Genomic DNA, 112,772 nt, shown 5'->3' on the forward strand with positions numbered 1-112,772 from the left:
GGTATTGCTGCGAAGCACGTGCGTCAGAATTCCTGATTCACCCTGGCCCTCCCGGAACGGCATACCCGGTTGTCCGGCGAGGGAGCGCCGAACGCCTTCGCCGTTTGAATGGGCTCTAGCTGCGTGTACCCCTGCCACCGGTGGTAGGGGTCTCTGCTGTCTCGCTTTCCCCAGGCAAAGACGGGAACCACTTCGCGTTCCTTGCCGGGTGGCCGACGTGCAGTGGGAGTGCGGACTCAAGCGGGGGGTAGGTAGCCGCAGGTGAATCGGCGGTGTCAATCAGCTGGCGCCCATCATGCGCACCTCGCGCCGCGATGCACGGCGCAGGCGTACCCGGAGTGCGGACACATACCTTGGCGTCCTTCTTGCTGATGTCGAGGCCGGCGCAGCGTTCGTGCAGCACGTCCACGGTCTTGCTCCCTCCCTCGCCGGACAACCGGGTATGCCGTTCCGGGAGGGCCAGGGTGAATCAGGAATTCTGACGCACGTGCTTCGCAGCAATACCTGCTGACGGCGGTCGGCGTCGCACCGAGGGTCATCGTGGAGATCCTCGGTCGCAGCCAGATCAGCGTCACGATGGACGTCCATACCCACGTCGTTCACGACACGCAGCGGGAGGCGATCAGCCACATGGACCGCCTGCTCAAGCGCCGTCTGCCGGGCGCCTGAGACACGACTGCCGTCAAATGATGCCGTCAAAAGGCCCCGGACCATGATCGGTCCGGAGCCTTTTGGCTGGTGCCCCCGGTTCTGGGTGGCCTTCCGCAGCCGGGCGTTGATCCTTATCTCCGGCGGGAAGGAGAGGGGGCGTGTCAATCCACCAACCGAGCCGCAGTCGCCTCCGCGGACTCGGCAGTGTCCAGCAGCGCCGTGTCGTTCGCGCCATGCGTCTTCGTGGACATTTGCCGCCACTCCTCCAGCGACGGCTTACCACCCAGATGCACTGGCACCCCACGGCGGGTGAACGACGACGGCCGGGAACGCTCCTGGCGCAGCACCCACCAGGTGCCCACCCCAGAGATCACCAGCAGGGACACGGGGATCAGAGCCCCGATCAGGCGGGCAGCAGACATGGCGGAACCTCGATTCGGCGGACAGCCGGTAGACGTGACGTGGAGCGAATGCCCCAGGGCTCCGCATCCGGTTCTTGGGGCCGGTAGCGCGGCCAGTCAGTAATGCGCAGGGTCACGTTCCTGATGCCGGGGCCCCACGGAATGATCGAGACGAGCGAAACGCAGGGCGGAGAAACGAGTGGGCAGGCCGCGCGAGCCGTCGGAGACGGCGACCCGGGCGCCGCGCTCGGCGCGCGTTCAACGCGACCGTGCCGTAACGCGGCGGGCGGTACCGGGGGTCTGGGCATGGAGCGGAAGTAGGCAGTCGAGCGAGCCGGGCTGGCCCGCTGTGCCGTACGACGGCCGGAAGGTGACCAGCGTCAGGATGGGTCGGACGTCGAAGAGAAGGTGGCTGTCAGGGTCGGTCCAGGCGTAGATGATGATCAAACCTTGAGTGGCTAGCGGTTCCCGGTTCCTCGCCTTCCTTTCTAGGCGTTCCGCGTACAGGGCACATCGGGGGTTCTCCCTAGTCGCACACCCCGGCGGACCAGGGATCCCAAACTGAGAAGAAGCGGCGCTGCCGCGTCGAGGAACGTCCCGGCATCAGCGGGCACTTCGAGTGACTGCGAGAACCGGGGCGAAGTACTCGGCGGTCAGGGCCGGGCCCGGCCCTGCAGGATCGAGGTTCCTGATCAGCACCCGGCCCCCACGGATGCGCTCCCCGCCGGAGTACGACGTGAGGACTGCGTCCCCTCACTGCCCGGACAGGCGGGACGCGGCGGGGCATCGGACAGCGCCGCACAGATGGGCCAGGAAGCGGCTTTTCTGCGGCATGCCGGAGGCGACGACGACCACCTGACGTGCCACGTAGTTGGAGCCGCCGTTGTGCAGCCGCTGTGTGGAGAGGTACTCGGCCTGGAAACGCTTGCCGTACTCGACGTGAGCGGCAGCCCGTACACCCCCGCCCGGCACGCCTCCGCGATTCCCCGATGCCCACGTCGGATGCATCTCGTTCGAGATGTATGAGGCCAACAGAACCGGTCACCTCGCCGGTTCGGCATGCTCATCTCCCTCGGCCGCAGCGGTGACTTGGTCGCGCAGCTGGGTGAAGTCGAGCGCGGCCGCGGCTTCGGGGCCACCCTCCGTCTCGCCGACCGCACCAACATCGCCGCCGCACTCCGCTATGCCGCCCGCGACGCCACTCGCCCGCTGTCCCACCCTGGGCACCACGTGATCAAGGTAGAAAAACCGCCAGAACGCCGCCGTCCTGACCGCTGCCCAGGCACCGAAGCATCACCACGCAGGCCCACCCGAAGTCGAAGATCGGAACAGACGCGGTGGACCGAGGATCAGATCGCGTAGTTGCCGCCGACTAGTTATATTGAGTTTCGCAAAGATGTGCCCCAGGTGATATTCAACCGTTTTCGCGCTTACGAAGAGCTCTGTTCCGACTTCCCGGTTGGTCATTCCGCGGCCAACGAGGTGAGCTATATCCCGTTCTCGCGGCGTGAGGTCGGCCAGCAGATCCGATTCGTGTACCTGTGACTCGCTCGCGATGTACGGTCTGGCGCCCAGCGTACTTAGCGTGCCCTCTCCGCGCCCCATCCACTTGTCGCCGTCTGAAACACGGCCTATGGATCTAAGGCAGCCTCCCAGGGAGCGCTGGATGAGGGACATGTAAACCAATGAATCATCGGGGTCCCTCGCTCGGGTGACTCTCGACTGGTAAATCTTCATGGCCCCGTATTTGTCGCCACAGGACTCCAAATACTTACCGTGAAGCCATACGGCTGGAAGCCTTAGATAGGGTGCTGTTCGTGCAAGTTCTTGCACAAACCTTATTTCTGTTTCTGCTTCTGATGAGCGACCGTTCTCTATAAGAGCTTCCGCGTAGAGCGCGCGCCACCATGCTTGAAAGTGTGAAGCAGGACCCGACAGAGGGGGACGGGTGAGCGGCTCAAGGATTGACAATAGCCGTATGGTGTCCGATTGTGCGTGAGCGAGCACTGCATTCCCAAGGCAGGTGAAAGGGACTGCCCAGCTGGGTGCAAAATTGCCGAGTTCCGCCTGTGCGATGTCGAGATGTTCCTGAGCCTGCGCAAAATCACCGCGACCGCTAAAGGTGAGTGACAGCGCCGCATGTCCCATGGCTGCAGCCCACGGCTTTTCACTTTTGGAGGAAATGATCAAGGCGTTTCTCGCACTTACTGAGGATTCGTCCCACTTCCCGAGCAAAAACTGCGCGGAAGAAAGGCATACGAATCCGAACTCGTCCATCGTCGGTCGTCCACTCAGACGCGACATGTCAAGCGACTGGGAGACGTCACGGATGCCTGCGTTCAATTCTCCTGCGAAAGAATGCAAGAGTCCTCGGAACATCAGAGGGAAGGACAGGAAATGATGGACGTCGTCACCTGACTCAAGGAATTCGGTCAGGCTATTCAGCCCCGCCCGAGGTCCATGAATGAACGCATGAGCAAAGGCCAAGTGAGATTTCGCTCGGTATGTAATCGCCGAGTTGACATCATTGATGGACGGAACACGCTCGAATGCCTTCACCGCTGCCGGTCCGTTTCCTCGAAGCAGTTCGAGAAGACCAAGCCAGCTGGCAGCCATGCCGGCAATTTTGACTCTCTCAGGGTCGGTTGATCGTTCTTCGGCATCCAATGCATTGGTTAGCAGAGGCGCAGCCTCGTTCAAATGCCCCCGGCTCTCCGCGTAGGCACCCAATATGAGGTCACGCATGGGAGACGGAGCGCAGGCTTGAACGTCGACCAGTAGTGGTTTTACCCGTGAGAATTCGTCTATCCAAAGCAAGTGTGCCGCGGCCAACTGAAGCAAGCGTTCATGCTCTGTACAGGAGCTTGCCACATCTGCAGCCCATAGCCACAGAGTCGCTGCGCGGTTGACGTTGCCGATATGAAACTGCTCGTTGGCCGCCTCTTCCAGCTCATGACTGAGTGCGCCGTTTACAGAGTCCGCTGCAGCTACTCGGTGTTCCCAGGAAGCTTCACGGGGAAGAACTGCTGCTGCCTTGACGTGAAGCTCTTTTCGCCGGACCGGAGACAGGCATGCGTAGATTGCCGATCTTTGCAGCTCGTGTCGGATGACGACAGGTGCTGCGGGGTCTCCCCGAATCCATTCGACGAGCCCTTCCGCCAGCAGGGGCCCCATAGCGATAGATGGCTCGGAAACTCCTGCGACTGCTGCCGCCTTCAGCAGAGGAATGCGACCGTTCAGAACAGCGAGAGCTTCAGCAAGGCGACGCGATGCCTGTGGGATATTCGCCAATTGATGGCTTATGACGGAAGCAAGGGACGGGGAAAATTCGGCATTCTCTGGGCGTGAGGACACAGACGCGCGCTCAAGTTCTCGGATTAGCATCTGGACGTAGAGTGGGTTCCCGCGAGTGAGATTTGTAAGGTTCTCTACAGTATCCGGATCCACCTGGTCAAGTGAATGCTCGGCGAGATGTGAAACCTCTTCGATGGAGAATCCGAAAAGTGGCACGTGACATACCCTGTCAACACCTTCGTCGATCAAGGGTTCCTGAGAATCCTCGATTCTTTCTTCCCCGGCCCCTCGGAGCAAGAGGATCGTGATGACTGTGTCGGCTTCCAGTCGGCGCAGCATAAACCCGAGCGCCTCTTTGGAGTTGCGATCCGCCCACTGTATGTCATCTGCGACTATGGCAACTGGACTTTGCGATTGAAGAAGCCCCAGCACTTCCAAAAGCTGCGCGCCGACACGGAAAGGGGCAGCGTTCTCGGGGACAGTGCCGTGCTCAAGAAAAGATCCCTGCAAAAGGGATGGCTCTACCTTTCGCAGCAACTGATCGACGAGCCCATATGGAAGTTCCTGCTCGGATGAGGCGCATCGTGCCGTCAGAACCCTGAATACTTGCGCCTCGTCATTGCGTAGCCAATGGCGGAGAAGCGTTGTCTTCCCTGCGCCAGATTCACCACGGACCCAAACGAGCCAAGGTCTCCCTTGTTGCGCCTGCAGTGCGCACTGATTGAGTTCATCGAGCTCGGATTGCCGTCCGACGAAGAAATCACCGGGCTTGCTTATCATGACCACCCTCCCAGATCACGTAGCCGCTCAAGTATAGCTGTGGTTATTAATTCAATGCCACAGCCCTGGTGTGTATTCGGCTGCTGCGGGGACGGCGACCTTGATCACAGAATCCCATCCGCAGCATGGTAAAGCGATGGCTTGCTGTGACAGGCAGCTGAGCCGTCCCTAATGTTCCAGCTTTCGCGGATGGCGCCCTCGCCGCACTTGACCCGACTCATTTGCCGCACCGTCGGCCCCCGCTCCGGGGACTGGGATGCAGAATGGCACGCCGGGTTACTGAACGCTTCTCATCCAGTGGTTCCCGGGTGATGGCGGCTGGTGGTCAGGATCCGTACGTGGCAGGGCTCCTGATCGTTTCGCTGGTAATTGCACTCGCCAACGTCTCGACGCAGGAGCCCTGTTGGTCCCGTATCGAGCCATGCTCGACTTCCCGCCTGAGGTCGTTGAGTATGTTTCCTGGCTCATCTACGCCCGAAGGTGTGGAGCTGAACCCCCGCTTGCGCAAGCGGGGCTGCTTTCGGCAGGCCCAGCTCGTCCTGGCCCACCTACGCAAGAACGGGAACCTCGCCCAGATGGCCGCAGGGTTCGTCGTCCTCGGTGGCGCCCAGGCACGTCGGTGATCACCGTGACTCTTGAAAGCAGCCCTGCGCCGGGCGCCACCTCGAAGAGGCGGAGCGCGAATTCTCCAGCCATGACCGACGCCGAGCACAAGCTCGCGCCGTTCAACCGGCAGCCTGAGCCAGCAGGTGCCTCGGTCAGGGTGTTCGACGCGGTGAGGGTGCGGCCGTGCCAGCCCCAGATTTCGGGGCCGGAGGCTCCCAACCACTGCGCCGACTGTGCGAAGGCCGAGGCGAAACCGTTGGAGACGCCAAGCGTTCCCGCGGAGGACGCTGCCTGACGGCGCGTTCCCGTTCGTTCCCATGCGAGGCCAAAAGGCCCCTCGGAGATCACTTCCGAGGGGCCTTTCTGGTACATCGCGCCTGGTCAGGCATGGTGCCCCGGCAGGATTCGAACCTGCGACACCCGCTTTAGGAGTTCGGTCCGAGCGCAGTCCAGCTGCTGCTGGCGACTGATGCGATGCCCGGACGCAGACGCTGGTGTACGCCCCCGTCCGGCGTCGTTGATGTCACCCGTGGATGTCAGACGCGTGGTTGCGGGGCGGGTGACAGTGCGGTGCGGGCGGCGGAGAGGATCTGCTCGGACAGCGGGGAGTCCTTGGTGGCGCGGGCCAGGAGAAGGGCGCCGAGCATGGTGCACAGCCTGGCGATGCCGTCCTCGTCGTCGGTGGCGAGCCACTGGCTAAAGTCCTGTACCCCTTCGGTGTAGGCGCGGTGCGCCCCGTGGCCGCCACTGTGCCGGGCCATGTCGGTGGCGAGCGCGGCGACGGGGCAGCCCGAGGCGGGGTTGTCCCGGTGCCGGACGGACAAGTATCCGTCGATCAGGTCCTGCTGGGCCTCGACGCGGTGCCCCTCGTGCTCCTCGAGTGTGGTGGCGTGGTGCTCGGCCAGTTCGCCGACCGCGTGGATTACCGCCTCGTCGATCAGAGCCTCCTTGGAGGCGAACTGCTTGTAGAAGCCGCCGTGCGTCAGTCCGGCCGCTTTCATCAGATCCGCGACGCTCACGCCCGTGCCCTGCACGCGGAACAGCTGCGAGGCCCGCTCCACGACCCGCTGGCGGTTCGCCTGTGCCTGTGCATGTGAGACGCGACCCATAGGGCACCTCCTTTTTGGATGTCGGACGACATATATCGTACGGTAGCTGTTTAGATTATTCACATCATCTATCTTGGGCGCTCCCCTCCCCTCATCCAAGGGCGGCGGGCCCCCTGCACGGGAGACATTTCATGGCCACTCGCCTCGGCCCGGCCGCCGAAGCCGACCTGACCACCGCCTCCTCCTCGACCGCGCCACCGGTCCGGCTCTGGCTCCAGCCGGCCGTGATCGCCCTGGTCGTCGTGGCGGCCTTCGTCGGCTGCTACGTCGGTCTGCAGCGCAACCCCCAGCCGCACCGGGTGCCGGTGGCTGTCGCCGGGCAGGAGCTTTCGGGCGAGATTCGCCAGGTCCTTGGTGACAGCGTCGATGTCCATCCTGTCGCCGACGCCGCCACGGGGCGTGCTGAGCTGGAGCGCCGCGATGTCGTGGCCGCGCTCAGCGGCCGGGCGGACTCCAACCGGTTGCGCCTGGAGGTCGGCGGGGCCAACGGGCAGTCAACGACGACGGCCGTCAAGAGCCTGATCGGCGCCTATGCCCACGGGGCGAGCCAGCGCCTGACCACGGTGGACGTCGTCCCGTTCGCCCGTTTCGACTCCCGTGGACTGGCCGGGTTCTACATGGTGTTCGGCGTCACGCTGGCCGGCTTCGTCCTCGCCCAGAACGCCCTCGGGCTCGCGAACCATCTGCACCTGCGCCACCGGTTCTGGCTGCTGTCCGGCGCCTCTGTGGCCATCGGCATCGTCGCCACCGTGATCGCCGGACCCATCCTCGGGGCGGTGCCCGCGCCGGTGATGCCGCTGGCCTTCGGCTTGACCCTGCTTGCCGCGGCAGCCGCGTTCACCACCAAGCTGCTGGGCACCTACCTCGGCCCGGTCGGTGTGCCGGTCGCCACCCTTTTGCTGCTCACGGTCGGCAACTCCACCAGCGGAGCCACCATCGGCCCGGACCTCCTGCCCTCCGCCGCTCGCGCCGCCTCCGCTCTGCTGCCGCCGGGCGCGGCCGTCCGCGCCGTGACCGACCTGAGCTACTTCCACGGCGCGCAGGCGGTGCAGCCATTGGCCACCCTCGCGCTGTGGGCGGTGATCGCCGCGGTCCTGGTGAGCCTGCGCCCCCACCTGAGGCGGCGGCGCACTCGGGTGACCACCTGACCCCACGGTCAGGGTGAAGGTCGTGTCACAGACGTGCCACTACGGGCCCGCAGGGTCCTTCTCGAACACCGAAGGGCCGGCCCGGGAGAAATCCCTCCTGAGCTGGCCCTCGCTGTGCCCCCGGCAGGATTCGAACCTGCGACACCCGCTTTAGGAGAGCGGTGCTCTATCCCCTGAGCTACGGAGGCGTCCGGTCAAACGGCTCTTGATCCCGTCCCCCGGTGCTCTGTAGAGCACCTCGTACCTGGACGTGGCTCCTGACGTCTGACCGTCGACAGGCTACCGGATCCGGCGGCCCGGCATGGTTCGGGGATCGGTCTTTCGCGCGAGGTCCCGGTCGCCCGGGGGCCGGTTCGCGGGTGGACCCGGTCATCGCCGAGGAGTACCCGGGCAACCCGGGCCCGTCGTCAGGCTCTGCGGTAGGCGTCGGCACAGCGGTGATCAGGCCTCGGTGGGCGATACACCGACCTTGACGGGGTCCGGGTGCGCGAATAACGTACGCCAGCGTACTGAGCAAGCGCTTGGAGAGGGTCGACCGTGCCGCACCCCCACCCGCACTCCGATCCCTCCGCCCACGAAGCCGCGCTCGTCGCCCCCGGGGCCCCGTTCGCCGTCGTGCGCGGCGAGGACGGCGGACTGCTGTACGCGGAAGGGCCGCGCACGCTGCGGGAGTTCGTCGAGGCCACCTGGGCGTTCGGCGACCGGCCGTTCCTCGTCGGCGCCACCGGGACCTACACCTACCGGGAGTTCTTCGCCGCCGCGTCCGCGCTCGCGCGCCGGTTCGTCGAGGAGTACGGGCTGCGCCCCGGCGACCGGGCGGTCGTCGCGATGCGCAATCACCCCGAGTGGCAGATCGCCTTCTGGGCCGCGCAACTGGCCGGGCTGGTCACCGTGCCGCTCAACGCCTGGTGGACCGAGGACGAGTTCGCGTATGCCCTCGACGACTGCTCGCCGCGCGTGCTCCTCGTCGACGGGGAGCGGCTGCCGCGGGTCGAGTCCTGGCGCAACCGGGCCGGCGTGCGGGCTGTCGTCTTCCACCATGAGGGCGAGCCGACGGAGGGGGTCGAGCGGTACGAGGACTTCGAGCGCCCGGATCCGCTCGCCGCGCCGCCCGCGGTCGAGGTCCGGGCGGAGGACGACGCCACCATCATCTACACCTCAGGGACCACGGGGCGGCCCAAGGGCGCCGTCGCCACGCAGCTCGCGCAGGTGGGGGCCGCAAACAATCCGCGCTTCCACGCGGCCGCTTCCGCGCTGGCACGCGGAGTGATGCCTGGACAGGGGCCCGCGCCCGTCGTCCTGCAGACGTTCCCGTTCTTCCATGTGGCCGCGTTCACCACGCTGTACTCGATGATGGCGGTCGGCGGGACGCTCGTACTGATGCGGAAGTGGGATGCCGAGCAGGCCCTCGAGCTCATCGAGCGGCACCGCGTCACGTACTACTCGGGGGTGCCTGCCACCGCACTCCAGTTGCTCGACGCGGCCGAGCGGGCCGGGTCTGAGCTGGAGACGCTGTCTCATCTCAGCACCGGCGGGGCCGCCGCGCCGCCCGATCTCGTGGCGCGGCTGACGGCGCGTTACGGACAGCGGATCGAGCCTCGCAACGGCTACGGGCTCACCGAGACCAGCGGTGGCGTGCTCGCCAACTTCGGTGCCGGCTACCGGCAGAACCCGGGCAGCGTGGGGCGGCCGTCGCCCGCGACGGAGGTGCGGATCGCCGGGCCCGCCGGCGAGCCGCGGCCCGAGGGCGAGGTCGGTGAGCTGTGGCTGCGCGGGCAGTCTCTCGTACGCGGTTACTGGAACGATCCTGCCGCCACCGCCGCCGCGTTCCAGGACGGCTGGTTCAGGACCGGCGATCTCGCGACCGTGCGCGAGGGGCGGGTCAGCGTCGTCGACAGAATCAAGGACATGGTCATCCGCGGCGGCGAGAACGTGTACTGCGTCGAGGTGGAGGGGGTCCTGCACGACCACCCGCAAGTCGCCGACGCCGCCGTGCTGGGCGTACCGCACCCGGTGCTGGGCGAGGAGGTCGCGGCCGTGGTGCAGCTGCGCGCCGGGGCCACGGTCACCCTGGACGAGCTGCGGGCGCATGTCGGCAGGTCCCTCGCGGCCTTCAAGGTGCCGGCTCATGTCCTGCTGCGGGACGAGCCGATGCCCCGTAATCCCACCGGGAAGATCCTCAAGCGGGAGCTCCGCGTGCCCGTCCAGGAGCAGTTGTCACGGGACCGGGCGGTCAGGAACGCGTGATGCGCACCCGGTAGCTGCCGCCGGGGTTCTCGCGGATCACCGCGATACGGATCCCGTTCCGGGCGTCGGTGAAGGTCTGGCCCGGCTTGTACGGGGCGTCGGAGAGCTCCGCGTGCACATTGGGCCGCCGGGTACAGCCGCCACTGTTGCGATTGCTGTCCGAGACCGCCACCGGTCCCTGTCCGGTGTCGACGTCGGACTTCACGTGGTAGATCAGTACGCCCGGCTCGCAGACGGCCTCGTCGTTGCCCGCCTTGGTGCGTACTTCCACCGCGTACCCGGAGTCCTCGGTCACCGGGATGATCGCCATCTTGGCGCCGCCCGAGGTGGCCAGCGGGGTGAGCGAGTACTCGGTGGTTCCGGGCGTGGACGCACAGCTGATCTGGTCGGCGTCCAGCCAGCCGAGCTTCCACTTGTGCCAGCCCAGCAGATCGTTGTTGGCCCCCCAGTCCTCGGACATGATGTCCCAGTGGCCGACCGCGCCGCCGCCCTCGGTGGTGTAGAGGTCGGGCAGGCCGAAGACATGGCCGTTCTCATGGGGCAGTACGCGATAGCCCGTCTCGTCGTACGATCCCGAGCCGTCGTCCTGGCGGCTGTAGACGAAGGACGTGTTGGACAGCGGCACGCCGTCCGCGAGCGGGGCCTCGTCGTTGCCCGAGAAGGTCACGGAGAGCACGGTGTCCAGCGCCGAGGGGCCCGCATTGGGTGTGACCAGTATGTTGACCAGGTCGTACGTGCTGAAGTCCACCTTCGGGTCGGCGGCGGCCACGATGTCCTGGGCGAGCTTGCGGTAGCCGGGCTCATAGGGTGAGCCGCGCTCTATCCCGTACGCCGCGAACGGCATCGGCATCCGCAGCCAGTCGGTGACCGGCGCGTCCGGGAGATAGCTGAGCCGTCCGTACGAACTGGTCCTGAACCACTCCGAGGTCCGCGGGAAGAACTCCGCGAGCCGGTCGAGTGCCCGCCCGGGGCCCGGCGCGTCCGGGAAGTCGATCATCAGGTTGAGAGCGCGGACCTCGCCGGTGGAACGCGAATATCCGGGCGGGGTCGGCAGCCCCTCCGACATCTGTACGCCCATGGTGGACGCGATCCGGCAGGGTCCGAGCCCTCGCTCCTCGGCGGCGACCGGCCCCGCGGATGCCCGTGTGGGGGAGGGGAGCGTGGCGCTCGCCGTCGTGAGGGCGGCGAGCGCGAGTGCGGCGAGTGTGGCGAGCGCGCTGATGCGCCGGTGCCTGCCGGATCTGCGTATCCGGTGGCGGGTCTGCTGCATGCCGTCGCCTCGGGGTCCGCGGCAGCAGGCCGGCCCTTGCTGCGCTGTGCGATCAGCCTGTGACGGGTGGTGGCGGGCCGCGCGCGGGGTGGGCCGATCGTGGGTATTCCTCGCGGGCAATGTGTGATGCAGGTCACATCGAGTGCAGGAAATAACCGGGGAGCGTTTCCCCGTTTGCACACGTGTCCGTACGAAACGGGGAAGCGATCCCCGCTTACGGAGCGGCGCGAGAGCGATACGAGCCGGGCGGTGAGCCCGGACAGAGAAGCCGGACAGAGAAGCCGGACAGAGAGGAAGTGGCGCCGTGAGCCCCGCCGCCGACACCGAAGCGCGCCGCTCCCCCCGGCCGCGGGCAGACGCCCTGCGAAACCGGGAGCGGATCGTCACGGCCGCGCGCGAGATGTTCGTCGAGTTCGGACCCGAGGTCCCGCTCGACGAGATCGCTCGCCGGGCCGGCGTCGGAAACGCGACTCTCTACCGGCACTTCGCCGACCGCGACGCCCTCATCCATGAGGTCGTCCTCTTCGTTCTCGCCCGCACTACGGAACGGGCGCAGGAGGCGGCCGCCGAGGAAGAGGACACCTTCGCGGCGCTTCGCCGCTTCACCCACGCGGCCGCGGACGAACGGATCGGGGCGCTCTGCCCGCTGCTGACCGGCACATTCGAACAGTACTTCCCCGATCTGACCCATGAGCAGGTACGCCTGGAAGAGGCAGTCGAGGGCCTTTTCGAGCGCGCGCACAAGGCGGGCCGTCTCCGCGCCGACGTCGCCGTCGGGGATCTGCTCGTCGCGCTCTCCCAGCTCACCCGGCCGCTCCCGGGCACCGCGTGCCTGAACATGGACCAGTTCGCGCACCGCCATCTGCAACTGTTCCTGGACGGTCTTGAAGCGCCCGCGCGCTCCGAACTGCCGGGTACGGCCGCCACCTTGGAGGACCTGCGAAACACCCCGTGAAGCAGTAAATCCGATCACTGCCGATTACTTCGGGCGGCTCCGCCAGTCCCTCCTACGACCTCCTGACCACGTCCCGTCTTGACCTCTCCGCACCCTTAGGTGGCTACTCCCATGTCAAAAACAGCCGACATCTCACTTCCGGACCCAAGTCGCTGGAAAGCCCTGGTCTTTATAGCCCTGGCCCAGCTGATGGTGGTGCTGGACGCGACGATCGTGAACATCGCGCTCCCGCACGCCCAGCACGACCTGGGAATCTCGGAGGGCAACAAGCAGTGGGTCATCACCGCCTACGCGCTCGCCTTCGGCGGACTCCTGCTCTTCGGCGGCCGGATCGCCGACCTGTGGGGCCGTAAGCGCGCCTTCGTCGTCGGTCTGCTCGGCTTCGCCGGGGCCTCCGCGCTCGGTGGTGCGGCGACCGGCGAGGTGATGCTGCTCGGCTCCCGCGCACTGCAGGGTGCCTTCGGCGCGCTGCTCGCGCCCGCCGCGCTCTCGCTGCTCGCGGTGATGTTCACCGACGCCAAGGAGCGCGCCAAGGCCTTCGGTATCTACGGTGCGATCGCCGGTGGCGGTGGCGCCGTGGGTCTGATCCTCGGCGGCGTGCTGACCGAGTACCTCAACTGGCGCTGGACGTTCTTCGTCAACATCCCGTTCGCGATTGTCGCCGCCGCCGGCGCGTACTTCGTGATCCGTGAGCCGGCCGGCACCCGTAACCGCTCGACGCTCGACATTCCCGGCGTGGTCCTGTCCACCCTGGGTCTGGTCTCGCTGGTGTACGGCTTCACCCGGGCCGAATCGGACGGCTGGTCCGACATCACCACGGTGGGTCTGTTCGTCGCCTCCGCCCTGCTGCTCGCCGCGTTCGTCTTCACCGAGGCGAAGGTCAAGTCGCCGCTGCTGCCGCTGCGCGTCCTGACCGAGCGCAACCGTGGCGGTGTTTACCTCTCGCTGGGTCTCGCGATCATCGCGATGTTCGGGCTGTTCCTCTTCCTCACTTACTACCTGCAGATCGTGCGGGGCTACTCGCCGGTCAAGACCGGCTTCGCCTTCCTTCCGATGATCGCGGGCATGATCACCGGCTCCACCCAGATCGGTGCCCGGCTGATGACCCGCGTCGCGCCGCGCCTGCTGATGGGCCCGGGCTTCCTGGTCGCCGGAGCCGGCATGCTGATGCTGACGCAGCTGGAGGTCGGTTCCTCGTACGCCGGTCTGATCCTGCCCGCGCAGGTGCTGCTGGGTCTGGGTATGGGTACGGCCTTCATGCCGGCCATGTCGCTGGCCACGCACGGGGTGCGTCCGGAGGACGCCGGTGTGGCGTCCGCCATGGTCAACACCTCGCAGCAGGTCGGCGGTGCCATCGGTACGGCGCTGCTCAACACCATCGCCGCATCGGCCACGACCGCGTACATCGCCTCGCACGCGGCGGGGGCCACCAACCAGCAGTTGCTGCAGGCGCAGGCCATGGTGCACGGCTACTCGAACGCCATCTGGTGGGCGGTCGGCATCCTCGCGGCCGCCTCCGCGATCGCATTCACGCTGATCAACACCGGGCGTCCGGGTGCCGGTTCGGTCACCGCGGCCTCGGGTGACGGTGTCGAGGACGAGATCAAGGTTCCTGTCGTCGCGCACTGACGCGAACTCGGCGGACGCTGAGAGGTCAAGCGGAAAGGGCCCTGCCCGGGTGGTGAACCGGGGCAGGGCCCTACGCGTGTGTGCGGCGTCATTCGTGCGTACGGCGCTTCGCGTGCGCAGGGCGCCTCCCGTGTGCGCGCGGCGTCAGCGGAGCCAGGGCAGGTCCGCGCACGAGTCCTGCGGCTGGAGGCCCTCGGCCATGATCCTCATGATCTCGCCCAGCTGCCCGACCTGTTCGGGTGTGAGCCGGTCGAACATCGCCTGGCGTACGGCCTCGACATGGCCGGGTGCGGTCCGTTCCAGGACCTGGAGGCCCTCGTCCGTCAGTACGGCATTCTGTCCGCGCTTGTCGGAGGGGCAGTCCTCCCGGCGTACCCAGCCGTTCTTCTCAAGCCGCGCGATCGCGTGCGAGAGCCGGGAGCGGGTGATCTTGGCGTCGATGGCCAGTTCCGTCATCCGCTTGCGGCGGCGCGGGGCCTGGGAGAGCTGGACGAGCAGGCCGTAGTAGATGTGCGGCATACCGGCGTCGCGCTGCAATTGGCGATCGAGGTGGTCCTCGAAGAGGGTGGTGGCGTGCAGATACGAGCGCCAGACGCGCTGCTCGTCCTCGGTGAGCCAGCGCGGTTCGGCGCCGCCCCCGCCGGTGGATGCCGTAGTCATGTATCCACTCTACGACCTATTCTTGAAAGTTGAACTATATGGAGTTACCCTTGGCTTTAGCTTGAATGTTCAAGTAGAACGGGAGCTGCCATGAATGCCACGCCCACCGCGGAGCGCATGCCCGCCCTCTATCTCTCCCATGGCGCCCCGCCGCTCGCCGACGACCCTCTCTGGCCCGGCGAGCTCGCCGCCTGGTCCGCCGGCCTGCCGCGCCCCAAGGCGATCCTGATGGTCTCCGCCCACTGGGAGGAGGCCCCGCTCGCGCTCGGTGCCACTCGGGCCGTGCCGCTGGTGTACGACTTCCGGGGTTTCCCCGAGCACTACTACCGGGTGACGTATGCCGCTCCCGGTGCTCCGCAACTCGCTGATTCCGTAAGGAAATTGCTGCGCGGAGCCGGTACGCCCGTACAGGACATCCCGGACCGCGGCCTCGACCACGGAGCGTATGTCCCGCTGGTGGAGATGTTCCCGGGCGCCGACGTCCCCGTGCTCCAGATCTCCATGCCCACGCTCGACCCGCAGAAGCTGCTGGAGATCGGGCGAAGGCTCGCACCGCTGCGGGACGAGGGCGTGCTGATCGTCGGCAGCGGCTTCTTCACGCACAATCTGGCCGCGCTGCGGCACCAGGGGACTCCCGGCTGGTCGGCCGAGTTCGACGACTGGGGACGGCGGGCGCTCGCGGCGGCCGATGTGGACGCTCTGCTGGACTTCGAGAACAAGGCGCCGTCCGGGCGGCTGGCCCATCCCCGGACCGAGCACTTCGCGCCGCTCTTCGTCACGCTGGGAGCGTCTCAGGACGAGCTCGAGAGCGGCCGGAGTATGATCGACGGCTTCTGGATGGGCCTGGCGAAGCGGTCCGTGCAGTTCGGTTAGTCCGAACGGCTGACGGCCGCCTCGTCGTCGAAGTGGCCCAGCTTCTTCTCGTACCAGGCCACGTCCCAGTACTTCCCGAACTTCCTGCCCACCTGCTCGTACGTCCCGACGTGCCGGAAGCCGAAGCGGGTGTGCAGGCGGGCGGAGGCCTCGTTCGGCAGGGCGATTCCGGCGTATGCGCGATGCAGGTCTTCGCCGTCCAGGGCCTCGAAGAGTGATGTGTAGAGGAGTGTGCCGATGCCCCGGCCCGCCGCCTCGGGGGCGCAGTAGACGCTCACCTCGACGGATGTGGAGTACGAGGCCTTGGGGCGGAAAGGCCCGCTCGTCGCGTAGCCGAGAATGAGGGCAGAACGGACATCCCGAGCAACCAAAAGACGGTGGGGGCCGTCTTCAGGGTGGGAGTGCAGCCATGGGCGGCGCTGCTCGGGTGTGAAGGCGGCTGTGTCGAAGGTGATCGCAGTCTCGCGTACGTAGTGGTTGTAGAGCTCGGTGAGAACCTCCAGATCGGCCTCGGTGCCCGCGCTGACCTGCACTTCTGTACATTGCTGCGGCATTCGTCCTCCCCGGATGACGGGACAGGGTACTGCATGATCACGAAAATGATGGGTGGCGTGGGAATTCTGTCCCGATTCCAGTCGTTGTTTCCATCGGATGCAGGGCACCCGGGAGGGTGTCGCAACCTACTCAGTAAGGGAGCACGCATGGCAACCCGTGCCGTCGCCCGTCGTCAGTCCGGCTCCGGTGGGACCGCCCGGGCAAGCAGCGTTCGCGCCGTGGGCGGGGAGATCGCCGACCGCGACCTGGTCGGCATGTACCTCGATGAGATCGCGCGTACGCCGCTGCTCGACGCCGCCAAGGAAGTCGAGCTGTCCCAGACCATCGAGGCGGGTGTGTACGCCCGCCAGATCCTCGCCAAAGAGGTGGACAGCGATGCCGGCGGTGCCGCGCGCGAGGAGCTCGAGGCGCTTGTCGCCGAGGGCGAGCGCGCGAAGGACATCTTCATCCGCTCCAACCTCCGGCTCGTGGTGGCCGTCGCCAGACGCTATCCGCGCAGCGGTCTGCCGCTGCTCGACCTGATCCAGGAGGGCAACGCCGGTCTGGTCCGCGCGGTGGAGAAGTTCGACTACGCCAAGGGCTTCAAGTTCTCGACGTATGCGACCTGGTGGATCCGCCAGGCGATCACGCGTTCCATAGCCGACCAGTCCCGCACGATCCGGCTCCCTGTCCACCTGGTGGAGGAGCTCGGACGCATCCGCCGCGTCCAGCGCGAGTTCAACCGCGAGAACGGGCGCGAGCCGGAGCCGGCCGAGGTCGCGAAGGAGCTCGGCTCGACGCCGGAACGGGTCATCGACGTCCTGGACTGGGCGCGCGATCCGGTCAGCCTGAACATGGCGGTGGACGACGCGGGCGAGACGCAGTTCGGCGACCTGCTGGAGGACACCTCGGCGGTGTCTCCCGAGCAGTCGGTGCTCACGCTGCTGCGCAGCGAGGAGCTGGAGGACCTGATCGGCAGGCTCGACCACCGTACGGCGTCGATCATCCGGATGCGTTACGGCATCGAGGACGGGCGGGAGCGTACGCTGACGGAAGTAGGCAAGGAGCACGGCCTGACGCGTGAGCGAATCCGCCAGATCGAGAAGCACGCGCTGCTGGAGCTGAAGCGGATGGCCCGCGACACGGGCTTCGACGCGGCGGCATAACCGGCGCCCCACAAGCGGACCCCGGCACCCTCCCCCCCGGTGTCGGGGTCCTTCTCTGTCGCCGTCGCCATGCCCGGGTCGCGTCGTGCCCGTGGCGTCGCCCTCACCGTGACCGGGTCGCGTCGCCCTCACCGTGACCGGGTCGCCTCTGTGGCACTCAGCGTCCCGTGGCCGCGCGGGTCAGGCGCGAGCCCAAGTCCGTGACGTACTCCGACAGCCGCCCCGGGCCATGGACCGTGAACTCGCAGTCCACCAGGGCCAGTCGGAGCGCCAGCCACTCCACCGAGTCCGCGGACCGCGCCCGCAGCCTGCACATCTCCTCGCCCGTCGGCACCGGCGCCCCCAGGTGCTCGGGCAGCCGCGCCGCCACGAACGCCGCCGGGGCCTCGAAGCTCACGTCGATGTCGTACTCCGGCTGCCGGGACATCGAGTGCCCGAGCAGCTTTGCCGCATCCCCCGTCGGCAGCTCCCGCGGTACGAAGCGCGCCCCGGTGGCAAAGGGTTCCGAGACCCGGTCGACCCGGAACGTACGCCAGTCCTCTCGCCCCATGTCGTACGCGACGAGATACCAACGACGGCCGGTCGAGATCAGCCGGTACGGCTCGACCTGCCGTTTCGTCTCCGTCCCGTCACCCGCGCGGTAGCCGAAGCGGAGGCGTTCCCGCCCGGTCGCCGTGCCGGCGATGACGGTCAGCGTCTGTGGGTCGATCGTCGCGCCGTCGCCCCGCGTGAGCGGGATCGTCGCCGCCTGGAGCGTGGTGACCCGGTGCCGCAGCCGTGACGGAAGCACCTGTTCCAGCTTGGCGAGGGCTCGTACGGAAGCTTCCTCGATGCCCTCGATCGCATGGCCGGCCCCCGCCCGCAGGCCCACCGCGATCGCGACCGCCTCCTCGTCGTCGAGGAGCAGCGGCGGCATCGCCGCGCCTGCGACCAGGCGATACCCGCCGATCGCCCCCCTCGTTGCCTCGACCGGATAGCCGAGGTCCCGCAGTCGGTCGATGTCGCGCCGGATCGTGCGCGGGCTCACCTCGAGGCGCTCGGCGAGCTCGCTGCCCGGCCATTCGCGCGGAGTCTGGAGGAGGGAGAGCAGATTCAGCAGCCGTGCCGGAGTGTCCGTCATGTGTTTCAGGATGCCCGTTATCTAGGACGTAAGCTGACCTATATGAGCTCTAGATTCATCGTATGAGTTCACAGCCCGCCGTAACGGATACGGCATCAGACCGCCGACGCTGGATTGCGCTCGCCATCGTCATGACCGCGGCCTTCATGGATCTGGTCGACGTCACCATCGTCAACATCGCGATTCCGAGCATGGAGCGGGACCTCGGCGCCTCGTTCGGTGCGATCCAGTGGATCACCGCCGGATACGCGCTCGCCTTCGCCGCCGGTCTGATCACGGGTGGCCGCCTCGGTGACATCTACGGCCGCAAGCGCCTCTTCCTGATCGGCATCTCCGGCTTCACGCTCGCCTCCGCCCTCTGCGGATTCGCGGCGAACGAGGAGATGCTGGTCGCCTCCCGCCTGCTGCAGGGTGCGACGGCCGCGATGATGGTGCCGCAGGTGCTCGCGATCATCCATGTCACCTTCCCGGCGCACGAACGCGGCAAGGTCTTCGGCATGTTCGGCGCGATCATCGGCCTCGGCGCGGTGTCCGGCCCGCTGCTCGGCGCGCTGCTGACCCAGTGGAACCTCTTCGGCCTCGAGTGGCGCCCGATCTTCCTGATCAACCTGCCGGTGGGCATCGCCGGACTGATCCTGGGCCGGAAGTTCATCACCGAGTCCCGCGCCCCGAAGGCACTCAAGCTCGACCTGGTCGGTGTCGCGCTGGTCACGCTCGGACTGCTGATGCTGATCTATCCGCTGACACGCGGGCGTGAGCTGGGCTGGCCGCTCTGGGGCCATCTGTGCATGGCGGGCAGCCTGGTCGTCTTCGCCGCCTTCGTGGCGTACGAGAAGCGGAAGACCCGCAAGGACGGCTCGCCGCTGGTCGAGCTCTCGCTGTTCAGGGTGAAGAGCTTCGCCGCCGGTATCGCTGTGCAGCTCACCTTCGGCATCGCCTGCGGGATCTTCTTCCTGGTCTGGACGCTGTACATGCAGATCGGTCTCGGCTGGAGCCCGCTGCGGGCGGGCCTGACCGGTGTCCCGTTCTCGATCGCCGTGTCCGCCGCGGCCGGGATGTCCGTACAGAAGCTGGTGCCGCGCTTCGGCCGGAAGGTGCTGCAGGCGGGTGCGCTGACGATGGCCGCCGGGCTGCTGCTCTACATCTGGGAGGCCGGACGGTACGGCACGGCGATCCACTCCTGGCAGATGAGCCTGCCGCTCGTGGTGATGGGTGTCGGAATGGGGCTGATCGTGGCGCCGCTGACGGACGCGGTCCTGTCGGACGTGCCGCGTGAGCACTCGGGCTCGGCGTCCGGGCTGATCAACACGACGCAGCAGATGGGCAATGCGCTGGGGCTCGGCCTGGTCTCGGTGGTCTTCTTCGGGTCGATCGACGACCGGATCGCGCCGAGCGCGGTGGGCAAGGCCTTCGGGGACGCGTTCCAGAGCTCGCTGTGGTGGGTGGTGGCGGTGCTGGCCGTGATCTTCCTGGTGATGTTCGCGCTGCCGGCGCGGCCGAAGCAGCATGTGGAGGGGGCGGACGCGGGCACGGAGGCGGTGACCGAGGGCCCGGTGGATCTGGAGCCCGCGCTGTCGCACTGACGCGGTCGAGTGGTCGCATTGACGCGGTCGTGCTGTCGCTTGGACGAGATCGAGCTGTACGAGGCCCGGCCCGGGATACGTCCCGGTGCCGGGCCTCGCCGCATCGTCCGGCTTTGCGGGCGGCCTGGGTCCGAAAGTGTCCGCTCCGTGCCCGGATCTGTTTACTTCGCGGAAATCCGGGCGTAGCCTGCGGTGAAACCATAGATTCGGGCATGGAGCGGATGTAAACCCACATGTACGCACCGGAGCGTCAGCAGGAGATCCTGCGCCTCGCCCGCGAAGGCGGCCGAGTCGACGTGCTCTCGCTCGCCGAGGAGTTCCAGGTCACCGCCGAGACGGTCCGGCGTGACCTCAAGGCCCTGGACCGGGCCGGGCTCGTCCGCCGCGTACACGGTGGAGCCATCCCGGCGGGGCGGCTCGACTTCGAGCCGGACCTCGCCGAACGCGAATCCACCGCCGCCGACGAGAAGGACCGCATCGCGCGCGCCGCGCTCGCCGAACTGCCGTCGGACGGCAGCGTCATCCTCGACGCCGGTTCGAGCGTGGGCCGCCTCGCCGCGGCCTTCCCGCTGGAGTGCTCGCTCACCGTCGTCACCCACGCCCTGCCCGTCGCCGCGCGCCTCGCCGACCACCCCGGCATCGACCTCCACCTGGTGGGCGGCAGGGTCCGGCACCGCACGCGCGCCGCCGTCGACGCCTGGGCACTGCGGGCATACGGCGAGATCCACGCCGACGTCGTCTTCCTCGGCGCCACCGGCTACTCGGCCGACGGCGGACTCACGACGCCCGACCTCGCCGAGGCGGCCGTCAAACGCGCGATCGTCGCGGCCGCGCGGCGCGTTGTGCTGCTGGCCGACTCGGCCAAGCACGGGCAGGAACACTTCGCCCGCTTCGGCGACCTCGCCGACGTCGACCTGCTCATCACCGACAGCGGGCTCAGCCCGGAGGACGCCGCGGCGATCGAGGCCGCGGGAACGGAAGTCGTACGCGCATGATCCTCACCGTCACGCCGAACCCGTCGCTGGACCGTACGTACGAGGTCCCGGCGCCGACCCGCTGCGGGTCATCCCGGCGGCGATGGCGGGCGGCGCGGTCACCGTCGCGCTCTCGATGGCCTTCGAGTGCACCCTGCGCGCCCCGCACGGCGGCATCTTCGTGGTTCCCCTGATCGGCAGCCCGTTCCTGTATCTACTGGCGATCGTGGCCGGCACCGTGGTGAGCGCCGGACTTGTGATCCCCCTCAAGGGGATGCGCGGGACGGAGACGGTGGCTGCCGTCACCGAGACCTCCGCCGCCGAAGAGGCGAAGGTCCCGGTTGCGGCCTGACGGACGTCGGACAACTGCCGACGGACGAGTGGCGGTTCAGGCCGGAGCCTGGGCCGCCGCTTCCGCTTCCACTTCCGTCGGTTCGGCTTCTGCCGCTTCCGCTTCCGCTCCCGCCGCCGCTTCCGCGGCCTCGCGGCGGGCGCGTCCCTTCTTCCCTGCCCGGATCGTGTACACCATCAGGCCCGCCAGGAAGACGAACGGCAGCACGTTGGAGACCCCGACCATCGTCTCCGTGTCCAGTACGTAGACCAGCCCGGCCTTCACCGCCGCCTCGACCAGGAAGGCCACACCCCAGACGATGGTCAAACGCCGTTGGGCGGTGCGGAAGCCCGGGTACTTGTGCCACATCGCGTTCCAGTCGGCAACGCCCTCGGGCGTACCGTCCGTGCCGAACTTGCGGCCGAAGTAGAAGATCAGCGGCCGCTTGAGCGTGAGGCTGACGAGGAAGGCGAGCCCGAGCAGCCCGGTCAGCGCGGAGTCCTTGAGGAAGAGCAGCTTCGCGCTGTTGAACGCGAGGGCGCTGACCGCTCCCAGCAGCAGCGTGATCAGGATTATCACGCCGAACTCGTCCACGCGCCGGTGCATGGCGAAATAGATGGCCAGCTCGACCAGTGGCCAGCAGGAGATGAGCAGTAGGGCGGGGAACTCGTCGATGCCGTGGTCGGTCAGCATTCCGTACGTGATCCACGGCAGCAGGACGCCGAACAGCATCGTCGGGCCCCAGGTCAGGAGGACGCTTCCTCGTCTGCCGGATTCAGCCATGGTGGACTCCATTCCCCCGAGCGGTCGTTCGCCGCAAAGACGGGCCGGAGCCTATGGAGTGGAGGTGAGCAGCGGGGCAGGGCTTGGCGTGATCTTGACCAAGATCAGGAACGAGGATTGGCCTTGAGGCAGGTTTCGTGCTCTCCGACCGCCGGGCCGACGTTCACCGCACGCCGGTTCACCGGACGCCCGCGCGCAGCTCCATCGCCTCGCGCGCTATGTGCTCCGCGGCGTACACCTCGCACATATGGCGGCCGTCGGGCGTCGCCGTGTGCTCGACCTCCCACAGGCTCGTCTCGGTGCCGTCGAGCAGCAGGAACGCGTGCTCGTACAGCGTGAAGCCCGCGTCTTTCCCCTCCACCCGGCACTGGCGGCCGAAGACCTGCGTGATGTGGTGGGCGAAAGCGGCCCGCAGCAGGCGCGCGGTCTCCTCACCCGGCCGGTCGGCGTTCTCCGCGCGGCGCAGCACACGGCGCGCGTGGTCCGCGGAGTCGTCCGGGACGTACATCCGGGGGAGCGGGGCCGGGGGAGCGGTCATCAGCGAGGTGAGCAGCTCCAGATCGGCGTCGAGGTCGTCGCCCTCGACGCCGGAGTCGCGGCCGGTGTCCGTGGACCCGGCGAAGCCCGGGAAACCGGCGGGCAGCCGCGACGCGGCGAGGCGGACCTCCGACTCCTCGGTGTAGAGCTCGTGCTGCTCGGCGCCGTCGCGGCCGGTGTTGTGCACCAGCTCCCACAGGACGAGGGAGCTGCCGTCGCTCAGCAGATAGGCATGCCGGTACGTGGCACGGTGCAGGGCCGCACTGTGGTGCGACGAATGCAGCGAACTGGCATGGGCCAGCGCGGATTCGAGCCGCTCGACCGTCGTGTCGGGCAGATCGAAGGAGTTGAGCGCCCGACCCAGGAGTCGCTCGAGCTGCGTCTCGGTTGTCTCGTACGGATCGTTCAAGTTGGGTCTCCAGGCCGTCGCCGCAAGTCACTTGGTGATTGCTAAACGTAGCCCCTGGGTCTGACAACGTGTCCTGCGTTCCGGAAAACGAAGGGGAGTACGCGGGAAGTTCCCGACTTCCCGGCCAACACGGCTGTCCTGTACGTCAGTCGATGTCGTACAGGTCCCGGTACGAAGGGAAGGTGCCGCCGGGTCCGTCGACGCTCCGTGCCGCGAGAACCGCCCGCACGATTGCCCGGGTCACCACGTCCGCGCCCGCCGCGAGCACCTCGTTGAGGGCGAGGGGGTCGGTGGCGTCGAGCGGGACGACGCCGGTGGCGAGCGTGAAGACGGTGTCGCCGTCGTTGAGGAGATGGACGGGGCGTACAGCGCGTGCGATGCCGTCGTGCGCCGTGCCCGCGAGCTTCTGCGCCTGGGCCCGGGTCAGATCCGCGTCGGTCGCGACGACGGCGAGTGTGGTGTTCAGCGGCGGCAGCGGAGGCCATCCGCTCGCCCGGCCCGTCTCGTCCAGCCGCTGCCGCGCCGCCGTGTGGACCTCGGTCGGCGGGTAGTCGACGCGGCCTTCGAAATACTGGCCGTACAGCACACCGGTCAGCGGGTCGATGACCGAACCCACCGCGTTCGCGACGACCAGTGCGGCGACGGTGACCCCGGAGCCGAGGACGGTGCCGGCCGTGCCGAGCCCGCCCTTCAGCCGCCCCACCACCGCACCGGTACCGGCGCCCACGGATCCCTCTTCGAACGGCACACCGCTCTCGGTGGCTGCCGCCGCCTCCACCGCCGCGCGCCCGGTCGATGCGTCCGGGCGGGCCTGCCAGTCGCCGCCGCGCCCCAGGTCGAAGACGCAGGCCGCGGGTACGACCGGCACGACATGGCGGGGCTCGGGCCCCACCCGTACACCGCGACCGCGTTCCTCCAGCCAGGCCATCACTCCGGCGGCGGAGTCGAGTCCGTACGCGCTGCCGCCGGTCAGTACGACGGCCTCGATGCGCTGGACCAGGTTGCGGGGGTCGAGGGCGTCGGTCTCGCGGGTGCCCGGGCCTCCGCCGCGTACGTCGACGGCGGCGATGGCCCCGCCCTCGGGCGCGAGGACGACGGTGGTGCCGCTGAGCGCGCGGTCGCCCGGTACGCGCGCGTGCCCGACCCGGAGGCCGTCCACATCGGTCAGGCCGCCCGTGGGCTTGCGCGTGAGCCCGTCGGCCGGCCTGTCCGTCGTCCCACCGCTCCGCGGGCTCCTCGGCCCGTCTGCCGTCCCGTCCGTCCGTGCGTCATTGACTGCCATGAAGTCCATGCGTACCACGGGACTTGGCTCAGCGCCCCGGCCATGGCCACGTCCCGACCCGTGGCGTCGCTCAGGTGACCCGGCCGCCGTCCTGGTGGTGGGCGTGTCCGCGTCGACCGTGGCCAGGACCCGGTGCGCGCCCGGTGCCGCGACCGGACATGCTCCTTCGGCCCCCGCCGCCGTACGCGCGCTCGTATCCGCCGCCGTACCCTGGAGGTATGAGCACCGCCCCCGCCCCCGGACCGCGTGATGCGGAGCAGCCGCGGCAGCAGTCCCCGAAACCGAAGCTGATCTTCGACGATCCGCTGGACCAGCAATCCTCGGACGATACGGACCGCGGGTGGGGCGAGCGGCCTCTCACGAGCGGCGACAGCGCCGCCGAGCTGGCGCGTTTCCTCGACGAGAAGCCGCCGCACCACATCTGAGCCGCCGCTACCGGCCCTGCCCCGAACCTCGCTGCGCCACGAGCGCGTCCCTGATCTCCTTCAGGACCTCGAGCTCGGTCAGCTCGACCACTTCCTTCGCGCCTTCCCTGGCGCGCTCCCGGGCGGCGCGCCTGGCCAGGTACTTGGACATGGGCAGCACCATTAGGAAGTAGACGACGGCCGCTGTGATCAGGAAGGTGAGCGTGGCGCCGAGCACGGACCCCCACATGATCCTGATGCCGGCCACCTCGCCGTCCACAACGTCACAGGTGCCCTTCAGGCAGGAGCTGTAGGAGTCGAGATCCTTGGTGCCGAACGCGCCTACCAGCGGATTGATGACGCCCTTCACCACGGCATTCACGATCTGGGTGAACGCCGCGCCGATGACCACGGCGACGGCCAGGTCGATGACATTCCCGCGCATCAGGAAAGCCTTGAAGCCCTCCAGGACGCTGACCTTCTTCTCGCTCACCACTGAGCCTCTCTTCGCATGTGCAGGACACGGAGCCAGACGTTCCGAAACCTACGTCAGCGTGTAGTCGTGCTGTCCAATCCGCACTGCCAACAGATTCCCTGACGGTGCGTCAGGTCGGTGGCTCGTGTCGACTCCGAGTCAGTACACCGTCACCGTCAGTCGCGATGTCGCTCCCGCGCCCGCGAGTGCCGCGGCGGTGGTGCGTGGCACCGACAGCACAATCAGCGCACCGCCGTCCGGGGAAGCCCCGCGCAGCCCCGGGACATTGCTGACCCGGACGCCCGACGCCACCACCCGCGCCGCAGTCCCTTCCCCCACAGGGGAGTTGGCCGCGGCGATCACATCCACCCGGTCTCCCGGGCGCAGCAGCCGGACCATGGCGGCATCCGCGATTCGCACCGGCGCGGACACCATCGCGGCGGCGGGCCGCCGCTCGCGCTGGGGCGCGGCCGCCAACGCCTCGGCGCCCCCGCTGTCCGGTCCCCGCGCACCCGAAGCGGCAAGCGCCGCCGCCGTCATGGCAAGCCCCGCCGCCATCGCCCGGCGGCGCCGGAGCATCGCGCGCCGCAGGCGGTGCGCCCCACCCCGCACCCGCAGCGGAGCGAACGGCGGCACGCCGAGGGGCTCCGGGGCCGGAGCGGAGGAGGGAGGAGGAGGGGGAGGGGGAGAAGGAGAAGGAGGAGAGGGATGGCGAGAAGGAGGAAACGGAGAAGGGAGAGCAGGGAGAGAAGGAGGAAGCGGAGGGACGGAAGAGGGGTGAAACGACATGACACACACCGCCTGCCGTGAGGAGTGGAGAGGAGTGGAGTTGGGCCGGCCACTCCTCACGATCCACTCTCCGCGCGCATCCCGCCGACGCCTGTGGACGACCCCCGCGCTGTGGACAACTCCCTCACCCGCAGGAGGGCTTGACCGCGCCGGGCCGAAGAACGCCGAAGAACTACGGCAGCTGAAGTCCTGTGTCGATGCCGTCCAGCGCATGCGAGCAGAGACAGTCCCGCGTCTCACCCGCCGGCAGCCCCGCAACCGCGTCGAAGAGCACCGTGCGCAGCCTGTCGACGCTTGCGGCGAAGACCTTCATCACGTCTCCCTGGGAGACGCCCTCGCCCGTCTCGGCCCCGGCGTCCAGGTCCGTCACCAGCGTCATCGACGTGTAGCAGAGCCCCAGTTCACGGGCGAGAACCGCCTCCGGGTGCCCGGTCATGCCGACCACCGACCAGCCCATCGCCGCATGCCACTGCGACTCCGCCCGGGTGGAGAAGCGCGGCCCCTCGACCACGACCAGTGTCCCGCCGTCCACCGGCTCCCAGTCCCGCCCGCGCGCGGACGCGAGGACCGTCTTGCGTCCCTCGGGACAGTACGGATCGGCAGGCGACACATGCACCACGTTCGGGATGGTCCCGTCCGGCAACGGCAGACCGTCGTAGTAGGTCTGCGCACGTGCCTTCGTACGGTCCACGAACTGGTCGGGCACGAGCAGCGTCCCGGGACCGTACTCCGGGCGCAGCCCGCCCACGGCGCACGGCCCGAGCACCTGTCCCACGCCCACCGACCGGAGCGCCCACAGGTTGGCGCGGTAGTTGATGCGGTGCGGCGGCAGATGGTGGCCGCGTCCGTGCCGGGGCAGGAAGGCGACCCGCCGGCCCGCGATCTCGCCGAGTAGCAGCGAGTCGCTGGGACTGCCGTACGGGGTGTCCACCTGGATCTCGGTGACGTCCTCCAGGAAGGAGTAGAAGCCCGAGCCGCCGATCACGCCGATCTCTGCGGTCGCGTTGGTCGCATTCGTCGCCATGGCGATCACACTATCCGTACGCGAAAACGCCAAGGACCCCGCCGTACACAACGGCAGGGTCCCGGAAAGCAGGCGTCAGGCGGCCGGGCCACGTACAGCGGCCGGGCTGGGCCGGGCGGGGGAGCGGCGTCAGGCGGCCGAGCTGCCGCTGGAGCTCGACGACGAGCCCGACGAAGAGGAAGCCGACGTCGAGGACGACGAAGCGGCGGGCTTCGAGTCCGACGCCTTCGCGCTCGAGTCGGACGACTTCGCGCTCGCGGACGCGGGCGACGTCGACGAGGGCGAGCTGCTCGAGGACGAACCTCGGCTGTCGTTCCGGTAGAAGCCGGATCCCTTGAAGACAATGCCCACCGCCGAGAACACCTTCTTCAGGCGTCCTTCACAGCTGGGGCACACGGTCAGGGCGTCATCGGTGAACTTCTGCACCGCCTCGAGGCCCTCGCCGCATTCGGTGCACTGGTACTGGTAGGTCGGCACTTGTCTTCCTCCTGGCACTCTCACTCAATGAGTGCTAACGACGATCCATAGTGACCTATTCCGCTGGATCAGTCCACTGTCAACGGCACGCGGTGACTCATCCCACGTGCCGCGATCCGCCCCGAGGCCTTCGGCGACAGCCGCGAGCGGAGCGAAATCAGCGTGACGAATGCCAGCACAGTGCCCACCAGCGGTACCACGAATCCGGCGCTCGCGCCGTTCGCGTCGGCCAGTCGCCCGGCCACCGTCACGGCCGCCGCCTGGCCCAGCGCCACGGCACCCGTCAGCCAGGTGAAGGCCTCGGTACGGGCCGAAGCCGGCACCAGAGACTCGACCAGTGTGTAGCCGCTGATCAGGGCGGGCGCGATGCAGAGACCGACGAGCAGTCCCAGCCCCGCCAGCAGCGCCACGGAGTGCACCGCCCACAGCGCCGACGCCGCCAGCGCGAGCCCGGCGTAGCCGAGCACCAGCCGCCGCCGCGGGCCGCTCTTCCACGCGATGGCACCACAGGCGACGCCGGCCAGCATGTTGCCGGCCGCGAAGATCCCGTACAGAAGTCCGTTGGCGCCGGGGTTCCCGATCTCCTCGGCGAAGGCGGTCAGCGAGACCTGCATTCCACCGAAGACCGAACCGATACCGAGGAAGGCCACGGCCAGCACTCGCACCCCCGGGACGGAGAGCGCGGACGCGTGCGGTTCGGCGGCCGTCGCCCTGGCCCGTACCGCAGGCTGCGTGCCGCTCTGAGCGGCGAAGAACAGACCGCCGGAGAGCGTCAGCGTCGCCTCGGCGATCAGGCCGGCCGCCGGGTGCACGCCGGTGCACAGCGCTGTCACGAGCACCGGTCCGACGACGAAGGTGAACTCGTCCGTCACGGACTCGAAGGCGGCCGCCGTCGACATCAGTGGCGAACCATCCAGCGTGGCCGCCCAGCGGGCCCGCACCATCGGTCCGACCTGCGGTACCGAAGCACCCGTGGGCACGGCGGCGACGAACAGTGCCCACAGGGGCGCCTGTGCCAGCGCGAGCGCCGTCAGCGCGGACACGGAAGCGGTGTGCACGAGCACGCCGGGCAGCAGTACGGCCCGCTGCCCGAGACGGTCGGCGAGCTTGCCGCTCTGCGGCGCGAAGAGCGCCATGGAGACGCCGGTGAAGGCGGCGACGGCGCCGGCGCTGCCGTACGAACCGGTGGTGTGCTGCACCAGCAGGACGATGCCGATGGTCAGCATCGCGAAGGGCTGCCGCGCCAGGAAGCCGGGGAGCAGGAATGTCCAGGCGCCGGGTGTGCGCAGGAGCTGCCCGTATCCAGGACGGTTGTTGACCGTGGATGCCACGGTCCGTGCCTTTCTGCCGCCTGGTAGCGCTTCCCTGGTACGCGTCGTACTTGTGGTACGAGACGCACGGAGCCGCCGAGAGCTGTCCTCTTGCGCTGAACTGCGGTAGATACCGGGGCCCACTGAGGGGGCTCCGCGGCCGCCATACGGTCGCGCCAGCTCTGCGTCAGGCAGAGTTGGTCGATCAGTGTGCCTTGATGCTACAGGGCATATTCGATTCGTGCCTGGGAAGTAGCCCACACATTCCAAGATCTGCCTGTGATTAGCCGGACCTCCCTGTGGATCTTCCTCCGGCGTTTCCATTCATTCCCAGCCAGTCGGCAAGCTTTCCGCCCTGTCCGACCGCCCGCAGCCGCCGCTCCGCGGCGTCCCGCACCGGATCCGTCGCCACCACCAGCAGCTCGTCACCCCGCCGCAGCACGGTGGAGGGCAGCGGTACGAAGCTCTTCCCTTCGCGTACGACCAGGGTGACCGCCGAGCCGGCCGGCAGCCGCAGCTCCGCGACCTCCACGCCGTGCATCTTCGACCCCTTCGGGATCGCCACCGACAGCAGATGCCCGCGCAGCCGCTCCAGCGGCGCCGACTCGATGCCCAGATCGGCGGCGTCGAACGGGCCGCCGAGCCGCAGGGCCTTCGCCAGCCAGGGCAGCGTCGGTCCTTGGACCAGGGTGTAGACGACGACCAGGACGAAGACGATGTTGAAAACCCGGTCGCTGCCCTCGATCGAGGTGACCAGCGGGATGGTGGCGAGAATGATGGGCACGGCGCCGCGCAGTCCCGCCCATGACATGAGCACCTGTTCCTGCCATGGAATGCGGAACGGCAGCAGGCTGATGAAGACCTCCAGCGGCCGCGCCACCATGGTCAGTACCAGACCGACCACGACCGCGGGCCAGAAGTCGACGAGCAGCTCGTGCGGCGTCACCAGCAGCCCGAGCAGGACGAACATGCCGATCTGCGCGATCCAGCCGAGGCCCTCCGCGAAGCCGCGGTTCGCCGGCGCGTGCGGCAGCCTGGAGTTCCCGAGCACCATGGAGGCGAGATAGACGGCGAGGAAGCCACTGCCGTGCGCCATGGCGCCGGCCGCGTACGCCACCACCGCGATCGCCATCACCGCGATCGGGTACAGGCCCGAGGCGGGCAGCGCCACATGCCGCAGCCCGAACGCGCCCAGCCAGCCCGTCGCGAGCCCGATGGCCGCGCCGATCGCCAGCTCCAGCGTGATCTTCCCGACCAGTACGTACCAGTCGTCGATGGGTCCTGCCGTGGAGAAGGCCATCACCAGGATGACCACGGGGGCATCGTTGAAGCCCGACTCGGCTTCCAGTACGCCGGTCACCCGGGACGGCAGCGGCACCTTGCGCAGTACCGAGAAGACCGCCGCGGCGTCCGTCGAGGACACGACCGCGCCGATGATGAGCGCCTGCCGCCATTCGAGCCCGACCAGATAGTGCGCTCCGGCCGCCGTGATGCCCACACTCACCGCGACGCCGACGGTCGACAGCACGACCGCCGCGGGCAACGCGGGTTTGATCTCCTTCCACTTGGTGGCCAGGCCGCCCTCGGCCAGGATCACCACAAGCGCGGCATAGCCGATCACCTGCGTCAGTTCGGCGTCGTCGAACCTGACGTCGAAGATGCCGTCCTGCCCGATCGCGATCCCGATCCCGAGATACAGCAGCAGGCTGGGGAGCCCACTGCGGGACGAGATGCGTACCGCCGCGACGGCGATGAGCAGAACGAGCGAGCAGATGAGCAGGAGTTCATTGAGCTGGTGGACACTCAGTGGCCGATCCTTCCCTCGCGCCTTCGGGCCGGATCGCTCCTCCGGCCGGCGACACTTCGTTACCTTACCTAATCTTTAACGTTTCCTTGACGGGTCGATCATTCGTACGAGAGAGGTCCGGCCGCTGCCTTACGGATACCGCGTCCGGGCCGCCGGAGCGCTGCGCCTATGGTTGCTCCAGCACCCAGGACCAGCCTGCGCCTCGAAGGACAGCGATGCCCGCCAACACAACCGCCTCTTCCCCCAAGAAGAAGAAGGGGCGACGCGCTCGCCTGCTCGTGATCGTCCTGGTGCTGGCGCTTGTCGCGGGTGTCGGATATGGGACGTACTGGAGCATCAGCACCGTGCGCGCCTCGTTCCCGCAGACCAACGGCACGGTCAAACTCGACGGCCTCTCCGGCCCGGTCGAGGTCAGACGGGACAACTACGGCATCCCGCAGATCTACGCGGACAGTGACGAAGACCTGTTCCGCGCCCAGGGCTTCGTCCAGGCGCAGGACCGCTTCTGGGAGATGGACGTCCGCCGCCATATGACGGCCGGCCGGCTCTCCGAGATGTTCGGCTCCGGGCAGGTCGAGACGGACGCGTTCCTGCGCACTCTCGGCTGGCGCCAGGTGGCGCAGAAGGAGTACGACACCCTCCTCACGCCCGAGACCAAGAAGAACCTCCAGGCGTACGCGGACGGCGTCAACGGCTACCTCAAGGGCCGCGAGGGCAAGGACCTTTCGGTCGAGTACGCCGCCCTTGCCTTCAGCAACGACTACAAGCCCGAGAAGTGGACGCCCGTCGACTCGGTGGCCTGGCTCAAGGCGATGGCCTGGGACCTGCGCGGCAATATGCAGGACGAGATCGACCGCTCGCTGCTGACGAGCAGGCTCAGCGACAAGCAGATCAAGGACCTGTATCCGGCCTATCCGTACGACCGGAACAAGCCGATCGTCGCCAAGGGCGGTATAGACCCCGCGACCGGCAAGTTCGACCCGGCAGCCAAGCCGTCCGGCGCCTCCGGCGGCGGCAGCGGGAACAGCGCGGCGGGCGCCGCCCAGGGCCTCAACTCCCAGCTCTCCGCGCTCTCCAAGACCCTCGACACGATCCCCGCTCTGCTGGGCCCCAGCGGCAGCGGCATCGGCTCCAACTCCTGGGTCGTCTCCGGCGCGTACACGACGACCAACAAGCCGATGCTGGCCAACGACCCGCATCTCGCACCGTCGCTGCCCTCCCTCTGGTACCAGATGGGCCTGCACTGCCGGACGGTCTCGGCCACCTGCCAGTACGACACCGCCGGCTACACCTTCTCCGGCCTGCCCGGCGTGATCATCGGTCACAACCAGGACATCGCCTGGGGCTTCACCAATCTCGGTGCCGACGTCACCGACCTCTACCTCGAGAAGCTCAGCGGCGACCGCTACCAGGTGGGCAACGAGGAGAAGGCGCTGACGACCCGCAAGGAGGTCATCAAGGTCGCGGGCGGCTCCGCCAAGACGATCACGGTGCGCTCCACCGGCCACGGCCCGCTGGTCTCCGACCGCAGCAGCGAGCTGGAGCAGGTCGGCGAGAAGGCCCCGGTCCCGAACGCCGCCCCTGACCGTGGCGCCGGGTACGCCGTCGCGCTCCAGTGGACCGCGCTGCAGCCCGGCAAGTCCATGGACGCGGTCTTCGAGCTCAACCGCGCCAGGGACTTCAACTCCTTCCGCGCGGCCGCCAAGAACTTCGAGGTCCCCTCGCAGAACCTCGTCTACGCCGACGTCAAGGGCAATATCGGCTACCAGGCTCCCGGCAGGATCCCGGTCCGCGCCGAGGGCGACGGCACGAAGCCCGTTCCCGGCTGGGACCCCCGGTACAAGTGGAAGCGCTACATCCCCTTCGATGAGCTGCCGTACGAGTACAACCCCGAGCGCGGCTACATCGTCACCGCCAACCAGTCGGTGATCGATGCGAAGAAGTACCCGTACCTGCTGACCAAGGACTACGGCTACGGCGCCCGCAGCCAGCGGATCAACGACCTCATCGAGTCGAAGATCCAGGGCGGCGGGAAGATCTCGACCGAAGACATGCGCACCATGCAGATGGACAACAGCAGCGAGATCGCCAAGCTGCTGACGCCCTACCTGCTCAAGATCGATGTCTCGGACAGCTACGTCCGCGAGGCCCAGAAGCTGCTGGAGGGCTGGGACTACACCCAGGAGCCGGACTCCGGTGCCGCCGCGTACTTCAACGGGGTCTGGCGCAATGTCCTCAAGCTCGCCTTCGGCAACAAACTGCCCAAGGAGCTGCGGGTCGAGGGGGAGTGCCTGAGCGTCCGTCCGGCCGACAGCTCGGCCCCGGACGACCAGCTCAGCGAGCGGGTGCGGGAGTGCGGCCAGCGGGACACCGAGTCGGCGCAGCCGGACGGCGGCGACCGCTGGTACGAGGTCGTACGCAGGATCCTCGAGGACGAGAAGAACGAGTGGTGGCAGTCCCCGGCCAGCCGCACGGACAAGGCCACCACCACCCGGGACGAGCTGCTCGCCCGGGCCATGGAGGACGCCCGCTGGGAGCTGACGGCCGAGCTCGGCAAGGACGCCTCCAGCTGGAGCTGGGGCAGGCTGCACCAGCTGACGCTGAAGAACCAGACCCTCGGTACCGAGGGTCCCGGCTTCCTGCAGTTCGTGCTCAACCGCGGTCCGTGGAACCTGGGCGGCGGCGAGGCGGCGGTCAACGCCACCGGCTGGAACGCGGCGGGCGGCTACGGAGTCATCTGGGTGCCGTCGATGCGGATGGTCGTCAACGTCGGTGACTGGGACAAGTCCCGCTGGATCAGTCTGTCCGGTGCGTCGGGGCACGCGTACAGCGCGCACTACACCGACCAGACGGACAAGTGGGCGAAGGGTGAGCTGCTCGACTGGGCCTACGGTGACGCGGCCGTGAAGGCGAAGACCGTCGACACCCTCGAGCTCACTCCGTAAAGCGCCTGACGGCCGTGGGCGTCACCACGGCGTGTACGGGGTGGTCGTGCGGTTCCTCCGGGACCCGTGCGAGTACCTCGTTCGCGTACAGCAGAACCACCAGCGCGGGGTCGGCGCCGGCCGCCGCGAGCCGGGAGAGGACCCGGTCGTACGAACCGCCGCCGCGGCCGAGTCGCATACCGCGCGAGTCCACCGCGAGCCCCGGAAGGAGCACGGCATCCGCCTCCAGTACGGCGTCCACGCCCAGCCGCTCGCCGTCCGGCTCCAGCAGTCCGCGGCCCGCGCGCACCAGATGCTCCGCGCCTCTGTATTCGCCCCAGTCCAGATCGTTGTCCGCCTTCAGGACCGGCAGCAGGAGGCGCACTCCCCGCTCGCGCAGCGCTTCGAGCAGCGCCCGCGTGCCGGGCTCGCGCCCCACCGAGACATAGGCGGCAACCGTGCCCGCCTCGGTCAATTCCGGGAGATTCAGAGCCTGTCGCGCGAGAACCGCGGCGGCCTCCTGGACGTCCTCAGTGGACAGAAGGCTCCGGGCGTCGAGGAGTTCACGTCGTACCGCACTCTTTCGGGACAAGTCGCCGCTCATTGCGTTCTCAGAAACCTCTCGTATACGCCTTTATGAGCAGGAAGTTAACCGGAGCCTCATCTTCAGCCCAATCTCACCGGATAGTGTGAAGCGTATGACTCAGTCGCACCCCAGGATCAGCAAGGCTGTCATCCCTGCCGCAGGCCTCGGAACCCGGTTCCTGCCTGCCACGAAAGCCACTCCCAAAGAGATGCTGCCTGTCGTCGACAAGCCTGCGATCCAGTACGTCGTCGAGGAGGCGGTCGCGGCCGGTCTCTCCGACGTACTCATGATCACAGGTCGCAACAAGCGCCCGCTCGAGGACCACTTCGACCGCAACTACGAGCTGGAGAGCGCGCTCACCCGCAAGGGCGACGCCGAACGTCTGGCCAAGGTGCAGGAGTCGAGCGATCTCGCCACCATGCACTATGTGCGCCAGGGCGACCCGCGCGGCCTCGGCCACGCCGTGCTGTGTGCCGCCCCGCACGTCGGCGACCAGCCCTTCGCGGTCCTCCTCGGCGACGACCTGATCGACCCGCGCGACCCGCTGCTCGCCCGCATGGTCGAGATCCAGGAGCGGGAGGGCGGCAGCGTCATCGCGCTGATGGAGGTCGATCCCGCCCAGATCCATCTGTACGGCTGCGCGGCCGTCGAGGCCACCGGCGAGTCCGACGTGGTCAGGGTGACCAAGCTGGTCGAGAAGCCCGACCCGTCCGAGGCGCCGAGCAACCTCGCCATCATCGGCCGCTATGTCCTGGATCCCGCGGTTTTCGAGATACTCCGGCAGACCGAGCCGGGTCGCGGCAACGAGATCCAGCTCACCGACGCCCTCGAGAAACTCGCCGAGGACGAGAAGGTGGGCGGCCCGGTGCACGGCGTCGTTTTCAAGGGCCGCCGCTATGACACCGGCGATCGTGGCGACTACTTGCGGGCAATTGTCAGACTCGCGTGCGAACGTGAAGACCTGGGCCCGGAGTTCCGGACCTGGCTTCGCAGTTATGTGACCGAGGAGATGTAGCACCGTGAGCAGCACGATCTGGTCGGTGGACGACCATCTGGAGGACATCCTCGGCGCGATCCGTCCGCTGGATCCGATCGAGCTGCAACTGCCGGACGCCCAGGGCTGCGTTCTCGTCGAGGACGTCACGGTGCAGGTTGCCCTGCCCCCCTTCGACAACAGCTCCATGGACGGCTACGCGGTCCGTACGGCGGATGTATCGGGAGCCACCGAGGAGTTCCCGGCCGTCCTCACGGTCATCGGCGATGTGGCGGCCGGCGGCGGCGGCCTGCCCACGGTCGGCCCCGGCCAGGCCGCGCGCATCATGACCGGCGCCCCGCTGCCGCCCGGCGCGGAGGCGGTCGTCCCCGTCGAGTGGACCGACGGCGGTACGGGCGGCGGCGCGGCCACCACGATGCGCCCGGCCGGCGAGGCCCCCGAGGGCGCGAGCGGCGAGGTCCGCGTCCACCGCCCGGTCGAGGCAGGGGCCCATGTGCGCTCGCGCGGCAGCGACGTCCAGGCGGGCGATCTGGCGCTGGAGGAAGGCACGGTCCTCGGCCCGCCGCAGATCGGACTGCTCGCCGCGATCGGCCGCGGCTCCGTGCGGGTACGGCCACGCCCGCGCGTCGTCGTGCTCTCCACCGGCAGCGAACTGATCCAGCCCGGCGAGCGGTTGGGCGAGGGCCAGATCTATGACTCCAACAGCTTCGCGCTGTGCGCCGCCGCACGTGACGCGGGCGCCCTCTCCTACCGGGTGGGCGCGGTCGCGGACGACGCGGAGACCCTGCGCGCCACCATCGAGGACCAGCTGATCCGTGCCGATCTGCTGGTCACGACGGGCGGTGTCAGCGTCGGCGCGTACGACGTGGTCAAGGAAGCCCTCTCGTCCGTGGGTGACGAGGACGTGCCGGGTAGCGGGATCGATTTCCGCAAGCTCGCCATGCAGCCCGGCAAGCCGCAGGGCTTCGGTTCGATCGGCCACGAGCACACCCCGCTGCTGGCGCTGCCTGGCAATCCGGTCTCGTGCTACGTCTCCTTCGAACTCTTCGTACGTCCCGCGATCCGGGCCCTGATGGGCCTGAAGGACGTCCACCGGCCGAAGGTCCGCGCCGCACTCAAGGCCGACAAGGCCCTGTCGTCCCCCTCCGGCAAGCGGCAGTTCCTGCGGGGTGCGTACGACCCCGAATCGGGCACCGTCTCCCCGGTCGGCGGCTCCGGCTCCCATCTGATCGCGGCGCTCGCCCATGCGGACTGCCTGATCGTCGTCCCGGAGTCCGACACCTCGGTCGAGCCCGGCGCGGAGATGGAAGTGGTCCTCATCGGGTGACCTGTGTGCGGTGGCGGTACCGTGTCTGCCCAAACAGGCCGTGAAGGCCCGGACCGGGAGCGCCGCACCAATGAGCACGCACGACAGGCTGACGCACATCGACGAGGCGGGGGCGGCCCGCATGGTCGACGTCTCCGGGAAGGACGTCACCTCACGCACCGCCCGCGCCAGCGGCAGGGTCCTGGTATCACCGCAGGTCGTGGAGCTGCTGCGGGGTGAGGGCGTCCCCAAGGGCGACGCTCTCGCCACGGCTCGTATCGCGGGCATCATGGGCGCCAAGCGCACTCCCGATCTGATCCCGCTCTGCCATCCGCTCGCGGTCTCCGGTGTGAAACTCGATCTGAAGGTCGCCGACGACGCCGTCGAGATCATCGCGACGGTGAAGACGACGGACCGCACGGGCGTCGAGATGGAGGCCCTGACGGCGGTATCGGTCGCCGCGCTCACCGTCGTCGACATGGTCAAGGCCGTGGACAAGGCGGCGGTCATCACCGACGTGCGGGTCGAGGAGAAGACGGGCGGCAAGTCCGGCGACTGGATCCGCTCATGAGCCCGGCGCCGCGGGCCGGAGAGGTCTACGGCCACAGCCACGGGCCCGGCCCCGAGGCCGCCGCCCCGGAAACCGCCGGTCTCGACGCGACCGCCGCCGACGCGACCGCCGCCGACGCGACCGCCGCCGACGCGACCGCCGCCGAGCCGGCCGCGCCGTACCGGGCCCTTGTCGTGACGGCATCGAACCGTGCCTCCGCCGGGGTCTACGCCGACAAGGGCGGCCCGATCCTCGCCGAGGGCCTGGCCGCGCTCGGCTTCCAGGTCGAAGGCCCCCGGGTCGTGCCGGACGGCGACCCCGTCGAGCAGGCCCTGCGGGACGGGATCGCGGCCGCGTACGACGTCATCCTCACCACCGGCGGCACCGGCATCTCGCCCACCGACCGGACGCCCGACGTCACCGCCCGCGTCCTGGACCACGAGATCCCCGGCATCCCCGAGGCGATCCGCGCGTACGGACGCGACAAGGTGCCTACCGCGGCCCTGTCCCGTGGACTCGCCGGTGTCGCCGGCCGCACCCTGATCGTCAACCTCCCAGGCTCCACGGGCGGAGTACGCGACGGACTCGCCGTACTGGAGAAGCTCCTGATTCACGCCGTCGAACAGATCCGCGGTGGAGACCACCCCAGACCCATCCCCCGGACTCCGTCCGGGGGGACCCCCAGGAGCTCAAGCTGAACGCCCCGTTCTGGCCGGTGATCCTGGCGGACGGCGATATCGCCCTTCGCCCGATAAAGCTGCGCGACCAGCGGGCCTGGCGCGAGGTCAACCGGCGCAACCGCGACTGGCTGCGGCCCTGGGAGGCGACGATTCCGCCACCCGCCCCCGGCGGCCCGGCCGCGCAGCGTCCCACCTACCGCCAGATGGTCCGCCATCTGCGCGCCGAGGCCAACGCCGGCCGGATGCTGCCCTTCGTCATCGAGTACCGGGGACAGCTCGTCGGTCAGCTGACGGTCGCCGGAATCACCTGGGGCTCGATGTGTTCGGGGCATGTCGGCTACTGGGTCGACCGGGAGGTGGCGGGCCGCGGTGTCATGCCGACGTCTGTCGCCCTCGCCGTCGACCACTGCTTCCGTACGGTCGGACTGCACCGCATCGAAGTCTGCATTCGCCCGGAAAACGTCCCCAGCCGCCGGGTCGTGGAGAAACTCGGATTCCGCGACGAGGGTCTGCGTCCCCGTTACCTCCACATCGATGGTGCGTGGCGGGACCATCTGGTCTTCGCGCTCACGGCCGAGGAGGTGCCGGAGGGACTGCTGCGCCGCTGGCACCAGGCGCGACCCGGAACGCCACGGGAAATAAAATAAATGTTCGAAATTGATCGCCGTCGGCCATGAACTGATCTGAACAATCACAAAAAAAGTCCGTGATATCAGCCAGATCGTGCGACACACCGGGCCAATTGGCGGATGCCCTCGCGAGAAGCCCTCTACGGTGTGAAGCGTGAGTAGCAGTGGCCTCATCTACGCAGTCATCGTCGGGGCCTGGGCCGCCTACTTGGTGCCGATGTGGCTCCGCAGGCAGGACGAGCTCAATGAAGCCCGTCCGACGGAACGCTTCTCCACCGCCATCCGGCTGCTGTCCGGACGCGGGGCGATGGAGCGCCGGTACGCCAAGGAGCTGCGAGAGCGCACGGCCGAGGAGCCGGGGTCCGACGTGGACCCGGACGCGGCCACGGACCGTTTGAGTTCCGTGGACGTCCGGGCTTTCGCCATGCCCCCGGCCCGTACCGAAGCCCGGCTCGACGTCCCGGCCCGTCCGGTGCCCGCGCAGGCGGAACCCCCCCAGGCCCAGCACCGGCCGTCGGCCCGCCCCGCGGCCCGGCGTCCGCGTCCGGACGGCGCCGCCGCCGCCGAGCGTGCCCGCCGTACCAAGGTCCTGGCCCGCCGCAGACGCACCACGGTGGTCCTCTTCTTCGCCTTCACACTCGGCACGATTGTCGCTGCGGTCGGCGGACTCGGCTTCCTGTGGGCCCCGGCCCTCCCGGCGGTGCTCCTCAGTGTGTACATCGTGCATCTGCGCGGCCGGGAGCGGCGGCGCTTCGCGTTCACCATGGACCGGCGCCGGGCAGAGGCCGCGGCGCAGCAGCTGCGCGAGAACCGTCCCCGTCGGCACCAGGCCGCGGCGGCGTCCGCGGTCGAGCCTGACGAGGAGCAGGAGACGCGTCCCGAGCCCGAACCCGCCGTCGCGCTCTCCCCGCAGGAGGCAGGACGCCGCGCGCTGGTCGAGCAGACCGACCACGCGGAGTGGGTCGACCAGCAGCGCGAACGCGGCCCGGCGCGCGGCGACAGCTGGGACCCGGTCCCGGTCCCGTTGCCGACGTACGTCACCGCTCCGGTCGCTCCCCGCGCGACGAGCGGCGTGGACTTCAGCGACCCGGAGACCTGGAGCTCGGCGCGCTCCTCGACCGCGGAGCCGACCCAGGAATCGGCGCCGGCGGCCGACGCGCCTCCGCGCCAGCGGACGTCCTCGGCCCGCCGGGCCCGCGACCGCGGCCGCACGCCGCTCTTCGACCAGTACGCGGAAGAGGACCGGCCACGCGCCGCCAACGAGTGAGCACGGACGCGTCCCGGCTCCGCCGGCGTGCTTCCGTGACCAGCGAGGGAACGGATTTCCAAGCACCCCAATGGGGGTGCTAAGGTTTCACTCGTTGCAAGGGCCTGTGGCGCAGTCTGGTAGCGCACCTCGTTCGCATCGAGGGGGTCTGGGGTTCAAATCCCCACAGGTCCACAACAACTGACGAGATCCCGTCCGGTCATTCCGACCGGACGGGATCTCGTCGTTTTGCGCATGCCGTGCGAGCGGATCGGTCTTTTAATGCTGAATGTCCGCTGTGTTTCTCTCCGGGTCGGTGGCGGAGAGAGCACCTCCAGACTTCGGCAGCCATCCGTGCGCCGGTTCTCGTCGGGAGAAACGCATGTCGTTGGCTCAGCCTCCGCAGGACTCCCCCGCGCCTTCCTCCGCCTCCGCCCCACCCCCCGCAGCCGCGCCCGCGCCCGCCCCCCGCAAAGGCCTGCTGCGGCGACTCGGTGAAGGGTGCGCCCGCCGCTGTGGGGTGGTCATCCTGGCCTGGCTGGTCGCCCTCGCGGGCCTGCAGGTTCTGCAGCACGCGTACGGCGGCGACTACTCCGACAACTTCTCGCTGCCCGGAGTCCAGTCGACCGAGGGGCTGGACGTGCTCAAGGAGCACGATCCCGCTGCCGGCGGATACGCCGCCCAGATCGTCCTGAACGACACGGCCAAGCCACTCACCGGCTTCGCCCCGCAGATGTCCACGGTGATCGGCAGCCTCCGGAAGCTGCCGCATGTGCTGTCCGCGCAGAACCCGCTGCCTCCGCCGGGCTCGACGCCTCCTCCGCAGCAGCCGGCCGGGCAGAACATCGGCCCGCTCTCCACGGACGGCGCAACCGCGTACATCACGGTCCGCTTCGATGTGCAGCCGTCCACTCTGGAGAAGTCGTATCTCGGCGGTGTGGACTCGGCCGTCCAGCCGCTGCGCTCCGCCGGGGTGGATGTGGAGTACGGCGGTCCGCTGGGAGAGCTGGCCAGACCCGAGGCCAACGACCGGCTCAGTGAGCTGATCGGCTTCGGCGTGGCGATCCTCGTTCTGCTGATCGGCTTCGGCAGTGTGCTCGCCGCCGGTGTGCCACTGCTGACGGCGCTGGTCAGTGTGATCTGCGGGCTCGCCTGCCTCGGGCTGCTCGCCGCCGCGTTCACCTTCGCCACCGTCTCACCCACGCTGGCCACCATGATCGGTCTCGGCGTGGGCATCGACTACGCGCTGTTCCTGATCACCCGGCATCGGCAGAACCTCATGAACGGCGCCGATCCCGTGGCCGCCGCGGGCATGGCGGTGGCCACCAGCGGCCGGGCGGTGCTCGTCTCCGGATGCACCGTCATCATCGCCCTGATGGGACTGTCGGTCTCCGGGGTCAGCTTCATCTCCAAACTCGGTGTGGCGGCCGCCGTCACCGTGATCTCGGCGGTCGCCGGCGCGCTCACCCTGGTGCCCGCGCTGCTGGGGCTGATCGGCCGACGGATCGACAAGTACCGGGTGCGCAAGCCGATCGCGGAGACGGACGCCGAGCCGGGCGCCGAGGCGCAGGGCACCTGGCACCGGTACGCGCAGCGCGTCGAGCGCCGGCCGTGGTGGTTCCTGACCGGTGGGGTGGCCGTCATCGCCGTGCTCGCCATCCCGCTGTTCTCCATCCAGCTCGGCCACATCGGGGACGGCGCCGACCCGAAGTCCTTCACCGACCGGCGGGCGTACGACCTCATGTCCGGCGCCTTCGGCCCCGGGTCCAACGGGCCGCTGACCCTTGTCATCGACCAGACCGCGGTCCCGTCCGCCGACCGCGCGGCGCTCGCGACACAGGCCCGAAAGGCGCTCACCCATGTGCCGGGGGCCGCCGCCATCACCCCGCTGAAGCCCACCAAGGACGGGGACGTACTGGTCGGCACCGCCTATTCGCAGCAGGCGCCGCAGGACGAGGTCACCACAGAGCTGGTCAACCGGCTGGAGGACGACGCCCTGCCCGAGGCCGTCAACGGCACTGCCGCGCAGGGCTATGTCACCGGGACGACCGCGGCCCAGGTCGACTTCCTGGACATCGTCTCCAGCCGACTGCCCCTGATCATCGCCGTGGTGGTCGCTCTCGCCTTCCTCATCATCCTGATCGTCTTCCGCGGACTGCTGGTCGCGGTCAAGGCGGCCGTGCTCAACGTCCTGTCCATCGCTGCCTCGTACGGAGTGGTGGTGGCCGTCTTCCAGTGGGGCTGGGGCGGCCCGGCGCTGGGGGTGTCGGGCAAGGTACCCATCGAGAGTTATGTGCCGATGATGATGTTCGCCATCGTCTTCGGACTGAGCATGGACTACGAGATCTTCCTGCTCTCCCGCGTGCACGAGGCATGGCTGCGCACCGGCGACCCGAAGGCGAGCGTCGCGCACGCGCTGGAGATCACCGCACGCGTCATCACCTGCGCCGCGCTCATCATGGTGAGCGTCTTCGCCGCCTTCGTGGTCAGCGACAACATCGTGGTCAAGATGCTGGGCCTGGGCCTGGCCGTGAGCGTGCTCATCGACGCGACCGTGGTGCGGCTGCTGCTGGTGCCGGCGGTGATGACGCTGATGGGGCGGGCCGCATGGTGGACGCCGCGGTGGCTGGACCGGATCCTGCCGCATGTGGACACCGAGGGCGAGCACGAGATGGCGGGCGCGGCCGGTGACGGTGTGCCTGCCGGCAGCGGGCGGCGCTGACCCGGCCCCGCCGGGGTCAGCGCCGCCCGGGTGCCCTCCCGCGTACTCGGTGAGACCGGCGGGGACTGAGCGGCCCCGCCGGCTCCCGAATGGATCAGGAGGTCTGGGCCTTGTCGTAGACGGCCTTGGCCTCATTGCCGAAGTACGGGCCGAACATCCGGTTGGGCAGGAAGATGTAGCCGAAGCTGTTCACCGATGCCTGCAGCCCGGTGCCGGTGGCCTCGCTGAACGAGGTGAACCAGGGGCCGCCGCTGGAGCCGCCCGTCATATTGCAGCCCAGGCTGTGGTCCTGCGAGAACAGGAAGTCCTTCGAGCTGTTGCCGCTGCAGTAGATCAGCTTCGTGCCGTCGTACGGTGCGGCCGCGGGGAAGCCGAAGGCGTACATGGGTTTGTTGTAGCCGCCGTTGAAGCTCAGTCCCTGCGCCCCGACCGTATCGGCGAGCCTCTTGCCGTTCAGCGGGGCGACGACGGCCAGGCCGACGTCGTAGTTGATGTCCTCGCTCGCCGCCCACTGGTCCGTCGAGAACGTCTTGGTGGCGGACCACTGACCGTACGGCGCCTGGCCGTTGTTGTACGCGGGCACGAAGACCCAGTTGGTGTGCCAGCTGCCCTGGTACTTCACGCAGTGACCCGCGGTGATCACCGTGCTGCCGTTCTGGCCGGTGACCGAGTCGCCGGAGCAGGATGCCGTACGGCCCTGGAAGGTGAAGAACACCCGGCCCGATGTCTTGACCACGGCGCCGCCGCCCGTCCACGCGCCGCCGGCCTGCGGGAAGGCGGTGGGGGAGAGGGCGGTCGGCGGGACCACCGTCTCCTTGCCGCCGGACCGGGGGGCTCTGACCGAGCCGGGAGCGGCCTGGATCAGGTCGAGCGGAGTGGCGTTGCGCATCCGCTCAGCGGTCCAGAAGCCTTGCGTCTGCCGCTGCTTGAAGACGGTGGGTGCGGTGTCCGGTGTGGGGGCGGCGCCGGCGGAGGTGGCGGACAGCGCTCCGGTGAGCAGGGTGCCGACGGCCAACAGGATCCCGGCGGCGGTGCGATGGCGTCTCACGCATGTCTCCTTCTGCCGTGCCCGCGCGTGGAGTCGCGCGGGCAGGGTGGGGGATGAGGCGGTGCGGATCGGCGTGCGTGAGGCAGAGTGCCACGGGAATCTTGGATATGTCAGGGTCGCGACAAAGGCTTCGCGAAGCAGCGGCTGTTCTCGTACTCGCGGTAGTGGCCGAATTTCGCCGTGCAGAGCGTGTAGCCGCTGGAGGTGTAGAGGGCGATCGCCTCGGGCTGCTTGGTGCCGGTCTCCAGGACCATGCGGGTGCGGCCGGCGGCGCGGGCGTCGTCCTCCAGGGCGGCCAGGATCCGGCGGGCCAGACCCAGACCGCGCGCCTCGCGGATCACATACATGCGCTTGAGCTCGGCGTCTCCGTCGGAGTAACCCTCGTCGTTCGCGTCCTGCGAGCGCCAGCCGCCGGTGGCGACGGGCCGGCCCCGGTCGTCGTACGCGAGGAGATAGAGACCGTGGGGCGGTGTGAACATCGAGGCGTCGAGCGGTGTGACATCGCCCTCGCTCTCGCCCTCGTCGCTGTAGCGCTCGCCGTACTCGAGCTGGACCTGGTCGTTGAGTTTGACGGCATCGGGGTGGTCGAAGGGCATGGTGCGCAATTCCATGCCCAGAAGCGTACGTGCATGCGAATACATGCTGCCGGTGTGGTGCTCGGTAGGCTGCCGGGATGCTCACCGTGACCACCGTGAATGTCAATGGACTCCGCGCCGCGGCCAAGAAGGGCTTCGTGGAGTGGCTGGCCGGTACCGCCGCCGACGCGATCTGCCTCCAGGAGGTGCGGGCCGAGGCGCACCAGCTCCCCGACGAGGTGCGCGAGCCCGAGGGCTGGCACACGGTGCACGCCCCGGCCGTCGCGAAGGGCCGTGCGGGCGTCTCGCTCTACACACGGCGCGAGCCGGACCAGGTGCGGATCGGGTTCGGGTCGGGCGAGTTCGACGCGAGCGGCCGGTACGTCGAGGCGGACCTGCCCGGCGTCACGGTCGCCAGCCTCTACCTGCCCTCGGGCGAGGTGGGGACGGAGCGTCAGGACGAGAAGACGCGGTTCATGGCGGAGTTCCTGCCGTACCTCGCCGAGTTGAAGGCGCGCGCGGCGGCCGACGGGCGCGAGGTCGTGGTCTGCGGCGACTGGAACATCGCGCACCAGGAGGCCGACCTCAAGAACTGGAAGGGCAACAAGAAGAACTCCGGGTTCCTGCCCGAGGAGCGGGAGTGGATGACCCGTGTCTTCGACGAGGCGGAGTACGTGGACGTGGTGCGCGCGCTGCACCCGGACGAGGAGGGGCCGTACTCCTGGTGGTCGTACCGGGGACGGGCCTTCGACAACGACACAGGCTGGCGCATCGACTACCAGGTGGCGACGCCGGGTCTGGCGAAGCGCGCGGTGAAGGCGTGGGTCGAGCGGGCGGCGACGCACGGGGAGCGGTGGAGCGACCATGCGCCGGTGACGGCGGTCTACGAGCTGTAGTGGTCTACGAGCTGTAGGGGCCTATCAGCTGTAGCGGTCGGCGAGCTCTGCAGTGGTCGGCGAGCTCTGCAGTGGTCTACGGGCTCTGCGCTGGTCCACGGGCACTCCAGTGGTCATGAGCCGCAGCCGTACGAGCTGCGGTCCGGCGGGCCGTGCCCTTGTCGCCGCTACCGGTCCGTTGCCCTGCGCAGCAGGCGGTCCATCGCCATCGAGAGTTCCGCGTCCACGACGCTCTTCGCCAGCGGGCGCAGCCGGTCCGCACCGCCCTGTGGGGTGTGGGTGTTCAGCACCTCGACGAAGAGTTCGGCCAGCGCGTCCGCGTGGGCGCGGACCCGGCGGCCCGTGTCCAGGACCACGGCGAGCGGTACGCCTTCCCGTACGAGTGCCGCCGAGACGTCCAGCAGGCGCCGGCTGATGTGGACGATCTCGTCGCCGTCCGTCGCCAGATAGCCGAGGTCCAGCGCGGCGGCCAGGTTCTCGGGAGTGACCTCGCCCTCGAAGTAGTCGGCGAGCTCCTCCGGGCTGAGCCTGACCGGCGTCTCCTCGGTGGGTTCGCCGAGGCCGAGCACCTCGCCGACGTCGCGTCCGCTCTCGAAGGCGGTGGCGAGATCCGCGATGCCGTTGAGCGTGTGGCCGCGTTCCAGCAGTGCGGCGATCGTGTGGAGCCGGGCCAGATGATGCTCGTCGTACCAGGCGATACGGCCCTCGCGGCGGGGCGGCGGGATCAGTCCGCGCTCGCGGTAGAAGCGCACCGTGCGCGCCGTGATGCCGGCCTCCTTGGCCAGCTCCTCCATGCGGTACTCGCGCCCTGCTCGTCCTTCTGCCACGTCGGCCAGCCTATGTTGTACCGGCAGTAACTTACTCGGTCCGCCCCCTACCGCCGGGTATGTTGCTGCTCTACTCTCCCAACTGTGCCAGTGATCGCTGGCGGGGTTGTGACGTTCAGCGGGAGGCGGCGGCATGGGCCAGCACGAGCACGTACGGGTGGCGGTGATCGGATCCGGATTCGGCGGCCTCGGGGCCGCGGTCCGGCTGCGCCGCGAAGGGATCACCGACTTCGTCGTCCTGGAGCGGGCCGACTCCGTCGGCGGGACCTGGCGGGACAACAGCTATCCCGGGTGCGCCTGCGACGTGCCCTCGCATCTCTACTCGTTCTCCTTCGCGCCCAACCCCGACTGGCCGCGCACGTTCTCCGGGCAGCAGCACATCCGCGCGTATCTGGAGCATGTCGCGGACACCTTCCGGCTCCGCTCCCACATACGCCTCCGTCACGAAGTGCTGATGATGCGCTGGGACAAGGACGCGCTGCGCTGGGAGATAGAGACCTCGAAGGGGACGCTGACCGCCGATGTCGTGGTCTCGGCGACCGGGCCACTGTCGGACCCCAAGATTCCGGAGATTCCCGGGCTCGCCGGATTCCCCGGCAAGGTCTTCCACTCCTCCCGCTGGGACCATGACTACGACCTGCGCGGCAAGCGCGTCGCCATGATCGGGACCGGTGCGTCGGCGATCCAGATCGTGCCGTCGATCCAGCCGGAGGCCGCACAGCTGACGCTGTTTCAGCGGACCCCGCCATGGGTGATGCCGCGCATGGACCGCGCGATCACCGGTGCCGAGCGCTGGCTGCACCGTCAACTGCCGTTCACCGGCGCCGCCCGCCGCGGGCTGCTCTGGGGGATCAGGGAGCTGCAGGTCAGCGCGTTCACCAAGCGCCCGAACGAGCTCGGTCTCATCGAGTCGATCGCCAAGCGCAATATGGGCCGCTCGATCAAGGACCCGGCGCTGCGCGCCAAGCTCACGCCCTCGTACCGCATCGGCTGCAAGCGGATCCTGCTGTCGAGCGAGTACTACCCGGCCCTCGCCGAGCCGAATGTGGACGTGGTGGCCTCCGGGCTCGCGGAAGTGCGCGGATCGACGCTGGTCGCGGCCGACGGGACCGAGACCGAGGCCGACGCGATCATCTTCGGTACGGGTTTCCGAGTGACGGACATGCCGATCGCCGAGCGCGTGGTCGGCGCCGACGGGATCACTCTCGCCGAGGCGTGGAAGGACGGGATGCAATCGCTGCGCGGCGCCACCGCGGCGGGCTTCCCCAACTGGATGACGATCATCGGCCCGAACACCGGGCTCGGGAACTCCTCCATGATCCTGATGATCGAGTCGCAGCTGAACTATCTGGCCGACTACATGCGGCAGTTGAACGTTCTGGGCGGGCGCGTGGCGCTCGCGGCCCGGCCGTCCGCCGTGCACACCTGGAACCGGCGGCTGCAGGAGCGGATGGAGCGGACCGTGTGGAAGTCCGGCGGGTGCGACAGCTGGTATCTCGACGCGGCCGGCCGTAACACCACGCTCTGGCCCGGGACCACCGGTGAGTTCCGGCGTGCTACGCGTGAGGTGGACCTCGCGGAGTACGAGGTCGTCCGGGTGCCCGCGAAGGACGCCGAGCCGGCCGTGGGCGCCGGGCAGGCCGTGGAGCCCGCGGAGGTCGTGCGATGAGCCGGCTGCTGCGGCGTACGGACTCTCCTCCCGTCGCCGATCGCGAACTCACCGCTGTCTCCGCCGACGGTTCCCGGATCCATGTCGAGGTGCACGGTCCCGAGGACGCGCCCACGGTGGTGCTCGCCCACGGCTGGACCTGCTCGACGCACTTCTGGGCCGCACAGATACGGGACTTGGCGGCCGATCACCGGGTGGTCGTCTACGACCAGCGCGGTCACGGCCGTACGCCGCACGCCGCGGTCGGCACGGATCTGCTCGCCGACGACCTGGAAGCGGTACTCGCATCGGCACTGGCTCCGGGCGAGAAGGCCGTGCTCGCCGGGCACTCCATGGGCGGGATGACGCTGATGGCCGCGTCGGGCCGGGCCGCCTTCACGGAGCACGCGGCGGCTGTCCTGCTGTGCAGCACGGGCAGCGCGAGGCTGGTCGAGGACTCGCTGGTGCTGCCGCTGCGCGCTGGCCGGATCCGGACCCGGCTCACCCGGCTGATCCTCGGGGCGCGCGCCCCGCTCGGCCCGGTGACGCCGCTCTCGAAGCGCATTCTCAAGTACGGGACGATGGGCCCCGGTTCGGCGCCGGAACGGGTCGCGGAGTGCGCCCGTATCGTGCACGCCTGTCCGCGGGCGGCCCGGGTGGCCTGGGCGCGTGTGCTCGCCGAGCTCGATCTCGACACGGGTGTACGGGGGTTGAGGGTGCCGGCTGTGGTGGTGTCCGGCACGGCCGACCGGCTCACGCCGGTGGCGCACGCGCGGCGGCTGGCGGCCGCGCTGCCCGAGTGCGTCGAGCTAGTGGAGCTCGCCGGGATGGGACATATGACACCGGTGGAGGCTCCGGAGGTCGTCACCGCGAAGATCCGTGAGCTGGCCGGTACGTACCTGAACGCGAACGGGTCCGCGAAGGCGACCGTGAAGCAGAATGCCAAGGAGGAGGTCGCATGAGCAGGACCAGTCTGGAAGGACAGGTCGCGGTCGTCACGGGCGCGGCGCGGGGTGTGGGCGAGCTGCTGGCCCGCAAGCTCTCCGCGCGCGGCGCGAAGGTGGCGCTGGTGGGGCTGGAGCCCGAGGAGCTGAAGAAGGTCTCGGAGCGGCTGCGCTCCGAGAGCGACCACTGGTTCGCGGACGTCACCGACCACGAGGCGATGGCCCGGGTCGCCGAGGAGGTCAAGGCGCGCTTCGGCAAGGTCGACATCGTCGTCGCGAACGCGGGTGTCGCCTCCGGCGGCCCGTTCGCCGACTCGGATCCGGTCGCCTGGCGGCGGGTGATCGAGGTCAATCTGATCGGGAGCGCGGTCACCGGCCGGGCGTTCCTGCCGGTGCTGACGGAGAGCCGCGGCTACTTCCTGCAGATCGCGTCGCTGGCGGCGATCACGCCGGCGCCGATGATGACGGCGTACTGCGCGTCGAAGTCGGGTGTCGAGGCGTTCGCGCACAGCCTGCGCGCGGAGGTCGGGTACAAGGGTGTGCGGGTCGGGGTCGGCTATCTGTCCTGGACGGACACGGACATGGTGCGCGGAGCGGACCAGGACGAGGTGATGCGGGAGCTGCGGCAGCGGCTGCCGTGGCCCTCGAACAAGACGTATCCGCTCGGCCCGGCGGTGGACCGGATCGTGGCAGGGATCGAACGGCGGTCCTCGCATGTGTACGCGCAGTCGTGGCTGCGGGGGATGCAGTCGGTGCGGGGCTTCCTGCCGTCGCTGATCGGGGCGGTGGGGCAGCGGGAGATGCGGCGCTTCGAGCCTCGGCTGGGGGGCGTCGGGAAGGGGCTCGTGGGGGCGGGCGGAGCGGCGGACGAGGAGGCCCGTACACAGCATCGTTGATCGAAATGCGAGGTATGTCCTTGCGTGCCACGCTGGTCGAGGCCCAGGGGGCGTACGGGCCCCCGGATCCCCCTCACACTCTTCTAGGAGTGAATCTTCATGGGTATGAAGGACCAGCCCAAGGACAAGGCCTCGAAGCTCGAGGAGCAGTCGAAGCAGGCGAAGCCGTCGAGGCAGGCGAAGCCGTCGAAGCGGCAGATGAGCGGTGCGAAGGGCGAGGTGCCGGAGCGTGGTTCGCAGCCGGGGAAGGAAGACCCGGAGCGGACTCCCCGTGGCCGGGAGCAGGACATGACCCGCAAGGCCATGCAGGACGCCGAGGACAGGTTCAACCAGGACTACGACATCTGACGCGAGCGCTTGCGCTGTACCGCGTGGATGAGAGGCGCACCCGTGACGACGGGCGCGCCTCTCGTTCGTACCCGGTGCGGCTCCGTCCCCGCAGGGCGCCTGTCCCGAAGGCAGGGCACCTGTCCCGAAGCCAACGCTTCATCGCGAGGCTCGGCGCTGCCTCATGCCTTTCGCGGAGGGAGCTTCGGACGGCGCAGATTCGGGACGCTCTCGTACCCGGGAGGCTGCGCCGAGCCTTGTTTCTTCAGCAGTTCCAGGCAGAGGTCGATCGCGTCGTCCATCTGGGCATGGCGGCCCTCCGCCCAGTCCAGTGGAGTGCGCAGCGCGTCCAGGTCCGGCTCCACACCGTGGTTCTCGACCGACCAGTCGTACTCGTCGAACCATGCCGCGTTCATCGGGACCGTGATCACCGTGCCGTCCACCAGGCGGTGGCGGCCCGTCATGCCGACCACCCCGCCCCAGGTCCGGCTGCCCACCACGGGCCCCAGGCCCAGGAGTTTGAACGCCGCCGTGATCATGTCGCCGTCCGATGACGTGGCCTCGTCCACCAGCGCGACGATCGGACCGCGCGGCGCGTTGGAGGCGTACGACACGGGCTGGGCGTTGCGCGTCAGGTCCCAGCCCAGGATCTTTCTGGTCAGCTTCTCGATCACCAGCTCGCTGATATGGCCGCCGGCGTTGCCCCGTACATCCACGATCAGCGCCGGCCGGGACACTTCGAGGCGCAGATCGCGGTTGAACTGCGCCCAGCCCGAACCGCCCATGTCCGGGATGTGCAGGTAGCCGCATTTGTCGCCGCTCAACTCCCGTACGACCTCACGGCGTTTGGCCACCCAGTCCTGGTAGCGCAGCGGCCGCTCGTCCACCAGCGGGACGATCGCCACCCGCCGGGACGGCCCGTCGCCGTCCGCCGGCCGGAATGTCAGCTCCACCGTCGTGCCGCCCGCCGCCGAGAGCATCGGGTACGGGCCGGCCACCGGATCCACCGGACGCCCGTCCACATGCGTGAGGATCGCGCCCTCGCGGATACCCGTACCGGCCAGCGGCGAGCGCGCCTTGGAGTCCGACGATTCGCCCGGCAGGATCCGCGCGATGATCCAATTCTCGTCCCGGCAGACCAGATTCACACCCAGCAGGCCCATCGGCCGCTGGTAGTGCGGCGGCCCCTCGTTCCGCCGGGCCGGTGTGACGTACGCATGGGACGTGCCCAGCTCACCCAGCACCTCGCGGAGCAGATCCGCGAACTCGTCCGGCGACGCGACCCGTTCGACCAGCGGACGGTACTGCTCGAGCACCGCGTCCCAGTCGATACCGCACATCCCCGGTTCCCAGAAGTACGCGCGGATGATGCGGCCCGCCTCGTCGTACGCCTGGCGCCATTCGGACGGCGGGTCGACTTCGTGCAGGATCCGGCGCAGATCCAGATAGACCGTCGAGTCGCTGTCGCCCGGCTCCGTGGCCGGGACGGCCCGCAGCTCACTGTCGTCCACGACCACCAGCCTGCTGCCGTCGCCGCTCACCGCGAACCAGTCCAGATGGCCGACCAGTTCGGTCTTGCGGGCCTTGGTGATGTCGAAGTGCTCGAGGGTGGGACGTCCGGAGGTGTCCGCCGGATTCGCGAAGGTCTCGCCGAGCGCGCCGGAGATCGGCCAGCGCAGCCAGACAAGTCCGCCGCCGCTCACCGCATGGAGCGCGGAGTACTTGGAGGCCGTCACGGGGAACGGCGTCACCCGGCTCTCCAGGCCCTCGATCTCGACCGTCACCGCCGTACCTCCCTCGGCGACCTCGGCGGAGGTGACCCCACCGGAGTCGACCAGGGGGTCGAGCCCGCCCGCCGCGGGCCGTCCGTCCGGCGACAGCGCGAACGGCGACGGCGTCGCGGAGGACAGCGGTACGAGATAGGGGCGGCAGCCCAGGGGGAAGGACAGGTCCCCGGTGTGCACGTCGTACACCGGGTCGAAGCCCCGCCAGGACAGGAAGGCGAGATAGCGGCCGTCCCTGGTGAAGACCGGATTCTCGTCCTCGAAGCGCCCGTTGGTGACGTCGACGATCGTACGGTCGGCGATCCGGGCCATCTTGATCTGCCGCAGGGAGCGGCCGATGCCCGGATGCGACCAGGTCAGCCACGCGCCGTCCGGCGAGAACGACAGGTCCCGCACCGGCCCGTTGGTGGAGCGGATCAGCTCCGTCACCTCTCCGGCCCCGGAGCCCTCGGCCCGGGCGATGTCCCCGGACCCGGACTCCTCCGTGGCGTCGAGCAGCAGCAGCCGCCCGTCGTGCGAGGCGATCGCGATCCGCTCGCCCTCCGGGTCCGACACCAGCTCATGGACGCGGCCCAGCTCGCCGGAGGCCAGCCGCCGCGGTTCCCGGTCCCCGCTCGCCCGCGGCAGATACGCGATTTCGACGGCGTCGGCAGCGTCCGCGTCCGTGACGTAGGCGACCTGGCCCGCGCTGCCGAGCATCTCGGGCATCCGTACCCGTACGCCGGGGGTGTCCGCGATCGTGCGGGCGGGGCCGTCGCGGTGGGTGAGCCAGTACAGGCTGCCGCGTACGTTGACGGCGCTGGCCCGTCCCGTCTCGTCGACCGAGATCGCGTCGACGTGACTGGCGGCAGGCACCTGGTAGCCGCGGCGTCCGGCGCGCGGGCCGCCGAGCCGTACCTCCAGCTTGCGGGGCACGGCGCCCGGGGTCGTCAGATCGTCGACGATCCACAGTTCGCCCGCGCACTGGTAGACGACTCTGCGGCCGTCGCTCGAGGCGTGCCGCGCATAGAAGGCGTCATGGTCGGTGTGGCGCAGGAGGCCGGTTCCGTCGGGCAGACAGGAGTAGAGGTTGCCGACGCCTTCGTGGTCGGAGAGGAAAGCGATCCGCCCCGAGACGAACATCGGGCAGTCCAGATGGCCGTTGAGGTCGGCGAGCAGCCGCTTGCCGTGCAGCCACAGCCTGCCCGTCGCTCCGCCCCGGTACCGCTTCCAGGCGGCCGGTTCGTGCGGCGGCTTGCCGGTGAGGAGCAGCGAGCGGTGTTCTCCGTCGATGTCCGCGACCTGGATGTCGGAGACCGGCCCCCAGGGCAGTCGCCGGCCGGGGAAGCCGTCGGTGGCCACCTTGTAGGCCCAGGAGAAGTACGAGAAGGGCTGGCTGTGCGAGGAGACGGCCAGGATGTTGCCGTCCGGGTCCCAGCTGCAGACCCGGGTGTCGGTGGAGCCCCAGTAGGTCAGCCGCCTGGCCGGTCCTCCGTCGACCGGGGCGAGATGGATCTCCGGGTCGAGGCTGCGCCAGTTCGTGTACGCGATATGGCGGCCGTCCGGGGAGAAGCGCGGATGGCCGACTCTGGTCCGGTCGACGGTGACCCGCCAGGCCCGTCCCGGCCGGTGGCCCTCCGCCACCAGGGGCGCGACCCAGAGATCGTCCTCGGCGGCGAAGCACAGCAAGTCGTCGTACAGATGCGGGAAACGGAGATACGCGACGTCGTCACTCACCCCCCAATGCTTTCGGTGCCTGGTGGGCGCGGCAACTCGTGGGGCCTGGTGAACCCTCTTCGGAATCGTGACCGACACCACAAGCGAAACGTTTTCGTTTCGCTGAGGGGCTGGGATAGGGTCCTGCTGTACGAAACCGTTTCGTTCGCATGCGACAGGAGGCCGGCCATGACCCGCACCCGGCTCACGCCTGAGCGCGAGGCGGAGCTGTACGAAGCCGTGCTCGACCTGTTGCGTGAAGTCGGCTACGACGCCCTGACGATGGACGCCGTCGCCGCGCGGACCCGGTCCAGCAAGGCCACGCTCTACCGCCAGTGGCGGAGCAAGCCGGAGCTGGTGGCCAGGGCACTGCGGCACAACAAGCCGGTGAGTGTCGCCGATATCGACACCGGCACCCTGCGTGGTGACTTCCACGCGATGCTCGAACGTACCGACGACTGCCAGATGGAGAAGGACTCCGCGCTGATGCGGGGTCTGGCCCAGGCCATCCACCAAAACCCCGATCTCCACCAGGCCCTGCGGGAACTGCTGATCGAGCCCGAGATCACCGGACTCGACACGCTGCTGCGGAGGGCCGTGGAAAGGGGCGAGGTCGGCGCGGACAACCGCGCACTCGGCTTCGTCCCGCACATGCTGGTCGGCGCTTTCGTCGCCCGGCAGCTGATCGAGGCCCGGACCCCCGACCGGACCTTCCTCACCGACTACCTCGACGCCGTGGTTCTCCCCGCCCTCGGCGTCTGACCCAGACCTCCCCGCCCACCAGTTCCACCTGACGCGCGCCGCTCTCGTCGTCGGGCCGGCTCCCCATGCCCTGCTCACCTCACCAACGGGAGTACGCCCTCGTGGCCACGTTTCTCTACAAACTCGGGCGGTCCGCCTTCCGGCGCCGCCGCCTCGTCGCCCTGCTGTGGGTGGCGCTGCTGGCACTCGCCGGGGTCGGCGCGGCCTCCGCGTCCACCGCCACCTCCTCCTCCTTCTCGATACCGGGCACGGAGGCGCAGAAGGCCTTCGACCTGCTGGAAGAGCGCTTCCCCGGGGCCAGCCCCGATGGCGCGACGGCCCGCGTCGTCTTCAAGGCGCCCGACGGCCGGAAGATGACCGAGCCGGCCAACAAGGCCGAGGTGAAGAAGGTCGTCGCGGAGCTGAAGTCCGGCTCCGGCCAGATAGCCTCCGTCACCGACCCGTACGCCGCCAAGGCGGTCTCCAGGGACGGCGGGACGGCGTATGTGTCGGTCTCGTACAAGGTCAGCTCGATGGAGCTGACCAAGGAGACCCGTAAGGTCCTGGAGAAGACCGGCACGGAGGCGCGTGACGCCGGGCTGACCGTGGAGATCGGCGGCGACGCGCTGCAGGCGGTCCCGGAGACCGGGGCCGGCGAGATCGTCGGAGTCGGCATCGCCGCGGTGGTGCTCGTGATCACCTTCGGGTCGCTGGTCGCGGCCGGACTTCCGCTGCTCACCGCGATCATCGGCGTCGGTATCGGAATCTCCACGATCACCGCGCTGGCGAACGTCCTCGACCTCGGCTCCACCACATCCACGCTCGCGACGATGATCGGCCTCGCGGTCGGCATCGACTACGCGCTCTTCATCGTCTCCCGCTACCGCGCCGAACTGGCCGAGGGCCGCGAACGCGAGGAGGCAGCAGGCAGGGCCGTCGGCACCGCGGGCTCCGCGGTCGTCTTCGCGGGTCTGACCGTCGTCATCGCGCTCGTCGGCCTCGCCGTCGTCAATATCCCGATGCTCAGCAAGATGGGCTTCGCCGCGGCGGGTACGGTCGTGATCGCGGTCCTCATCGCGCTCACCCTCATCCCGGCGCTGCTCGGCTTCGCGGGCAAGCGGGTGCTGGGCCGCAAGGCGCGCAAGGGTCGGCCGGCCGGCGACAAGCCGAACATGGGCACCCGCTGGGCGCGCTTCGTGATCCGCCGGCCGGTCGCCGTGCTGCTGGTCGGTGTCGTGGGCCTCGGCGCGATGGCCGTACCGGCCGCGTCGCTGGAGATGGGTCTGCCGGACGACGGCGCGCAGCCGGTCAGCACCACCCAGCGCAAGGCGTACGACCTGCTGTCCGACGGCTTCGGCCCCGGTTTCAACGGTCCGCTTCTGGTGGTCGTCGACGGCGACAAGGCCGCGGCCGACCGTACGGTCAAGGAGATCAAGGGCCTTGACGGTGTCGTGGCCGTCACCCCGCCGGCGCTCAACAAGGCCGGCGACACCGCGATGGTCACGGTCGTGCCGAAGGACCGGCCGTCCTCGGCCGAGACCGAGGATCTCGTCCACTCCATCCGGGCCGGCAGTGGTGACGAGGTACTGGTCACCGGCGCCACCGCGATGAACATCGACTTCTCGCAGAAGATGAACGACGCGCTGGTGCCCTACCTCGCGCTCGTCGTCGGTCTCGCCTTCCTGCTGCTGATGCTGGTCTTCCGCTCGGTGCTGGTACCGCTGAAGGCGGCCCTCGGTTTCCTGCTCTCCGTCGTCGCCGCGCTGGGCGCGGTCGTCGCCGTCTTCCAGTGGGGCTGGCTCGGCTCGCTCTTCGGCGTCGAGCAGACCGGCCCGATCATGTCGATGATGCCGATCTTCATGGTGGGCGTCGTCTTCGGCCTCGCGATGGACTACGAGGTCTTCCTGGTCACGCGGATGCGTGAGGCGTACGTGCACGGGGAGCGCCCCGGCGAGGCGATCGTCACCGGCTTCAAGCACGGGGCCCGGGTGGTCACCGCGGCAGCGGTGATCATGATGGCGGTCTTCTCGGGCTTCATCGGCTCCAGCGAGCAGATGGTGAAGATGATCGGCTTCGGTCTCGCGATCGCGGTCCTCTTCGACGCCTTCGTGGTGCGGATGGCGATCGTTCCCGCGGTGCTCGCGCTGCTCGGCCACAAGGCGTGGTGGCTGCCGCGCTGGCTGGACCGGGTGCTGCCCAATGTGGATGTGGAGGGCGAGAAGCTGCACAAGGAACTCGCCGGCAGTCCCGGGGACCCGGACGAGGAGCGCGCGTTGGTACGCGTCTGATCAGGGTCTCTCAGAGGGCTCAAACAGCCCCGGGGGCGCGCCGCTTGAGCGGAGCGTGCGCCCCCGGCAGCGCGACGGCACCGTGGGGACGGGAGCCGCCGCGGATCCGGTGGCCGTGTCCGTCATCCTCTGGTGGCGGGTGCGGCCACCGCGTATGTGTGCCGCAGGAAGCGGATCAGTGACTTGATGTCGAACTGCACCACCGCTACGCCGTCCGGGGTATGGAACTCCACCACCGCCTGGACCCGGCCGCAGGGCCATATCTCGACATCGCCGAGGCGGGCGGGTGAGCGGAGCCCCGTCTCCAGCAGCGCGCGGGGGAAGGTCCAGTCGCGGCCGCTGGGGAAGGCGAAGGACACCGCTTCCGGGTTCTCCGCCGGGTCGTAGCGCAGGGCGACGCGGACGGATCGGAACTGGGGAGCGTCGGTGACGATTCGGGCGGTTGCATGATCTTCGACGGCTAGGGTCATTGACCGGCTCCTCACACTCGCCCGATATGCCCTCTAATGTCCCATATTTAGGGCCGAAGGCGCCAGGCCATTTGTGACAGACCCGCTCTTGCAACTGATTCGCAATAGGGCACTATCATTGAACAGTTATTCATCTGTCCGAAGCGGAGTCCTCCATGCATGTGCCCGACGGATTTATCAACGCACCTGTGTCGGTAGCCGCCGGAGTCGTCGCCGCCGGTGCTGTCGCCGTCAGCCTGCGCGGCGCCCGCCGTGAGCTCGGGGGTACCTCCCACGCCGAGGGTGGGGGAGAGCGCACCGCGCCGCTGGCCGGCCTGGTCGCCGCCTTCATCTTCGCCGTACAGATGCTGAACTTCCCCGTCGCGGCCGGCACCAGCGGACATCTGCTCGGCGGCGCGCTCGCGGCCATCCTGGTCGGCCCGTACACGGGTGTGCTCTGCGTATCCGTCGTCCTGCTGATGCAGGGCATCCTCTTCGCGGACGGCGGCCTCACCGCGCTCGGCGTGAACATCACCGTCATGGGCGTGGTCACGGTCGTCGTCGCCTACGGGCTCTTCCGCGGCCTGGTGAAGGTGCTGCCGCGGAAACGCCGTTCGGTCACCGTCGCCTCCTTCGCCGCCGCGCTGATATCCGTACCGGCCGCGGCCTGCGTCTTCACCGCGATCTACGCGATCGGCGGGACCACCGACGTCCCCGTCTCAAAGGTGCTGACCGCGATGGTCGGCGTCCATGTCCTGATCGGCATCGGCGAGGCCGTGATCACCATGCTGACGGTCGGCGCCGTCGTCGCCGTGCGACCGGATCTGGTGTACGGAGCCCGGGCACTGACCGCTCCGCTGAAGCTGCGCGTCGGCGGCGAGCTGGTCGACGCCGAGCCCGCCCCCGTCCCGGTCGCCGCCCGGTCGCCGCGCGCGGTCTGGGCGACCGGTCTGGTCACCGCCCTCGTCCTCGCGGGCTTTGTCTCCTTCCATGCCTCCGCGAGCCCCGACGGCCTGGAGAAGGTCGCCGCCGACAAGGGCATCGACAAGAACGTCGAGGAGCACGCCGCCAAGGACTCCCCGCTCGCCGACTACGGCGTCAAGGACATCTCCGACGCCCGGATCTCCGGCGGCCTCGCGGGTGTGATCGGCGTCGGCGTCACGGTCGTCGCGGGCACCGGCATCTTCTGGTCCCTGCGCCGCCGCGGCACGACGGACGCCACGCCCACCCGCGTACCGGAATCGGTCTGACGTGGGCGCGGGCCACGCCCACAAGCTCTACCGGCACGGGCACTCGCCGGTCCACGACCTTCCTCCGCACTGCAAACTCGCCGCCGTCTTCTGCTTCGTGCTGGTGGTGGTCTCCACGCCGCGTGAGGCGGTCTGGGCCTTCGGGCTGTACGCGGCGCTGCTCGCCGCGGTCGCAGGGCTGGCGCGCATCCCCGCCGGATTTCTGCTGCGCCGGCTGCTCATCGAGATCCCGTTCGTGGCCTTCGCGGTCCTCATGCCCTTCGTGGTCCCGGGCGAGCAGGTGTCCGTACTCGGCATCCCCCTGAGCGTCCCCGGTCTGTGGGGCGCCTGGAACGTCCTCGCCAAGGCCACGCTCGGCGTCGCCGCCTCCGTGATCCTCGCCTCGACGACCGAGCTGCGCTCCCTGCTGCTCGGTCTGCAGCGGCTCAAGCTGCCGCCGATGCTCGTCCAGATCGCGTCCTTCATGATCCGTTACGGCGATGTCATCACCGACGAGATGCGCCGTATGTCGATCGCGCGCAGGTCGCGCGGATTCGAGGCGCGCGGTGTGCGCCACTGGGGCGTCCTCGGCAAGTCCGCCGGAGCGCTCTTCATCCGCTCCTACGAGCGCGGCGAGCGGGTCCACCTGGCGATGATGAGCCGGGGATACACCGGGACCATGCCGGTCATCGACGAGGTGACCGCGACCCGTGCGCAGTGGACCTCCGTCGCCGCACTCCCGCTGACCGCCCTCGCGGTCTGTCTGCTTGGCTGGACCCTATGACCGCGTCCCTGTCCTTGGAAGTCTCCGGCCTCGCCTACGCCTACCCCGACGGCCACCAGGCCCTGTTCGGCGTCGACCTCACGGTCGGACGCGGCGAGCGGGTCGCCCTGCTCGGCCCCAACGGCGCGGGCAAGACCACGCTCGTGCTGCATCTCAACGGCATTCTGGCGGGCGGCGTGGGCTCGGTGTCGGTCGCGGGCCTGCCGGTCGCCAAGGCGAACCTCGCCGAGATCCGCCGCCGGGTCGGCATCGTCTTCCAGGACCCGGACGACCAGCTGTTCATGCCGACGGTCCGGGAGGACGTGGCCTTCGGGCCGGCCGCGGCGGGCATGCGCGGCGCGGAGCTCGAGGCCCGGGTCGTCTCGGCCCTCACGCAGGTCGGCATGGCCCGGTTCGCCGACCGGCCGCCGCACCACCTCTCCTTCGGCCAGCGCCGCCGCGTCGCGGTCGCCACGGTGCTGGCCATGGAGCCGGAGATCCTGGTCCTCGACGAGCCCTCGTCCAACCTCGACCCGGCCTCGCGGCGCGAACTCGCCGACATCCTGCGATCGTTGGACGTCACCGTACTGATGGTCACGCACGACCTCCCGTACGCGCTGGAGCTCTGTCCGCGCTCGGTGATCCTCAGCGAAGGTGTGATCGCGGCGGACGGGCGCACCCAGGACCTGCTGGGCGACGAGGAACTGATGCGGGCCCACCGCCTGGAGCTCCCGTTCGGGTTCGACCCGAAGTCCGTGACCATGGGCTCGTGAACGAGAACACCGACGGTACGGCGGCGGCGCACCAGGTCTGCCCGTACTCCCACGCGACCCGCGACAACATCGACGTGTCGATCATGCTGAGCTGACCCTGCCCGATCCGCGCTGGGCCGACCCGCGGGTCGGGTGGTCCGGACCACCCTGCACCATGGGGGGATGAGCGGGAGAGCAGGCGCGGTGGACGTCCGGGGCACGGTGGCAGAAGGCTTCGAGCCGGTCCACGACGCCTTCATACGCAACTTCGAGCAGCGCGGCGAGCGCGGCGCGGCCGTCGCCGTCTACCGGGACGGGCGCAAGGTCGTCGATCTGTGGGCGGGCAGCCGCGACGTGGACGGCCGCGCGCCGTGGGCCGTGGACACCGCACAGGTCGTCCGCTCCGCCACCAAGGGCGTCGCGGCGGCCGTGCTGCTCCTGCTCCACCAGCGCGGCCAGATCGACCTCGACGCCCCGGTCGGCACGTACTGGCCGGAGTTCAAGGCGGCCGGCAAGGAGCGGGTGGTCGTACGCCAGCTCCTCTCGCACCGCGCCGGGCTGCCGGTCCTCGACCGCCCGCTCACCCCGGCCGAGGCCGCGGACGGCGTGAGCGGGCCGGCCGCGCTCGCCGCACAGCGCCCGGCCTGGGAGCCCGGCACGGACCACGGCTACCACGCGCAGACCTACAGCTGGCTGCTCGGCGAACTGGTGCGCCGGGTCACCGGCAGGACGATCGGCCGCTGGGTCGCCGAGGAGATCGCGCGCCCGCTCGGCCTGGACTTCTGGATCGGGCTGCCGCAGGAGGAGGCCCACCGGGTGGGCCGGACCGGCCCCGTCGAGGAGCCGGCCACGGCGGACGGCGGCGGCCTCAAACTGCGCCCCAAGCGTGCGGTGTCCGAGGCCTACGGCGACCCCGAGTCGCTCACCCGCCGCGCCTTCGGAGCGATCGACCCGCTCCCGGACGAGAACGACCCGGCGTACCAGGCCGCCGAACTCCCCGCCTCCAACGGCATATCCACCGCCCGCGCGCTCGCCCGCTTCTACGCGGCGACGATCGGTGTGGTCGACGGCGGACCGCGGCTCTTCGCCCCGGCCACCGTGACCCTGGCCCGTACCGAGGAGTCCACGGGCCCGGACCGCGTTCTGGTCGTGCCCACCCGTTTCGGCCTCGGCTTCATGCTGCACGGCCCGGCCTGCCCGCTGCTCGGCCCCGGCTCCTTCGGCCACCCGGGCCGCGGGGGATCGCTCGGCTTCGCCGACCCGGAGTCGGGCATCGCGCTCGGTTACGCAACCAACGGCATGCGCAAGGGAGTTACCGCCGATCCGCGGGCCCAGGCGCTGATCAGGGCGGTACGTTCGGCGCTATGAACAGCGCCATGAGCCGCGCCGCCTATGACAACCGGGGTGCCGCGCGACGCTGCCCGGCCGCCAGCACGAAGGTGACGGTGATCAGCAGCGCCCATGCCCCGAACTTCGCCGGGGACACCGGCTGCCAGCCGGTCAGCTGGTCGGGGTAGCTCCAGGCGCCCGCGTATGTCGCGATGTTCTCGGCGACCCAGAGGAAGAACCCGATGAGAACGAACGACAGAGCGAGCGGCATACGGTGCTCCTGGATCCCCACCCGGTAGTGCACCCAGGTCCCGGCGGTCGCACACAGCAGCGTCGCGGCCAGCGCCCAGCGGAGGTCGGGCAGCCAGTGATGGCTGAAGAAGTTCAGATAGACGGCACCGGCGAGCGCCGCCATGATCCGGGGCCGGTAACCGTCCAGGCGAAGTTCGAACAAGTGCCAGGCGCGGCAGACGTAACTGCCCACGGCCGCGTAGAGAAAACCGCCGTACAGCGGCACACCCGCGACCTTGGTCATCGCCTCCTCCGGATAACTCCAGGACCCCATCCGCACTTTGACCAGTTCGAAGAGCAGCCCGATGAGATGGCAGCCGGCGATCACAGCCGTGTCGCGTGCGCTGTCCCAGCCGAGCCTTCTGGCGGCCACCGCGAGCAGGATCCCGTAGACCAGCACCAGGTCGTAGCGCGCGACGGGCAGTTCGGGCAGCAGGCCCGAGACGGCGATGCCGCCGACGAGCGCGACGGCGAAGGCGCAGCAGCGGGCCTGCAGCAGGCCGAAGCGGAGCAGCTGACGTATTCGGTGCGCGATCATCCCCATGCCCCGCATGGACGCCGCAGCGCCCCGCGCGGTTCGCCCGGGGCTCATATGCCCTGGTCAGGGCCGTACGGGCGCCGCCGTCGGGCCACACGATGCGGAAGCGTCTCCGGGCGGGCGGGCCCACCTGCTCAGCCCGCCCGCAGCATCAGGCCGATGCCCACCACCATCAGCCCCGCCGCCGCGATCCTCGGCGCACCGAACCGTTCCTTGAAGAAGAGCGCCCCGATCGCCGCGCCGACGATGATCGACGACTCGCGCAGCGCCGCTATCGGAGCGAGCGGCGCTCGGGTCTGCGCCCACAGCACCAACGAGTACGCGGCGATGGACAGCACCGCGCCGAGCAGTCCGCGCGCCGCGTACGGGCGCAGCTTGGCGAGCAGACCGCCCCGGTGGACATAGAGCGTGTACGCCGGGATCAGCGACCCCTCCAGGATCATCAGCCAGGCGATATAGCCGAGCGGCGTGCCCGACGTGCGTACGCCCGCACCGTCCACGACCGTGTAGGCGGCGATCGACAGACCGGTCGCCAGCGCGGCGAGCAACGCGGGCCAGTGCGGGCGGGTACCCGAGCCCCGGATACCCCACAGAGCCACCCCGACCAGTCCCGCCGAGGCGAGCACCACCCCGGCCAACTGCCAGCCGTTCAGGCTCTCGCCGATGAACAGCGCCGCGAGCACGGTCACCACCAGGGGCGCGGTGCCCCGCGCGATCGGATACATCTGACCGAAGTCGCCCAGGCTGAACGACCGCATCAGCAGCGCCTGGTAGCCGATGTGGAGCAGCGCGGAGGCGATCAGATACGGCCAGGCGCCGGCCTCGGGCAGCGGCGAGAAACAGGCCAGCACGGCCCCGATCACCGTGCCGCCGCCGGCGATCAGTGTGAAGGCGACCAACTGATCAGGGATGGTATGGGCGATCGCGTTCCAGCTGGCGTGTGTGACGGCGGCTATCAGGACCGCCGCGGCGACGAGAACCGTCACGCCGTGCGCTCGCTTACATCCACCAGCGTGCCGCCCGCGTGCGCGATCGGCGTCCTGGGGTCGAGCGGGAAGACCGTGCGCGGGGTCCCCGCCGCCGCCCGCACCACGGCGTGGTCGAGCAGTCCGCGGTCGGCGGCCACTCGGGTCCTGGTGGCATGGCCGAGGGGCGGTACGTCGCCGATCGCGTAGCCGGTGGTCTCCCGGGCGAGATCCGCGAGCTCGCGCAGAGCCTCGGCGAAAGGGGGGCGCGCGTCGGTGTGGTGACTGCTCATGGCCCGCACGCTAGCGGTAGTTGTACGGGCCATGCGAGCTGCTTTTCCGGTCGGCCGGCGGGTCAGCGGGCCTGCCGTGTCGGCCGGTGGGTCGGCGGGACTGCCGTGTCGGCCGGAGGGTCGTGGGACTGCCTTGTCGGCCGGCGGGTCAGCGGGCCTGCAGTACCGAGGCGACGACCGGGCCTGCCGCGTCGCCGCCGTGCCCGCCGGACTGCACGACCGCGGCCGCCGCCAGATCGTCGGCGTATCCGGTGAACCAGCTGTTGGACTTGCCCTGTCCGTCGACCTCCGCCGATCCGGTCTTGGCGCCCTTCTCGCCGCGGACCCCGGCCATCGCGGCCTGGCCCGTGCCGTACTGCGCGGTGGCGCTCATCATCTCGCGCAACGCCCTCGCGATGGAGCCCGGCAGCGGCTGCGCGGTGGCCAGTTCACGGTGGTCGAGGGACTGCGGGACTATCACCGGCTGGTGGAAGACGCCGCTCTTCGCGGTGGCGGTGATGGACGCCATGTTGAGCGCGTTCATCGTGACCTTGCCCTGTCCGATGTACGAGGCCGCGGTCTCCGCGCCCGCCGACTCGGGCACATTGCCGTCGACGGTGACGATGCCCGTCTGCCAGTCGAGGCCGATGCCGAAGTACTTACGGGCGGTGCTGCCCAGCGCCGTACCGGCGATGTTCTTCTCGGTGAGCGGCTTGACGGCCTTGATGAAGGCGGTGTTGCAGGAGCGGCGGAAACTGTCCTTGAGAGTGCCGTTCTTGATCTCGAACTTCTTGAGATTCTCGAACGTCACGCCCTCCCACGAAACGGTCGGCGGGCACTCGACCTTGGCGCCCGGGCCCTGGACGATCCCGTTGTCCATCAGCATCGTCGCGGACACGATCTTCATCGTGGAGCCGGGAGCCTGCGCGCCCTGCACCGCCGTGTTGAAGCCGCTCGCCGGGTTGTTGGCGATCGCCCGGATCTCACCCGTACTCGGCTTCACCGCGACGACCGAAGCCTGCGAGTACTTCTTCACCGCCCGCTCGGCGGCCGCCTGCACATCCGCGTCCAAAGTGGTGGTCAGCTTGCCCTCCTTGCCCTTGGTCAGGGTCAGCAGGGTCTGGTCGGGCGTGGAGGTGTTCGCGGACGAGATGACCAGCTCCACGCCCGCGGTGCCGCCCGCGTCCTCGCCGTACTTCTTGCGCAGGCTGTCCAGGACGGGTCCGAGCGACGGGTACTTCTCCTTCGTCAGCTCCCGGCCACCGCGGTCGACGGCCTTGATCGGCGGGGCCGAGGCCCGGTCCGTCTTGAGGCTGGTGCCCTTCGTCAGCTTCGGGTGGACCACCGCCGGCGCCCAGTCGACGAGCGCCCTGCCGGTGGTCTGCCCCCGCACCACGGTCAGCGCGGAGGCGTACGACCAGGGCTTGCTCTGCCCTTCGTACGTCACCGTCGCCTTGACGGTGAACGGCACCGTCGCGCCGACTGCCGTACCCGGAGTGATCACGGCGGCGGAGACATGGGCCTGATCGCGGTAGCCGGCGATGAGCGGCTCGGCTTCGGCGGCGTTGTTGGTCAGCTGAGCGGCTTCCGGAGCGTTGCCCCCGGCCCACGCCGCCAGGAAGTCCTTGGCGGTCTCGCTGATCTCGTCCGCACTGGGCGGCCCGGTCTTCTTGGGCGCCGATGCCGACTTGGTGTCGGCCCCGCCACCGCCACCACCGCCGGTCAGCCCGCTGTACAGGTTGTAGCCGCCGTAGCCCACGCCACCGGCGACCACCAGAAACACGCCGCCGACGACGGCGACTTTCGCTCCACTGCGCATTGCTGCGGTCCCTCCCCCATGAGCGCACCTCCTTGACCTGCCTATTGAAAAGCGTGTTCAGGAGACGCATCGCGTGCACTCTACGGGACAGGAGTGACGGGGGCTGTGGCTGTTATCGGACCGCGACGATCGGGCCGGGCGGGGTGAGTCTCAACCGGTTGCGACGGTTTTCGATCCGCCGGCCGCCGAGGGAGGCAACCCCGGCGGGTCAGGTCCCTCGGGCGGCGCCATCGACATCTTCACAGTCACTTGTGGATGTCAGCCGGGTCCAGGGCGGGTCTTCCGGATCTTCCGAAGGAGGCCGGCCAGGAGACGAACCAGGTTGCGTCCTCGTGCCTGCCTGGCCTCCCGGTCGGCGAAACTGCGGTCCATGAGCTCCGTTCGCCGCGGGTCCAGCGCGGCGAGCGCCGGATGCGTGAGGGAACGGCAGCGGTCACCGAGCCGATCGGTCCTGGCCGGCGCGGGGAGCATCGCCCGCCACGCGCTGGGCAGGGCGAGAAGCAGGACGATGGAGAGAGGGGCGAGGAGGACCGTCGTCCAGCCGAGGAACCCGTGCGGCGAGACCTCGCCCAGGGACCCCATCAGAAAACCCCCGCTCCCGGCCGCGAAGATCACGAACAGGGCGCCGATGCAGGAGGGCACCTCCTGCCTGTGCTGCCGCCGCACCCAGCGCGGGAGTCCGTCCTCGTAGGCGCGGTAGAAGCTGCTGCTCGGCGGGACCTGTACGGCTTCTCGGTCGATATGGCCGAGCGTGGCCGGGGTGCCGTGCTCCCGTATGGCTTCCAGCAGGCGGGCTGCGACGGGATGCGAGGGCGTCCGCTCCAGGTCCCTGCCGGCTGCGGTCAGCCGGACCACACCGTTGGCGTTGAGCACGATCAGGCCCTTGAGCAGCAGCGCGGCCGCCGCGGGCCGCTCGGCCGTGTGGCCGGTCGCGACGGCGTACGCGTAGTACGGATCGAGGTCGAAGGCGGCAAGCCGCGCGACAGCCCTGCGGTCGCGGACCCGGCGCATCACCCACAGCGCCCCGAGTCCCCCGTAGGGGACCAGGATGACGGCCAACGTGAGCTTGAGAAGAGTGAGTTGATGCACGTCACGAGGCTAGGCGGCGGCCGGTCGCAGGGTCGAGCGATGAGAGCTGCGCCACGTGGACGGGCCGCATGGGGTGTCGCAGGGCGCGCTGGTATCGGCGACGGTACGAGCGTTGTGCGAGCAGGAGCAGCGGGAACAGGGGCCGCCACACTCCCCCGGGGGCGCGACGGGTCAGGGAACGCAGGGTCAGGGTGACGTGGCCGTCGGGGGCGTTGCACACGATGAAAGCTTCCTCACCGGACACTGGGTGACCGGGCAGTGTGCCGTAGGCGAAGCCGCACCTGTCGGGGGTGTCGACGACGGCGACGACCCGGACCGGTTCCTGAACAGCCAGAGGTCCCCATGCCGCCGTGATTCTGTATTCGGCCCCCTCGGTGACCCGTTCGCCGGCGCCCGCCAGAGGCGTGACGCTGAAGCCGCTACGGCGCTTGACGCCCCAGCGCAGGACGGCGTCGGAGGCGGCGCGCCAGGCGCTGTCGCCGTGCCCGATGACCACGGTCCGCTCGTAACGGCGGTAGCCCCGGATCCCGGTCGACCACAGGTCGTCGCCGGGACACGTCGCGCCGGGCGGGGCGTAGGTGAGGGTGTCAGCCGATGGCCCACCACGTGCTTGGCGGCGGCCTGCCGGTCTGTCCGAGGGCATTGGGGCTCCTGTCACGACGACCGACGACGATCACCAACAACCGCCTCAGCGGCGGCGCAGACGCAGCGCGGTGAGCACGCCGCCGGCGCCGATCAGAGCGGCGGCCAGGGCCGCGTACCAGGTGGTGTCGGAGGAGCCCGTGGAGGCGAGCGTACCGGTGGTGGTGACGGGGGTGTTCGCGCCGGTCGTCGCCGTGGTCGTGGCCGAGGCGGACGGAGTCGGGGACGCGGACGCCGAGGCCGTGGGCGACGGCGTGGCGGACGGGGTCGCCGACGGCGTTCCGCCCGGCGTCGTGGGGACGCGCTCGGGGGCGATGGTGATCGCGCCGTCCGCGCCCAGGAACGGCGTCCTGTTGCCCTCGGTCAGCGAGCTCGACGCGTGCAGCTTCAGCTTGAGCGGCTTCTGGATGCCCTTGAAGTCGACCACGCTCACGCGAAGGGTGGTGCGGTGCATGATGAAGTTCTTGCCGATGTCCGACAGTTGCCACTTGTTCTGGCCGTCGATCCGGGTGGCCCTGACGTAGCTGCCGTCGGCCGCGAGCTCCTCGACCACGAGCTGGGGGACGGCCTGCGTGTCGTCGGGGCCCTGCTCGACCTCCAGCGTCGTCTCCAGGTCGGAGTCGAACGTCGCCGTTCCCTTGAGCTGGTGGATCAGGGAGACCTGGCCGTACATGCCGGGCTTGATGGGCGTCTTCGGGTCGGACAGAAGGCGCAGACCGGCCGGACCGGACTCGACCTTCGGGCTGGTCTCGAAGACGAGGATGTCGTCCTTCTCGCGCTGGGCGTGGTCGAGCAGGTCGGCCGCGTCCAGCTTCAGGTTGCCGTTGTTGGAGGGGTACTTCTTGCCGAGGCCGACGGACACCTTCCAGCTCAGCTCGCCCTTGGCGGGCACCGAGAACGGGTCGCCCTTCTGCTTTCCGGCCGGGTAGAAGAGGCCCTGCGCAGAGCCGTCCTGCTGCATGACGTAGTCGTCCGTCGCTGGGGCGTTCACCGGCTCCACGTCGAAGACGATGTGGGAGGACGCCACGGGGCTCGCACCGTCCGAGTCGGCGACCATCCACGGCAGGAAGTCGACAGCCTTGTCCGAGGAGTTCTTCACGGTGAACGTGAACGTCTCGGTGGCCCCGCCGCGGGCCAGCGGTCCGGCCGGCGCCGGGGTGCCCAGCTCAATCGTGAGGGGCTTGCCGGAGGCCATCGGCGCGGCATACGCGGTGAGCGGGACGAGGGTGGTGCCGACGGCGGCGGCGACGGTGAGAGCCGCGGCGGAGGCGAAGCGAGCGGACATGGTGGACTCCCCCCAAGGAATCGACTAAGGGCCGGGCTTCCGCTGGATGGGCGGGCGTCGGCCGAACGCAGGAGCAGCGCGGCGAAGTGCCGCGGCAACGTGAAGCAGATGAGAGGTGGTACGGGACAGCGCAAAAGGAACGAGGCAGTGCGGGGTGGAACTGATCGGGCAGCGCGGAGAGGCTTACCGGATGGTGCGTGGCGCGAGAACTCGCCTTCCGTCCGGCCCTGTTCGGTTCCGGCTGTGCGGCGACGTGCTCATCCTCACCCATCAAGATCGGCCGGGCAATCCCCGCACTGTCACCACTCTGCAACAGCGCCCGTCCACCAGAACCCACCGTTGACCTGGGCGTCCGGGCCGGGGGACGACCACGGCGGGTGCCGCACCAACCGGTGCCGCACCCGCCGTCGTTCCCGCTAGACCCAGGTGTCCAGCCACATCCTGTTCCGCCACTCCTCCACCGGGATCGGCCTCCCCGTGTACAGCGGATAGAAGTAGATGAAGTTCCAGATGATCAGCAGTACCAGCACCCCCGCGCCGATGGCGCCGATCGCCCGCCTGCGTTCGTCCGAGCCCGGCGGGCCCAGGATCGCGCCGATCATCATCGCGACCGCCAGACACAGGAACGGTACGAACACGACCGCGTAGAACAGGAAGATCGTGCGTTCCTGGTAGAAGAACCACGGCACCCAGCCCGCCGCGATGCCGCAGGCGATGGCGCCCGCGCGCCAGTCCCGGCGGAACAGCCAGCGCCACAGGATGTAGCAGACCGCGAAGCAGGCCGCCCACCACAGCAGCGGTGTGCCGAGTGCCAGTACCTCGCGGGCGCACTTGTCCGCCGCGTCCGCCGGGCAGCCCTTGGTGCCCGCGTTCGGGTCCTCGTAGAAGTACGAGACCGGGCGGCCCAGCACGATCCAGCTCCACGGGTTCGACTGGTACGTGTGGCCGGAGGTCAGGTTGACGTGGAACTCGTAGACCTCGTTCTCGTAGTGCCACAGGCTGCGCAGCCAGCCCGGCAGCCAGGTCCAGCTGCCGCCCTTGCCGTCCGTCTCGGCCCAGTTCCTGAAGTAGCCCTTGTCCGTGACGATCCAGCCGGTCCAGGATGCGATGTACGTCACGATCGCGACCGGCACCGTCGAGACGAAGGCCGGCACCACGTCCTTCTTCAGCACCGTCCGGTACGGCTGCACCGCACCCGCCGTCCGGCGGGCGCCCACGTCCCACAGGACGGTCATCAGGCAGAACGCGACCATCACATACAGGCCGTTCCACTTGGTGCCGGCGGCCAGGCCCAGCATCAGGCCCGCCGCCAGCCGCCAGGGACGCCAGCCGAGGCGCAGCGTCTCCGCGACCGTCGCATCCGGGCGCAGCACGTCCTCCTCGTCCGTCGGCAGAGCCGCCGCGAGCCGTCGGCGCGCCCAGTCCCGGTCGATGAGCAGGCAGCCGAAGGCGGCCAGTACGAAGAACATCAGCACCTGGTCGAGCAGCGCCGTGCGGCTCATCACGAAGTGCAGTCCGTCCACGGTGAGCAGCGCACCCGCCAGACAGCCCAGGAACGTCGAGCGGAACAGTCGCCGCCCGATCCGGCAGAGCATCAGCACCGACAGTGTGCCGAGCAGGAAGACCATGAAGCGCCAGCCGAAGGGCGAGAACCCGAAGAAATGCTCGCCGATGCCGATGACCCACTTGCCGACCGGCGGATGCACCACATAGCCGGGGTCGGTCGGGACCGGGACGCTCGACGGGGTCTCGAGGATCTGTCTGTCGATGTCCTTCGGCCAGCTGCCCTCGTACCCCTGATTGATCAGGGCCCAGGCGTCCTTGGCGTAGTACGTCTCATCGAATATCACCGCATCCGGCTGGCCGAGGTTCCAGAACCGCAGCACGCCCGCGACCAGCGCCACCAGCAGCGGGCCGCCCCAGGCAGCCCAGCGCAGCAGCGGGTTCGCGACCGACGGCGGGATGCCGAAGACCGGCCACAGCCGCTCGGAGGGGCGCGTGTAGGGCGGCACCAGGCGTTCGCGCAGCCCGATCACGGGCCGGGGCACGTAGCCGAATCTGCGCAGCCGCTGCTGCCAGCCGGGTGGCTGCTGATCGGCGTCCTTGCCCTGCTGGGTCTGTGGCGCGGTACTGGTCACCGCGCCATCGTAGGGAACGCGGCTGTGCGAGTCGTACGTCCGGTCCTGCGAGGATGGCGTACGTGACAACTGTGCTCTCCCGGGGGACGACCCCCGGACCCCCGACAGGCGTGCTCGTACTCGCAGGGACCCCCATCGGTGATGTTGCCGACGCGCCGCCCCGGCTCGCCGCCGAGCTGGAGCGCGCCGACATCGTGGCCGCGGAGGACACCCGGCGGCTGCGCCGGCTCACGCAGGCGCTCGGGGTGCACACGCGGGGGCGTGTCGTGTCGTATTTCGAGGGCAATGAGTCCGCCCGTACGCCGGAGCTGGTCGAGGCGCTGACCGGCGGCTCCCGGGTGCTGCTGGTCACCGACGCCGGTATGCCGTCCGTCTCCGACCCCGGTTACCGGCTCGTCGCCGCCGCCGTCGAGCAGGACATCAAGGTCACGGCGGTGCCCGGCCCGTCCGCCGTACTGACCGCGCTGGCGCTGTCCGGGCTGCCCGTGGACCGCTTCTGCTTCGAGGGTTTCCTGCCGCGCAAGGCGGGCGAGCGGCTCGGCCGGCTGCGCGAGGTCGAGAACGAGCGGCGCACTCTCGTCTACTTCGAGGCCCCGCACCGGCTCGACGACACCCTCGCCGCGATGGCCGAGGTGTTCGGCGCCGAGCGCCGGGCCGCCGTCTGCCGCGAGCTGACGAAGACGTACGAGGAGATCAAGCGCGGAGGTCTCGGTGAGCTGGCGGTCTGGGCGGCCGACGGCGTACGTGGCGAGATCACTGTTGTCGTCGAGGGCGCTCCCGAGTCGGGGCCCGGGGATCTCGACCCGGCCGAGCTGGTGCGCAGGGTGCGGGTGCGGGAGGAGGCAGGCGAACGGCGCAAGGAGGCCATTGCGGCGGTCGCCGCGGAGGCGGGGCTTCCCAAGCGCGAGGTCTTCGATGCCGTGGTGGCGGCAAAGAATGCGGATCGGCCGGTCCCTGCGGAGGGTAAAGGACTATCGTAAAAAGCAAAGCGCAGACCGTGCCTTGAGCCTTTCTGCATGGGAAGACCAAAGACCGGACCATTAATCGACAGGCACTGATGCGCTCCCGCCCGGATGGGCGTCCACTGAGTCAGTGGAGAGGAGCTGGCATGAGTGAGATCACAGGCACCGCCAAGGTCCACGAGGCGTACGCCTTCGCCTGCATGCATTGCGGGCACGGTTGGGAGCAGTCCTACGAGATAGAGCACCACGTCGACGCCACCGGCCAGGAATTTGTCGTCTATACGGCCGCGGGCGCCCGAGTGCCGTCCCCGCTCTCGAGTCCGAACTGCCTCAACTGCGGCGGACATGTCGTACGGATCATGCGGTCCGGACAGGTCTCCTCAGTGCGCAATCTGATGTCGCCGGCACCCGCCGCGAAAAAGTCCGTCCCGGCCGCAGCCGCGCCGCGGGAGCGCGAGTCGGTGGAGCGCCCGCCGTTGGAGAGTGAAGCGGCGATACCCGAAGTGGCGGGCGCCGAAAAGACCCGGACGGCCGAACCTCACCACTGGCACCTCTCCGACCTCCTGCACCCCTTCCACCGCAAGTGAGGCTGTTCCACCAGGAGTGAGACGGGGGGCGCGAGCCTCGTAGGATCGCGCCATGAGTTCGAAGTCCGCACCACCGCTGCCCGAACCGCTCGGCGTGCCGGTCGCCGATTCGCATACCCACCTGGACATGCAGGAAGGCACGGTCGACGAGGCGCTGGCGAGGGCCGCGGCCGTCGGCGTGACCGCGGTGGTCCAAGTGGGCTGCGACATCAAGGGTTCCCGCTGGGCCGCGGAGACGGCAGCCGCGCACGACAGCGTGCACGCCGCGGTCGCCCTGCACCCCAACGAGGCGCCGCGCATCGTGCACGGCGACGACCAGGGGTCCCGGCACGGTGCGCGCGACGCCGGCGGCGACAGCGCGCTGGACGACGCGCTCACCGAGATCGACCGGCTGGCCGCCCTTCCGCAGGTGCGCGCGGTCGGCGAGACCGGGCTGGACTTCTTCCGTACGGGCCCCGGGGGCGTGGCCGCCCAGGAGCGCTCCTTCCGGGCCCATATCGAGATCGCCAAACGGCACGGCAAGGCGCTGGTCATCCACGACCGGGAGGCGCACGCCGACGTCCTGCGGATCCTCGCCGAGGAGGGCGCCCCGGAGCGCACCGTCTTCCACTGCTATTCGGGCGACGCGGAAATGGCCGAAGTGTGCGCGGCGGCAGGCTATTTCATGTCCTTTGCCGGGAACGTGACCTTCAAGAACGCGCAGCCGCTGCGCGACGCGCTCGCCGTCGCCCCGGCGGAGCTCGTACTCGTCGAAACGGATGCGCCGTTTCTCACGCCGGCGCCGTACCGCGGACGGCCCAATGCGCCATATCTCATTCCGGTCACGCTGCGGGCGATGGCGGCGGTGAAGGGCCTCGACGAGGACGTGCTGGCCGCGGCGATTTCGGCCAATACGGCTCGCGCGTTTGATTACTGAGGGATAACGCGGAGGGCGCCGCCGGCTCCGGCGGCGGGTTCGGCGCAGGATAGTCCCGAAACACTGCGTAGTCGAGCCGCTTTGGAGAGTGACCAAAGCTCCGCTAGTGTCCCGGCCCGCAACGCCATCTGGCGGACCGGACCGGACCTACGGAGCGTCGTGAACAATTCGCAGGGCAGTGACCGAGGCGGGCGCGACGGTCGTCGTGCCGCCGCCAGGACGGCGGAGCCGCACGAAGGGCCCGGGCCGACGTTCCACGAACGGCGGCCTGAGCTCACGCGGTACGTATCGCCCACGTCGTCGCACGAAGCGTCCGGGCCGAGCCCGTGCGAACCGCCCGGGCCGTCGCTGCCGCGCCAGAGCCCGGGTCCCGCCGCCGGGCCGGCCATGGATGTCACCGGGGCGGGTGGCCGTGCCGAGGCCCGTCGCGCCGCCCGCCGCCGCAGGACCGTGCAGAAGCCCGACACCCTGCGCCGGCTCATCCCGCAGGCCCTCGTCGTCGCCTTCCTGGCGGGTGGCACCTCGGCCTTCGTCGTCAACGACAAGGCGGTGCGGCTCAGCATCGACGGCGTACCGCGCACCATGCACACCTTCGCCGACGATGTGCAGGAGCTCCTCGAGGACGAGGGCCTCCGTGTCACCGGGCACGACATCATCGCCCCGGCCCCCGGCGCGGCCCTCGCCAGCGGCGACGAGATCATCGTCCGCTACGGCCGGCCCGTGATGCTCACCCTCGACGGTCAGCGCCGCCGGGTGTGGACCACCGCCCGCACCGTCGACGGCGCGCTGCGCCAGCTCGGAGTGCGGGCCGATGGCGCCTATCTGTCCGCCTCCCGCTCCTCGCCGATCTCCCGCACGGGCCTCGCGCTGGACGTACGGACCGAGCGGACCGTGACCTTCATGGCCGACAGGCGCGAGCACACCATCCGTACGAACGCGGCCAGTGTGCGCGAGGCGCTGGACGAGGCCGGCATCGAGCTGCGCGGGCAGGACACCACCTCCGTGCCGCTCACCAGCTTTCCGCGCGACGGCCAGACGATCACCGTCATGCGGATCACCACCGCCGTGGAGATCCGCGAGGAGCCGATCGACTTCGGGACCGAGAGGACCGGGGACCCCTCGCTCCTCGCGGGCACCGACGTCGTCGCACAGCCGGGCCGGCCGGGAGCGCGCCGGGTCAGATACGCCCTGCGGACGGTCAACGGGGTGCGGCAGAAGCCGAAGAAGATCGCCGAGGAGGTGGTGCGGGAGCCCGTCACCCAGCAGGTGAAGGTGGGCACCAAGCGGCTGCCGGACTCCGTGCAGGGCGCGGACGGGCTGAACTGGGAGGCTCTCGCGCGCTGCGAGTCGGGCGGTCGGCCGGGGGCGGTCGATCCGTCGGGCACCTACGGCGGGCTGTACCAGTTCGACACCAGGACCTGGCATGCGCTGGGCGGCAGGGGGCGGCCGCAGGACGCGCCCGCGACGGAACAGACGTACCGGGCGAAGAAGCTCTTCGTGCAAAGGGGGGCGAGTCCGTGGCCGCACTGCGGCCGTAGGCTGTATCGGTGAGCACCACTGAGCCCGACGCACTCCTCGGCCCCGCCGACATCCGTGAACTGGCCGCAGCGCTGGGCGTACGCCCCACCAAGCAGCGCGGTCAGAACTTCGTCATCGACGCCAATACGGTCCGCCGGATCGTACGGACCGCCGGGGTGCGGGAGGACGACGTCGTCGTCGAGGTCGGCCCCGGGCTCGGGTCGCTGACCCTGGCGCTGCTGGAGTCGGCGGACCGGGTGGTCGCCGTCGAGATCGACGATGTGCTGGCGGGCGCGCTGCCGTCGACGATCGCGGCCCGGATGCCGGGGCGCGCCGAACGGTTCTCGCTGGTCCACTCCGACGCGATGCAGGTGCGGGAGCTGCCGGGTCCGGCGCCGACCGCGCTGGTCGCGAACCTGCCGTACAACGTCGCTGTTCCTGTTCTCCTCCATATGCTGGACCGCTTCCCGACGATCGAGCGGACGCTGGTGATGGTCCAGGCGGAGGTCGCGGACCGGCTCGCGGCCAAGCCGGGCAACAAGGTGTACGGAGTGCCTTCGGTGAAGGCGAACTGGTACGCGCAGGTGAAGCGGGCCGGTTCGATCGGCCGGAACGTCTTCTGGCCGGCCCCGAATGTGGACTCGGGTCTCGTGTCCCTGGTACGCCGCACCGAGCCGGTGAAGACCACGGCATCGAAGGCGGAGGTCTTCGCGGTGGTCGACGCGGCGTTCGCGCAGCGCCGCAAGACGCTGCGGGCGGCGCTGGCGGGCTGGGCCGGATCGCCGGCGGCGGCGGAGGCGGCGCTGGTCGAGGCCGGTATCTCCCCGCAGGCGCGCGGGGAGGCGCTGACGGTGGAGGAGTTCGCACGGATCGCGGAGGCCAAGGCGTGAGCGTCACGGTACGGGTCCCTGCGAAGGTGAATGTCCAGCTGGCGGTGGGCGGGGCGCGGCCCGACGGCTTCCACGACCTCGCGAATGTCTTCCTGGCGGTCGGCCTGTACGACGAGGTCACAGTGACCCCGGCCGAGTCGCTGACGATCACGTGCTCGGGCCCGGACGCACATCAAGTTCCCCTGGACCGTACGAACTTGGCGGCCCGCGCGGCCGAACTGCTCGCGGCCCGCCACGGCCTGTCCGCGGACGTCCACATCCACATCGCCAAGGACATCCCTGTCGCGGGCGGTATGGCCGGTGGCAGCGCGGACGGCGCGGGTGCGCTGCTCGCGTGCGACGCGCTGTGGGGTGTTGGCTCGTCGCGCTCCGAACTCCTCGCGATCTGCGCCGAGTTGGGCAGCGATGTGCCGTTCGGTCTGGTGGGCGGCGCGGCGCTGGGCACCGGCCGCGGCGAGCAGCTGACCGAGCTGGCGGTCGGCGGGGACTTCCACTGGGTGTTCGCGGTGGCGGACGGCGGACTGTCGACCCCCGCGGTGTACGGCGAGTTCGACCGCCTCAACGAAGGCATCGCCGTCCCCGCGCCGGTCGCCTCCCCCGCGCTGCTCGAGGCCCTGCGTACGGGCGACGCCACGGCGATGGCGGGCGCGCTCGTGAATGACCTGCAGCCCGCGGCGCTCTCGCTGCGGCCTTCGCTGTCCGCCACCCTCGCGGCGGGCACGGCGGCGGGCGCGCTCGCGTCCCTGGTCTCGGGCTCGGGCCCGACGACGGCGTTCCTGGCGAAGGACGAGGACGCGGCGCGGGGAGTGGCGCAGGCGCTGCTGTCCTCGGGCACGTGCCGCACGGCGAGGGTGGCGCCGTCCCCGGCGACAGGTGCGGTGCTGGTGTAAGGCGGTTCTGGTCCGGAGGCGTCCCGCACCCCCATGTTCGAGCGCGGGCGGGCGGGATACTCAGATCCGGGATGAGTACGAGCGCCCTCACCCGCCCCCGCACCCCCGCGGCACCGTACTCGCATGGGATCAAGCGTTCGTGAGCTCGCCGCTGCCACGCCCGGGACCCGGGACCGGTACATCGACCTGCTGAGGGTCGCCTCGCTGGGGACCGTCGTGCTCGGGCACTGGCTGATGGCGGTCGTCGCCGGGGACGGCGTCGGGAATCTTCTCGCCGTCGTGCCCGAGCTGCAGCCGCTCACCTGGGGCCTGCAGATCATGCCGGTGTTCTTCTTCGTCGGCGGCTTCTCGCACGCCCTCTCGTACCGCTCCCTCACCCGGAAGACCGACGGCTCCGTCTACGCCGCATTCCTGCGGGCCAGGCTGCAGCGGCTGCTGCGGCCCACCATGGTCTTCATCCTGGTCTGGGGCACGGCCGCGCTGCTCGTTCAGCTTCTCGGCGACGGCGGTGACTCGACCGGGCTGACCGGCACAGCGCTGCGGCTGGTCGCCCAGCCGCTCTGGTTCATCGGGATCTACCTGGCGATGGTCGCCTTCACGCCGCCGCTGCTGAGGCTGCACGAGCGTTACGGCTGGGGCGCCTTTGCCGCGCTCGTCGCCGGTGCCGCGCTCGTCGACGGGCTGCGCTTCCTCGGTGGGGTGCCGTTCGTCGAGTTCCTGAACTTCGCCTTCGTCTGGCTCGCCGTCCACCAGCTCGGCTTCCTCCGCGCCGACGGCCGGATCCGGATGCCCTCCGCGCTCGCGGCCGCGGGACTCGCCGGTGCCGCGGGCCTGGTCGCGTTCGGCCCGTATCCGCTGAGCATGGTCGGGATGCCCGGCGAGAAGGTCTCCAACATGGCCCCGCCCACCCTCGCGCTCCTCTTCCACGGCCTGTGGCTGGTCGGCGCGGTGGAGCTGCTCCGTGCGCCCGGTACGCGCTTCGTGCAGCGGGCCCGGGTCTGGCGGGTCGTCGTCGCCGCCAACGGCATCGCGATGACCGCGTTCCTGTGGCATCTCACCGCGATGCTCGGCGTGTACGGCGCGATGATCGCCCTCGGCATACCGCTGCCCGCGCCCGCCTCCGCCGCCTGGTGGGCGCAGGTCCCGGTCCGTATCGCCGTGGCCGCCGTGGTGACCGCGCTGCTCGTCGCCGCCTTCCGCACCTTCGAGCGGCCGGTGAGCGCGGCCCCCGGGGCCGAGGGGAAGGGCGGGTCCGGGCCCGCCGCCGCCCTCGGGATCACACTCTGCCTGTTCGGCGTGCTCGGTCTGTCGATGGTCGGCTTCGGCGGCATGCTGCAGGGCAAGTCCGCGATGCTGGTCGCCGTACGCGTCACCGCGCCCGTCGCCGTCGCCATGGCGCTCATCGGCTGGCTGCTGGTCGAGACGGCGGGCAGAGGCCGCCGGACCGCTTCCTAGGAGTCGCTTCCCGGGCGACCGCCGCAGGTCACGCGCGCAAGGGGCGCGCCCGGCCGCAGCCGGCCATGGGCCGGGCTGCGACGGGCCCCGGATCAGGGAGCGTTGATCAGATCGTGCGGAGGTACCGTCACCGTGCGGGCGCCGGGCTTACCGCCCAGTACGACCTTCCGCAGTGCGACGTTGTTCTTCAGGTTCGTCTCCTGGAGGCGGTGTTCGGGGTTGGCGATCACCTGGATGAAGTAGGTGCCGTTCGGCAGATCGGTGACGTCGAAGGACTGTCCGGGACGGTACTGGGTGTACGTGTCGCCGGAGCCGACGTCGAGGACCTCGCGCACGGACACCGAGTTCTGCTCGCCGCAGGCGGTCGACAGATCAGTGTTGTTCGGGTGCCAGTTGGCGTTCTTCACGGTGTAGTCGACGGCGTCGGTGTTGGCCAGGCAGAAGGCCTCCTTGCCGCTGCGCACGATCTCGGCCTGGTTGGCGCTCAGCAGGCGGTAGCTGGCGAAGTCCTTGAAGTGCCAGTGTTCGTGACCCACTCGCGGGTCCCATTCCATGCTGCCCGTGGGCGTGTACCCGATCTGCTTGCCGGTGGCGTCGTAGAAGTACTGGTAGGCGTCCATCAGGTTCTTGCCGGGGCTGCGGAAGCCGTCGACGACCAGTGGCGCGGGGCCCGCGTTCCAGACGTTGGCGCTGAAGGCCAGATAGTCCTTGCCGGGGGCGTCCCCGTCCTCGCCGTCGGAGATGGCGATGTCCCACGCCGGGAGCGAACGCAGGTCCGGCTTGGGCACGTTGGGCACGCTCGCCCGGCCGGCCGGGCGGTGGGAGTTGGGCTTCAGCGCGGGCGCGTTCCGGGAGCCGTCGGTGTGCCCGGGACCGTCTCCCAGGTGCGTCGCCCTGCCGAGGTCCTCCAGAGCGTGCGACAGCGCGGGCGGCGCGGGGGAGTCCGCACCGCGCCCGTCGACGCCGTGGTGGCCCGCGTGGGCCGACGCCGCGGCGCCGTGACCGGAGTGCCCGGCCATCGCCGAGTGGGCCGGGCGCGAGGCCGCCGGCCCGCCCCCGCCCTCGGTGACCTGCCGTACCTTCACCTTGATCGTCTTCTGCTCGTCGGCCATGCCGAACAGGTCACGATAGGTCTTCGCCACGGAGACCTTGGCGGTGTAGTCGCCGGGAGGCAGATCGGCCGGCCGCGATTCGCCGCCCCGGCTCGTGTTGGCCGCCCAGCCGTTCTCGACGCCCCACACGGAGCCGAGCGTGAAGGGGTTCCTGGGGCATTCCTCGGGATACTTCGAGGTGGCGGGCGCGTCCGGCCGGATCCGTCCGGCCGCGCTGTTCGGGCAGAACGCCTGCGTGGTGTCCAGCACCTTCGCGCCGGACGCCTTGCTGATCGTCACCTTGAGGAAGCCCGGCAGGCCGGAGAAGTCCTTCACCAGGCCCGCCGGAAGGGGCTTGGTCCGCGTCTTCTTCCCCTCGTGGATGATCTGCGCGGCGGTCACGGGCTTCTTGTAGGACGGGCGCGTCACCTTGAGCTCCAGTGGGCCCCCGTCGACCGTGACGTACGTCCCGAGGTCCAGAGAGACCCCGGTCTCGCCCTCCCAGCGGTCGAGTGTCACGGAGCTGGAGGCGGCGATCAGCTTGAGCTTGGGTGCGGTGGTCGTCGGCGCCGCTTTGGCGAGCGGAGCGGCCCCGGTCCCGGCAGCGACCGCGGTGAGTGCCGCGGCGACGGCCGCTGTACGGCGTAGGCGGGTACCAGAGGATATGGGATGTCTGGTCATCGGTTCCTCGTCTGCGAGTGCCACGTGGCATCGGACTGGTCAGAGCCCACGGCCGACCGGCCGGGCACGCCCCCGACGTGCCCGCTCCCCCAGGTGTGGTCCGGTACGACCTGTGTGGCCTGTGAGAGCTGAGCAGGGGTGTCCGGGTTGCTCGCGGCAGGCAGGCGCTGAAACGTTGGCCGAAAAGCTGCCGCGGCCCGTCTGCGGACCGTCCACGGGCACGAGGGATCCCGGTGATCCCCGGCTGTCCGGAACAGGCCGGGGACGGCGACTACGCTGGACGTCGATCCGTCCCCCGTCCCAGGAGTGAAATGGCCGTCAACCTCGTCAATGTCGAGGCAGTCAGCAAGGTGTACGGAACACGTGCCCTGCTGGACAAGGTCTCCCTCGGCGTGTCCGAGGGAGACCGCATTGGCGTCGTCGGCCGCAACGGCGACGGCAAGACCACCCTCATCCGGATGCTCGCCAAGCTGGAGGAGCCCGACACGGGACGGGTCACCCAGAGCGGCGGGCTGCGGCTCGGGGTGCTCACCCAGCACGACTCCCTCGACCCCGAGGCAACCGTCCGGCACGAGGTCATCGGCGACCTCGCCGACCACGAGTGGGCGGGCAACGCCAAGATCCGTGACGTACTCACCGGGCTCTTCGGCGACCTGCATCTGCCGGGCTTCGAACAGGGCCTCGACACCGTCATCGGGCCGCTCTCCGGCGGTGAGCGCCGCCGGATCGCGCTCGCCAAGCTGCTCATCGCCGAGCAGGACCTGATCGTCCTCGACGAGCCCACCAACCACCTCGACGTGGAGGGCATCGCCTGGCTGGCGAAGCATCTGCAGGCGCGCCGCTCGGCGCTCGTCTGCGTCACCCACGACCGCTGGTTCCTCGACCAGGTCTGCACGCGGATGTGGGACGTCCAGCGCGGCGCGGTGCACGAGTACGAGGGCGGCTACAGCGACTACGTCTTCGCGCGCGCCGAGCGCGAGCGCATCGCGGCGACGGAAGAGGTCAAGCGGCAGAACCTGATGCGCAAGGAGCTCGCCTGGCTGCGGCGCGGCGCTCCGGCCCGTACCTCCAAGCCGCGTTACCGCATCGAGGCCGCGAACGAGCTGATCGCCGATGTGCCGCCGCCGCGCGACACCTCCGAGCTGAGGAAGTTCGCCAACGCCCGCCTCGGCAAGACCGTCTTCGACCTGGAGGACGTGACCGTCCAGGCAGGCCCGAAGGTGCTGCTGAAGCACCTCACCTGGCAGCTCGGCCCCGGCGACCGCATCGGCCTCGTCGGAGTGAACGGCGCCGGCAAGACCTCGCTGCTGCGCGCCTTGGCGGATGCGGCACGCAGCGACGGCGACAAGCAGCCCGTCGGCGGCCGCGTCATCGTAGGCAAGACCGTGAAGCTGGCCTACCTCTCCCAGGAGGTCGGCGAACTCGACCCGGCCCTGCGGGTACTCGAGGCCGTGCAGCAGGTACGCGACCGGGTCGACCTCGGCAAGGGCCGCGAGATGACCGCGGGCCAGCTGTGCGAGCAGTTCGGCTTCACCAAGGACAAGCAGTGGACGCCGGTGGGTGACCTCTCCGGCGGTGAGCGGCGCAGGCTGCAGATTCTGCGGCTGCTGATGGACGAGCCGAACGTCCTCTTCCTCGACGAGCCCACCAACGACCTCGACATCGAGACGCTGACGCAGCTCGAGGACCTGCTCGACGGCTGGCCGGGCTCGATGGTCGTCATCTCGCACGACCGCTTCTTCATCGAGCGGACGACGGACCGGACGTTCGCGCTGCTCGGCGACGCCACGCTGCGGATGCTGCCGCGCGGTATCGACGAGTATCTGGAGCGCAGGCAGCGGATGATCGAGGCAGCCGTGCCGACGCCGGCGCCCGCTTCCGCCGCGGGGGAGAAGCCGGCGGCCAAGTCATCGGGCGACGCCCGCGCGGCGAAGAAGGAACTGCAGAAGCTCGAGCGGCAGCTCAACAAGATCTCCGACCGGGAGACCAACCTGCACGCCCAAATCGCCGATAACGCCACGGACTTCGGGAAGGTGGCGAAACTGGATGCGGAGCTGCGTGAACTGATCGTCGAGCGCGACGAGTTGGAGATGCGCTGGCTCGAACTCGCCGAGGAGGCGTAGAGAAGCCGTGCAGAGCGCGTAACAACCGCATCACGGGCCGGTCCTCCCTTGGGAACAGGGGCGGACCGGCCCCTTGTTCGAGTGCCGCCGAGTGATAGAAAGAAGCCCGCTCGACTGACCTGAAACAGTGGAATCCATGGCCAAATCGCTCCCTTGGGGAGCAAACGCTCGCCGGAACAGTGAGGGAGACCGGCTCGAGCGGCAGGCCGCACCAAGGGGGAAGTACCGCATGACGCAGCCGCCCGGCCAGCAACAGCCGCAGGGTGGCTCAGACGTTTCCCAGGACCCGCGGCACGGGGTTCCTCGGTCGCCGTCCCAGCCTCCGCGGATGCCGCCCACGCAGCCAGGCTGCGGATACCCGCGGCGGGCTCCCGGTCCGCCGGGTCCGTACGGCCGGCCGGCCCGCCCCTGCGGTCAGCAGCCGGGGCCGTACAGCGGCTGCTTGACCCGGCCGCAGTACCCGGGCGCGCCCACCCCGCCCGGCGCCGGCTCCGTCAGGGGTCGGCCCTCGGCGTGGCTGTCGCGGTCCGGGACCGAGGCCGGCTTCATCGAACCGCGGACGGTGTACGCGGACAGCCGGTTCTTCCTCACCGCCACCAGTGCCAGCGCGCTCGAAGATGCAGAGGAGAGGGAGACGAAAACACTGATGGCCTTCGGCAAGTGACCGCGTTCTGAGTCATTCGGACATCCCAACTCCTTCTCCCGTCTCCCCATTTCCAGAGGTAAACACTCATGACACAGCCGCCGAACCAGCCGCCGCAGCCGCCGAACCAGCCTCCCCAGGGGGGCTTCGGGGCTCCTCAGCCGCCCGCGCAGCCGCCGCAGATGCCTGCCGCCCCGCAGGGGCCGCCGCCGCAGATGCCGCCCGCGCCGCCGGCCGGCGCACCGGCTCCGGGTTACGGATATCCCCAGCAGCAGCCCGCCCAGCCCGGTTACGGCTACCCCCAGCAGGCTCCCGGCCAGCCGGGTCCGTACAGCCAGCAGCCCGGCCCGTACCAGCAGCCCGGCCCGTACGGCCAGCAGCCGGGTCCCTACGGCGGCTACCCGACGCAGCCGCAGTACCCCGGCGCGCCCACCCCGCCAGGGGGCGGCGGTGGCATCGGCGGCTTCTTCAAGGGCAAGCCCGGCGCCATCGTCGGCGCGGCGGTCGCCGCGCTGCTGGTGATCGGCGGCGGCACCTACTTCGCCGTCAGCGGCGGTGACGACGAGAAGAACGACGAGCAGAACGTCAGCAAGAGCGACGACCCCAAGCCGCAGGGCTCGGAGTCCGTCGACCAGGGTGACGGCAGCGGCGACGGCCGCAAGGCCGACGACGACCTCAACGCCGGGCGCAAGCCCGGCGAGGCGAAGGTCCTGTTCCTGACGAAGAACGATGTCGACCTGCCGCGCAACGGCGCCGAGGTGTTCGGCCCGTGGGTCGTCGGCGACACCGTCGTCAAGGGCATGTACAAGGAGGTCGTCGGCTATTCGGCGACCGACGGCACGAAGAAGTGGAGCCTGCCGCTCGGCACCGAGATCTGCTCCGCGCCCGCGCAGACCTCGGCCGACGGCAAGATCGTCGTGGGGGTCAAGGACGGCCTCACCGAGAGGTCCAAGTGCCTCAATCTGCAGATGATCGACCTCAAGACCGGCAAGGCTGGCTGGAAGAAGCCGATTCCCAAGGCCAGTGGCGCCTTCAGCTCGCTCTCCGACTTCACTCTGTCGATCAGCGGCAACACCCTCGCGGCGGGCGGCAGCGGAAACTCCTACGGCTTCTCGATGGCCGACGGCAAGCAGCTCTTCAAGGGACCCACGGACGGCTGCAAGCCGTTCGCCTTCGCGGGCGGTCCCAAGCTGATCGCCGCGGCGAGCTGCCCGACGTCGGACTACGACAAGCCCAAGCAGCAGCTGTCGGAGGTCGACCCGGCCACCGGTAAGGCCAAGTGGACGTACAACACTCCGGTCGGCTGGGAGATCGACAAGGTCTACTCGGCCAGCCCGCTGGTCATCTCCCTGACGCAGCGTGAGCCGAAGAAGTGGTCCATCGTGGCGCTGAAGGACAACGGCACGGTGCGCTCGCAGATCGACGGTGGCAAGGACAAGTTCCAGCCGCGTTGCGGCGGTGGGTTCGTGGTCTTCGGCCAGAACCTCGAGGGCTGCACCGGCGTCGCCGCCGACGCGAGCACGTTCTACATGGCGACCGAGCCCGCCCGGGCCGGCGGGGCCAACGAGGTCGTCGCGTTCAGCCTCGACACCGGCAAGCCCAAGTGGCGTTCGCCCGCGGGCGGCGACACCTCGATGACGCCGCTGGGCATGCAGGACGGGAACGTACTCGTCTACAAGGGAGCGTCGTACGACAAGGGCGGTGCGGTCGCGACGATCGCGCCGACGGGTGGCGCGCCGAAGGTGCTGCTGCAGCACCCGGCCTCGACCGCCGAGATCGAGAACTCCTTCTACTCCGCCAAGATGGTCTTCGCGGACGGCCGGTTCTTCCTCGCCAGCGGCCGCGTCAGCGCCAGCAATGACGCGGAGGAGAAGGAGACGAAGACCATGATGGCCTTCGGCAAGTGACCGCGTGCTGAGTCCGTCAGACAAAACTCCCGCTCTTCAGAGGTAAGTACGCCATGACGCAGCCACCACCCCCACCGAACCAGCCACCGAATCAGCCGCCGGGACAGCCGTCGCAGGGCGGGTTCGGTCCTCCGCAGGATCCGCCGCCCGGCGGCTTCGGAGCCCCGACACCGCCACCCGCGCAGAACCCTTCGTACGGCTACCCGCAGACGCAGCCGCCCGCCCAGCCGTCGCAGGGCCAGCCGGGTTACGGCTATCCGCAGGCGCCGGGCCAGGTGCCCGGTTACGGCTACCCGCAGGCGCCTCCGGCCGGACAGCCGCCGGCCCAGCCGGGCTACGGCTACCCGACCACGCCCATGCAGCCGCAGTACATGCAGCCTCAGCCCGGCGGCAGTGGCGGCGGTGGCGGCAAGAAGCTGAGCACGCAGATGCAGATCATCATCGCGGCGTCCCTCGCCGTGGTGCTGATCGTCGTCGGCGGCATCTGGTTCGCCTCCAAGGACGACGGCGGCGGCAAGACGGACGACAGCAAGAGCAGCTCGGGCGGCAGTTCCCAGGGCTCCAACGGCGGTTCCACCGGCGGCGGCAAGGCCGCCGACGGCGCCGGCAAGGAGCAGGCGCCCGCGAACATCCACTCCAAAGTGGCCTTCCAGCTGCCGGAACCCGCGCGCACCGACCTCACGAGCGTCAAGGGTTCCTGGGTCACCGACAAGGCCTACGTCAAGCCCGGGGTCAACTCCCTCGTCGGCTACGACGCGGCCAAGGGCACCCCGCTGTGGACCCTCCCGCTCGCGGGCCAGATCTGCGCGGCTTCCCGGCATCTCTCCGAGGACAACAAGGCCGCGATCGTCTTCGAGGCCGCCAAGCGGACTCCGCCGAAGAACTACCAGCCGTGCACCGAGGTCGGCGTCGTCGATCTCGGCACCGGCAAACTGCTGTGGAGCAAGTCCGTCACCGGCGCCTCCAGCGGTGACGGCAAGGTCAAGTTCACCGAGGTCACCCAGAGCGGTACCACGGTCGCCGCGGGCGGCACCGACGGCGGCGCGGCGTTCGACCTCAACAGCGGCGCCGTCCGCTGGAAGCCCACGACCAATGCCGAGGGCTGCTACGACATGGGGTACGGCGGGGGCCCGGCGCTCGTCGCCGCCCGCAAATGCGGTTCGTACGACAACCCGCAGGTCATCATCCAGGGCCTGAACCCGGCCAACGGCACCCCGCTCTTCTCGTACAAGATGCCGCCCGGCGTCGGCTACGCGAGCGTCATCTCCACCAAGCCCCTGGTCGTCGCCGCCGACGTCGGCGACACCGGCTCGGGCGGCATCTCGGACTTCTTCTCGCTCGACGACAAGGGTGCGCTGCGCGCCAAGATCTCGGCGACGGGTGACAAGTTCCAGGCCAGGTGCGGCTCCACCGAGGTCGAGACCTGCCAGAAGGTTGTCGTCGGAAACGGCAGGCTCTACCTGCCGACCGCGGACCACGAGGGCACGGGGGAGTACGGCGACACCAACGAGATCGTGTCCTACGACCTCGCCACCGGAAAGCCCACCAGCGACCGTGCGGACGCGGGCGACCGGTACACGATGTTCCCGATCCGGATGGACGGCGGCAACATCATCGCGTACAAGTGGCCTCCCTACGACAAGGGCGGCCAGATCGTCAGCATCGACGGCAGCACCTTCAAGCAGACGGTGCTGATGGACAATCCGGCCGACAAGGCGGTACGGGAAGCGGAGACCAGCTTCTCCACGGACTTCGCCGAGTACCGCTATGCGAACGGCCGCCTGTACGTGGGCGCGGTCCTGATGAGCAAGCCGTCGTCGTCCTCGTCCTCGTTCGGGAAGAAGTACCTGGCTGTCGCCTTCAGCACGGCGGACTGATCTCCGACCGGGCGCATGCCGCGCGCGGCACAATTCCGGCCGGTGGCCCGGCACATCGGTTCCCCGATGTGCCGGGCCACGGTCATGACAAGCGCTGTTGTAACCCTGTTTGGCGAAGAATTCGGCATTCTGGGGGGCTTCTGCCGAGTTAGGGGCGCGCCACGTCGAACAAGCGTGTAGCTTGCCGGGTCAGGAGGGCCGGGGGGCCAGCTCGCGGGGATGGGGGTTGCTCGATGGGCGTGCGGCTCGTAGTGGTCGATGATCACCGACTGCTCGCCGAGGCACTCGCCTCGGCCTTGAAGCTGCGTGGGCACCGGGTGCTCGCGGCGGCCGCTCCCGCGGCCGGGGCGGCCGAGCTGGTGGTGGCCAGAGCGCCCGAGGTGTGCCTGATGGGCACGGCGACACCCGCGGAACCGGGCGCCTTCGACCCGATCGTGAAGATCAAGCGGGAGCGCCCCCAGGTGGCTGTGGTGGTCCTCGGCCCGGTGCCGAGCCCACGGGGGATCGCCGCGGCCTTCGCGGCCGGCGCCTCCGGCTATGTACGTCACGACGAGCGGATCGAGGGCGTCGAGCGGGCGATGGTCAAGGCACGGGCGGGCGAGGCGGTGGTGGCTCCGCAGCTGCTGCAGGGCGCGTTCGCCGAGCTGCTCAACCCGGCCGCGCAGCCGGATGACGAGGGTCAGCGACTGCTGCACCTGCTCACTCCGCGCGAGGTCGAGGTGCTGGTCAGGGTCGCTGAGGGCGAGGACACCCGGCTGATCGCGGCCGGGATGGGGATAGCCCCGAGCACGGCCCGTACGCATGTGCAGCGGGTGCTGATGAAGCTGGGAGTGGGCTCCCGGCTGGAGGCGGCGGCGCTGGCGGCGCGCACCGGACTGCTGGACCGGGCGACGACCGTCTCGTCGCCGGGACCGGCGGCGGAGTAGGCGTTACGCGCCCTCGGGGTCTGCGGCCTCGGATCCGCGGCCTCGGAGTCTGTGTGGCCTGGGGGTCTGTGGCCTCGGGCTTCGGAGTCTGCGGGCATCGGTGTCTCCGGCCTCGGGCTTCGGGGTCTGTGGCCCTCGGACTCGGGTGCGGTGAAGAGCGTGCCGAGGGCGATCGGGAGCGCGCAGGACGAAACGCGCAGGACGAATAGGGGCGATGATCGCCGAGGCGACGCCCGCGCCGCCGTTGCGGAGATGTTCAGCGCCTTCCTGATGGCTGTCGGCCCTGGTCGCCGCCGTCCTCGTGCCGAAGACCGGTACGGCCGGCCCCGGTTCTCACCCGCGGTTCGCCCGGTTCACCTTTGGTTGAAATGTCCTAAGTAAGCGCATGCTGCGTGCCCATTGACGACGACTGTTGGCTTGTGATTTGTTATGTGCGGTTCTGTTTGCTGGGAGGCTGAGGGAGCTCCAGAGTGAAGAAGACGTCGACCCGGCTCGCCGACGGTCGTGAGCTGCTCTACTACGACTCCCGCGACGACGCCGTACGCGACGCCGTCGACCTGCGGCCGCTCGACCCGATCTCCACCATCTCCGAGGTACGCCGCGACCCGCTGCTCGGCGACTCGGTCGCCATCGCCTCGCACCGTCAGAGCCGCACCTACCACCCGCCGGCCGACGCATGCCCGCTCTGCCCGTCCAGGGACGGCCGCCTCAGCGAGATCCCGGCCGCCGACTACGACGTCGCCGTCTTCGAGAACCGCTTTCCGTCCCTGGCCGGCGACTCGGGCCGCTGCGAGGTCGTCTGCTTCACCTCCGACCACGACGCGTCGTTCGCCGACCTCGGAGAGGAACAGGCCGCGCTGGTGCTGGAGGCCTGGACCGACCGCACCGCCGAGCTCGCCGAACTTCCACAGGTGGAGCAGGTCTTCTGCTTCGAGAACCGGGGCGCCGAGATCGGGGTGACGCTGGGGCACCCGCACGGCCAGATCTACGCGTACCCCTTCGTCACGCCGCGCACCGCGCTGATGCTGCGTTCGGCCGCCGGACACCGGGCGGAGACCGGCCGCAATCTCTTCGACGACCTTGTCGCGCGCGAGCGTGAGCAGCGCGTACGGGTGGTGCTGGAGGGCCGGCACTGGGTCGCGTTCGTGCCGTATGCGGCGCACTGGCCGTACGAGGTGCATCTGTACCCGCTGCGGCGCGTGCCGGACCTGCGGGCACTGGACGACGCGGCGCGCACAGAGTTCCCACAGATCTATCTGGAACTGTTGAGGCGCTTCGACCGGATCTTCGGTGCGGGCGAACCGCCGACGCCGTACATCGCGGCCTGGCACCAGGCGCCCTTCGCGGATGCCGGCCGGAGTGACTTCGGGCTCCATCTCGAGCTTTTCACCATCCGCCGTGCTTCCGGCAAGCTCAAGTTCCTCGCGGGTTCCGAGTCCGGTATGAGCGTGTTCATCAATGATGTGCCGCCGGAAACCGCGGCTGAGAGACTGCGAGAGGTAGCGAGCGAGTGAGCAGCATGCCGCAGAAGAAGTACCTGGTCACCGGCGGTGCGGGATACGTCGGCAGCGTGGTGGCGCAGCATCTGCTGGAGGCCGGCCACCGGGTGACCGTGCTCGACGACCTCTCGACCGGGTTCCTGGAGGGGGTTCCGGCGGACGCCGAGTTCATCGAGGGCCGGATCCAGGACGCGGCCAAGTGGCTGGATTCCTCGTACGACGCGGTGCTGCACTTCGCGGCCTTCTCGCAGGTAGGCGAGTCGGTGGTCAACCCCGAGAAGTACTGGACGAACAACGTCGGCGGGACCACGGCGCTGCTTGCCGCCATGCGGTACGCGGGTGTCCGCAAGCTGGTCTTCTCGTCCACCGCGGCGACGTACGGCGAGCCGGTCTCCACACTGATCACCGAGACCGACCCGACGGCTCCCACCAGTCCCTACGGCGCGTCCAAGCTCGCCGTCGACCACATGATCACGGGTGAGGCCGGGGCGCACGGCCTCGCGGCCGTGTCCCTTCGGTACTTCAATGTGGCGGGGGCGTACGGCCCGTCGGGAAACATCATGTGCGGCGAACGCCACGACCCCGAGTCGCATCTCATCCCGCTGGTGCTGCAGGTCGCCCTCGGCAAACGCGAATCCATCTCGGTGTTCGGCGACGACTACCCGACCCCGGACGGCACCTGTGTCCGCGACTACATCCATGTCGCCGACCTCGCCGAGGCGCATCTGCTCGCGCTGGACGCGGCGACCGCCGGCGAACACCTGATCTGCAACCTCGGCAACGGCAACGGCTTCTCGGTCCGAGAGGTCATCGAAACCGTACGCCGGGTCACCGGCCATCCGGTCCCGGAGGTCGTGGCCCCGCGCCGCGGCGGCGACCCGGCGGTGCTCGTCGCCTCGGCGGCCACCGCGCACAGACGCCTGGGCTGGCAGCCGAGCCGCGCGGACCTGGCGGGCATCGTGTCGGACGCCTGGGCCTTCGCCCGTGGGAGGGAGAACGCGTCATGAGGGACGGTGTGTGGGCGGCTCCCGGCCGGGTGAACCTGATCGGTGAACACACCGACTACAACGACGGTTTCGTGATGCCCTTCGCGCTGCCGCACACCACAGTCCTCACTGCGGCTCGCCGCGACGACGGCGTACTGCGACTGCACTCGGCGGATGCCGGGGGCGGACCGGTCGAGCTGCGCGTCGGCGACCTCGCGCCGGGGCGGGGCCCGGGCGGCTGGACCGACTACCCGGCGGGCGTCGTCTGGGCGCTGCGCGAGGCGGGCCACACGGCCGGCGGCGCGGATCTGCACTACGAGTCCACCGTTCCCACGGGCGCGGGCCTCTCCTCCTCCGCGGCGCTCGAGGTCGTCACGGCTCTCGCGCTGAACGATCTGTACGAACTGGGCCTGGAGCGGCGGCGGATGGCCCGGCTGTGCCGGCGTGCCGAGAACGTCTACGTCGGCGCGCCCACCGGGATCATGGACCAGACGGCCTCGGCGTGCTGCACGGCCGGACACGCGCTGCACCTGGACACCCGGGACCTGTCCCAGCGTCAGATCCCCTTCGATCCGGCGGCGCTGGGCCTGGAACTCCTGGTCGTCGACACGCGCGTCAAGCACGCCCACAGCGACGGCGAGTACGGCAAACGCCGCGCCGGCTGCGAGGCGGCGGCGGCGGCGCTCGGCGTTGCCGCGCTGCGGGACGTTCCGTACGAGGATCTGGCCCGGGCGCTGGACCGGCTGGACGATCCGCGGGTGCGCGCTCTGGTGCGGCATGTCGTGACCGAGGACCACCGGGTCGAGCGGGTGATCGGCCTCCTGCGGGCGGGCCAGGCGCGCGCCATGGGCCCGGTGCTGACGGAGGGGCATGCCTCGCTGCGGGACGACTTCCGGGTCTCCTGCCCGGAACTGGACCTGGTGGTCGGCACAGCGCTGGCGGCGGGCGCGCTGGGCGCGAGGATGACGGGCGGCGGCTTCGGCGGCTCGGCGATCGTCCTGACGGATGTGCCGACGACGCCGACGGTCACCAAGTCGGTCCTGGAGGCGTTCGCGTCCGCGGGCCACGCGGAACCGAGAATCTTCACGGCGACGCCCTCCCGGGGCGCCACGCGCCTGTCGTGAGCCGCCGGCCCGCTACGCCAGCCGCTTGGTGAGGATGAACTCCGTTGCCCCCGGGGGATAGTCCTCCACCCTGCCCACCACCGCGTACCCGCGTTTTCGGTAGAACTCCGGCGCCTGGAAGTCCCAGGTCTCCAGGCGTGCGTACAAGCACCCCCGGTCCTCCCTGGCCGTCCGTTCCGCCTCCTCCAGCAGCCGCGTGCCGAGGCCCGTGCCGCGGTGGGCGTCCGCGACCCAGAGCAGATCCACCTGGAGCCAGCGTCCCCAGGTGAGTGCCGTCAGCCCGCCCGCCGGCTCGGCCGTGCCCGGTTCCAGCGCCCAGACCTCCAGCGGCACTTCGTCATCGTGCGGTGTACCCCGCAGCGCCCGCATCGCCGGTGACCGTCGCGTGTTGCTGCTGTCCAGCCGGTCACCGAGCAGCATCCGCCGATCTTTGTCGACTTCTGTCTCAATACGAAACATGTGGCACACCCTAAACACCCTGGCCAGTCAGTTCTGCAAATAACCTTCCGCTCCGGCCACCCATCCGTACGCTGATGCTCAGTACCGGTGGGGGCCGGTGCTGATCAGGGGGCGAGACAGTCGGGTACGACGCCCGGGGCGGGGTAGCAGTCACTGCGCGGCGGCGGCCGCGCGACCGCTGGATTACCCCAATTCCCGGGCGGCGTACCCGCGCCGGTCCGTCTTCCGACACTGGGGGTGTCTGTGGTTCGTATCCGGGTCCTGGTGGTGGACGACCACCGCATCTTCGCCGAGTCACTCGCCGCCGCTCTCGCGGCCGAGCCGGATGTCGATGTCGCCGCGGCCGGCAGCGGCCCCGCCGCGCTGCGGTGCCTGGAGCGGGCGGCCGCCGACGGCCGCAGATTCGATGTGATGCTGGTCGACGCCGACCTCGGCGCCCTCGCGGTGCCGGGCGGCCGTGCCGTCGCCCGTGCCGTGTCCGACAACGGCGAGGAGGGTCTCGTCGACGGCATATCCCTGGTCGCCGGTGTTCGCTCCGGCCAGCCCGCCGTCCGTACGGTCGTGCTCGCCGAGAAGGACGACCCGCGCCGCGCCGCGCTCGCACTCCAGGCCGGAGCCTCCGGCTGGGTCGCCAAGGACTGCTCGCTGCAGCGGCTGCTCGCGGTGATTCGGGGGGTGCTGAGGGACGAGACCCACTTGCCCCCGGCCCTGCTCACCGGCGTACTGCGAGAGCTGACCGCGGCCCGCAAGCACCGCACCGACAGTGAGCGGCTCGTCGAGTCGCTCACGCCGCGCGAGCGTGAGGTACTGCGCTGCATGGTCGCGGGGCTGGGGCGCAAAGCAGTGGCCGAGCGCCTCTTCCTGTCCCCGCACACCGTCCGTACGCATATGCAGAACGTTCTGGGGAAGCTGGGCGTGCACTCCACGCTCGCCGCGGTCGCTCTCGCGCGCCGCGCCGGCGTCGGTCCGGTCGACCTAGCCGGGGACGTTGTCGAACGGGGCGGTCAACTGGCGTAGCAGCGCGGCCAGTTCAGCCCGCTGGGCCCGTGACAGTTCGGACAGGATCGCGCGCTCCTGTGCGAGCAGCCCGGCCAGTGCCTGGTCGGCGCGGTCCCGCCCCTCGGGTGTGAGGCGCACCAGCACACCGCGCCGGTCGCTGGGGTCGGGCAGCCGCTCGACCAGGTCCTTCTTGGCGAGCCGGTCGATGCGGTTGGTCATGGTGCCTGAGGTGACCAGGGTCTGGGTCAGCAGTTGTCCCGGCGAGAGCTGGTACGGAGCCCCCGCGCGCCGCAGCGAGGTGAGTACGTCGAACTCCCACGGCTCCAGATTGTGCTCGGAGAAGGCGAGCCGGCGGGCCCGGTCGAGATGGCGGGCGAGCCGGGAGACGCGGCTGAGTACCTCGAGCGGTTCCACGTCGAGGTCGGGGCGCTCACGGCGCCATGCTGCGACCAGTCGATCGACCTCGTCCTCCATGTCGATCAGTGTAGAGGGTCTGTCGACGTGAAGTCTCTTGACATCAAGATATATTCGGGCGCAGGCTTGGGCATGGTCGGGCCGCAACCTCGTTCCGCTTCGGCACACCGTTCCTGCAAGGGGGCTCGAACATGCATTCCGCACCAACCTGGGATCCGCATCAGTACCTGCGCTACGCCGGGCACAGAACGCGCCCATTCGTGGATCTTCTCGCCCGAATACCCCGGCTGCCCAATGGCGACCGGCCCGCCCGGATAGCCGACATCGGCTGCGGCCCCGGCAATGTCACCGCGCTCATCGCCGACCGCTGGCCCACCGCCCACATCACCGGTTTCGACCTCTCTCCGGAGATGCTCGCGATCGCGGAGAAGGAGCACGCGGGCACCACATCCGGCGGCGGCTGGATGGACTTCCGGCCCGCCGATGCCGCGCACTGGACGCCCGACGAACCGTACGACCTGATCGTCTCCAACGCGGCACTGCAGTGGGTGCCGAACCATCCCGAGTGCTTCCCGGTCTGGATCGAGGGCCTCGCTCCCGGCGGCACCTTCGCCTTGCAGGTCCCCGGCAACTTCACCTCCCCCAGCCACGCCCTCCTCGGCGAGCTCTGCGACACCCCGCAGTGGCGCGCCCGGCTCGGCGACCGCGGGCGGCGCTTCGTCCATGTCCTGGATCCCGCCGACTACCTCGGCCGTCTGGTGGATCTCGGCTGCGAGACGGACGCCTGGGAGACCACGTATCTCCAACTCCTCGCCGGGGAGGATCCGGTGCTGGACTGGGTGAAGGGTACGGCGCTGCGCCCGGTCCTCACCGAGTTCGGCGACGATACCGCGGCCGCCGCCGAGTTCCTGGGCCAGTACCGCGACCTGCTCCGCAAGGCCTACCCCCCGGGTCCGCACGGCACGGTGTTCCCGTTCCGCCGGATCTTCGCCGTCGCACGGAAGAGGTACTGATGCTCGCCGCCGTCGACCACGTCCAACTGGCCGCGCCGCCCGGCTCGGAGGACGCTCTGCGTGCCTACTACGCCGATGTCCTGGGTATGACGGAAATTCCCAAGCCTCCGGTACTGGCGGCCCGCGGCGGCTGCTGGTTCCAGCAGGGTCCCATCCAGCTCCATCTCGGCATCGAGGCGGACTTCCGGGCGGCCAGGAAGGCACACCCCGGACTGCGGGTCACCGGCATCGGGGCGTACGCGGCGCGGCTGGAGGAGCGCGGCGCGAAGGTGGTCTGGGACGATGGCCTCCCCGGCCACCGTCGTTTCTACTCCGAGGACCCGGTGGGCAACCGGCTGGAGTTCCTGGAGCCGGTGTAGCGGCGGGTATGCGCGGACCGACGCGCACCACGGACGGCGAGGGGTTTTCCCTGGAGTAGGGCTTCAGGGAAGGCCCCTCGCCTTGGTGCGGTGCGACGTCAGCCGCTCAGAACGACTGCATCAGCCGCCGGACGGAGGCAGCCGGACCAATCGCTGGACAGCCGGCCGGATCAGCAGCCGCCGAGGCCCGCGAAGCGCGCGGTGATGGCCACGGTCTCGGAGTGCCAGTGGCCCGGCGCGTAGGTCTCACAGGGGCCGTCGGTGTGCCGGTCCCACTTGAAGTAGTAGCGGTACGTCCCACGGCTGCAGTTGTTGGTCACCCGCGTCGTCGTGGTGGCCCAGCTCGACGTGTTCTTGATGGTGATGCACGACGGGACAGCGGTGGCCTGGGCGGGCGCCGCGGCCGCCGGGGCCACGCCCATCACGCCGGCGATCGCTCCGGTGGCCATGAGGACGGCGGCAGGGCGCGCCAGTGACTTGAGGCTCTTGGGCATGCGGAATTTCCCCTCTTCTTCGGGTTGGTCGGACCCGCTCTCGGGTTGGTCGGGCCCGAGCGATGGCGAAGGTACGTCTGTTGCGAGGGGGGAAGAAAGAGTTCCGAATGGCCTTTGCGCAGTTCTATGGCCAATGGTCGAAAAGCGGCCTGTGGAACGGCGGGTAAATGGCCTGTACAGAGCAGTGGTTGGCTGAATGCTGGTGGGGGGCAGGGGCCGGAAATAACCTCCGACTTCCGTGAACCGATCCGCCCCGCCCGTCCGATGAGGGGATGTGGCGTACGTGGAGGGGCAGCAACCCAGTGACGGGGAACTGCTGCGCGCAGTGGAGGACGGCGACAGCCGTGCCTTCGAGCTGCTCTACCGGCGCTACGAGCCGTGGTTGGTCACCCGGCTCCAGTACCGCTGTCCTGATCCCGGCATTGTCGACGAGGTCGTACAGGAGACCTTCCTCGCCGTGTGGCGGGGCACCGCGCGCTACCGCGAGGAGCCGGGCGCGGACGCGGCCGGCTGGCTGTGGCGCATCGGATCCCGTCGGCTCGTCGACATCCAGCGGGGGCACGGCGCACGGCAGCGGCTGACCCGGGCACTCGGCCGGTTCCGGCACCAGGAACAGCCTTCCGCCGAGGACGAGGTGCTGCACGGCATCCCGCACGGCGAACTCGCGCACGCCCTGGAGAAGTTGCCGGCGGAACTCAAGGCGGTGCTGGTGGCCACTGTGGTCGACGGCCTCACCACCGCCGAGGCCGCGAAAGTGCTGCGGATTCCGGCAGGCACCGTCAAGACCCGTGCGATGAGGGCACGCCAGCGGCTCCGGAAGGAGCTGGCATGAGCGGATCGGAAGAGGACATGAGGGGCGCAGGAGAGGAGCAGGCGATGACTTCCCCGTGGGACACCGGAAGCCGGGGGAGCACAGGATGTTCCCTGCCGCACGGCGGCGTACACCTCCCGGACGCCCTGCTGCGCGACTACACCGCCGGGGAGCTCGGCCCGCCCGCTCTCGCCGGCTCCGAAGGGCATCTGGCGCGGTGCGCGCACTGCCGGGCACGGCTCGCCGCGTACGCCGACACCTCGCGCACCGAGGCCGGCTGGGCACGGCTGTCCATCGCCAAGGACGTGCCCCGGCCGGGGCCCGCGGAGCGTGCGCTGCACCGGCTGCGGGTACCCGGCCACACGGCACGGCTGATCACCGCGACACCCGCACTGCGCCGCTCCTGGCTCACGGCAGCCGTGGTCACGCTGCTGCTCGCCCTGGTCGTGGCCAGGCTGGGGCACGCGGCCTCCGCCTCGCTGCCGTTCTTCGTGGTGGCGCCCGCGCTGCCGGTGATCGGAGTCGCCCTCTCCTTCGGCCCCCGCAGCGACCCGATGTACGAGATCACCCTGGTCACCCCTGTGTACGGACTGCGGCTGCTGATGCTGCGCACGGTCGCCGTGGTCATCACGGCCATGGTCCCCACCGCGGCCGCGGCGGTGGCGCTGCCCGGGCCCGCCCTGGAGACGCTCGGCTGGCTGCTGCCCTCCCTCGCGCTGACCTCGATCACGCTGGCGCTGTCGGCGCGCATCGACCCCACCGCGGCGGCCGGCGTCGTCGGCGGGGCCTGGACGCTCTGCCTGCTGGCGGCTTTCGGGCCCGTACAGGACGCGCTGCTCAGTGCCACCGGACAGCTGTCCGCGGCCGGAGTGCTCGCCGCCGCCACCGTCTCCATCACCCTGACCCGCACCCGGTACGACCGGGACACCCAGCACGCACGCGCGTGAACCGGAAGGACATCCCGATGACCCCAGCCGCGGTCACCGTCCGCGAACTCGAAGTGAACTACCGGAGCTTCAGGGCACTGGCCGGGGTGTCCTTCACCCTGGGGCCCGGCGTGACCGGGCTCCTGGGCCCGAACGGCGCCGGCAAGACGACCCTGCTGCGGACGCTCGCCACCGCGGCGCTGCCCGACGGCGGCGACATCTCGGTGCTCGGCATGGACCCGCGGACGCCCGAGGGGCGGCTCGGGATCCGGCGCCGCCTCGGCTATCTGCCGCAGGACCCCGGCTTCCACCCGGCCTTCACCGCCTTCGAGTTCGTCGACTACGTCGCCATCCTCAAGGAGCTGACCGACCGCGCCGCCAGGCACCGCGAAGTCCTGCGCGTGCTCGACGCGGTCGGGCTGCCGGGCCGGCGCGGCAAGAAGATCAAGCAGCTCTCCGGCGGTATGCGCCAGCGGGTAGCGCTGGCCGCCGCCCTCGTCGGCGACCCCGAATTCCTCATCCTGGACGAGCCGACCGTCGGTCTCGACCCCGAACAGCGGCTGCGGTTCCGGGAACTGATCGCCGACCTCGGCGACGGCCGCACCGTACTGCTGTCCACCCACCAGACCGAGGACGTCGCCGCGCTCTGCCGCCGCGTCGTGGTACTGGACCACGGAACCGTGAAGTTCGACGGCGAGCCGCCGGCGCTCGCGGCCGTAGCCGCGGGCCGCGTATGGAGCAGCGCCGAACGGGACCCGCGGGCCCTCGCCGGATGGCGCACCGGAGTCGGAACCGTGCGGAACATCGGCACCGCCCCCTCCGGCGCTCCCCTCCTCGAACCCACGCTGGAGGACGGCTACCTGCTGCTCCTCGACGCCACCGCCCAGAAGGAGCACGCGGCATGACCGTCGTCGGCGATGCCCGCCGTGGCCACGCGGACTCGGCCGCGGTCCCGGCCGGGCGGACCGGGCCGCGCGGCGCGGTCCTCGCGCTGGCCCGCGTGGAAGCGCTGCGCCTGCTGCGCCACCCGGCGATGCTCGGCGCCCTGGCCGGCTATCTCGCGCTGTGGGGCTACGCCCTGGCGACCGGGGACGCGGCGAACCGCTACCCGGTCCTGCAGGACAGCTCCCGCTACATCCAGCTGCCTACTCTGCTGCTCGCCGCCGGCACGCTGCTCGCCGCCGACTTCGGTGTGCTGCGGGCTGTCCGCCACGGCGTGGAGCCCGTGTACGAGGTGCTGGTCGTCGGCGCCCGCGGCCGCAGCCTCGCCCATCTGCTGGCGGTGCTCCCCGCCGCCCTGCTCTGCGCGGGCCTCAGCCTCGCCAGGATCAGCCACCTCGCCGCCAAGCCGGGAGCCGTCGGTACCGTCCAGTGGCTCGAGGTGGCGACCGGCCCCGCCGTGGTGCTCCTCGCCGGGGTCCTCGGGGTGCTGCTCGCGCGCCTGTTCCCGACTCCCGCCGCGGCCTCGCTCGCACTGGCCCTGCTCGCGGTGTTCACCTTCATCGCCGCTGTCCAGAACACCGCGGGCTGGCGCTGGCTTGCCGTCGTCGCCATCGAGGACGAGTTCGCCCAGCCGCTGCCGTCGGCGCTGGTCGGCAGGCCGGCCGGGCTGCATCTGCTGTGGCTGACCGGCCTGACCGCGCTGCTCGCCGCGTGCGCCCTGCTGCGGGGCCGGCCCGGCGCGGCGCCACAGCCGCCGCGCCGCGGCACCCGGCCGCTCTGGGCTGTGGCCGCCGTCGCCGCGGTCGTGGCCGTGGTCGCGGGCGCGCTGCAGATGCGGCCGCTGCCGGACAGCGTCGTACGGGCCAGGGCCGACATCACCGAGCACCCGGCCGCCCGCCAGCAGTGCGCGACCAGGGGGAGCGTCACCTACTGCGCCTTCCCCGAGTTCAAGGGGCGGGTGACCGAGTGGGACGGCGTGGTGCGCGGCGTTCTCGCCCGTACACCGGACGCCGTGGCCGACGCCCGCTACGCCGTACGTCAGCGGATCTTCCGGGACGGCATCGAGGCGCATGCCAACAGGCCGCTGCCGTACGCCGCCTGGGACACCGACGACCGCAGGGAAGGGACGCCGGGCGCCGTTCCCGTCGGCACCTGGTGGAGCGCGGGCAATGCGGGACAGGACGCGGAGAGCGACGCGGTGGCCGAGTTCTCGGCGCTGTTCGCCTACCGCGTGGTGACGGGCAGGCTGCCGCGGGAAGAGCGCGGGACCACGGTCTGCGGAGCCCGCGCCGTACTGACCCTGTGGCTCGCCGGGCAGGCCACCGGCGATTCCGGGGCCGCCCTCAAGGATCTTGTCGGCCGCACGACAGGAGGACTGAGCCTGCTGGTCCTCGAATCGGCCAGCGGACTCGACTTCGACGCCAGGGAACGGGAGTTCGCGCTGAAGCTGCTGGACGAGCCGTCCGACCGGCTCGGTGAGCGGGTGAAGGCGTCGTGGCGCGAACTGACCGCGGCCGGGACCACCACCGACCGTGCCGCCGAGCTCCTCGGAGTACGCGCGCCCGCACAGGTTCCGGCCGGCGAGCGGGCCTGCGCATGAGCACCCGAAGGCTGTGGCCGCTGCTCCTGCCGTACGCCCTGCGCTCCGCCCGCACGCTGCCGCTGCTGATCGCCGTGACGGCCGCGGTGCTGCTGCTGGGCGTCCCGGCCCTGGTCTCCGGCGGTATGCGGCTCATCGACGTCGTCCTGCTGATCCGTTCCGCGGCCGTGCTGATCGCGGTGGGCGCGGCATTCCTGCTGGACGACCCGGCCGCCCGTACGACGGAAGTGGTGCCGACTCCGCGCTGGGTGGTGCACGGGCTGCGGATCTTCGTCGCGCTGCTCGGGGCGGCCGCAGGCTGGGCGGCGGTGCTGCTCCTGGGTGCCATGGCGGTCAATCCGGACGAGCGGCCGCTGCTCCCGCAGCCCGGCCTCACCCTGGAGGCGGCGGCACTGCTGGCGATGGTGATCGCGCTCGCCGCCCTCGGGTTCAGGCTCAGCGCGGGCAACGGCACCGGCGCGGGCACCGGCGGCGGTGCGCTGGCGGCGCCGGGCGTGGTGATGTGCGTGATCGTCTCGGTGCTGCTGCCCCTGCCGGAGGCCCTGGATCCGTTCGCCCAGCCGCTGTCGGCGGGCTGGGATCCGTCGCGCCGCGTCTGGGCCCTGGTGCTGTGTGTCGCGGTGGTCGCGGCGGTGGCCCTGTGCCGCGAGACGGCCCCCGGGCAGCGCGCCCTCGGCCTGCGCGCCCTCGGGCGTCGCGGCGGCTGACGCCGCCTGTGCCCCTGCTCCGGGGCCGAGCCGGAGCAGGCGCGGCTGAGTCTCGGCGCGGCTGAGGTCGGCGCTGCTGAGCACGGCGCGGCTCAGTTTCGGCGCGGCTCAGTTTCGGCGCGGCTCAGTTCTTGCGGTGCCCTATCAACCGCGGCTTCGCCTCGAGGCTGCCCAGACCGTGCCAGGCCAGATTCACCAGATGCGCCGCGACCTCCGCCTTCTTCGGCCGGCGGGCGTCCACCCACCACTGGCCCGTCAGCGCGACCATGCCGACAAGCGCCTGCGCATAGAGAGGCGCGAGCTTCGGATCGAACCCGCGGGCCTTGAATTCCAGACCCAGAATGTCCTCGACCTGGGTCGCGATATCGCTGATCAGCGACGCGAACGTACCGGTCGACTGAGCGACCGGGGAATCGCGCACCAGGATGCGGAAACCGTCCGTGTACGTCTCGATGTAGTCGAGCAGCGCGAAGGCGGCCTGTTCCAGCAGCTCGCGCGGGTGCCCCGCGGTCAGCGCGCTCGTCACCATGTCCAGCAGCTGGCGCATCTCGCGGTCCACCACGACGGCGTACAGACCCTCCTTGCCGCCGAAGTGCTCGTACACCACCGGCTTGGAGACGCCGGCCTTCGCGGCGATCTCCTCGACCGAGGTGCCCTCGAAGCCCTTCTCGGCGAAGAGGGTACGGCCGATGTCCAACAGCTGTTCCCGGCGTTCCGCCCCCGTCATGCGGACGCGGCGGGCGCGCCGACTCCCCGAGGGCCGGTTCTTGTCCGTACTGCTGGTACCGCCGTCGATCGCCACGTGGTCAATCATGCCGCCTCGGCGGAGTCGTTCTGGCGTCGGGCGTCGATACGTGACGCATCCGGCCAGCGCACGTCGTACGCCCAGCCCAGCTGCTCGAACCAGCGGATCAGCCGGGCGCTGGAGTCGATCTGGCCGCGCAGCACGCCGTGGCGCGCGCTCGTCGGCTCGGCGTGGTGCAGGTTGTGCCAGGACTCTCCGCAGGACAGCACCGCCAGCCACCACACGTTGCCCGAGCGGTCGCGGGACTTGAAGGGGCGCTTGCCGACCGCGTGGCAGATGGAGTTGATCGACCAGGTGACGTGGTGGAGCAGGCAGACACGGACCAGGGAACCCCAGAAGAAGGCCGTGAACGCACCCCACCAGGACATCGTGACCAGGCCGCCGACCAGGGGCGGGATCGCGAGGGAGAGGATCGTCCAGTAGAGGAAGTCGCGCGAGATGCGACGGAGCGCGGGGTCCTTGATCAGATCCGGCGCGTACTTGTGCTGGGGCGTGCGCTCCTCGTCGAACATCCAGGCGATGTGCGCCCACCACAGGCCCTTCATCAGCGCCGGCACGGTCTCTCCGAAGCGCCACGGCGAGTGCGGGTCGCCCTCGGCGTCGGAGAACTTGTGGTGCTTGCGGTGGTCCGCCACCCAGCGGACCAGCGGGCCCTCGACCGCCAGCGAACCCATGACCGCGAGAGCGATCCGGAGAGGACGCTTCGCCTTGAAGGAGCCGTGGGTGAAATAACGGTGGAAGCCGATCGTGATGCCGTGGCAGCCGATGTAGTACATCGCCACCAGCAGGCCGATATCGAGCCAGCTCACACCCCAGCCCCAGGCCAGTGGCACAGCGGCGAGCAGCGCGACAAAGGGCACCGTGATGAACAGCAGCAGGGCGATCTGCTCGAGCGACCGCTTTTTGTCCCCGCCCAGCGTGGCGAAGGGGAGGTCGTCGGCTGCCGACGGCTTGGGGGCGTCGTCCAGCAGATCCGGGCTTGTGGCCATGGGGGTCCCCTGTGGGGTGAGAGGTGGGGGCGGAAGAGTGAGGCTACGGGTGCGTAACCTACGCCATCGTAAGTATGGCAGGGTGCGGCCCGTCGGCAAGAGACCTGTGGATAACGTCAGGGAAATGGACACCTATCCTGGGTGTCGTCGGACAGCGCGGTCCGCAGCCTCCAGACCCCTCCAGACGTGCTCAAACACTGCAAGGAGCCGCACCTGTGAGCAGTGCCGACCAGACCCCCACCGCCAGCGCCGAGCTGCGTGCCGACATCCGCCGACTGGGCGATCTGCTGGGCGAGACTCTCGTCCGGCAGGAGGGCCCCGAGCTCCTCGAGCTCGTCGAGCGGGTCCGCGCCCTGACGCGCAGCGACGGTGAGGCCGCAGCCGAGCTGCTCGGCGACACCGACCTCGAGACCGCGGCCAAGCTGGTGCGCGCCTTCTCCATCTACTTCCATCTGGCCAATGTCACCGAGCAGGTGCACCGCGGCCATGAGATGCGCGAGCGGCGCGCCGCCGAGGGCGGGCTGCTGTCCCGTACCGCGGACATGCTCAAGGACGCCGACCCCGAACACCTGCGCGAGACCGTCAGGAATCTGAACGTCCGGCCCGTGTTCACCGCGCACCCGACCGAGGCGGCGCGGCGTTCCGTACTGAACAAGCTGCGCCGTATCGCCGAGCTGCTCGAGACCCCGGTCATCGCCGCCGACCGGCGCCGGCACGATCTGCGGCTGGCCGAGAACATCGACCTCATCTGGCAGACCGACGAGTTGCGTGTGGTGCGGCCCGAGCCGGCCGACGAGGCGCGCAACGCCATCTACTACCTCGACGAGCTGCACTCGGGCGCCGTCGGCGACGTCCTGGAGGACCTGGCCGCCGAGCTGGAGCGGGTCGGCGTCGAACTGCCCGCGGGCACCAGGCCGTTGACCTTCGGCACCTGGATCGGCGGCGACCGCGACGGCAACCCCAATGTCACCCCCGCGGTGACCTGGGAGGTGCTGATCCTCCAGCACGAGCACGGCATCACGGACGCGATCGTGGTCATCGACCATCTGCGCGGGCTGCTCTCCAACTCCATCCGCTACGCGGGCGCGACGGAGGAGCTGCTGACGTCGCTGCAGACGGATCTGGAGCGGCTGCCCGAGATCAGCCCCCGCTACAAGCGGCTCAACGCCGAGGAGCCGTACCGCCTCAAGGCCACCTGTATCCGGCAGAAGCTCGTCAACACCCGCGAGCGGCTCGCCAAGGGCACGCCCCACGAGGCGGGCCGCGACTACCTCGGCACCGCCGAGCTGCTGCACGACCTCACCCTGATCCAGACGTCGCTGCGCGCACACCGCGGCGGCCTCTTCGCCGACGGCGGGCTGGACCGTACGATCCGCACCCTCGCGGCCTTCGGGCTGCAGCTCGCGACGATGGACGTACGCGAGCACGCCGACGCACACCACCACACGCTCGGGCAGCTCTTCGACCGGCTCGGCGAGGAGTCCTGGCGGTACGCCGACATGCCGCGCGACTACCGGCAGAAGCTGCTGGCGAAGGAACTGCGCTCGCGGCGGCCGCTGGCCCCGACGCCCGCGCCGCTGGATGCCGCAGGCGAGAAGACCCTGGGGGTCTTCCACACCGTCAGGGAAGCCTTCGAGCGCTTCGGGCCGGAGGTCATCGAGTCGTACATCATCTCGATGTGCCAGGGCGCTGACGACGTCTTCGCGGCGGCGGTGCTGGCGCGCGAGGCCGGTCTGATCGATCTGCACGCGGGCTGGGCCAAGATCGGCATCGTGCCGCTGCTCGAGACGACGGACGAGCTGAAGGCCGCGGACGTCATCCTCGACGCCATGCTCGCCGACCCCTCCTACCGCCGGCTCGTCTCGCTCAGGGGCGACGTCCAGGAGGTCATGCTCGGGTACTCCGACTCCTCCAAGTTCGGCGGCATCACGACGTCGCAGTGGGAGATCCACCGGGCGCAGCGTCGGCTGCGCGATGTGGCGCACCGGTACGGCGTACGGCTGCGGCTCTTCCACGGCCGCGGCGGCACCGTCGGCCGCGGCGGCGGCCCGTCCCACGACGCGATCCTCGCCCAGCCGTGGGGCACGCTCGAGGGCGAGATCAAGGTGACCGAGCAGGGCGAGGTCATCTCCGACAAGTATCTGATCCCGTCGCTGGCCAGGGAGAACCTGGAGCTGACGGTCGCGGCCACGCTGCAGGCCTCGGCGCTGCACACGGCGCCGCGCCAGTCCGACGAGGCGCTGGCGCACTGGGACGCGGCGATGGACACGGTGTCGGATGCCGCGCACGCGGCGTACCGGCGTCTGGTCGAGGACCCGGACCTGCCCGCGTACTTCTTCGCGGCCACCCCGGTGGACCAGCTGGCCGACCTCCACCTGGGCTCGCGCCCGTCCCGCCGGCCGGACTCGGGCGCGGGTCTCGACGGCCTCCGCGCCATCCCGTGGGTCTTCGGCTGGACGCAGTCGCGGCAGATCGTGCCGGGCTGGTTCGGCGTCGGGTCGGGGCTGAAGGCACTGCGCGAGGCGGGCCTGGACACGGTCCTGGACGAGATGCACGAGCAGTGGCACTTCTTCCGCAACTTCCTCGCCAATGTCGAGATGACACTGGCGAAGACCGATCTGCGGATCGCCCGCCACTACGTCGACACGCTCGTGCCCGAGCATCTGAAGCATGTCTTCGCCACGATCGAGGCGGAGCACGCGCTGACGGTACGGGAGGTCCTGCGGATCACGGGCGGCGAGCGGCTGCTCGACTCCAACCCCGCGCTGCAGCAGACGTTCGGCATCCGGGACGCTTACCTGGACCCGATCTCCTACCTCCAGGTCTCGCTGCTGGCCCGCCAGCGCGCGTCGGCGGAGCGCGGCGAGGAGCCGGACCCGCTGCTGGCCAGGGCGCTGCTCCTGACGGTGAACGGTGTGGCGGCGGGCCTGCGCAATACGGGCTGACGCCCGAGGTCCGACGTGTGACGGCTGCCCCGCGCCATCCGGCGCGGGGCAGCCGTCACGCCTGGGGGTTGCGCCCCGCACCGGCTGCCGGACAAGGCGCCGGTCCGGGGCGCGCGGTGTCCCCGCCGGAGTTCCGGCGGGGACACCTTTCTCCGTGCTTCTCAGGGCTTTCTCAGTGCCGCTGGGCAGAGCGGCGACGGGCCAGCAGATAGCCGCCGCCCGCGACCAGCGCGGCCGCGAGCGCCGCGAGCATGCCGACGGGCGCGCCGTTGCCGGTCGCGGCGAGGTCGCCGGAGGTGCCGTCGGCGCTCGGGGCCGTGCTCGGCTTCGAGCCGCCTGCTGCGGTCGCGGCCGGCGTGGACGGCTGCTCGCCCGGCTGCTCGCCCGGCTTGTCGCTCGCCGTGGCGCCCGGCTTGTCGTCCGGCTTCGAGTCCTTGCCTGCGCAGTCGGTCCAGAAGACCTTGTGCTTGGCCCGGCCGTGCTCGCCGTCGAAGTTCCAGAACAGCTTGTAGTGGCCGTCGGGCAGGCCCAGATCCGTGGACCTGCCGTGGCCGTCGCCGTCGAGTGTCAGTGAACCGGACTGGACCGTCGTGCCCTTGACGTCGGCGGTCGGGGCCCAGGCCTCGATGTGCCAGTCGACCTGCTGACCGGCGTCGAACCCGAAGGCGTCGAGATAGAAGGAGCAGACGTGCGGCTCGTTCTTGCGGAGTTCGTCACCGGTCTTGGCATCGTGGATTTTCACGGTGCCGTTGTCGCCGGGAGGGGTGGCCAGCGCGGAAGGAGCAGTCAGCAGCGAGAGCGCCGCTGCCGCCACCAGTGCGCCGGAGGACGTGAGAGTGCGCATGGGCAGTCCAACGTGAGAGAGGACGGATGCCGTGGGGGGCGGCTCAGCGTCCTGTGAACACGCGAGCCGGTCAAGATACCTCGTGACGCATCCGTCCCAAGCGCTGCCACTTGTCCCAATAGTCCCGGATAACGATCAGGTGAATGTGACGTTCCGGTACGGCGTCGGGGCCTTCAGAGGGTGAAGAACGCGCCCACCAGCAGCGCGCCGCCCGCCGCCGCCGTGACCCAGGCCAGGCGCGTCAGCCGGAGTCCGCCGCCGATCACCAGGCCGGCCAGGACCAGCGAGCCGCCGAGCGGCAGCCAGGCGTACAGGGCGCCCGCCGTACCCGTCCGTACCGCCTCGTTCGTGCCGGGCTTCACCACGACCGCGAGCTTCGCGCCCTTGCGCACGGCGACCGACTTGTCGATGGTCACATGGGAGCGGGGAGCGGCCGTGTCGTCGGGCTCGTACGGGCCCGTGCAGGTCTCCTCCCCGCAGCTGGCGATCTTCAGGGTGCCGTGTTCACGGCCCTTGGCCAGCAGTACGTGCTGGGCCGTGCCCCAGGACGACCAGACGCCGGCGGCAAGCAGCAGCGCGGCGACACAGGACATGGCGGCCCGCCGGCCGTAAAGGAGCATGCGAGCCCCGGCGCTTCGGGAGTGTCCCCTGGAAGTGAGGTGCATGGGCGGCGATCCTTGGCCATGCAAGCGCGCCGGGTCAACTTGTGGCCTGGTTTTATCAGGAGTTGTACGTACTTTGAGCCCGCTCCAGGCCCTCGGTCACCAGGCACTCCACCGCATCCGCCGTGCGGTCCACGAGATACCCGAGCTCCTTGCGCTCCGTGGACGAGAAGTCCTTGAGTACAAAATCCGCCACCTGCATCCGGCCCGGCGGACGGCCGATCCCGAACCGCACCCGGTGATAGTCCGCGCCCATCGACTTGGTCATCGACTTCAGACCGTTGTGCCCGTTGTCACCGCCACCCAGCTTCAGCCGCAGCGTGCCGTAGTCGATGTCCAGCTCGTCGTGGATCGCGACGATATTGGCGGTCGGCACCTTGTAGAAGTCGCGCAGCGAGGTGACCGGGCCACCGGAGAGATTCATGTACGACATGGGCTTGGCCAGCACGACCCGGCGCCCACTTGGACCCGGCGCGCCAATCCGGCCCTCGACGAGCTGCGCCTGCGCCTTCTGCGCACGCTTGAACTTGCCGCCCATGCGCTCGGCGAGAAGGTCGGCGACCATGAACCCGACGTTGTGCCGGTTCGCGGCGTAGTCGGGCCCGGGGTTGCCGAGCCCCACGATGAGCCAGGGGGCGTTCGCGTCGGACATCTGCGCTGCGTCTCCTCGCATACGGCATACGAACAGGTACGGGTACAGAAACAGATACAGGAAAACGGGGTGGCGGGCCGCAGCCCGCCACCCCGTTCAGCCAAGCCGAACAGAAGGTACGGCTCAGACCTCGGAGGCCTCTTCGCCCTCGCCCTCGGCCTCGGCGCTCGGCTCCTCGGCCTGCGAAGCCAGGATCTGCAGGACGACGGTGTCATCCTCGACGGCCAGCGTCGTGCCGGAGGGCAGCGGGATGTCCTTGGCGAGGATCGAGTCACCGGCCGCGAGGCCCGCGACGGAGACCGTGACGGACTCGGGGATGTGCGTGGCCTCGGCCTCGACCGGCAGGGCGTTCAGCACGTGCTCGAGCAGGAAGCCACCCGGGGCCAGCTCGCCCTCGGTGTGGACGGGGATCTCGACGTTGACCTTCTCGCCGCGCGTCACGAGGAGCAGGTCGACGTGCTCGATGGAGCCCTTCAGCGGGTCGCGCTGCACCGACTTCGGGATGGCGAGCTCGTTCTTGCCCTCGATGTCCAGGGAGAGCAGAACGTTCGAGGTGCGCAGGGCGAGCTGCAGCTCGTGGCCCGGCAGCGTGATGTGGATCGGGTCGGAACCGTGGCCGTAGAGAACGCCGGGAACCTTGCGGTCGCGGCGGATGCGACGGGCAGCACCCTTGCCGAACTCGGAACGGGGCTCGGCGGCGAGCTTCACCTCGGACATGTGCACTCCTCGTATTGCAGACAGATCTGGTGGTGGTCACCCGGCCACGACAGGCCTGCTACGAAGAGCGCGTCGATAACGGACCGCCGTACCCATGGGTACGGCCTCCCTCGCCGAGCAACCCGCACAGTCTACTCGGAGCTACCCGAGTCGCCCAATCGATCAAGGCCGATGCGGCGCGGACGTGAGGCGGAGGGTACGAGGCGGCGGGCACGAGACCGTGGGCAGGCATGAAGAACGGGCCGCCCCCGAGCGGGAGCGGCCCGTTCTCGTCATGCACTCAGCCCTGCTCCTCGAAGAGGCTCGTCACCGAACCGTCCTCGAACACCTCACGCACCGCGCGCGCGATCGTCGGCGCGATCGACAGCACCGTGATCTTGTCGAGTTCCAGGTCGCCCGGGTCGGGCAGCGTGTTCGTGAAGACGAACTCGCTCACCTTGGAGTTCTTCAGACGGTCCGCCGCGGGTCCGGACAGGATGCCGTGCGTCGCCGTGACGATGACGTCCTCCGCGCCGTGTGTGAAGAGCGCGTCCGCCGCGGCGCAGATCGTGCCACCGGTGTCGATCATGTCGTCGACGAGCACGCATACGCGGCCCTTGACCTCACCCACGACCTCGTGCACGGTCACCTGGTTGGCGACGTCCTTGTCGCGACGCTTGTGGACGATCGCCAGCGGAGCGTCGAGGCGGTCGCACCAGCGGTCGGCGACGCGCACGCGGCCGGCGTCGGGGGAGACGACGGTGAGCTTGTTGCGGTCCACCTTCGCGCCCACGTAGTCGGCGAGCACCGGCAGCGCGGAGAGATGGTCCACCGGGCCGTCGAAGAAGCCCTGGATCTGATCGGTGTGCAGATCGACCGTGAGGATGCGGTGAGCGCCCGCGGTCTTCAGCAGATCGGCGACCAGCCGGGCCGAGATCGGCTCACGGCCGCGGTGCTTCTTGTCCTGCCGGGCGTAGCCGTACGACGGGATGATCACGGTGATGCTCCGGGCCGAGGCCCGCTTCAGAGCATCGATCATGATCAGCTGTTCCATGATCCACTTGTTGATGGGAGCCGTGTGGCTCTGTATCAGGAAGCAGTCGGCACCACGGGCCGACTCCTGGAAGCGGACGTAGATCTCGCCGTTCGCGAAGTCGAAAGCCTTCGTCGGCACCAGGCCGACACCCAGCTGGTGTGCGACCTCCTCGGCCAGCTCGGGGTGGGCGCGGCCGGAGAAGAGCATCAGCTTCTTCTCGCCGGTCGTCTTGATCCCGGTCACAGCACTGTCTCCTCAGACGTGTTCTCTGGCTACGGACGGGGTACTGATCGCGAGCCAGCCGAATTTGCGTGCACGTATCACGGTACGCCGAGTTGGACGCACCTGTTTCCGGTCAGTTCTCCTCGGCGACGCTTTCCGTTGCCACTTGAGCTGCCTGGGCGGATGCGCTGCCGGGCCGCTTCCGGGCCACCCAACCCTCGATATTCCGCTGCTGGCCGCGGGCGACGGCGAGCGAACCGGCAGGCACATCCTTGGTGATGACCGAACCCGCCGCGGTGTACGCGCCGTCCCCAATGGTGACGGGAGCCACAAACATGTTGTCCGAGCCGGTCTTGCAGTGCGACCCGATCGTGGTGTGGTGCTTGGCCTCGCCGTCGTAGTTCACGAAGACGCTCGCGGCGCCGATGTTCGTGTACTCGCCGATCGTCGCGTCACCGACGTAGGAAAGGTGCGGCACCTTGGTGCCCTCGCCGATCGTGGCGTTCTTCATCTCCACGTACGTACCGGCCTTGGCCTTCACGCCGAGCTTGGTGCCGGGCCTGAGATACGCGTACGGGCCGACCGACGCCCCCTCGCCGACCACCGCGGAGTTGGCCACGGTGTTGTCCACCCGGGCGCCCGCGCCGACGACCGTGTCCTTCAGCCGGGAGTTGGGGCCGACCTCGGCGCCCTCGGCGAGATGCGAGGCGCCCAGCAGCTGCGTACCGGGATGCACGATCGCGTCCCGCTCGAACGTCACCGTCACATCCACGAGCACGGACCCGGGGTCGACGACCGTGACACCGGCCATCATCGCCCGCTCGAGGAGCCGCTCATTGAGCAGCTTGCGCGCCTCGGCCAGCTGTACGCGGTTGTTGATGCCGAGGATCTCCCGGTGGTCGCCGGCGACGGACGCGCCGACCCGGTGACCGGCCTCGCGCAGTATCCCCAGCACATCGGTGAGGTACTCCTCGCCCTGGCTGTTGTCCGTACGCACCTTGCCGAGCGCGTCCGCGAGGAGCTGCCCGTCGAAGGCGAAGACGCCGGAGTTGATCTCCCGGATCGCGCGCTGGTCGTCGGTGGCGTCCTTGTGTTCGACGATCGTGGTGACGGCGCCGGTGACGCTGTCGCGCACGATGCGGCCGTAGCCGGTCGAGTCCGGGACCTCGGCCGTGAGCACGGTGACGGCATTGCCGTCGGCGGCGTGCGTGGCGGCGAGTGCGGTCAGGGTCTCGCCGGAGAGCAGGGGAGTGTCGCCGCATACGACGACGACGGTGCCCTCGGGGGTCTGGCCGAGCTCCTCGAGCGCCATCCGGACGGCGTGCCCGGTGCCGTTCTGCTCGGCCTGATAGGCGGTGCGGGTGCCGGCGTACTGCTCGGTCAGATGGCCCTTGACCTGCTCACTCGCATGGCCGACAACGACGACGAGATGCTCGGGATCCAGCTCGCGGGCAGCGGAGACGACATGTCCGACGAGCGAGCGCCCGCAGATTTCGTGCAGAACCTTGGGGGTCTTCGACTTCATGCGGGTGCCCTCACCCGCTGCGAGGACGACGACGGCTGCCGGGCGGTTGGCGCTCACGTGAATGCCCTTCGGCTTCGGGTGGTGGACATCCGAAGGATACCGGGGGGTTTCGGGGGCGAAATAAGTGCGGGTCCTGACCGTGGAGGTCAGGACCCGAAGTGAGATGCTCCCCCGCCAGGACTCGAACCCGGACATAAGGCACCAAAAGCCTCAGTGCTGCCGATTACACCACGGGGGATTAAATGCGGCTAAGCCGGACATTGGGTCAGGCCGCCGAATCAGCACCCAACACTATGCCGTACCAAGCGCCTTCCGTGCGACGGTAGAGATCGGCGCTCTTGAGCGTCGTCCGGAATGCGGACGGCTGGGTCGAAAGTCCGCTCGATTCACTGGATCGTGAGATCAACGCCTGTTTCGTGCGTGTTCGAACGCCTTCCCTGCTGTCGTACTCCCAGGAAAATGACTCGCGCCCGCCCGTAGGCTGGAAGACATGACCGTAACGGGGGCACACCAGGACGGCACGGGCGCGACCACCCGTAGCTGGCTGTGGTGGGGACGGCGGCGCAGTGCCGCCTTGGATGTGGGGCTGGGACTCGTCTCGGCCTTCGAGTGCGCTCTGGAGGGTGTGGGGTTCGCCGACAAGGCCGCGATTCCCGTATCCGTCGGAGTGCTGTTCGGGCTGATCGTCGGGTCCGTGCTGGTGTTGCGGCGGCGCTGGCCGATCGCCGTGGTGCTGGTGTCGATCGCGACCACGCCCGCCGAGATGGGCTATCTGATGGGCGTGGTCGGGCTCTATTCGCTCGCCGCCTCCGAAGTGCCGCGCCGGATCACCTCAACGCTCGCCGGGATGTCGCTGGCAGCGACCCTGATCGTGACGTTCGTACGCGTACGGCAGGACGTGTCGTCCGCGGACTTCGATCCGGAGCCCGGAGCCTGGTACGTACCGACGGTGGCCGGCTTCATGGCGCTCGGACTGACCGCGCCGCCGGTGCTGTTCGGCCTCTACATAGGGGCCAGGCGGCGGCTGATGGAGAGCCTTCGGGAGCGCGCGGTCAGCCTGGAGCAGGAGCTGTCGCTGCTGGCCGACCGGGCCGAGCAGCGGGCGCAGTGGGCGCGTACCGAGGAGCGGACCCGGATCGCGCGGGAGATGCACGACGTCGTGGCACACCGGGTGAGCCTGATGGTGGTGCATGCGGCGGCCCTGCAGGCGGTCGCGCTGAAGGATCCGCAGAAGGCCGTGAAGAACGCCGCGCTGGTGGGGGACATGGGGCGGCAGGCGCTCACCGAGCTACGGGAGATGCTCGGGGTGCTGCGGGCCGGGGACAACGAACAGCGGGTGGTGACTCCGGTGCCGCTGGCTGCGGTCGCCGCCGCGGCTGCCGCGGCTGCCGCCGCAGCGGCCGACGACGGGCCGTCTCTCGCGGACCTCGAGGGTCTGGTCGGGCAGTCCCGGCAGGCGGGGATGGTCGTGGAGCTCGCGGTGCAGGGCGAGGCGCGGGAGTACGCGCCGGAGGTCGAGCAGACCGCGTACCGGGTGGTCCAGGAGGCCCTGACGAACGTCCACAAGCACGCGGCCGGCGCGAAGGTGATGGTGCGGCTCGCGCATCGCGGGGCCGAGGTCGCGATGCAGGTGGAGAACGGCGCACCGGACGCGAGCGGTACTTCCGCCGCCGCCGGGTTGCCGAGCGGCGGCAACGGCCTGGTGGGGATGCGGGAGCGGGTGCTGGCGCTCGGCGGGGTGTTTGTGTCCGGGCCGACGGACGCGGGCGGCTTCCGGGTGTCGGCGGTGCTGCCGGACCGGGACGGGCACGCCGAGCGGGTCTGAGGTGGTCCTGCCGGACCGGGACGGGCACGCCGGGCAGGTCTGAGGGGGCGGGGGCCGGGAGGGCTCGGGTTCCGGTTCAGGGCCAGGTCCGGGACCAGGTCCGGATACGGCTCCGGCTCCGGCTCGGTCCGGTCGGCGGGTCTCGCGGCGGCGCCCTCGGTGGCCGTTCGCCGCAGTCGCTCAGCCCAGGGTCAGCCGGGCAGGCTGGATGCCCGTGACCATGGTGGCCAGCGCCTGGTCGATGTCAGGACCGAGGTACCAGTCGCCGGTGTGATCGAGGCTGTAGACCCGGCCTTCGGCATCGATGGCCAGTACGGCCTGGCTGTCGCCCTCCTCCCCGAGCGGCGAGATCTCCGTGTCGAGCGCGCGCCCGAGGTCCGCGAGTGTGCGTGCGAGGTGGAGCCCGGCGAGCGGGTCGAAGTGCATCGGTGTGGGCGCCGTCTGCCGCCCAGGACCTGGCGCCGTCACGCGCAGTCCGCCGAACTCCGCCCAGGCCTCGACGGCCGCCGGGAAGACCGCATGCCGGTGGCCCGCGGGCGAGGCGTACGAGCGCAGGGTGTCGGCCCAGTGCTCGGCCTGCTTGATGTCCCAACGGCCGGGCTGCCAGCCCGCGTCGCGCAGGGCGGCGTCGACGGCGACCGGGAACCGGGTGGTGCTGAGGTGGTCGGGCATTGGTGCGGGGTCAGCCGTTCTCGGTCGCGGTCGGGTCGACGGGACGTACGCCGAAATGGTCGAGCATCGCCGTACAGGAACGGCAGGGCGGTGCGTAACTGCCGTGCAGCGGATCGCCGTCCTCGCGGATACGACGTGCCGTCAGTTTCGCCTGTTTGAGTGTCCGCTTCGCCTCACTGTGGGTCAGCGGCTTGCGCTGGGCCCGTTTCGAGCGTTGAGCCTCGGCGGCGGAGAGATGGCGCGAGAGCAGGATCGCCTCGGGGCAGCGGCCGGTGAAGCGTTCGCGCTGGCCGCTGGTGAGGGTGTCGAGGAAATCCTGTACGAGCGCGTGGAGTACGGGTGGCTGATCGGCCTTGCCCGCGGTGCAGGTGAGGGTCTCGCCGCGTACGGAGAGTGCCGCCGCCACGGCGGGCAGAATCCCGTCGCGTCGGTGACCCAGTGCGGGCGGGTGACCGGTGTCCGTACTGCTCCAACTGAGGCGCGGATCACCTGAAGTACTTGGTTGCGCTGTGTGCATGGTGCGCTCGTTCCCTCCCTGCACTCCCCCGAGTTGCGGGACAGCCTGCCAAATGGGAAGGGGGGTGTGGAAGCTGGGGCACTGAAACGTGTCGCCCTTCGCCGTTCGGTCACCCGAACGTGACCCTTCGTGATGGAAACGGAGCGGCGGTCCTCCCTATTGCACCACCGCATAGGCTGTCCTGAACCAGCCGGAACGCAGCAGGGGGCATACCGCCATGACGACAGGTCGGCAAGGGCTGGGGGCACCTCCCGGCCCCCGGGCCGGGGGACAAACCGCGCCACCGAATGCGGCCTACGCCGGGCAAATCGTGAACTTTCCGGACCCGGTCCGGGCCTCCCGCCACCCCAGGGGTGTGCGAGTGGACGACAACGGCCATCCGGTCTTCTCGCCGTACGCGCGTGCCGCCGCGGAGATCGCGGAGCCCCCGGAGGGCTTCGGCGTGGACGAGCTGCGGCTCACCGACTACGTATCGGCGAATGCGGCGCTGCACGCCGACGGTCATGCGCTGTGGGACACGATTCCTTCGGTCGCCACTCCACACGGCTGGACCTGGCACCACGTGCCGGGTACCCGTCGGATGGAGCTGGTCCCCGTCGAGGTGAAGGCGTTGCTGCGGCACCACGGAGGTCTCGCGACGACGCCGGTCGACCAGAGCAAGCGGGGTACGCGTCCGCTGCAGGAGACCCGGCCCGCGCACTTCGGTCTGCCGAAGGGCCTGGTGTCGGTGACCGAGCAGCAACTGCTGGGCGTCGAGGAGGATCTGGGCTACCGGCTGCCGGGGGCGTACCGCTCCTTTCTGAAGGCCGCGGGCGGCTGCGCCCCGGTCGGGGTGGCGCTCGACGCCGAACTGGGGCTGCTGGTCGACCAGCCGTTCTTCACGGTGCGGGACGAGGCCGCGGTCAACGACCTGCTGTACGTCAACAAGTGCCTGCGGGACCATCTGACCAAGGATTACTTGGGAGTTGCGTTCGTCCAGGGCGGGATTCTGGCGGTGAAGGTCAGGGGCTCGGCAACGGGCTCGGTGTGGTTCTGCGCGTACGACGACGCACGGGACCAGGACGGCTGGAGTGTGCAGGAGCGCATGG

99 protein-coding genes, 3 tRNA genes and 3 pseudogenes (1 of these 105 running past the window's edge) are annotated in these 112,772 nt (G+C 69.7%); 56 read left to right on the plus strand and 49 right to left on the minus strand.

All coding sequences use genetic code 11. From position 1 onward, the window contains the following. Positions 1-468: 468 nt before the first annotated feature. A pseudogene (locus tag ACWDZ6_RS17875) lies at positions 469-669 on the plus strand (site-specific integrase); the annotation flags it as partial. 143 nt (positions 670-812) lie between these two features. Here ACWDZ6_RS17875 and ACWDZ6_RS17880 read toward each other — a convergent pair. From ACWDZ6_RS17880 to ACWDZ6_RS17900, 5 genes are all read right to left on the minus strand, one after another. Continuing rightward, positions 813-1,073 (minus strand): hypothetical protein, encoded by a 261-nt coding sequence (locus tag ACWDZ6_RS17880; protein ID WP_451503625.1) that lies wholly within the window; start codon positions 1,071-1,073, stop codon positions 813-815. Between the two features lie 732 nt (positions 1,074-1,805). After that, the gene (locus ACWDZ6_RS17885) at positions 1,806-2,024 is read right to left on the minus strand and encodes a hypothetical protein (RefSeq protein WP_451503626.1); all 219 of its coding nucleotides are present in this window, start codon (positions 2,022-2,024) and stop codon (positions 1,806-1,808) included. 69 nt (positions 2,025-2,093) lie between these two features. After that, entirely contained in the window at positions 2,094-2,282 is a 189-nt protein-coding gene (locus ACWDZ6_RS17890) for a hypothetical protein (RefSeq protein WP_451503627.1), read from the minus strand. Between the two features lie 63 nt (positions 2,283-2,345). Then, positions 2,346-5,126, minus strand: a complete 2,781-nt coding sequence (locus ACWDZ6_RS17895) for a helix-turn-helix transcriptional regulator (RefSeq protein WP_451503628.1) — start codon at positions 5,124-5,126, stop codon at positions 2,346-2,348. Positions 5,127-6,268: 1,142 nt separating this feature from the next. After that, positions 6,269-6,841: a TetR/AcrR family transcriptional regulator gene (locus ACWDZ6_RS17900; protein WP_451503629.1), complete on the minus strand. Its 573-nt coding sequence runs from the start codon at positions 6,839-6,841 to the stop codon at positions 6,269-6,271. A 131-nt stretch (positions 6,842-6,972) separates the two neighbouring features. Here ACWDZ6_RS17900 and ACWDZ6_RS17905 point away from each other — a divergent pair, with 131 nt between their 5' ends. Continuing rightward, the gene (locus tag ACWDZ6_RS17905) at positions 6,973-7,989 is read left to right on the plus strand and encodes a PCRF domain-containing protein (RefSeq protein WP_389186376.1); all 1,017 of its coding nucleotides are present in this window, start codon (positions 6,973-6,975) and stop codon (positions 7,987-7,989) included. A 115-nt stretch (positions 7,990-8,104) separates the two neighbouring features. Here ACWDZ6_RS17905 and ACWDZ6_RS17910 read toward each other — a convergent pair. Beyond that, positions 8,105-8,177: transfer RNA gene (locus tag ACWDZ6_RS17910), tRNA-Arg, on the minus strand. Between the two features lie 349 nt (positions 8,178-8,526). Between ACWDZ6_RS17910 and ACWDZ6_RS17915 the strand changes: the two genes are divergently transcribed. Continuing rightward, positions 8,527-10,236: a class I adenylate-forming enzyme family protein gene (locus ACWDZ6_RS17915; protein ID WP_451503630.1), complete on the plus strand. Its 1,710-nt coding sequence runs from the start codon at positions 8,527-8,529 to the stop codon at positions 10,234-10,236. On the opposite strand, the gene ACWDZ6_RS17920 is transcribed toward ACWDZ6_RS17915, so the two are convergent. Continuing rightward, positions 10,223-11,506 (minus strand): M6 family metalloprotease domain-containing protein, encoded by a 1,284-nt coding sequence (locus ACWDZ6_RS17920; protein ID WP_451503631.1) that lies wholly within the window; start codon positions 11,504-11,506, stop codon positions 10,223-10,225. The two genes, ACWDZ6_RS17915 and ACWDZ6_RS17920, sit on opposite strands and share 14 nt — an antisense overlap. A 304-nt stretch (positions 11,507-11,810) precedes the next feature. On the opposite strand from ACWDZ6_RS17920, the gene ACWDZ6_RS17925 reads away from it, so the two are divergent. Both ACWDZ6_RS17925 and ACWDZ6_RS17930 read left to right on the plus strand, forming a co-directional pair. Continuing rightward, positions 11,811-12,461, plus strand: coding sequence for a TetR/AcrR family transcriptional regulator (locus ACWDZ6_RS17925; protein ID WP_451503632.1), 651 nt, complete (start codon positions 11,811-11,813; stop codon positions 12,459-12,461). A 111-nt stretch (positions 12,462-12,572) separates the two neighbouring features. Beyond that, positions 12,573-14,090, plus strand: a complete 1,518-nt coding sequence (locus tag ACWDZ6_RS17930; protein ID WP_451503633.1) for an MFS transporter — start codon at positions 12,573-12,575, stop codon at positions 14,088-14,090. Between the two features lie 144 nt (positions 14,091-14,234). Here ACWDZ6_RS17930 and ACWDZ6_RS17935 read toward each other — a convergent pair whose 3' ends face one another. Continuing rightward, complete coding sequence (locus ACWDZ6_RS17935) at positions 14,235-14,750, minus strand: MarR family winged helix-turn-helix transcriptional regulator (RefSeq protein ID WP_451503634.1); 516 nt, start codon at positions 14,748-14,750, stop codon at positions 14,235-14,237. Positions 14,751-14,840: 90 nt separating this feature from the next. Between ACWDZ6_RS17935 and ACWDZ6_RS17940 the strand changes: the two genes are divergently transcribed. Beyond that, positions 14,841-15,623: a dioxygenase family protein gene (locus tag ACWDZ6_RS17940; protein ID WP_451503635.1), complete on the plus strand. Its 783-nt coding sequence runs from the start codon at positions 14,841-14,843 to the stop codon at positions 15,621-15,623. Here the strand turns inward: ACWDZ6_RS17940 and ACWDZ6_RS17945 are convergent. Continuing rightward, positions 15,620-16,177 carry an N-acetyltransferase family protein gene (locus tag ACWDZ6_RS17945; protein WP_451503636.1) on the minus strand — a complete coding sequence of 186 codons (558 nt, stop codon included), beginning with the start codon at positions 16,175-16,177 and terminating at the stop codon, positions 15,620-15,622. The genes ACWDZ6_RS17940 and ACWDZ6_RS17945 overlap by 4 nt on opposite strands. A 147-nt stretch (positions 16,178-16,324) precedes the next feature. Here ACWDZ6_RS17945 and ACWDZ6_RS17950 point away from each other — a divergent pair, with 147 nt between their 5' ends. Further along, the gene (locus ACWDZ6_RS17950; RefSeq protein WP_366731590.1) at positions 16,325-17,323 is read left to right on the plus strand and encodes a sigma-70 family RNA polymerase sigma factor; all 999 of its coding nucleotides are present in this window, start codon (positions 16,325-16,327) and stop codon (positions 17,321-17,323) included. 157 nt (positions 17,324-17,480) lie between these two features. On the opposite strand, the gene ACWDZ6_RS17955 is transcribed toward ACWDZ6_RS17950, so the two are convergent. Continuing rightward, positions 17,481-18,443, minus strand: coding sequence for a helix-turn-helix transcriptional regulator (locus tag ACWDZ6_RS17955; RefSeq protein WP_366731589.1), 963 nt, complete (start codon positions 18,441-18,443; stop codon positions 17,481-17,483). A gap of 62 nt (positions 18,444-18,505) precedes the next feature. Between ACWDZ6_RS17955 and ACWDZ6_RS17960 the strand changes: the two genes are divergently transcribed. The 3 genes and pseudogenes from ACWDZ6_RS17960 to ACWDZ6_RS17970 all read left to right on the plus strand — a co-directional run. Further along, positions 18,506-20,026, plus strand: coding sequence for an MFS transporter (locus ACWDZ6_RS17960; RefSeq protein WP_389186362.1), 1,521 nt, complete (start codon positions 18,506-18,508; stop codon positions 20,024-20,026). 233 nt (positions 20,027-20,259) lie between these two features. Beyond that, entirely contained in the window at positions 20,260-21,021 is a 762-nt protein-coding gene (locus ACWDZ6_RS17965) for a DeoR/GlpR family DNA-binding transcription regulator (protein ID WP_451503637.1), read from the plus strand. A 52-nt stretch (positions 21,022-21,073) separates the two neighbouring features. Further along, positions 21,074-21,352, plus strand: a pseudogene (locus ACWDZ6_RS17970) (hypothetical protein); the annotation flags it as partial. Positions 21,353-21,388: 36 nt separating this feature from the next. Here ACWDZ6_RS17970 and ACWDZ6_RS17975 read toward each other — a convergent pair. The 3 genes from ACWDZ6_RS17975 to ACWDZ6_RS17985 all read right to left on the minus strand — a co-directional run bounded on the left by ACWDZ6_RS17975 (position 21,389) and on the right by ACWDZ6_RS17985 (position 24,351). Next, on the minus strand, positions 21,389-22,114 hold the full coding sequence (locus ACWDZ6_RS17975; RefSeq protein WP_451503638.1) for a VC0807 family protein: 726 nt from the start codon (positions 22,112-22,114) through the stop codon (positions 21,389-21,391). Between the two features lie 178 nt (positions 22,115-22,292). Next, positions 22,293-23,060 (minus strand): DUF6227 family protein, encoded by a 768-nt coding sequence (locus tag ACWDZ6_RS17980; protein WP_451503639.1) that lies wholly within the window; start codon positions 23,058-23,060, stop codon positions 22,293-22,295. 145 nt (positions 23,061-23,205) lie between these two features. Beyond that, positions 23,206-24,351, minus strand: a complete 1,146-nt coding sequence (locus ACWDZ6_RS17985) for a P1 family peptidase (RefSeq protein ID WP_451503640.1) — start codon at positions 24,349-24,351, stop codon at positions 23,206-23,208. Positions 24,352-24,560: 209 nt separating this feature from the next. Here ACWDZ6_RS17985 and ACWDZ6_RS17990 point away from each other — a divergent pair, with 209 nt between their 5' ends. Next, positions 24,561-24,767 carry a hypothetical protein gene (locus ACWDZ6_RS17990; protein ID WP_366731583.1) on the plus strand — a complete coding sequence of 69 codons (207 nt, stop codon included), beginning with the start codon at positions 24,561-24,563 and terminating at the stop codon, positions 24,765-24,767. Positions 24,768-24,774: 7 nt separating this feature from the next. Here ACWDZ6_RS17990 and mscL read toward each other — a convergent pair whose 3' ends face one another. The 6 genes from mscL to ACWDZ6_RS18020 form a co-directional block, all read right to left on the minus strand. Continuing rightward, positions 24,775-25,239, minus strand: coding sequence for a large conductance mechanosensitive channel protein MscL (mscL, locus tag ACWDZ6_RS17995; protein WP_451503641.1), 465 nt, complete (start codon positions 25,237-25,239; stop codon positions 24,775-24,777). A gap of 141 nt (positions 25,240-25,380) precedes the next feature. Next, entirely contained in the window at positions 25,381-25,857 is a 477-nt protein-coding gene (locus tag ACWDZ6_RS18000) for a hypothetical protein (protein WP_451503642.1), read from the minus strand. A gap of 325 nt (positions 25,858-26,182) precedes the next feature. Continuing rightward, positions 26,183-27,034, minus strand: a complete 852-nt coding sequence (locus ACWDZ6_RS18005; protein ID WP_326650557.1) for an S-methyl-5'-thioadenosine phosphorylase — start codon at positions 27,032-27,034, stop codon at positions 26,183-26,185. A 129-nt stretch (positions 27,035-27,163) separates the two neighbouring features. Next, positions 27,164-27,511 carry an FmdB family zinc ribbon protein gene (locus tag ACWDZ6_RS18010; protein WP_366731579.1) on the minus strand — a complete coding sequence of 116 codons (348 nt, stop codon included), beginning with the start codon at positions 27,509-27,511 and terminating at the stop codon, positions 27,164-27,166. Between the two features lie 68 nt (positions 27,512-27,579). Next, entirely contained in the window at positions 27,580-28,842 is a 1,263-nt protein-coding gene (locus ACWDZ6_RS18015; protein WP_451503643.1) for an MFS transporter, read from the minus strand. Between the two features lie 262 nt (positions 28,843-29,104). After that, positions 29,105-30,628, minus strand: a complete 1,524-nt coding sequence (locus ACWDZ6_RS18020; RefSeq protein ID WP_366731661.1) for a potassium/proton antiporter — start codon at positions 30,626-30,628, stop codon at positions 29,105-29,107. Positions 30,629-30,843: 215 nt separating this feature from the next. Between ACWDZ6_RS18020 and ACWDZ6_RS18025 the strand changes: the two genes are divergently transcribed. Further along, a complete protein-coding gene (locus tag ACWDZ6_RS18025; protein WP_451503644.1) occupies positions 30,844-33,573 on the plus strand; it encodes a penicillin acylase family protein in 2,730 nt (909 codons plus the stop codon). On the opposite strand, the gene ACWDZ6_RS18030 is transcribed toward ACWDZ6_RS18025, so the two are convergent. Beyond that, complete coding sequence (locus ACWDZ6_RS18030) at positions 33,563-34,156, minus strand: 5-formyltetrahydrofolate cyclo-ligase (RefSeq protein WP_451503645.1); 594 nt, start codon at positions 34,154-34,156, stop codon at positions 33,563-33,565. The two genes, ACWDZ6_RS18025 and ACWDZ6_RS18030, sit on opposite strands and share 11 nt — an antisense overlap. Before the next feature lie 94 nt (positions 34,157-34,250). Here ACWDZ6_RS18030 and galU point away from each other — a divergent pair, with 94 nt between their 5' ends. The 8 genes from galU to ACWDZ6_RS18070 all read left to right on the plus strand — a co-directional run bounded on the left by galU (position 34,251) and on the right by ACWDZ6_RS18070 (position 42,265). Then, positions 34,251-35,153: a UTP--glucose-1-phosphate uridylyltransferase GalU gene (galU, locus tag ACWDZ6_RS18035; protein ID WP_366731575.1), complete on the plus strand. Its 903-nt coding sequence runs from the start codon at positions 34,251-34,253 to the stop codon at positions 35,151-35,153. Between the two features lie 4 nt (positions 35,154-35,157). Next, positions 35,158-36,459 (plus strand): molybdotransferase-like divisome protein Glp, encoded by a 1,302-nt coding sequence (gene glp / locus ACWDZ6_RS18040; RefSeq protein WP_366731574.1) that lies wholly within the window; start codon positions 35,158-35,160, stop codon positions 36,457-36,459. A 70-nt stretch (positions 36,460-36,529) separates the two neighbouring features. Next, the gene (gene moaC, locus ACWDZ6_RS18045; protein WP_366731573.1) at positions 36,530-37,009 is read left to right on the plus strand and encodes a cyclic pyranopterin monophosphate synthase MoaC; all 480 of its coding nucleotides are present in this window, start codon (positions 36,530-36,532) and stop codon (positions 37,007-37,009) included. 173 nt (positions 37,010-37,182) lie between these two features. Further along, positions 37,183-37,686 (plus strand): MogA/MoaB family molybdenum cofactor biosynthesis protein, encoded by a 504-nt coding sequence (locus tag ACWDZ6_RS18050; RefSeq protein ID WP_451503752.1) that lies wholly within the window; start codon positions 37,183-37,185, stop codon positions 37,684-37,686. 17 nt (positions 37,687-37,703) lie between these two features. Beyond that, positions 37,704-38,315 (plus strand): GNAT family N-acetyltransferase, encoded by a 612-nt coding sequence (locus tag ACWDZ6_RS18055; RefSeq protein ID WP_451503646.1) that lies wholly within the window; start codon positions 37,704-37,706, stop codon positions 38,313-38,315. A gap of 136 nt (positions 38,316-38,451) precedes the next feature. Continuing rightward, on the plus strand, positions 38,452-39,564 hold the full coding sequence (gene sepX, locus ACWDZ6_RS18060; protein ID WP_451503647.1) for a divisome protein SepX/GlpR: 1,113 nt from the start codon (positions 38,452-38,454) through the stop codon (positions 39,562-39,564). A gap of 100 nt (positions 39,565-39,664) precedes the next feature. Further along, positions 39,665-39,738, plus strand: a tRNA-Ala gene (locus ACWDZ6_RS18065). Between the two features lie 187 nt (positions 39,739-39,925). Then, on the plus strand, positions 39,926-42,265 hold the full coding sequence (locus ACWDZ6_RS18070; protein ID WP_451503648.1) for an MMPL family transporter: 2,340 nt from the start codon (positions 39,926-39,928) through the stop codon (positions 42,263-42,265). Between the two features lie 94 nt (positions 42,266-42,359). Here the strand turns inward: ACWDZ6_RS18070 and ACWDZ6_RS18075 are convergent, their stop codons facing one another. Together ACWDZ6_RS18075 and ACWDZ6_RS18080 are read right to left on the minus strand one after the other, a co-directional pair. Continuing rightward, on the minus strand, positions 42,360-43,313 hold the full coding sequence (locus tag ACWDZ6_RS18075) for a trypsin-like serine peptidase (protein ID WP_451503649.1): 954 nt from the start codon (positions 43,311-43,313) through the stop codon (positions 42,360-42,362). Positions 43,314-43,423: 110 nt separating this feature from the next. Then, a complete protein-coding gene (locus tag ACWDZ6_RS18080) occupies positions 43,424-43,924 on the minus strand; it encodes a GNAT family N-acetyltransferase (RefSeq protein ID WP_451503650.1) in 501 nt (166 codons plus the stop codon). 62 nt (positions 43,925-43,986) lie between these two features. On the opposite strand from ACWDZ6_RS18080, the gene ACWDZ6_RS18085 reads away from it, so the two are divergent. Further along, positions 43,987-44,784, plus strand: coding sequence for an exodeoxyribonuclease III (locus tag ACWDZ6_RS18085; protein ID WP_351453299.1), 798 nt, complete (start codon positions 43,987-43,989; stop codon positions 44,782-44,784). A gap of 167 nt (positions 44,785-44,951) precedes the next feature. Here the strand turns inward: ACWDZ6_RS18085 and ACWDZ6_RS18090 are convergent, their stop codons facing one another. After that, positions 44,952-45,578: a MerR family transcriptional regulator gene (locus tag ACWDZ6_RS18090; protein ID WP_451503753.1), complete on the minus strand. Its 627-nt coding sequence runs from the start codon at positions 45,576-45,578 to the stop codon at positions 44,952-44,954. Positions 45,579-45,744: 166 nt separating this feature from the next. Here ACWDZ6_RS18090 and ACWDZ6_RS18095 point away from each other — a divergent pair, with 166 nt between their 5' ends. The 4 genes from ACWDZ6_RS18095 to ACWDZ6_RS18110 all read left to right on the plus strand — a co-directional run bounded on the left by ACWDZ6_RS18095 (position 45,745) and on the right by ACWDZ6_RS18110 (position 49,447). Continuing rightward, positions 45,745-47,280, plus strand: a complete 1,536-nt coding sequence (locus tag ACWDZ6_RS18095) for a flavin-containing monooxygenase (protein WP_451503651.1) — start codon at positions 45,745-45,747, stop codon at positions 47,278-47,280. After that, positions 47,277-48,221: an alpha/beta fold hydrolase gene (locus ACWDZ6_RS18100; RefSeq protein ID WP_451503652.1), complete on the plus strand. Its 945-nt coding sequence runs from the start codon at positions 47,277-47,279 to the stop codon at positions 48,219-48,221. Before ACWDZ6_RS18095 ends, ACWDZ6_RS18100 begins: the two co-directional genes overlap by 4 nt. Beyond that, complete coding sequence (locus tag ACWDZ6_RS18105) at positions 48,218-49,099, plus strand: SDR family oxidoreductase (protein WP_451503653.1); 882 nt, start codon at positions 48,218-48,220, stop codon at positions 49,097-49,099. Before ACWDZ6_RS18100 ends, ACWDZ6_RS18105 begins: the two co-directional genes overlap by 4 nt. 99 nt (positions 49,100-49,198) lie before the next feature. Next, positions 49,199-49,447, plus strand: a complete 249-nt coding sequence (locus ACWDZ6_RS18110; protein ID WP_451503654.1) for a hypothetical protein — start codon at positions 49,199-49,201, stop codon at positions 49,445-49,447. A gap of 161 nt (positions 49,448-49,608) precedes the next feature. Here the strand turns inward: ACWDZ6_RS18110 and ACWDZ6_RS18115 are convergent, their stop codons facing one another. Then, positions 49,609-52,926 (minus strand): S41 family peptidase, encoded by a 3,318-nt coding sequence (locus tag ACWDZ6_RS18115; RefSeq protein WP_451503655.1) that lies wholly within the window; start codon positions 52,924-52,926, stop codon positions 49,609-49,611. Between the two features lie 168 nt (positions 52,927-53,094). Here ACWDZ6_RS18115 and ACWDZ6_RS18120 point away from each other — a divergent pair, with 168 nt between their 5' ends. Both ACWDZ6_RS18120 and ACWDZ6_RS18125 read left to right on the plus strand, forming a co-directional pair. Next, on the plus strand, positions 53,095-53,667 hold the full coding sequence (locus ACWDZ6_RS18120; RefSeq protein WP_451503656.1) for a TetR/AcrR family transcriptional regulator: 573 nt from the start codon (positions 53,095-53,097) through the stop codon (positions 53,665-53,667). Positions 53,668-53,768: 101 nt separating this feature from the next. Next, the gene (locus ACWDZ6_RS18125) at positions 53,769-55,934 is read left to right on the plus strand and encodes an MMPL family transporter (RefSeq protein WP_451503657.1); all 2,166 of its coding nucleotides are present in this window, start codon (positions 53,769-53,771) and stop codon (positions 55,932-55,934) included. A 122-nt stretch (positions 55,935-56,056) separates the two neighbouring features. On the opposite strand, the gene ACWDZ6_RS18130 is transcribed toward ACWDZ6_RS18125, so the two are convergent. Further along, the gene (locus ACWDZ6_RS18130; protein ID WP_366731558.1) at positions 56,057-56,404 is read right to left on the minus strand and encodes an SsgA family sporulation/cell division regulator; all 348 of its coding nucleotides are present in this window, start codon (positions 56,402-56,404) and stop codon (positions 56,057-56,059) included. Between the two features lie 155 nt (positions 56,405-56,559). Here ACWDZ6_RS18130 and ACWDZ6_RS18135 point away from each other — a divergent pair, with 155 nt between their 5' ends. From ACWDZ6_RS18135 to ACWDZ6_RS18150, 4 genes are all read left to right on the plus strand, one after another. After that, a complete protein-coding gene (locus tag ACWDZ6_RS18135; RefSeq protein ID WP_451503658.1) occupies positions 56,560-57,633 on the plus strand; it encodes an energy-coupling factor ABC transporter permease in 1,074 nt (357 codons plus the stop codon). A 1-nt stretch (position 57,634) separates the two neighbouring features. Beyond that, a complete protein-coding gene (gene cbiQ, locus ACWDZ6_RS18140) occupies positions 57,635-58,396 on the plus strand; it encodes a cobalt ECF transporter T component CbiQ (RefSeq protein WP_451503659.1) in 762 nt (253 codons plus the stop codon). Further along, the gene (locus tag ACWDZ6_RS18145; protein ID WP_326650496.1) at positions 58,393-59,148 is read left to right on the plus strand and encodes an energy-coupling factor ABC transporter ATP-binding protein; all 756 of its coding nucleotides are present in this window, start codon (positions 58,393-58,395) and stop codon (positions 59,146-59,148) included. The genes cbiQ and ACWDZ6_RS18145 overlap by 4 nt, the downstream gene beginning before the upstream one ends. 183 nt (positions 59,149-59,331) lie before the next feature. Beyond that, the gene (locus tag ACWDZ6_RS18150) at positions 59,332-60,495 is read left to right on the plus strand and encodes a serine hydrolase domain-containing protein (RefSeq protein WP_451503754.1); all 1,164 of its coding nucleotides are present in this window, start codon (positions 59,332-59,334) and stop codon (positions 60,493-60,495) included. A 22-nt stretch (positions 60,496-60,517) separates the two neighbouring features. On the opposite strand, the gene ACWDZ6_RS18155 is transcribed toward ACWDZ6_RS18150, so the two are convergent. From ACWDZ6_RS18155 to ACWDZ6_RS18190, 8 genes and pseudogenes are all read right to left on the minus strand, one after another. Continuing rightward, complete coding sequence (locus tag ACWDZ6_RS18155) at positions 60,518-61,291, minus strand: DUF817 domain-containing protein (RefSeq protein ID WP_451503660.1); 774 nt, start codon at positions 61,289-61,291, stop codon at positions 60,518-60,520. Between the two features lie 128 nt (positions 61,292-61,419). Further along, on the minus strand, positions 61,420-62,271 hold the full coding sequence (locus ACWDZ6_RS18160) for an EamA family transporter (protein ID WP_451503661.1): 852 nt from the start codon (positions 62,269-62,271) through the stop codon (positions 61,420-61,422). Further along, positions 62,268-62,486, minus strand: a pseudogene (locus tag ACWDZ6_RS18165) (YbaK/EbsC family protein); the annotation flags it as partial. The gene ACWDZ6_RS18160 and the pseudogene ACWDZ6_RS18165, both read right to left, overlap by 4 nt. 205 nt (positions 62,487-62,691) lie before the next feature. After that, entirely contained in the window at positions 62,692-64,341 is a 1,650-nt protein-coding gene (locus tag ACWDZ6_RS18170; protein ID WP_451503662.1) for a penicillin-binding transpeptidase domain-containing protein, read from the minus strand. 258 nt (positions 64,342-64,599) lie between these two features. Next, positions 64,600-65,430 carry a hypothetical protein gene (locus ACWDZ6_RS18175; RefSeq protein ID WP_451503663.1) on the minus strand — a complete coding sequence of 277 codons (831 nt, stop codon included), beginning with the start codon at positions 65,428-65,430 and terminating at the stop codon, positions 64,600-64,602. A gap of 1 nt (position 65,431) precedes the next feature. After that, positions 65,432-66,073 carry a DUF1990 family protein gene (locus ACWDZ6_RS18180; RefSeq protein WP_451503664.1) on the minus strand — a complete coding sequence of 214 codons (642 nt, stop codon included), beginning with the start codon at positions 66,071-66,073 and terminating at the stop codon, positions 65,432-65,434. Between the two features lie 45 nt (positions 66,074-66,118). Continuing rightward, entirely contained in the window at positions 66,119-67,357 is a 1,239-nt protein-coding gene (locus ACWDZ6_RS18185) for an LPXTG cell wall anchor domain-containing protein (RefSeq protein ID WP_451503665.1), read from the minus strand. A gap of 416 nt (positions 67,358-67,773) precedes the next feature. Continuing rightward, the gene (locus tag ACWDZ6_RS18190; RefSeq protein ID WP_451503666.1) at positions 67,774-69,495 is read right to left on the minus strand and encodes a dolichyl-phosphate-mannose--protein mannosyltransferase; all 1,722 of its coding nucleotides are present in this window, start codon (positions 69,493-69,495) and stop codon (positions 67,774-67,776) included. Between the two features lie 62 nt (positions 69,496-69,557). On the opposite strand from ACWDZ6_RS18190, the gene rsmI reads away from it, so the two are divergent. The 7 genes from rsmI (at position 69,558) to ACWDZ6_RS18225 (ending at position 76,713) form a co-directional block, all read left to right on the plus strand. Continuing rightward, complete coding sequence (rsmI, locus tag ACWDZ6_RS18195) at positions 69,558-70,475, plus strand: 16S rRNA (cytidine(1402)-2'-O)-methyltransferase (RefSeq protein ID WP_366731549.1); 918 nt, start codon at positions 69,558-69,560, stop codon at positions 70,473-70,475. 128 nt (positions 70,476-70,603) lie between these two features. Continuing rightward, the gene (locus tag ACWDZ6_RS18200; RefSeq protein WP_451503667.1) at positions 70,604-71,044 is read left to right on the plus strand and encodes a hypothetical protein; all 441 of its coding nucleotides are present in this window, start codon (positions 70,604-70,606) and stop codon (positions 71,042-71,044) included. Positions 71,045-71,096: 52 nt separating this feature from the next. Next, positions 71,097-71,960 carry a TatD family hydrolase gene (locus tag ACWDZ6_RS18205; RefSeq protein ID WP_451503668.1) on the plus strand — a complete coding sequence of 288 codons (864 nt, stop codon included), beginning with the start codon at positions 71,097-71,099 and terminating at the stop codon, positions 71,958-71,960. A gap of 348 nt (positions 71,961-72,308) precedes the next feature. Continuing rightward, complete coding sequence (locus ACWDZ6_RS18210) at positions 72,309-73,511, plus strand: ubiquitin-like domain-containing protein (RefSeq protein WP_451503755.1); 1,203 nt, start codon at positions 72,309-72,311, stop codon at positions 73,509-73,511. Beyond that, the gene (rsmA, locus tag ACWDZ6_RS18215; RefSeq protein ID WP_451503669.1) at positions 73,508-74,368 is read left to right on the plus strand and encodes a 16S rRNA (adenine(1518)-N(6)/adenine(1519)-N(6))-dimethyltransferase RsmA; all 861 of its coding nucleotides are present in this window, start codon (positions 73,508-73,510) and stop codon (positions 74,366-74,368) included. The genes ACWDZ6_RS18210 and rsmA overlap by 4 nt, the downstream gene beginning before the upstream one ends. Beyond that, complete coding sequence (locus tag ACWDZ6_RS18220; RefSeq protein ID WP_451503670.1) at positions 74,365-75,258, plus strand: 4-(cytidine 5'-diphospho)-2-C-methyl-D-erythritol kinase; 894 nt, start codon at positions 74,365-74,367, stop codon at positions 75,256-75,258. The genes rsmA and ACWDZ6_RS18220 overlap by 4 nt, the downstream gene beginning before the upstream one ends. Positions 75,259-75,381: 123 nt before the next feature. After that, complete coding sequence (locus ACWDZ6_RS18225; protein ID WP_451503671.1) at positions 75,382-76,713, plus strand: acyltransferase family protein; 1,332 nt, start codon at positions 75,382-75,384, stop codon at positions 76,711-76,713. 92 nt (positions 76,714-76,805) lie between these two features. Here the strand turns inward: ACWDZ6_RS18225 and ACWDZ6_RS18230 are convergent, their stop codons facing one another. Then, positions 76,806-78,485 (minus strand): lysyl oxidase family protein, encoded by a 1,680-nt coding sequence (locus tag ACWDZ6_RS18230; RefSeq protein ID WP_451503672.1) that lies wholly within the window; start codon positions 78,483-78,485, stop codon positions 76,806-76,808. A 311-nt stretch (positions 78,486-78,796) separates the two neighbouring features. Between ACWDZ6_RS18230 and ACWDZ6_RS18235 the strand changes: the two genes are divergently transcribed. Beyond that, positions 78,797-80,608, plus strand: coding sequence for an ABC-F family ATP-binding cassette domain-containing protein (locus ACWDZ6_RS18235; protein WP_326650459.1), 1,812 nt, complete (start codon positions 78,797-78,799; stop codon positions 80,606-80,608). A gap of 414 nt (positions 80,609-81,022) precedes the next feature. Here the strand turns inward: ACWDZ6_RS18235 and ACWDZ6_RS18240 are convergent, their stop codons facing one another. Beyond that, positions 81,023-81,205: a hypothetical protein gene (locus ACWDZ6_RS18240; protein ID WP_451503673.1), complete on the minus strand. Its 183-nt coding sequence runs from the start codon at positions 81,203-81,205 to the stop codon at positions 81,023-81,025. Between the two features lie 135 nt (positions 81,206-81,340). Between ACWDZ6_RS18240 and ACWDZ6_RS18245 the strand changes: the two genes are divergently transcribed. The 6 genes from ACWDZ6_RS18245 to galK all read left to right on the plus strand — a co-directional run bounded on the left by ACWDZ6_RS18245 (position 81,341) and on the right by galK (position 89,570). Then, a complete protein-coding gene (locus tag ACWDZ6_RS18245) occupies positions 81,341-83,158 on the plus strand; it encodes an outer membrane protein assembly factor BamB family protein (protein ID WP_451503674.1) in 1,818 nt (605 codons plus the stop codon). 53 nt (positions 83,159-83,211) lie between these two features. Continuing rightward, positions 83,212-85,035, plus strand: a complete 1,824-nt coding sequence (locus ACWDZ6_RS18250; protein WP_451503675.1) for an outer membrane protein assembly factor BamB family protein — start codon at positions 83,212-83,214, stop codon at positions 85,033-85,035. A 233-nt stretch (positions 85,036-85,268) separates the two neighbouring features. Next, entirely contained in the window at positions 85,269-85,961 is a 693-nt protein-coding gene (locus ACWDZ6_RS18255) for a helix-turn-helix transcriptional regulator (protein WP_326650454.1), read from the plus strand. A gap of 470 nt (positions 85,962-86,431) precedes the next feature. Further along, positions 86,432-87,475 carry a galactose-1-phosphate uridylyltransferase gene (gene galT / locus ACWDZ6_RS18260; RefSeq protein WP_451503676.1) on the plus strand — a complete coding sequence of 348 codons (1,044 nt, stop codon included), beginning with the start codon at positions 86,432-86,434 and terminating at the stop codon, positions 87,473-87,475. Between the two features lie 5 nt (positions 87,476-87,480). After that, entirely contained in the window at positions 87,481-88,467 is a 987-nt protein-coding gene (gene galE / locus ACWDZ6_RS18265; RefSeq protein WP_351453515.1) for a UDP-glucose 4-epimerase GalE, read from the plus strand. After that, positions 88,464-89,570, plus strand: coding sequence for a galactokinase (gene galK, locus ACWDZ6_RS18270; protein ID WP_451503677.1), 1,107 nt, complete (start codon positions 88,464-88,466; stop codon positions 89,568-89,570). The genes galE and galK overlap by 4 nt, the downstream gene beginning before the upstream one ends. Positions 89,571-89,582: 12 nt before the next feature. Here galK and ACWDZ6_RS18275 read toward each other — a convergent pair whose 3' ends face one another. Next, the gene (locus ACWDZ6_RS18275) at positions 89,583-90,029 is read right to left on the minus strand and encodes a GNAT family N-acetyltransferase (protein ID WP_451503678.1); all 447 of its coding nucleotides are present in this window, start codon (positions 90,027-90,029) and stop codon (positions 89,583-89,585) included. A 243-nt stretch (positions 90,030-90,272) separates the two neighbouring features. Between ACWDZ6_RS18275 and ACWDZ6_RS18280 the strand changes: the two genes are divergently transcribed. Further along, positions 90,273-91,046, plus strand: a complete 774-nt coding sequence (locus ACWDZ6_RS18280) for a response regulator transcription factor (protein WP_351453517.1) — start codon at positions 90,273-90,275, stop codon at positions 91,044-91,046. Here the strand turns inward: ACWDZ6_RS18280 and tamR are convergent. Next, a complete protein-coding gene (gene tamR / locus ACWDZ6_RS18285; RefSeq protein ID WP_324973496.1) occupies positions 91,005-91,502 on the minus strand; it encodes a MarR family transcriptional regulator TamR in 498 nt (165 codons plus the stop codon). The two genes, ACWDZ6_RS18280 and tamR, sit on opposite strands and share 42 nt — an antisense overlap. Before the next feature lie 131 nt (positions 91,503-91,633). On the opposite strand from tamR, the gene ACWDZ6_RS18290 reads away from it, so the two are divergent. After that, a complete protein-coding gene (locus tag ACWDZ6_RS18290) occupies positions 91,634-92,455 on the plus strand; it encodes a trans-aconitate 2-methyltransferase (protein ID WP_451503679.1) in 822 nt (273 codons plus the stop codon). Next, entirely contained in the window at positions 92,455-92,814 is a 360-nt protein-coding gene (locus tag ACWDZ6_RS18295; protein ID WP_451503680.1) for a VOC family protein, read from the plus strand. The genes ACWDZ6_RS18290 and ACWDZ6_RS18295 overlap by 1 nt, the downstream gene beginning before the upstream one ends. Positions 92,815-92,984: 170 nt before the next feature. Here ACWDZ6_RS18295 and ACWDZ6_RS18300 read toward each other — a convergent pair whose 3' ends face one another. Then, a complete protein-coding gene (locus ACWDZ6_RS18300; RefSeq protein ID WP_326650448.1) occupies positions 92,985-93,308 on the minus strand; it encodes a hypothetical protein in 324 nt (107 codons plus the stop codon). 283 nt (positions 93,309-93,591) lie between these two features. On the opposite strand from ACWDZ6_RS18300, the gene ACWDZ6_RS18305 reads away from it, so the two are divergent. From ACWDZ6_RS18305 to ACWDZ6_RS18325, 5 genes are read left to right on the plus strand one after another with little or no spacing between them, the layout of a single operon-like run. Then, positions 93,592-94,140 (plus strand): RNA polymerase sigma factor, encoded by a 549-nt coding sequence (locus tag ACWDZ6_RS18305; protein ID WP_451503756.1) that lies wholly within the window; start codon positions 93,592-93,594, stop codon positions 94,138-94,140. Continuing rightward, a complete protein-coding gene (locus tag ACWDZ6_RS18310) occupies positions 94,137-95,066 on the plus strand; it encodes a zf-HC2 domain-containing protein (protein ID WP_451503681.1) in 930 nt (309 codons plus the stop codon). Before ACWDZ6_RS18305 ends, ACWDZ6_RS18310 begins: the two co-directional genes overlap by 4 nt. A 17-nt stretch (positions 95,067-95,083) precedes the next feature. Beyond that, positions 95,084-95,950 (plus strand): ABC transporter ATP-binding protein, encoded by an 867-nt coding sequence (locus ACWDZ6_RS18315; protein WP_351453396.1) that lies wholly within the window; start codon positions 95,084-95,086, stop codon positions 95,948-95,950. Further along, on the plus strand, positions 95,947-97,587 hold the full coding sequence (locus ACWDZ6_RS18320; protein ID WP_451503682.1) for an ABC transporter permease: 1,641 nt from the start codon (positions 95,947-95,949) through the stop codon (positions 97,585-97,587). Before ACWDZ6_RS18315 ends, ACWDZ6_RS18320 begins: the two co-directional genes overlap by 4 nt. Beyond that, positions 97,584-98,294, plus strand: coding sequence for a hypothetical protein (locus ACWDZ6_RS18325; protein WP_451503683.1), 711 nt, complete (start codon positions 97,584-97,586; stop codon positions 98,292-98,294). Before ACWDZ6_RS18320 ends, ACWDZ6_RS18325 begins: the two co-directional genes overlap by 4 nt. Before the next feature lie 124 nt (positions 98,295-98,418). Here the strand turns inward: ACWDZ6_RS18325 and ACWDZ6_RS18330 are convergent, their stop codons facing one another. Both ACWDZ6_RS18330 and ACWDZ6_RS18335 read right to left on the minus strand, forming a co-directional pair. Then, on the minus strand, positions 98,419-99,108 hold the full coding sequence (locus tag ACWDZ6_RS18330) for a TetR/AcrR family transcriptional regulator (protein ID WP_366731805.1): 690 nt from the start codon (positions 99,106-99,108) through the stop codon (positions 98,419-98,421). Next, the gene (locus tag ACWDZ6_RS18335) at positions 99,105-100,088 is read right to left on the minus strand and encodes an acyl-CoA desaturase (protein ID WP_351453403.1); all 984 of its coding nucleotides are present in this window, start codon (positions 100,086-100,088) and stop codon (positions 99,105-99,107) included. The genes ACWDZ6_RS18330 and ACWDZ6_RS18335 overlap by 4 nt, the downstream gene beginning before the upstream one ends. A gap of 215 nt (positions 100,089-100,303) precedes the next feature. Between ACWDZ6_RS18335 and ppc the strand changes: the two genes are divergently transcribed. Next, on the plus strand, positions 100,304-103,033 hold the full coding sequence (gene ppc, locus ACWDZ6_RS18340; protein WP_451503684.1) for a phosphoenolpyruvate carboxylase: 2,730 nt from the start codon (positions 100,304-100,306) through the stop codon (positions 103,031-103,033). Between the two features lie 172 nt (positions 103,034-103,205). Here ppc and ACWDZ6_RS18345 read toward each other — a convergent pair whose 3' ends face one another. The 7 genes from ACWDZ6_RS18345 to ACWDZ6_RS18375 form a co-directional block, all read right to left on the minus strand. Next, entirely contained in the window at positions 103,206-103,877 is a 672-nt protein-coding gene (locus tag ACWDZ6_RS18345; protein ID WP_451503685.1) for an LPXTG cell wall anchor domain-containing protein, read from the minus strand. Positions 103,878-104,050: 173 nt separating this feature from the next. Then, positions 104,051-104,497 (minus strand): hypothetical protein, encoded by a 447-nt coding sequence (locus tag ACWDZ6_RS18350; RefSeq protein WP_451503686.1) that lies wholly within the window; start codon positions 104,495-104,497, stop codon positions 104,051-104,053. A gap of 100 nt (positions 104,498-104,597) precedes the next feature. After that, positions 104,598-105,191 carry an aminoacyl-tRNA hydrolase gene (gene pth / locus ACWDZ6_RS18355; protein ID WP_366731809.1) on the minus strand — a complete coding sequence of 198 codons (594 nt, stop codon included), beginning with the start codon at positions 105,189-105,191 and terminating at the stop codon, positions 104,598-104,600. Positions 105,192-105,314: 123 nt separating this feature from the next. Then, a complete protein-coding gene (locus ACWDZ6_RS18360; RefSeq protein ID WP_451503687.1) occupies positions 105,315-105,908 on the minus strand; it encodes a 50S ribosomal protein L25/general stress protein Ctc in 594 nt (197 codons plus the stop codon). A 280-nt stretch (positions 105,909-106,188) separates the two neighbouring features. Then, complete coding sequence (locus ACWDZ6_RS18365; protein WP_389182468.1) at positions 106,189-107,166, minus strand: ribose-phosphate diphosphokinase; 978 nt, start codon at positions 107,164-107,166, stop codon at positions 106,189-106,191. Positions 107,167-107,278: 112 nt separating this feature from the next. Beyond that, positions 107,279-108,727: a bifunctional UDP-N-acetylglucosamine diphosphorylase/glucosamine-1-phosphate N-acetyltransferase GlmU gene (gene glmU, locus ACWDZ6_RS18370; RefSeq protein WP_366731810.1), complete on the minus strand. Its 1,449-nt coding sequence runs from the start codon at positions 108,725-108,727 to the stop codon at positions 107,279-107,281. Positions 108,728-108,836: 109 nt separating this feature from the next. Next, positions 108,837-108,908, minus strand: a tRNA-Gln gene (locus ACWDZ6_RS18375). Positions 108,909-109,160: 252 nt separating this feature from the next. Here ACWDZ6_RS18375 and ACWDZ6_RS18380 point away from each other — a divergent pair. Continuing rightward, positions 109,161-110,495, plus strand: coding sequence for a sensor histidine kinase (locus ACWDZ6_RS18380; protein ID WP_451503688.1), 1,335 nt, complete (start codon positions 109,161-109,163; stop codon positions 110,493-110,495). A gap of 180 nt (positions 110,496-110,675) precedes the next feature. Here the strand turns inward: ACWDZ6_RS18380 and ACWDZ6_RS18385 are convergent, their stop codons facing one another. Together ACWDZ6_RS18385 and ACWDZ6_RS18390 are read right to left on the minus strand one after the other, a co-directional pair. After that, the gene (locus ACWDZ6_RS18385) at positions 110,676-111,167 is read right to left on the minus strand and encodes an SUKH-3 domain-containing protein (protein WP_366731813.1); all 492 of its coding nucleotides are present in this window, start codon (positions 111,165-111,167) and stop codon (positions 110,676-110,678) included. Between the two features lie 10 nt (positions 111,168-111,177). Next, the gene (locus ACWDZ6_RS18390; protein ID WP_451503689.1) at positions 111,178-111,684 is read right to left on the minus strand and encodes a YwqJ-related putative deaminase; all 507 of its coding nucleotides are present in this window, start codon (positions 111,682-111,684) and stop codon (positions 111,178-111,180) included. A 217-nt stretch (positions 111,685-111,901) separates the two neighbouring features. Between ACWDZ6_RS18390 and ACWDZ6_RS18395 the strand changes: the two genes are divergently transcribed. Continuing rightward, positions 111,902-112,772, plus strand: partial view of an SMI1/KNR4 family protein gene (locus tag ACWDZ6_RS18395; RefSeq protein WP_451503690.1) — the 5' portion only. Its footprint extends 143 nt past the window's final position; 871 of the gene's 1,014 nt are visible here — the first part of the coding sequence; it begins with the start codon at positions 111,902-111,904; the stop codon falls past the right edge of the window.

This window comes from Streptomyces sp. NPDC002926 (assembly GCF_053591755.1).

What these genes read in the sequence shown, in the direction of transcription:
- ACWDZ6_RS18025 (WP_451503644.1), top strand. Translation starts at nt 30,844, where the DNA reads ATGCCCGCCAACACAACCGCCTCTTCCCCCAAGAAGAAGAAGGGGCGA.
- ACWDZ6_RS18120 (WP_451503656.1), top strand. Translation starts at nt 53,095, where the DNA reads ATGACCCGCACCCGGCTCACGCCTGAGCGCGAGGCGGAGCTGTACGAA.
- ACWDZ6_RS18310 (WP_451503681.1), top strand. Translation starts at nt 94,137, where the DNA reads ATGAGCGGATCGGAAGAGGACATGAGGGGCGCAGGAGAGGAGCAGGCG.
- moaC (WP_366731573.1), top strand. Translation starts at nt 36,530, where the DNA reads ATGAGCACGCACGACAGGCTGACGCACATCGACGAGGCGGGGGCGGCC.
- ACWDZ6_RS18180 (WP_451503664.1), bottom strand. Translation starts at nt 66,073, where the DNA reads ATGCCCTCGGACAGACCGGCAGGCCGCCGCCAAGCACGTGGTGGGCCA.
- ACWDZ6_RS18070 (WP_451503648.1), top strand. Translation starts at nt 39,926, where the DNA reads ATGTCGTTGGCTCAGCCTCCGCAGGACTCCCCCGCGCCTTCCTCCGCC.
- ACWDZ6_RS18100 (WP_451503652.1), top strand. Translation starts at nt 47,277, where the DNA reads ATGAGCCGGCTGCTGCGGCGTACGGACTCTCCTCCCGTCGCCGATCGC.
- ACWDZ6_RS18275 (WP_451503678.1), bottom strand. Translation starts at nt 90,029, where the DNA reads ATGTTTCGTATTGAGACAGAAGTCGACAAAGATCGGCGGATGCTGCTC.
- galU (WP_366731575.1), top strand. Translation starts at nt 34,251, where the DNA reads ATGACTCAGTCGCACCCCAGGATCAGCAAGGCTGTCATCCCTGCCGCA.
- ACWDZ6_RS17990 (WP_366731583.1), top strand. Translation starts at nt 24,561, where the DNA reads ATGAGCACCGCCCCCGCCCCCGGACCGCGTGATGCGGAGCAGCCGCGG.
- ACWDZ6_RS18255 (WP_326650454.1), top strand. Translation starts at nt 85,269, where the DNA reads ATGGGCGTGCGGCTCGTAGTGGTCGATGATCACCGACTGCTCGCCGAG.
- ACWDZ6_RS18295 (WP_451503680.1), top strand. Translation starts at nt 92,455, where the DNA reads ATGCTCGCCGCCGTCGACCACGTCCAACTGGCCGCGCCGCCCGGCTCG.
- ACWDZ6_RS18170 (WP_451503662.1), bottom strand. Translation starts at nt 64,341, where the DNA reads ATGCGCAGTGGAGCGAAAGTCGCCGTCGTCGGCGGCGTGTTTCTGGTG.
- ACWDZ6_RS18130 (WP_366731558.1), bottom strand. Translation starts at nt 56,404, where the DNA reads ATGACCCTAGCCGTCGAAGATCATGCAACCGCCCGAATCGTCACCGAC.
- galK (WP_451503677.1), top strand. Translation starts at nt 88,464, where the DNA reads ATGAGGGACGGTGTGTGGGCGGCTCCCGGCCGGGTGAACCTGATCGGT.
- ACWDZ6_RS18390 (WP_451503689.1), bottom strand. Translation starts at nt 111,684, where the DNA reads ATGCACACAGCGCAACCAAGTACTTCAGGTGATCCGCGCCTCAGTTGG.
- pth (WP_366731809.1), bottom strand. Translation starts at nt 105,191, where the DNA reads ATGTCCGACGCGAACGCCCCCTGGCTCATCGTGGGGCTCGGCAACCCC.
- ACWDZ6_RS18090 (WP_451503753.1), bottom strand. Translation starts at nt 45,578, where the DNA reads ATGGAGGAGCTGGCCAAGGAGGCCGGCATCACGGCGCGCACGGTGCGC.
- ACWDZ6_RS18230 (WP_451503672.1), bottom strand. Translation starts at nt 78,485, where the DNA reads ATGACCAGACATCCCATATCCTCTGGTACCCGCCTACGCCGTACAGCG.
- ACWDZ6_RS17935 (WP_451503634.1), bottom strand. Translation starts at nt 14,750, where the DNA reads ATGACTACGGCATCCACCGGCGGGGGCGGCGCCGAACCGCGCTGGCTC.
- ACWDZ6_RS18095 (WP_451503651.1), top strand. Translation starts at nt 45,745, where the DNA reads ATGGGCCAGCACGAGCACGTACGGGTGGCGGTGATCGGATCCGGATTC.
- ACWDZ6_RS18350 (WP_451503686.1), bottom strand. Translation starts at nt 104,497, where the DNA reads ATGCTCCTTTACGGCCGGCGGGCCGCCATGTCCTGTGTCGCCGCGCTG.
- ACWDZ6_RS17960 (WP_389186362.1), top strand. Translation starts at nt 18,506, where the DNA reads ATGAGTTCACAGCCCGCCGTAACGGATACGGCATCAGACCGCCGACGC.
- ACWDZ6_RS18200 (WP_451503667.1), top strand. Translation starts at nt 70,604, where the DNA reads ATGAGTGAGATCACAGGCACCGCCAAGGTCCACGAGGCGTACGCCTTC.
- ACWDZ6_RS17895 (WP_451503628.1), bottom strand. Translation starts at nt 5,126, where the DNA reads ATGATAAGCAAGCCCGGTGATTTCTTCGTCGGACGGCAATCCGAGCTC.
- ACWDZ6_RS18250 (WP_451503675.1), top strand. Translation starts at nt 83,212, where the DNA reads ATGACGCAGCCACCACCCCCACCGAACCAGCCACCGAATCAGCCGCCG.
- ACWDZ6_RS17930 (WP_451503633.1), top strand. Translation starts at nt 12,573, where the DNA reads ATGTCAAAAACAGCCGACATCTCACTTCCGGACCCAAGTCGCTGGAAA.
- ACWDZ6_RS18030 (WP_451503645.1), bottom strand. Translation starts at nt 34,156, where the DNA reads ATGAGCGGCGACTTGTCCCGAAAGAGTGCGGTACGACGTGAACTCCTC.
- ACWDZ6_RS17940 (WP_451503635.1), top strand. Translation starts at nt 14,841, where the DNA reads ATGAATGCCACGCCCACCGCGGAGCGCATGCCCGCCCTCTATCTCTCC.
- ACWDZ6_RS18145 (WP_326650496.1), top strand. Translation starts at nt 58,393, where the DNA reads ATGACCGCGTCCCTGTCCTTGGAAGTCTCCGGCCTCGCCTACGCCTAC.
- ACWDZ6_RS18185 (WP_451503665.1), bottom strand. Translation starts at nt 67,357, where the DNA reads ATGTCCGCTCGCTTCGCCTCCGCCGCGGCTCTCACCGTCGCCGCCGCC.
- ACWDZ6_RS18360 (WP_451503687.1), bottom strand. Translation starts at nt 105,908, where the DNA reads ATGTCCGAGGTGAAGCTCGCCGCCGAGCCCCGTTCCGAGTTCGGCAAG.
- ACWDZ6_RS17945 (WP_451503636.1), bottom strand. Translation starts at nt 16,177, where the DNA reads ATGCCGCAGCAATGTACAGAAGTGCAGGTCAGCGCGGGCACCGAGGCC.
- ACWDZ6_RS18320 (WP_451503682.1), top strand. Translation starts at nt 95,947, where the DNA reads ATGACCGTCGTCGGCGATGCCCGCCGTGGCCACGCGGACTCGGCCGCG.
- galE (WP_351453515.1), top strand. Translation starts at nt 87,481, where the DNA reads ATGCCGCAGAAGAAGTACCTGGTCACCGGCGGTGCGGGATACGTCGGC.
- ACWDZ6_RS18325 (WP_451503683.1), top strand. Translation starts at nt 97,584, where the DNA reads ATGAGCACCCGAAGGCTGTGGCCGCTGCTCCTGCCGTACGCCCTGCGC.
- ACWDZ6_RS17900 (WP_451503629.1), bottom strand. Translation starts at nt 6,841, where the DNA reads ATGGGTCGCGTCTCACATGCACAGGCACAGGCGAACCGCCAGCGGGTC.
- ACWDZ6_RS18290 (WP_451503679.1), top strand. Translation starts at nt 91,634, where the DNA reads ATGCATTCCGCACCAACCTGGGATCCGCATCAGTACCTGCGCTACGCC.
- ACWDZ6_RS18155 (WP_451503660.1), bottom strand. Translation starts at nt 61,291, where the DNA reads ATGGGGATGATCGCGCACCGAATACGTCAGCTGCTCCGCTTCGGCCTG.
- ACWDZ6_RS18245 (WP_451503674.1), top strand. Translation starts at nt 81,341, where the DNA reads ATGACACAGCCGCCGAACCAGCCGCCGCAGCCGCCGAACCAGCCTCCC.
- ACWDZ6_RS17950 (WP_366731590.1), top strand. Translation starts at nt 16,325, where the DNA reads ATGGCAACCCGTGCCGTCGCCCGTCGTCAGTCCGGCTCCGGTGGGACC.
- ACWDZ6_RS18205 (WP_451503668.1), top strand. Translation starts at nt 71,097, where the DNA reads ATGAGTTCGAAGTCCGCACCACCGCTGCCCGAACCGCTCGGCGTGCCG.
- ACWDZ6_RS18110 (WP_451503654.1), top strand. Translation starts at nt 49,199, where the DNA reads ATGGGTATGAAGGACCAGCCCAAGGACAAGGCCTCGAAGCTCGAGGAG.
- ACWDZ6_RS17905 (WP_389186376.1), top strand. Translation starts at nt 6,973, where the DNA reads ATGGCCACTCGCCTCGGCCCGGCCGCCGAAGCCGACCTGACCACCGCC.
- tamR (WP_324973496.1), bottom strand. Translation starts at nt 91,502, where the DNA reads ATGGAGGACGAGGTCGATCGACTGGTCGCAGCATGGCGCCGTGAGCGC.
- ACWDZ6_RS17880 (WP_451503625.1), bottom strand. Translation starts at nt 1,073, where the DNA reads ATGTCTGCTGCCCGCCTGATCGGGGCTCTGATCCCCGTGTCCCTGCTG.
- ACWDZ6_RS17955 (WP_366731589.1), bottom strand. Translation starts at nt 18,443, where the DNA reads ATGACGGACACTCCGGCACGGCTGCTGAATCTGCTCTCCCTCCTCCAG.
- ACWDZ6_RS18080 (WP_451503650.1), bottom strand. Translation starts at nt 43,924, where the DNA reads ATGGAATTGCGCACCATGCCCTTCGACCACCCCGATGCCGTCAAACTC.
- ACWDZ6_RS18105 (WP_451503653.1), top strand. Translation starts at nt 48,218, where the DNA reads ATGAGCAGGACCAGTCTGGAAGGACAGGTCGCGGTCGTCACGGGCGCG.
- ACWDZ6_RS17920 (WP_451503631.1), bottom strand. Translation starts at nt 11,506, where the DNA reads ATGCAGCAGACCCGCCACCGGATACGCAGATCCGGCAGGCACCGGCGC.
- ACWDZ6_RS18085 (WP_351453299.1), top strand. Translation starts at nt 43,987, where the DNA reads ATGCTCACCGTGACCACCGTGAATGTCAATGGACTCCGCGCCGCGGCC.
- ACWDZ6_RS17985 (WP_451503640.1), bottom strand. Translation starts at nt 24,351, where the DNA reads ATGGACTTCATGGCAGTCAATGACGCACGGACGGACGGGACGGCAGAC.
- ACWDZ6_RS18380 (WP_451503688.1), top strand. Translation starts at nt 109,161, where the DNA reads ATGACCGTAACGGGGGCACACCAGGACGGCACGGGCGCGACCACCCGT.
- ACWDZ6_RS17965 (WP_451503637.1), top strand. Translation starts at nt 20,260, where the DNA reads ATGTACGCACCGGAGCGTCAGCAGGAGATCCTGCGCCTCGCCCGCGAA.
- ACWDZ6_RS18300 (WP_326650448.1), bottom strand. Translation starts at nt 93,308, where the DNA reads ATGCCCAAGAGCCTCAAGTCACTGGCGCGCCCTGCCGCCGTCCTCATG.
- ACWDZ6_RS17975 (WP_451503638.1), bottom strand. Translation starts at nt 22,114, where the DNA reads ATGGCTGAATCCGGCAGACGAGGAAGCGTCCTCCTGACCTGGGGCCCG.
- ACWDZ6_RS18005 (WP_326650557.1), bottom strand. Translation starts at nt 27,034, where the DNA reads ATGGCGACGAATGCGACCAACGCGACCGCAGAGATCGGCGTGATCGGC.
- ACWDZ6_RS18235 (WP_326650459.1), top strand. Translation starts at nt 78,797, where the DNA reads ATGGCCGTCAACCTCGTCAATGTCGAGGCAGTCAGCAAGGTGTACGGA.
- ACWDZ6_RS18385 (WP_366731813.1), bottom strand. Translation starts at nt 111,167, where the DNA reads ATGCCCGACCACCTCAGCACCACCCGGTTCCCGGTCGCCGTCGACGCC.
- ACWDZ6_RS18225 (WP_451503671.1), top strand. Translation starts at nt 75,382, where the DNA reads ATGGGATCAAGCGTTCGTGAGCTCGCCGCTGCCACGCCCGGGACCCGG.
- ACWDZ6_RS18330 (WP_366731805.1), bottom strand. Translation starts at nt 99,108, where the DNA reads ATGATTGACCACGTGGCGATCGACGGCGGTACCAGCAGTACGGACAAG.
- ACWDZ6_RS18335 (WP_351453403.1), bottom strand. Translation starts at nt 100,088, where the DNA reads ATGGCCACAAGCCCGGATCTGCTGGACGACGCCCCCAAGCCGTCGGCA.
- ACWDZ6_RS18135 (WP_451503658.1), top strand. Translation starts at nt 56,560, where the DNA reads ATGCATGTGCCCGACGGATTTATCAACGCACCTGTGTCGGTAGCCGCC.
- ACWDZ6_RS18345 (WP_451503685.1), bottom strand. Translation starts at nt 103,877, where the DNA reads ATGCGCACTCTCACGTCCTCCGGCGCACTGGTGGCGGCAGCGGCGCTC.
- ACWDZ6_RS18315 (WP_351453396.1), top strand. Translation starts at nt 95,084, where the DNA reads ATGACCCCAGCCGCGGTCACCGTCCGCGAACTCGAAGTGAACTACCGG.